This window comes from Candidatus Accumulibacter necessarius, assembly GCF_036625085.1.
The window spans coordinates 115,344-229,536 of the sequence record NZ_JAZKUM010000002.1; the positions used below are offsets into that span (position 1 = coordinate 115,344).

Sequence of the window (114,193 nt, forward strand, 5' to 3'; positions counted from 1 at the left end):
TCCAGCGAGTGCACACCGCCTTCGCGGCCGATGCCCGACTGCTTGGAGCCGCCAAACGGGGTGCGCAGGTCGCGCAGGAACCAGCTGTTGATCCAGCACAGGCCGACCTCGATCTGCGTCGCCAGGCGGCTGGCGCGGCTGATGTCTTGCGTGTAGATCGAGGTGGCCAGGCCGTAGCTTGGTGTCGTTGGCCATGCGCACGGCTTCTTCTTCGGTGTCGAAGGGCTGGATGTGGCAGCAGGGGCCGAAGATTTCTTCGCGCACCACGGTGGCGGTCTCGGGCAGGCCGGTCCAGATGGTGGGTTCGACCCAGCAGCCGTCTTTCAGGTCGTCGGGCATGTCGGGAACGCCGCCGCCAAACACAATGTTGGCGCCCTCTTCCTTGGCTTCGGGGTAGTAAGACAGCACCTTTTTCTGGTGGATCTTGCTGACCAGCGGGCCGATCTTGGTGTCCGGTCGAACGGGCGGCCGGGCTTCATCTGCTCGGCCTTGCTCTTTCAGGGCGGCGACAAACTTGTCAAAGATGGGGCGCTCCACATAGACGCGTTCGGTGCCCAGGCAGACCTGGCCGCAGTTCTCAAAGCCGAGCGGGTCACGGTGGACGACCGCGTTCTCGAAGTCGCAGTCGGCAAACACCACCGCCGCGTTTTTGCCACCCAGCTCCAAGGACACCGGGCGGATGCCGTCGGCGCCAGCCTTCATGATGGCGGTGCCGGTTTTGGTCTCGCCGGTGAAGGTGATGCCGTTGACACCCTGGTGGGCGGTCAGGAAGGAGCCAGCCGAATTCACGCCAAAGCCGTTGACCACGTTGTACACGCCGGGCGGCACGCCGACCTTGTTCATCACTTCGCCCAGCAGCGTGGCGGTGCTGGGGGTCGCTTCGGAAGGTTTGACCACCACGGTGTTGCCGCAGGCCATGGCCGGGCCGCATTTCCAGGTCATCAGCAGCAGCGGCAGGTTCCACGGGCAGATGATGGCGATCACGCCGCGCGGCGTGCGCACGCCGTAGCTGCGCGCGGTTTTGCCGTCGGGGGTGCGCATCTCGAACGACTCGGTGGAGACGTTCTTGATGGTGTCGGTGAAGATCTTGAAGTTGGCCGCACCGCGCGGGATGTCGATGTGCGAGGCCAGGTGCGCCGGCTTGCCGGTGTCGGCGATTTCGGCTTGCAGGAAGTCGTCAAAGCGGTGGTTGATCTCGGCCACCAGACCGTCGAGCATGGCGCAGCGGTCGACCACCGAGAGCTTGCCCCAGGGGCCGTGCAGCGCGGCGCGGGCGGCGGCCACGGCCGCATCCACTTCAGGCTGGCCGGCCTCATGGACCATGCCGATCAGGAGTTGTCGACCGGGTTGCGCTTCTCGTAAGTCTTGCCGCTGACGTTGGTGACGTACTTCGCCGTTGATGAAGTTCTTGATTTCTTTCATGGTCCGCTTTCCTAAAGTGGCGCTCGGGCAAATGCCTTGCGCCGTTAACGTGAAATAACTTTCATGGCCCGCAGTGGTGTCACCTGGGCCAGGAAAGTTAGCTGCTCAAACCAATGGCGTCAGCCCGGCTTGCGCGCAGGCTTCATCCTGCGCCTCCGAACCGCCCGAGACACCGATGCCGCCAATGCGCTGACCGGCCTCGTTGAGTGGCAAGCCGCCGCCAAAAGCCACAAAACGGGGCGGCGCACGATGCCTTCGCGCACCGCGTCGGAATGCGCCTGCAGCGCGGCATGCCACTGGCTGGTGGGCAGGCCAAAGCTGGCGGCGGTGTAGGCCTTGTCGATGGCGATGTCGATGGAGTGCAAGAAAGCACCCGGCATGCGCAAAAACGCCACCAGGTTGCCTGCCAGAGTCGACCACCGCGACGTTGATGCGAATGCCCAGTTCGCTCGCGTGCGCTACCGCAGCCTGAACGGCCGATGCAGCGGCTGCGACCGAAATGGCATGCACCTCCACACTTGAAACGTCAAATCCTTTCATCATTGCGTCAGACGACTCAGGTGTACACCTCGGTGAAGGACGGTACAAGATCACCCGTATGGTAAAAAATACCGCTTCCCAGATGAGACTCGTCCCATGTGGTTACGGGGCGGTCGCGTTGAGCCAGGTAACCCAGACCAGCAAAAGTTTCGTTGCGGTTGCCACTCGGATCAAAGAAGTAAATGGTCTCGCCACGCGTGATTCCGTGGCGTGTGGGCGCCACGTCGATCCGTGTCTTGGTTTTTGCCATCACGTCGGCCGACTTCAAGATGTCATTCCATGAATCCAGGAAAAAAGCAATGTGGTGCAAGCCCATGCGCGGACCGCCGACAAAGGCGATATCGTGTGGTGTGGTGGTGCGTGCCATCCAGGTAGCCGCTTGAATCGCACCGTTGGGGCCCACAACCACCTGCTCAGTGAGAAAAAAGTCCAGCACATCGGTCATGAACTTGGTGTTTTCAGCCACCTTGTTGATGCCCGTCTCTGGATTGAGCTCGCACATCAACAGGCAGTGGTCGAGCCAGTGCGCGCCGGCGCCCGTGATGTTGTCTGGCCATGGATCGGGGTTGTCAATTCCAACCTCGGTACCCACGTACTCTTTCATCGCGTAAAGTCGCATTTCGTGACCGCTTGGCAGGTTGAATTGAAGCATGCGACCCATTGATGGCAAGGTGCCTTCTTCCAGCATGGCTGTTTTGATGCCGTAGGCCTCAACCTTCTTTTTCAACTCGTCAAGGTCGCTGTCCTTTTCGACCTTGTAGGCCACATGATTCAAACCCGCCTGGTCAGAGGGCGTGAGAATCACAGAGAACTTGTCCCACTCGTCCCAGCATTTGAGGTACACGTTGCCATGTTTGTCCTCCATCGTTTTTTTCATGCCCAGCACCTTTTCGTAGTGCTTAAGAGCGGCAGCCATATCCATCACCCGCAGGCTGGCATGACCAATTCTCATAATACCCATTGAAGTCTCCTCTAGGTTAAAACTCAGGCGTTTGCTGTAGCAGCAAACCCTTTGCGAAACGGCTTTTCAAACTTGCCAGTCACCTCCAGCCGGATGGCGGTAACTGGTGCGACACGGCAGGCCAAAGTAAAACCTTGGGTTTCTTCTTCAGCACTGACATGAGCGCGACTGACGGGACCGAGCGGGTGAGTTTGCCCCTCAAGAATGTGAACCTTGCAAACGCCGCAACCACCATTGACACATCCCACCGGGATACCCTTGCGCCCCAAACGCAACATGCCTTGCAGCAGGCTTTCGTCATGGGCACACGGAAATGTTTCGTCTGTTTGCGTGACGTGAACAGGGACCTTGGGGCGGGTGTCTAAAAACATCGTGTGTCCATTCAAACCCGTTTGAACAAGGGGGGCTGCGCTGCTGGTTGGTGTCTGCGGCCGAGAGAAACTTTTCGGTGTAGATGTCACGCTCGTAGAGGCGCCCTTGCATCAAGGTGGAAATGCAGGCCTCAATCATCACCGGCGGACCACACAGATAAGCCTTGTTGCCGGAGAAGTCACCAGCAAAGTGGGTCTTGGCCATGTCATGCACAAAACCTCGTGCGCCCGCCCAATCCGCCCCTTCAGGTTCGCCGGACAGTGCTGGTACATAGGTGAAGTTGGCATGCTGTGCCGCCAGCGCACGAAATTCTGCGTCGTAATACAGTTCCTCGCGCACGCGCTGGCCATAGATTAGGGTGATCGGCAGCGTGCTGCCGGAATCGAGCAAATCCAGGATCATCGAACGCGGGCTGGACAGACCAGAGCCTCCCGCGAAAAAGACCACCGGCTCAGATGCAGATTTGCGTACAAAAAATCGCCCATAGGGGCCCGAGATGCGCAAGGCATCGCCCCGCCTTGAGCTGTTCGTGCAGCCAGGTGGTGCCCGCGCCGCCTTTGATGATACGGACGTTGAGCTCCACTTCGCCAGTGGCTTTGACTTGTGCTGGAGAATTTGCGATTGAAAACGCGCGTGCGCCTTCAATGCCGGGAATCACCACCTGCACATACTGGCCCGCCTGGAAGTGCAAGGGTTGCCCAAGCTTGAGAAAAATGGCCTTGATGGTGGGTGTGAGCGATTCGATGCGCGACACGGTGCAGTTAAAGTCACGCACCGCAATGATCTCGGCATCCGGCTCTTCATCGATATCCGCCTCGATCGTGGCATCGCTTTGCAGCGTGGCGCAGCAGGCCAGGGTCTTGCCGGCATCGCGCTCGAAGTCCATCAGCGCAAACGGATTGGCATGACCATGGTCTACCTCGCCGCTGGTTACCTCGACCTTGCAGGTTCCGCACAGGCCATGGCCGCAGGCGTGAGGAATGTAGATGCCTTGACGCAGTGCAGCATCCAGCAAGGTTTGACCTTCCTCAACATCGATGGTTGCGCCCAGTGGCTCAATGGTTAGTTGGTAACTCATAAATTGGGGTTCGGTTTTTAAGTGGTGCAAATGCTGCCGACACAGCAGACGGGTTTGAGTCCACCTGCTGAAGCTGCAACGCTTAATTGCAGGTGCCGTTGATGCCGTTCAGGCCTGGAGTCCGAAAGCGAAGCACATCCTTGTGCTTCAAACCGTTGTCAGCCAGAGATTTGGCCAAGTCAGGTTTCCAGGGCTTGCCCGACTTGAACCATTCGACTTTGTTCCAGTCGATCTTGGCAAAATCAGGGTGGTAGCCATAAGTCCCAGGCAGAACGCCAGGACCTACGGCACCAAACGGGGTGTCCGCTGGCAGGGGCAGGGCAATCGGTGCGCAAAACATCAGGTGGTCTTCCCAACCAATGAACAACAGTGGGGCAGGAAAGTTTTCGCGCGCGTCTTTGGCTGGAAAATCGTAGGGCTTCAGGGCTTTAACGCTCATTTTTGTGCTCCTTCTGTGGATTCGCCGTTCCATGCGGCAAAGTTCTTTTGATCTTCTGAACCTTCGAAGTCCAAGTTGTCCCGACCAAAATTCAAGTTGTAGTAGTCAAGCACGGCCAGAAGCGGATCAAAGCCCTCCGCGGTCGGATCGACCCCTTCCTTGAAGCAGTGCCCCTGGTAGATCTGTTGGGGCGGCAACCAGGCTTGCACATACTTCTCGGGCTCGTTTTCAAAGATTTCCTTGCAATGGTCGCTGCAGAAGTGGTACTTGTCGCCCTTGTAGTCGGTTTCGCGGTAAGCGATCTTCGTGGCATCACCTGGCTCGGTGAAATGCATCGGAACCTGGCAGGTCTGACACAGCATGGGTAAGGTCTTCTGATAGAAGCGGTTGCCTTGTTTGGCCTGCTCTTGCCAGAAATCCCAACGCGGACGGTAGTACTTATCGAACGTTTCCGGGTATTTTTCTGTCAACCACGCCATGTCTTCCGCGCTAGGAACAAAAGTGTGAATGGGTGCGGCCGCGTTGTAGTTGTAAAAAGTGGCGAAGGTCTGGTGGCTGATGTGATTCTTGCCTTCGCACGCTTGCAGCCAACCCTTGGGCGTTCTGATGCCGTAGCGCTCCAAATCCTTGAAGAGCGCCGCACCATTTTCCTCAACGTACATTTCCCAGCTCTCACGCCAGCTCATCACCTTTTTGGGCAGGAAATAGTCTTGCATCATGGCCACGATGCTCAGCAGGCGATAGCCGCGCCAGAACCATTTGTCGATCCAGCCCTGAACGATCGGCACGTTGGCAGGATCCTGCTCCAGCATGAATTTAATGCACTCGATGCCCAGCGTCATGTGGCGTGATTCATCAGATTGCGCGCTGAAACCAAAGGTCACGGTGGACATGTCGCCGTTGTGCGCCGCACCCGACATGAAGGGCACAAACAACAGGTTGGTCAGCACATACTCGAACGAGAAGCTGACCGCGGTCAGGAACTCGAACGGGCCGCCAGTGTAGGCATCTTCAAAGAATGACTTCGGCACCGACAGGTACCACACACGGTCATACATGTGTTTGGGGCTGTGCAGGCCATTGAAATACTTGTTGTAGTGGCTTAAAGCGTGTGTTTCAGTCTGGTTGTGGCGCAGTTCATCAATGGACTGCATCTGGCAGGCCACGCGGGCACCGGCACCTGTGAACTGTCGCCCCACGTGGGCAAAGCCGCGGTAAGCGTAGTACTCCAGCGGGGTCACACCAGTGAGAAAAATCTTGAGCGCGTTAACGTAGCGTGCATCAGCCACGCCGGTCTGGCCATTGTTCTGTGCAAAAGCTTCGATCACCGCATAGAGTTTTTTCTCTTTTTCGCCCTGGTATTTCCAGTATGCGTCCATCGTCAGGCGGAACGGGTCTTCCCACTTGTCCCAGTCGTGGATCTTGATGCCCTCGTATTTGTCATAAGGGAAAACCTTGTCCATAGGCTGGTAGGTGGTGTCCCAGGCCAGGCCACGCGTCATGGCGGAATAACGTTCTTTGAGACCGAGTTTCTTTTTCAGTACAGGGGTGTCCATGTGTGCTCCTTGTTTGGGGTTGGGATTCAGTTGTTCCATTTCAGAGAAAGCTGGTCGTCATCTTCGTCAATGTGACCCGACAGGGTGACAAGGTTGACGTGAATCTGCTGCAAGTCGTAGGGGCGCCCTACCAGCTCCTCAATGGTCGCGCGACGAACCACCAGCCTCCCGGGCGCGTCAATTTTGACCAGTCCCGTGGGGTAGGTCGCCTGTGCGGCGGGGTTGTCGGCAAGGATGGCCTCAATGATGGGGCGTGCATCTTCGTTGTCCTGGAAGGCAATAAATACATTTGACATGCGTGTCTCCTTTTTAGAATGGTTGGGTGCGGGCACTCAGGCGAGGAGTCCGGCTTTTTTGCAGCGCAGGTCAAGCGCTGTGCGCGCCTCCTCCAGAGCAGTCGCGCCAACACTACCCAGTGCCAGTTCAGCCACTGGGGCCAGGGCGGCCTGGGCACGATCAGCCCATGTGGTGAGCCAACCCGCGATCAGTTGCCGGTTTTCAGCCGATTCAGCCGCAGCCACCTTGGCCACAGCGTCAATCCAGCGTGCACTCTCGGTGTGCCACTCGGGCATGAAGGCGACCAGCATCGACACCGCTGTGCCGCCCTGCAAAGCAATGTGGTCATCGACAAAGCTGCCGTAGATCAGCGGGTAGAGTTGACCGTCAAGCGCCAGGTTTTGCGCAATGAACAGCTCAAACGGATCCTGCAACACCAGCGTGTCTTCGACATAGTGGCGTAGCGGCTGCCAGCAGGCGGTGTTGAGCCAGTCATTTTTGCCCGCATCCAGAATGGCCGGCTCGTCCAGCGCCAAGCCCAGACGGGTGATGAACTGCGCCGCGCCCAGGTGGTCTAAGGCGTGGAACATGGCAGGTGCTGTAAAGGGAGTGCCGTAGCCGTAAGCACCGATCGAACTGTTGTTCATGTTGCCACCCCATGCCACGTGGCGCAGCGGCATCAGCACTTCGCAGGCCTTGCTGCGCACGGCCTCTGACATCTTGGCGACCAGCCCACGAGACTGCACAAATTCGTAGTTTGACTCTATTGCATCTTGTTGGCGCGCCCGTGCCATAGTCCAGGTGGCGTAGTAGTACTGACGCGGGTCACGCAGCATGTTCCAGTCGGCCAGTTTGACCGCCGAGCGTGACTTGTCAAATATCTCGTGCTCAGGATCCCAGGTCGGGCGATAGTGAAAATTGTCAGTGGGCTGGGTGTCAAGAGTGGCCTCTTGGTAGCGCGAGGCCGGTTTGTCGTTGCCCACGTATTTCGCTGTATGCGAAAAGGTATTGCGCAGGGGCTTTATTTCACGGGCATGAAGATCGACTGACATAGAAAATATCCTTTTTAAAAAAACGACGAACGGACTCAATCACTCAACAACTGCACCTGGTTTCGAGCGCAAAAATCGTCAAAAGCAGGTTTTGGCAACATCAGATCCACGAACAACTCGGGCCAGCCGATGGCAATTCAAAGCACACCAAACCGTCTGCACGAACCTCTTTGACGCGGACAAACCTGTTCGCGATGTTGCAAGCCGGCTCTATTAATGAGGTGAAGGTTGTGGTCATGGCTATTTGGTAGAAAGTACTGTTTAGATGGCAATGCAAGGATCTTGCCAACAAGCTTTGTTATGACTGCAATCTCGATAATTAACGGGTTTACCCCTAGGTTTACGATGTTAAATTTCTTAAGAGTTGAAAAATATTATTCAAATCTAGGGATTACCCTCGTCAAATTCATCTGCAAATTTTTATTAAATTCATCATATGATCATATTTTTGGATGAAAACTTATCAAATGATTAAATTTAAATCAATAAGCTCAAAAGTTGAGTCGAGTGAGTGATTTGAAGAAATATCGAGATAAATGGCTTAAGATGAATAATTGATCAATGCCAGCTCAGGGTAGGATCAACATCTTCATGGCACCATCCGACTTTTGATGGAAGGTTGCAAACGCCTTGTCCACATCAGTCAGAGAAAACGTGTGTGAGAAGTATTCTTGCGGGTTGACCACGCCGCGCTCCATCATGCGCAAAGCCTCCCACATATACGGCTGAACATTGGCAAAACCATTCATGTGCAGCGTGATGTCACGCAAAAAAACGTCTGCCAGATTGAGGTTGAAGGTGCTGTCGCAGAACACTCCCAAAGCCGCGACCGTCCCGCCCGGGCGAACCAGGTCTAAGCTCATTTGCAGGGTTTCGGGATAGCCCACCATTTCGATCACCTTGTCGAAGCCACGGCCACCCGTATGCTGCAGCGCTTTTTCTTTCCAGCCGTCTTGCGACGAATCAATGGCAACCGCGCCTTTTTTTGCGGCAGCTGCCAATCGGTGGGGTACGGTATCCAACGAAACGATTCGTCCAGGCCCCCGGTGCAGAGCGATATCCAGTGCCATCAACCCGGTCGGACCGCAGCCTACAAGCGCCACACTTTCACCCACCTGTATGTCGGCGAGATGGTTGGCGATGACGGCGGTGGGCAGGTTGCAGGACAGCGTCAGCGCCGCACCGTCAGATATTTCATGAGGCACTTTCATGGCGTGACCGTCCGCGTAGGGCATGACCATGGTTTCTGCGTGCGTACCATTGAGATTGCCAAATGGCACACCAAAGCCATAGACGGCTTTCTGCGTTGTCTCGCAATGCGCTGTTTGACCGACCTCGCACATGTAGCAGTGACCGCAAGATGCAGAGTAGCCCATGGTCACGCGATCGCCGCGCTTGAAGCGACCCACAGCCTTTCCTATGTCAAGCACCTCGCCGACGAGTTCGTGGCCTGTTTGTGATTGCCCCTTTGTCATGATGGGGTCCAACGCCCCACGGTACAAATGCAAGTCGGAGCCACAGATCGATGTTGCCGTGACCTTCACTAGCATTTCGTGGCCTTCGCGAATGACAGAGTCAGCGATATTGCTGCAACGGATATCTTGGGGACCGTAATAAACTGCGGCTTTCATGTGTTGTCTCCTGTGTTTTTAATGGACTGCGTTTCAATCTCTCTGAACTCGGTGGCATCGCCAATCAGATTGGTCTCACGCCATATGAGAATTGGCGAGGGCACACCCTCGCCGCGGTTCGAATTGTTTTTAGAACCGATTTTTGCGCAATGAACAGCTCAAACGGATCCTGCAACACCAGCGTGTCTTCGACATAGTGGCGTAGCGGCTGCCAGCAGGCGGTGTTGAGCCAGTCATTTTTGCCCGCATCCAGAATGGCCGGCTCGTCCAGCGCCAAGCCCAGACGGGTGATGAACTGCGCCGCGCCCAGGTGGTCTAAGGCGTGGAACATGGCAGGTGCTGTAAAGGGAGTGCCGTAGCCGTAAGCACCGATCGAACTGTTGTTCATGTTGCCACCCCATGCCACGTGGCGCAGCGGCATCAGCACTTCGCAGGCCTTGCTGCGCACGGCCTCTGACATCTTGGCGACCAGCCCACGAGACTGCACAAATTCGTAGTTTGACTCTATTGCATCTTGTTGGCGCGCCCGTGCCATAGTCCAGGTGGCGTAGTAGTACTGACGCGGGTCACGCAGCATGTTCCAGTCGGCCAGTTTGACCGCCGAGCGTGACTTGTCAAATATCTCGTGCTCAGGATCCCAGGTCGGGCGATAGTGAAAATTGTCAGTGGGCTGGGTGTCAAGAGTGGCCTCTTGGTAGCGCGAGGCCGGTTTGTCGTTGCCCACGTATTTCGCTGTATGCGAAAAGGTATTGCGCAGGGGCTTTATTTCACGGGCATGAAGATCGACTGACATAGAAAATATCCTTTTTAAAAAAACGACGAACGGACTCAATCACTCAACAACTGCACCTGGTTTCGAGCGCAAAAATCGTCAAAAGCAGGTTTTGGCAACATCAGATCCACGAACAACTCGGGCCAGCCGATGGCAAATTCAAAGCACACCAAACCGTCTGCACGAACCTCTTTGACGCGGACAAACCTGTTCGCGATGTTGCAAGCCGGCTCTATTAATGAGGTGAAGGTTGTGGTCATGGCTATTTGGTAGAAAGTACTGTTTAGATGGCAATGCAAGGATCTTGCCAACAAGCTTTGTTATGACTGCAATCTCGATAATTAACGGGTTTACCCCTAGGTTTACGATGTTAAATTTCTTAAGAGTTGAAAAATATTATTCAAATCTAGGGATTACCCTCGTCAAATTCATCTGCAAATTTTTATTAAATTCATCATATGATCATATTTTTGGATGAAAACTTATCAAATGATTAAATTTAAATCAATAAGCTCAAAAGTTGAGTCGAGTGAGTGATTTGAAGAAATATCGAGATAAATGGCTTAAGATGAATAATTGATCAATGCCAGCTCAGGGTAGGATCAACATCTTCATGGCACCATCCGACTTTTGATGGAAGGTTGCAAACGCCTTGTCCACATCAGTCAGAGAAAACGTGTGTGAGAAGTATTCTTGCGGGTTGACCACGCCGCGCTCCATCATGCGCAAAGCCTCCCACATATACGGCTGAACATTGGCAAAACCATTCATGTGCAGCGTGATGTCACGCAAAAAAACGTCTGCCAGATTGAGGTTGAAGGTGCTGTCGCAGAACACTCCCAAAGCCGCGACCGTCCCGCCCGGGCGAACCAGGTCTAAGCTCATTTGCAGGGTTTCGGGATAGCCCACCATTTCGATCACCTTGTCGAAGCCACGGCCACCCGTATGCTGCAGCGCTTTTTCTTTCCAGCCGTCTTGCGACGAATCAATGGCAACCGCGCCTTTTTTTGCGGCAGCTGCCAATCGGTGGGGTACGGTATCCAACGAAACGATTCGTCCAGGCCCCCGGTGCAGAGCGATATCCAGTGCCATCAACCCGGTCGGACCGCAGCCTACAAGCGCCACACTTTCACCCACCTGTATGTCGGCGAGATGGTTGGCGATGACGGCGGTGGGCAGGTTGCAGGACAGCGTCAGCGCCGCACCGTCAGATATTTCATGAGGCACTTTCATGGCGTGACCGTCCGCGTAGGGCATGACCATGGTTTCTGCGTGCGTACCATTGAGATTGCCAAATGGCACACCAAAGCCATAGACGGCTTTCTGCGTTGTCTCGCAATGCGCTGTTTGACCGACCTCGCACATGTAGCAGTGACCGCAAGATGCAGAGTAGCCCATGGTCACGCGATCGCCGCGCTTGAAGCGACCCACAGCCTTTCCTATGTCAAGCACCTCGCCGACGAGTTCGTGGCCTGTTTGTGATTGCCCCTTTGTCATGATGGGGTCCAACGCCCCACGGTACAAATGCAAGTCGGAGCCACAGATCGATGTTGCCGTGACCTTCACTAGCATTTCGTGGCCTTCGCGAATGACAGAGTCAGCGATATTGCTGCAACGGATATCTTGGGGACCGTAATAAACTGCGGCTTTCATGTGTTGTCTCCTGTGTTTTTAATGGACTGCGTTTCAATCTCTCTGAACTCGGTGGCATCGCCAATCAGATTGGTCTCACGCCATATGAGAATTGGCGAGGGCACACCCTCGCCGCGGTTCGAATTGTTTTTAGAACCGATGTGTGTAGCCAATGGTCACGTTGTTTTGCGAGTGCGTTGTTTGAATCGGATCCGCAGAATTTGATGTTCCACCAGGATTTCCCATCGTCTCTTCAAAGGCATGAGAATAGGCAACATCAAGGCTGCTCTCTTTGGAAAAAGCGTATGAAAACCCCGCCGACACGTGTTTTCTAGGCGTTGCAGGAATCACGGCAAACAAAGTTTCTGAACGCAGCGCCTGGGTTGCCAGGCGAGCTCCGCCGCGCAGCGTCCAGTTGCCAATCTGATAGGCAACACCAAGAGCCAATATGGTTTGATCTTTGTAGTTTTGTGGCAGCAGGATGTCGAGAGTGCCGCCACCATCTGCCACAAATCCGACATTAATGTCTTTCATGGCGTGTTCCCAAAATACCTGAGACACGTCCACAGCCATCATCCAGCGATCGTTGAAGCGGTGGCTTAGGCCAAAGTCCAATTTCGCGGGCATCTGAAAATTACGCAACCTGATGTTGCCTGCCAAGGGGATTTGCCCGGCAATGCCATCAATGGCGGTGAGCGTGGCTCGTCCATCCATGTCCTTCATCTGACTTTCCATGGCGTAATCCAACCCAACCATGGTGTCGTTCGACATTTTGTATGTCAGTCCAATGCGGCCACCAAAGCCCCAGGATTCAACGCCACTGGCCAAGGGTTTATTTTTGGTCAAGCTGAAATGCGCACCGCGCATGTCCGGCAAACCACCGAGTACCGGTAATAAACTCCCGTTGACTCTTCCTGCTCCAATTAGCGCGCCAACCTGGCCTGCGCCAAGGAGGAGATCCAGATTCAAGCCCTGCCACATAGCGTCAACGCTGGCGCCAACGGCCAGCTTTTCGTTGACCTGGTAGCTCGCGGCAAACGGGATGTTTAACACCAGCAGACGGCTTGAGTTTTCAAGACCGGTATTGAGGCCACCCGCGGCACGGGAAAGAAAACTGCTGCTGCCATATTCAGTTCCCAAGCCGCCTTGAGCAAAGGCCCCAATGCCGTACGCTAAATCGCCATTGCGGTGCGTGTAGGCTGCCTCGGGGGCCAAATAGGGGCCTCGGTTACTGGAGTGGGTACCGGATGAAACACTTTCCCCGGTCGATTGATTTTCCACATTGATATCTGTGGTGATCAGATCCAAGCCCAAATGAAGTTCGGAGCCCGGTGCCATCAATGACAATGTGGCCGGGTTGGTCATCATGCCGGCAGCACCCACATTGAAGGCCACAGCTGTGCCGCCCATGGCACGCGAAACTGCCCCAAAGCCTTCGAGTCGAAAGACCTCTGTGGCCTGAGCCAGTTGACCTGTGGATGCCAAGCATGCGGCGGTCACCATGCTGATGGTGTTTAATTTGAATTTCATTTTGCTGTCTCCTGGTTTTAATGTGAATTTATGTTCGGACTCAATCAATGAGCCTTGCTAATGCGGAAACCGAAGCCACGTTCGCCGAGTTTTGAACCACGGCATGTTGACAAACTTGCATGTCCGCTTGGTTGCTGCCCGGCTTCGAGGCTCTAAGGACAGTCTGAATAATTCAAACCCAGATGTGTTACCGCACTCATCATCGTCGTGATTCTGGTTTTAGCAGCCCGCGTGTCGGACTGGAACCCCGCTTTTCGGGGTTGGCGGGGCTTTTGACACCCCGTTGTGGCCACTTTGGCCCATTTCAGGCGCACTCATGCCCGCACCGCCATCAAATCCTGGCGTGCCATCCACAAATTGGACAACGCAAACAACGTGGCAATCTGCGCCGCATTCTTGGCCAGCCCTTTGTAGCGCACCTTCACAAAACCAAACTGGCGCTTGATCACCCGAAACGGGTGCTCCACCTTGGCGCGAACACCCGCCTTGAGCTTCTCTGCCTTGTCCAGCAACTCACCCAACGCGCCAGCGTGCTTGAGGGCTTTGCGCTTGCCCGGGCGCATGGCCACATGCCAAGTCACATCGGGGTCAGCGCCTTCTCGCTTCTCTACACCCTGATACCCGGCATCAGCCCAGACAGTTTTCTCATGTCCGTGCAACAAGCGGTGTGCCTGGGTGATGTCATGATCATTACCACTGGTACAGCGCACCGTGTGTACCAAGCCGGAGTCGGCATCCACACCGATATGCGCCTTCATGCCGAAGTACCACTGGTTACCCTTCTGGCTGGAGTGCATCTCGGGGTCACGGGCCTTGGCCTTGTTTTTGGTGGAGCTGGGTGCAGCAATCAGGGTGGCATCAACGGCGCTGCCCTCTTTGAGCATCAGACCACGCTCGCTCAAGACGGCGTTCACCTCAGTCAGCATCTTGGCCGCCAGGTTGTGCTCTTCCAGCAGGTGTCTAAAGCGCAGGATGGTGCTCTCATCGGGCAGGCGCTCGTTGTCACCCAGATCCACAAACTCCCGGTACAGCGGTACATCGAAGAAAGCTTCTTCCATGCCCGGGTCAGACAGGTTGAACCATTGCTGCAGGAAGTGGGTACGCAGCATCACCTCCAAGGGAAAGGGCGGGCGACCGATGAGACCGTCAGGGTAATGCGGGGCAATGAGGTCGACCAAACGCGCCCATGGAACTACGCGATCCATCTCGTCGAGAAAGACCGCTTTGCGGGTCTTTCGGGTGCACAAAGAAAACCCGAGTGATGCTTGATTGGTACTGGATTTCATGCTATGTATTTTAAAGCAAGCAGGGCATATTCAGCACAGGATCAGCATGTTTTCTATAACAAATCATCGGGGGACTTTTGCAGAGTTTCCCTAATAGCCCCGTTAAATACTGTTGTTTTGGTCTCCAGGTGGGGGCGAGAGAATTGATTTGAAAGTGATTGCATCCTTGGAAAATTGACTCGATCAAGAGTGCAGCTTGGCCAGATTGGCCAAGCCGGTGGCATAAATGCCCTCCACCAGAGCAACGACTTGGTCGCCAGGTAAGCCTACAGCCTCAAAAGTGGAAGACCATGCAACTTCGCAACCGCGGGCTCCCAGGTCTCGGACATCAATCTTGCCAAGGTAACCGTTCATCGGCGTGGTTGGCTCAATGATCGAATAACACAAAACACGGGCTGAGTTGTCCAAAGACTCCAGACGTTCAATCAGCACACCATCAGCGCTTGCCAATTTACGGATTGAACCTGGCGTATTGCCATTGCACTCAAGCATGTCGAACATCGGCAGGATTTTGCAGATGCCAGAAAAATCCTTGACCGTTAACCACACTGCCTTGGCAGGAGCGGCAATTTCAAGTTTGGATTGGGCATTGACCAAGATGTGCCTCCTAGAAAAAGCGATCGAAATGAATCTGCTCAAAAGGAACGCGGTAGCCCACCATCAGCATTTCCTGCAATGTCTGTGTCATGGGCGGTGGACCGGCAAAATAGAACTCGAAATTTGGCAAGGTCTCACCAAATACACGCCGAACCAGTTCATGAACAAAACCGGTTTCACCCATCCAGTGCGCACTAGAGTCATCTGCCGGCAACGACACCACCGGGTGAAAATGGATGCGTTCGCCATAACCAGGAATCTCTCTCAAGAAGCTCTCTCCACAGATGTCGCGCGAAGTCCGGCCACCATAGAAGAAATGGAGCTGGCGCGTTTTCAGCATGCCTGACTGGGCCGCCCCACGGGCAATTGACACCATTGGCGCCAGACCTGAACCACCCGCAATGCAGACGATGTCACGCTCGACCTCGGTTCTCAGATAGGCCAAACCATAAGGCCCATCAATTTCAATTTCCTCGCCAGACCTCATGTGGTGGAACAACTGGTCGGTTGCTACGCCATTGGCGGTGCGGCGGATCTGAAAGTGCCATTCCCCTGCGTTGTTGCCAATGTTAGACATTGAATAGGCTCGGGGCGTACCAACGCCGGGAATTTCCAGCATGGCAAACTGACCTGCCAGAAAATTTGCGGGACCATCGGCAACAAATCGAAACTCGCGAATGTCGTGGGTGATCTCGTGCATACCCGTAAATTTGGCTCGAAATCGCTGGGCACTGATGACTGGCACGCATTCTGGTGAGTTACGAACCTTGATGCGCAAGTCAGTGCTTGCAACGCATTGACAAGCAAGAAGATTGCCTTTTCGTTTGTCACGGTCGGTTAGGCCCGGTGCTTGCGGCCAAAGATTTTCCACCTCACCATCGAGTAATTCGAATTTACAACTGCCACATCCGCCCGAGTTGCACTCGTAGGGAAAGCCAATTCCGGCACGCAGCGCGGCCCGCAATACCGTATCTTTCCCCGATTGGTCAAAGACACTCTTCTCGGGCTCAGTTGTGATTCTCGCTTTGGTCATAACCATTCCAATCATTGGGGTTACAGCCTGGCTGCAGACGCCTTTAGAGCGCATGCTTTCAGGCTTTTGGTTGTACTTACAGCCCCAACGATTGGCGGAAGTCGCGTGTGGCCTGCTTTGCAGATTGGGCCGCCTGAGGCACATCTGTGAGCGCACCACAGTAGGCGTCGATGGCCTTGTCAGCCAAGGGCTCCCATTTGGCAATCCAGCCCTTGATAACCTCGGCATTACCTGACTTTTCAAGCGCCATCTTGACCAGGGCAGTTGCCCAGCGACGGTGCCGTGCGGCATCGACCAACTGTGCATCAGTCAGCAAGCCAAGCAGCATGTCGCCGTTATGGCGGGCTGATTCACCGAGCTTGCGCAGGACGGCTTCATCGATAGCTGGCTTTGCGACCAAACTCAGTGCAACAAACCCTTCAGCCCAATCCCAAGTGGTGAGTATTTTTTCCATCAACTCCCGGAAGCCTTGCCACGCCGGATCAGTCTCCCAATACTCACGCTCTTTGGCAGCCAAGCCTTTGTCAGCGAAAGTGAGGGAGAGTTCTTTGGTCCGGTACGCGGTATGACTTAACCAACGAAACGCGTCTGCCATCTGAAAGTAGTTGCAGTTGGTGATGGTGCTGGCAGGTGCCATCTGGCCCACGTAAGCAGATGCCATCTGCACGGTGTGGAAAAGATACCGTGACGGGGTGTACATCCGCGCGAGGGAGCCGGCCCAGCGAGGGTCGAGGGCGATGTCGTGCTCGCGCTGGTTGAACTGATCGAAGAGGCCGAAAACATAGTTCTCCTGGCCATCCTGCATCATGTTGTAGGTGCGGTAGACCACTTCCTCCGGGTCGCGGAAGGCGTTCCAGTCCGGGTGCTTGAGGGCGGTTCCGAAGGTATTTTTTTTGTACCACTCGTTCATGAACGTTGTGGGTGAAAGCTCATACGGCGTGTCGGGCCGCTTGTCGTTGTAATGCAGGTTGGCACTGACGATCTCATACTCGCTCGGCTTGCGGCGACGGGTGGCGAGATGGCTCCAGGTCTTGAGTGGCTTCAGTACTTGGGTTTCGGACATTCTTGTCTCCTCGATTTATGGGTATTGGCTAACGCGTGTTGCGCTGCTTTAAACTTTTTTCGCGAAATAGAAACGAATGGAGTTGTCTCCACTCTCGATCTGTCCGGCAAAGGAGCTGAGGTCCACTTCCAGATCGTTCATCTTGAAAGGGCGGCCCAGTTCTTCCTCGATGGTTTCGCGGTGAAGTATCATTTCCTGTTCGGTATGAATACGGACATAGGCACGCTTGTCGTCGACAAAAACCTCCTTGCCCGGATTGTCGATTTTCGCCGCCTCGATGACCGCCATGGCCAAGTCACCACCACGCATTACCGGCCCTACCAAATTGTTGTGATAGGCCTGTGCAGAACTTGTAATGCTCATTACTTTCTCCTTGTTTTCTTTCAAGTCTGGTCCGCCGACCTGGCTCGCCAGTCCGGAAGGGCAAGCCAACTGCGGCTCGGCTTGTGTGCCGCGCAGTAGCGTTCCAATCCAACTCAGAATTCCCATGTCACCTTCCTTAGCCAACTAAATGGGCGATCGATTTCAGGTATGAGCGAACAAAGGCGTGACACCTTCGGTCTCGACCAGGACATCATCTCCGTCCACCTTCACCGGGTACTCGGCTAGGGCACAGTCCTCAGGGTTGATGCCCTTGCCGGTACAGGCATCGAACTGCCAGAGGTGCGCCTTGCAGATCAGCTTCTTGCCATCGAAACTGCCTTCGATCAGCGGAATGTCCTGATGCGGACAGATGCCCTGGAAGGCTTTGATATCGCCGCCTTCTGCGCACACCAGCAAAATTTCCTGACCGTCGACGTCGAACGACTCCATTTCCCCTTCCCAGAGGTCGTCCAGCGTGCATACCTTTTTGAAACCCATTCCTGACTCCTGATAATTCCTGATTCGGGTGGCGAATCCGCAAGCACTCAGTGCTTCGGGGCCTCCCAGATGATTTCGACGGTTTCCGTCGGCTTCAGGCCGGACTCGGAAACGCGCATCGTGCGCGGCAGAAACTCTTCGCTACCCTGACGACGCACTCGCATCAGATAGCCCGGACGCGCCCGGACGCGGCGCCCGACCGAATGCACCGCGGCAGCAGCAGCGACTTCATCCATGGTGTTCTCGCTATCGACCGCAACGAGTTGCAGCACGAAGTCGCCTTCGAAGTTGGAAGTAATTGGAAACAACGCCATTTCTAGAATCTCCTATGTTCTTTGAAAGCGGCGCCCGAAGACGCCGGCTTGCATGGCCACTACAATCAGCTGACCTTCTTCGTTGCCCGCAGGGCGCGGTACACTTCGGCCCAGGCGTAGTTGTGGGCGTCGTCGCCGCACTCGCCGGGAGCGAGATTCATGTAGGCGAGAGCACCGCCCAGATCCATCGGCTGGATCATGCCGGCCAGGAAGCGGTCGACGATGCTCAGGTGACCGGCATAACGCTCCGGCTCCTGCTCGAAGCACCAGCGATCGACCTCCGAACCGAAGTGGTAGAGGCGGCCGTTATACTCGAGTGGGTAGTCCTTGACGTTCCAGCCTTTGCCCGGTGTGCCGAGGATAGGCAGCTGGCACATGTTGCAGACGTAAGGCAGGGTTTCCGGATAGGCCATGGCCATGTTGCCGTCGACGACGTTGTCGATGATGACGTCCCAGCACTGGCCCCAGGTGTCGTTCCAGCCGGGATATTTCTCTTCCAGCCAGGCCCGCTCGTCGGGGGTCACGCCGGCAGCCGGATTCCACCACACGGTCGGACGCCAGAAGTAGGAGCCCATGTGCATGCCGTGGTGCGTCTCGGCGATGTCCTTGAGGAAGATGTCCCAGTACCAGGGCAGATCAAGACCCATGTCGGTCAGGGCGCGCTCGAACTGGGCAACGATCCATTCCTCCATGAATTCCTTGAACGATTGCTTGCGGTGCTCGAGCGGCGTGTAGTAGTCCATGATCGGACCGGTCAACACGGAGAACAGCTTCCAGGCGCCCCAAACGGCAATGTCAACGCGCTTCTGCGCTTCAGCCTTCTGACCGTTCTCGATCAGGATCTTGAGGGCCGGACCGCCGATCTGGGCATGGCGGGACTCATCGGTCTGGATGCTGGAAATCAAATTGGCGAAAGTGTGGTCGCCGGCTTCGGCCGCATCGGCCGCCAACCCGAGGAACTGCATGTTGGTGAAGCCGGTCTCGAAGCTGAAGGTCAGCATGATGGAGACGCTGATGGCGTCGCGGGTCATCATGATGTCATCGAAGAAGTGACGGGCGGCGATCATGCCCCACTCGTTGGTGTCGTAGGCTTTGAAAGCCCAGTCCATCTGACGGTCTTTCGAGACATGCTCGTGCGGGAAGAAGAGTTGCATCTGGGCATGACGGATTTCGTCCAGACAGCCCAGCGTGGACATATTGCGCATGCCTGGCGCCTTGGAAAAGCGCATCATGCGGGCTTCGGCACTGGCTGCTGCGTACTCGCCGCGAGCGATGGCGCCATAGTGCGCCTTCATGACCGATTTCCAGCCCGGATCGGCATTTTCAAAGATGCGGCTTCGCTCCAGAGCAGCCTTCACCGAATAGGCACCGGCATCCTTGTCGCGCTGAACTTTCACGTATTCTGGATAGGTCTGTTTGTAAGGTTCGTCGTATTTTTCCCAAGCGTTCTGGGGCAGGCCGAAAGCGCCTGACATTAGCGGCGGAAACAGCTCATCTTCCGTCACGTACTTGGGGGTCCAGTTCGTGGTCCTGGCCAGGTCATACCAGTCCATTCTGTTTAGTACAGCCATCTATGTCTCCTTCTTGGTTGCAGGAATGAGGGATTCCACATTTCCCGAATCAAAGCGATCTCTGTCGCCGGGGGTACGCGGCAAATTTAGAAAATATCGAGATTCCGCATAACCCCAAAGTTATAGGGAAAAAATGGAGGCGACTATTAGACTTTGGTTTAGATGAGGATATTGGTGATGAACGTATGCCGATTGCAGCTCATATCAAGCTGTCCCTCGTTGCGGTCTGGCAGGCAATCCAGCCCTGGCGGGGTCGGTGACTTCCTGGTTGTTTTTTATGCCACGTACGTGGACACGATCTGCCGCAGCGAATGAAAAGGGGCTGTTTTTTCGGGTCGACCGCAACAGGCGGTTGCTCGCAGGCTTTTTGACGATGGCAGTTCGACCAGAGGCGCGCGATGGATGGAGTCCGCGTTCAGGCTGGCGCGATGTCGCAGTTAGCCGCGCGGCAACCGCATCAGTGCCTCGCCCATGCGCACCTGCTTGCCGTCGGTGATGCCGTCGCATAGTGCAAACCCCTTGGGGGCGAAGACGATGATGGTGGAACCGTGCTGGAACCAGCCCATTTCTTGGCCCTTTTCAAAATGCGCGGCGCAGGGGATGACGTTGGGGCCGCGGTAGCGGATGTGCAGCAGGACGTTGATGAAGTGCAGGCGGATGCTGGCGACGAGGATGGCGGCGACGGGTACCAGCAGGATGCGCTGGCCGCCGGGTGTCAGGGTGGTTTCGATCAGCGCGCGTTCGTTTTTGCAGAACAGTTTTTCGACGCGTTTCAGGGCAATCGGGTTCACGTTCCAGGTGTCGCCGGAGATGTAGGTGACCTTGTGCACGTCGCAGTCGGCGGGGGCGTGGAAGCGGTGGTACATGCTGGAGGTGAGGCGCAGCGTGATGTAGCTGCCATCGCGGTAACGCTCGACCAACGCCGGGTCGCCGAGCAGGTCAAGCAGGGTGTAGGGGAAGCCCTTGGCCTGAAAGAGTTCGACGCCGGCAATCTGGCCGCAGGCGCCGACGATGCCGTCGCTGGGGCTGGTGAGAATGGTGGGGTCGTTATTCACAGTGCGCGCGCCGGGTTTCAGTTCGCGGGTGAAGCAGTCGTGCAGGCTGCGGAATTTCGTTTTGCGCGCATCGGAGAGATCGAGGTCGGCGAACAGCTTCCAGGTGGCGATGGAAAGGTCGCGCACCAGCGGCTGTTCGATCTGGCTGAACCAGCCCATGAAGCGGGTCAGCAACTGGCGCGGCACGCGGTTGGTGAGCAGGAAATTGAGGTCTTCCTGGAGGACGATTCGGGACAACATTCTTCGAACGGTCATTTTTCTGTAAAGAGGCTTGGGTAGAAGGGAGGGCAAGGAGAAATCAATGAACGAAACTTTGCCTATGTATGTTGCTGGTGTTGCTGCGGTAGCGGCGGCATTTCCCCGTCTCAAGCGCCGGCTGGAACTGTCGCGCGCCAAGCACCCGTCGCTGACCGGCCATTCGCGGATGGCCAAGCGCGTGGCGCGTTTGATTCCGTTTTACGAATACGACGAAGCGCGGTTTTTCAACGCCGATGGCGCGCCGGATGAGGTGGTCGCCTTGCGCCGTCCGGGCTTCGCCAATCTGGCCGAACTGTTCCGCACCCGCTTTGCCCGCTCGGCGGCGCTGGCCGGCGAGGCGGCGGAGGGTATTTCCGACCTGCAATTCACCGCCAGCTACCGCGTGCCCTTCCAGTTCAGTCGCTACGTGCGCGAGCGCCTGAAGGGCGGCGGTTTTCTGCAATCCAGCGCCGGCGTCAAGGTCACCGATCTGGATGGCAACGAACTCTACGACCTGACCGGCTCGTATGGCGTCAATGTCTTCGGCTACGACTTTTACCGCAGCTGCATCGCCGAGGGCAGCGCCCGCGTTGCAGAACTCGGCCCGGTGCTCGGCGCCTATCACCCGGTGGTGGCCGACAACGTGCGCCGCTTGCGCGCGATTTCCGGGCTGGACGAAGTGTCCTTCCACATGTCCGGCACCGAGGCGGTGATGCAGGCGGTGCGCCTGGCCCGCTACCATACCGGGCGGCGCAACCTGGTGCGTTTCTGCGGTGCCTACCACGGCTGGTGGGAGGATGTGCAGCCGGGCATCGGCAACCCGCTGCCGCCGCGCGAAACCTACACCTTGAAGGAAATGGACGCCGATAGCCTGAAGGTTCTGGACACCCGCAAGGACATCGCCTGCGTGCTGGTCAATCCCTTGCAGGCGCTGCACCCGAACGCCGGTGCGCCGGGCGATTCGTCGCTGGTCGACAGCGCCCGCCGCGCCAGCTTCGACCGTGCGGCCTACACGGCATGGCTGAAGCAGTTGCGCGAGGTGTGCACGCGGCGCGGCATCGTGCTGATTCTCGATGAGGTTTTCGTCGGCTTCCGGCTGGCGCCGGGCGGTGCGCAGGAATACTTCGGCGTGCGCGCCGACATGGTCACCTACGGCAAGACGCTGGGCGGCGGGTTGCCGGTGGGCGTCGTCTGCGGTCGACGTGATTTGATGAAGCGTTTTCGCGATGACCGCCCGGCCGACATCTGCTTCGCACGCGGCACCTTCAACGCCCATCCCTACGTGATGGGGGCGATGCAGGTGTTTCTGGAGCGGATGGAAACGCCAGCCGTGCGCGACCTGTACGTCGGCCTCGACGAAATCTGGAACCGCCGTGCGGCAATGCTCAACGCGCAACTCGAAGGCGCCGGCCTGCCGGTGCGGGTGGCCAATCTTTCCAGTATCTGGACGGTGTTCTACACGCAGCCCAGCCGCTACAACTGGATGTTGCAGCATTACCTGCGCGCCGAAGGACTGGCGTTGTCGTGGGTGGGCACCGGGCGCTTCATCTTCAGCCTGAACTACGACGAGGCAGACTTCGCTGCGGTGGCCGAGCGCTTCGTTGCCGCCGCCCAGGCGATGCAGCGCGACGGCTGGTGGTGGGAAGCGCCGGGCGTGACCAATAAGTTGATCCGGCGCGGCATCCTGCGCGAAATGCTGGCGCATCGGCTGGGGTTTGCGACTAAGTAGCGGCTGAAATGACTTTGGCGGTCGCCTGTTACGGTCGACCGCCAAAAAGTGCCAAAAACCGAAATAAATAATCAGGCGCCCTTGTGCTGCATGGCGTGATCCATCGGGTCGATCAGTTGGCCGCGCAGCAGGTAGAACGGGGCCTTGTAGTAGAGCACCAGATCATGGAAGGGGTCGGTCAGGATCTTGGTCATCCAGACCAGGCCGGTCTGCACGTCGCGGATGAAGAAAAGCTGCACGGTACGGAAGAGCAAACCACCGACGCCGACTGCCAACCAGATGATGCCAACCTGGTCGATCAGCGCCGAACGATCCGCCGCCGGTTCGAAGAGACCAAACATGGTCGGGTCGATGAACAGGGTCATCGGCGCCAGCGCCCAGATCGAAATCAGGATCATCTTGCGCTTGAGGTTGTAGCCGACCTTGACCTGTTCCTTGTATTCGTTGGTGGCCTGATTGACGTGGTCGTAACCCAGCGGCTCAAAGAAGAAGTGGCCGGACTGGCGGGTGACCATCGAGACCAGCCAGCCGATTAGCGCGGCGACCGACGGGTTGCTGAACATCAGGGCATAGGCGGTCAGAAAGCTGAGGGCGCTGATGAAGTGCAGGGTCTGGTTGATGCGGCTCTGGTGGTAGTAACGGTGGTCGTCCCAGCGTTGCACCTTCAGGGCGTGCAGAAATTCTTTCATTGTTCCTCCTGGATGGTGGATTTGGTTGATAGGAGAGGCCTTGCAAAGGTATCGGGGGATTGCTACCAAGAGATGACGCAGCCAAGTCAAAACGGTTAAGACCGGGCGTTGACACAAAAATGTCATCTGGCTGACTCACCCTTGTTATCCGGCCTGACGAACATCTCGCAAACCCCAAGTTGCGAGTTGCTCATGGAACCCATCGTCATCGAACAATTGCCGGCCGCCCGACGCTCGTTGCGCCTCGCCGTCGTCACCGAAACCTACCCGCCCGAAATCAACGGCGTCGCGCTGTCGCTCGCCCGCTTTGTCGACGGCCTGCGCAAGCGCCATCACGACATCCAGTTGATCCGCCCGCGCCAGGTGGCCGCCGAGCAACCCGCGGCCGGCGACGGCTTCGCCGAAGTGCTGACCGGCGGCGTGCCGATCCCCCGCTATCCCAACCTGAAAATGGGCCTGCCGGCCAAGCGGGCGCTCATCAAGCAATGGACGCTGCACCGTCCGGACATCGTCCACATCGTTACCGAAGGGCCACTCGGCTGGTCGGCGCTGCAAGCTGCGCTCAAACTGAAGATTCCCGTCTGCTCCGACTTTCGCACCAACTTCCACACCTACAGCCTGCACTACGGCATTGGCTGGCTGAAGCGCCCCATCGTCGATTACCTGCGCAAGTTCCACAACCACACGCTATTGACGATGGTGCCGACCGAACACATGCGCGCCGAACTCGCCGCCAGCGGCTTTCGCAACCTGCGCGTCGTGGCACGCGGCGTCGACACCCAGTTGTTCAACCCGGCGCGCCGCAGCGAAGCCCTCCGCCAGTCGTGGAACGCGACGCCCGAGACGCCGATTGTCATCCACGTCGGGCGGCTGGCCGCCGAAAAGAACCTGACGGCGCTGACCGAAGCCTTCACCGCCATTCGCGCCCGGCAGCCCAAGGCGCGCCTGCTGCTGGTCGGCGACGGCCCGGAACGCAAGGCGCTGGGCGCCCGCCTGCCCGATGCCATCTTCGCCGGCATGCGGCGCGGCGAAGACCTCGCTGCGCACTACGCGTCGAGCGACATCTTCCTCTTCCCCAGCCTCACCGAAACCTTCGGCAACGTGACCCTGGAAGCGATGGCCAGCGGCCTGCCGCTCGCCGCCTTCGATTATGCGGCGGCCGCGCAACACGTCCGCCACGGCACCAACGGCCTGCTCGCCCCCTACGGCCAGACCGCCGAATTCGCCGCGATGGCCAGCGAGTTGGCGAGCCGCCACGAAGAAGACCCGGAAAACTTCCGCAACATGGGCCGCAGCGCCCGGCGAACCGCAGAATCGCTGGATTGGGGCTGTGTGGTGCAGGAAATGGAAACGCTGCTGTTTTCGATTGCCTGAAGGCGACCATGAGGGGCGGCAGCAGCAGTTGATCGCCGATCGGCGGCAAGCCCGTTATTCGTGGCGCAAGGCGGCAATCGGGTCGAGTTGGGCGGCGCGGCGGGCTGGCACATAGCCGAAGATGACGCCGATGGCGGCCGAGAAGCTGAACGCCATCAGATTGATTTTCGGATTGAACAGGAAGGGCATGCCCATTACGGTCGACAGCCCAAAACAGGCAAAAAACGCCAGCACGACGCCGACCAATCCGCCAAAGGCCGAGAGCACTACGGCTTCGATCAGGAACTGGAGCAGCACCTCGTTTTCCAGTGCCCCGATGGCCAGTCGGATGCCGATTTCGCGGGTCCGTTCGGTGACCGAGACGAGCATGATGTTCATGATGCCAATGCCGCCGACCAGCAGGCTGACGGCGGCCACCGCGCCGAGCAGCGCGGTCATTGTGCCGATGGTGCCGGACAGCGTTTCGGCGATCTGCTTGGTGTCCATCACATTGAAATTGTCGTCGACGTTGTCGGCCAGCTTGCGCCGCTCGCGCAACAGGCTGCGCAGTTGGGTCATCACCACAGTCGAGTCGGTGCTGTCCTTGAGCGAGATCATGATGGTGCCGATGTCGAGCGTGCCGGTCAGCCGGCGTTGCGCAGTTTTCATGGGCATCAGCACCGTGTCGTCCTGATCCTGCCCCATGCTGCTCTGGCCCTTGGCGGCCAGCAGGCCAATTACTTCGCAGTCGAAGGTTTTGACGCGGATGCTGTTGCCGAGCGGGCTCTGGTTGCCGAACAGCTCGCGTTTGACGGTGTTGCCGATGATGCACACGGCTTTGCCGGCGCGTTCCTCGTCGTCGCTGAACAGGCGCCCGGCGGCCAGCTTCCAGTTGCCGGCAACCAAATAATCGTTGGTCGTGCCGTTAACCGTGGATGACCAGTTCTCGGTGCCGGCCACCAGCGTCACCGAACTACCGACTACCGGCGCCACCACGTTGAGGCCGTTGATCTGTTGCTGGATGGCCTCGACATCTGCGATCTTGAATTTGGGCGCCCCGGCGCTGTCGCGCCCGGGGCCAAGGCGCTGACCCGGCATCACCATCAGCAGGTTGCTGCCGAGGCTGGCAATCTGGTTGGCGACCATCTGCGTGGCGCCGTTGCCCAGCGTTACCATGGTGATGACCGCTGCGACGCCGATGACGATGCCGAGCAGGGTCAAAAAGGAGCGCATCAGATTGCGGCGAATCTCGCGCATGGCGAGCAGCAGGGCGTTCATTAGCATGGTGTTGCCACCTGGCGTTCGTCGCTGGAAACCACGCCGTCGACAAAATGCACGATGCGCCGCGCGTAGCCCGCCATGTCCGGTTCGTGCGTCACCATGATGACGGTGATGCCTTGCTCGCTGTTCAGGCGGTTCAGCAGTTCCATGATTTCGTGGCTACGCTTGCTGTCGAGGTTGCCGGTCGGCTCGTCGGCCAGTAGCACCAGCGGATTGGTGACGATGGCGCGGGCGATGGCGACGCGTTGCTGCTGGCCGCCGGAAAGCTCAGCCGGCGTGTGATGTTCCCATCCGGCCAGCCCGACCTTGTCGAGCGCTGCCCGCGCCATGGCATGGCGCACGTCGGCCGGTTCGCCGCGATAGAGCAATGGCAGCTCGACGTTTTCCTGCGCTGAAGTGCGCGCCAGCAGGTTGAACCCCTGAAACACAAAGCCCAGGCAGTTGCGGCGCAACAGGGCGCGCTGGTTGCGATCGAGCCGCTCGACGTTGATGCCGCGAAACAGGTATTCGCCCGTGGTTGGCGTGTCGAGACAGCCGAGCAGGTTCATCGCCGTCGATTTGCCGGAGCCGGACGGCCCCATCACCGCCACGAATTCGCCCTCGGTGATAGTGAGATCGACGCCGCCCAGCGCCTGAAACGCCGCCTGACCCTCGCCGTAGGTCTTGGTGATGGCGCGCAAATCGATCAGCGGCGCGCGCATTTCGGTTGCGGTCATCTCAGCCCCGGCCATGTCCATTTTTGCCCTTTTTTCGGTGTCGACCGCAACAGGTCATTTCTTCGCTTCCTGAAAATCGGTAATCACCGCCATGCCGGCCTTCAAGTCGCCGCCGAGGATCTCGGTCTGCCGCCCGTTGCTGACGCCGGTCTTGACCGCAACCGCTTGCGGGCCTTGCTCGCCCAGTACCCAGACGCGCGCCTCGTCGCCCTTTTCGGCGGTTGCGGCCGGACGCTTCGTGGCATTCGAAGGGGGCATGGGAACCAGCCTGGAGACCAGACTACGTTTCGCCGCTTCGTTCGTTGTCGGCGGCGTGAAGCGCAGCGCCGCATTCGGCACCAGCAATACGTCCGTGCGTTCGGCGGTAACGATGCTGGCCGTCGCCGTCATGCCCGGGCGCAAGGCGAGGTCGTCGTTATTGACCTGGAGGATGGTCTTGTAGGTGACCACGTTGTCGGTCGTCGTCGAGCCGAGGCCGACGCGCTGTATGGTTGCCGGGAACTTGCGCCCCGGCCAGGCCGAGACGGTGAATGTTGCTTTTTGCCCGTTCTTGACGTTACCCACATCGGCCTCGTCGACCTTGACCTGAAGTTCCATTTTCGACAAATCCTCGGCCAGCACGAAAAGCACCGGCGTCGTCATCTGTGCCGCCACCGTCTGTCCCGGCTCGACCTTGCGCGTCAGCACCACGCCATTGACCGGCGAGCGGATGATCGCCTTGCCGAGGTTGGTTTCGTCGGTCTTTAGGGTCGCCTTGGCCTGGGTTACGTCGGCGTGGGCGCTCGCTTCGTCGGCCACGGCGCGTTGCAGCGTTGCTTCGGCCGTTTCCAGTTCAGTCTTGGCCGGCACCTTGCCGCCGGAAAGCTCGGCGACCTGGCGCATGCGTGCTAGCGAGGCTTTGGCTTCGGCCACGGTCGCCCGCTTCTGCGCCACGGCCGCTTCGGCCGAAGTGACCGCCGCCTGCGATTTGGCGACCGTATCCTTGAGCTTGGCGGTATCGAGTTCGGCCAGCAGCTGGCCTTTGGTCACCCGGTCGTTTTCCTGAACCAGCACCTTGGTCAGCGTGCCGGAAAGCTCGCTGCCGACATCGACCGACTTGGTCGGTTGCAGGGTGCCGCTGGCCGATGCGGTGACCAGCAGGTTGCCAAGCTTTGCTTCTTCAGTGATGTAGTCGCCCGTCGTAGCCTTGCCGCCACCTGAAAACAGTGCGATGCCAAGCAGCAACGCAGCGACTGCGCCGCCGAGCAGCAGCCAGCGCCGTTTGCCCGTACCGGCGCCGCCTTTGGTCGTGACGTTCAGCAGGCCGCGCAGGGCTTCGCTGGAATTGTTGTCTGGGGTCTGGTTCATGATGGCTTGCCTTCTGCGGTGTCTTGCGTTGCGACCGGCTGTTCCCAGCCGCCGCCAAGTGCTTTGTAGAGCTTGATCAGGCTGGTCAGCAGGGTCGACTGCGCGGTCGACAGGTTGTCTTCCGCCGTCAGGCGGGTGCGCTGGGTATCCAGCACCTTCTGAAAGTCGGTCAGGCCGGATTCATACTGCAGTTGACCCAATTGCGCGGCATTGCGCGCAGCCTCGGCCGCTGCCTGCCTGGCGCTCAGTCGCTCACGCGCGACCGCGTGCGCCTTGAGGGCGTTTTCGACTTCCTCCAGTGCTGTCAGGATGCCGCTTTCGTAGGCAATCAGGGCCTGCGCCTGCACCGCGCTCTGGATGTCGACCGCGCTGCGCAGACGGCCACCGTCGAACACCGTCGCCGCCAGGCTTGCGGCCGTCGCGGACGCTACCGCCCCGGCGCCGCTCAGCGCACCGAAGGAAAACGCCTCCCAGCCGAACGAGCCGGATAGCGACAGCGCCGGGTAACGTGCCGCCATTTTCTGGCCAACCCTGGCCGTTTCAGCCGCCAGGGTGCGCTCGGCGGCGATCAGGTCGGGGCGCTGCAGCAGGATGTCGGCGGGAATGCCGCTGGCGATGCTGGCCGGCACGGCGGGAAGCGGCTTGTAGGCGGCCAGTTGCTCGTGGAGCGTGCCGGGGTGGCGGCCAAGCAGCACGGCCAGACGGTTTTCGGCCTGATAACGGCCGATTTCCAGATCGGGAATTGTCGCCCGCGTCTGTTCGAAGTTGGCTCGTGCCTGTTCGACATCGACGCTGTTGGCCAGACCGGCCTGGTTGCGCCACTCGGTGATTTGCAAGGTTTCGCCCTGGCTGGCGAGGTTCTCTGCGGCTATCGTCAGACGCCGCTGGTAGCCGCGCAACTCGACGTAATTCAAGGCCACTTCGGCGACCAGCGAGACGCGAACATTGTTCAGACTGGCGGCGCTTGCCGCTTGATCGGCGGTGGCTGCCTCGACGCTACGCCGGGTGCCGCCAAACAGGTCGATCTCCCAGCTGGCGTCAAAACCGGCGGTATAGGTGGTGCCCACGTAATTCGGGTTGATCACCTCGGCCTGTCGGTTGCTGTTCGCCCCGCCCGACGCCGCGATGGTCGGGAAATAGCCGCCTGCCGCCTGGTTTCGGCTGGCCCGCGCCTGCTGTAGACGCGCTTGGGCGGCCTTGAGGTCGAGGCTGCCGCTCAGTGCATCGTCGATCAGGGTCGCCAGCAGGGGGTCGTCAAGCTGTTGCCACCAGCGGGAAAGATCGCTGGGTTTGCCGGCAGCCGGTGTTGCGGCATGCCACGCGGCGGGCATCGGGGTGTCTGGGGTCTGGTAGTCCGGCCCCACCGAAGGCAAAGCGCCGCAGCCACCAAGTAGCGCGATCGCCAGGCTCAACCCCGCAAAACGGGCGCGGCCGGTATGTCTTGAAGTCATGGTGCCATTGTCGCGGGGCGCCATGTAAGACGGTGTCAGGGAAATGTTAATCCGGGTAAAACCCCGGGATTGGGCGCCTCAGACCGGCAGATCGATGTTGACCACCAGTCCGCTAGCGTCCGCGATTTTTGCCTGAATTTGACCGTCGACCGCAGCAATCACCCGTTCGGCGATGGCCAGCCCGAGTCCATAACCGCCACCCGACGTCTTGCCGCCGCCCCGGTAGAAGGGCTGGAAAATCTTTTCCAGTGCCTCGGCCGGAACGCCCGGACCCTGATCGACGATGCTCAGGCGCAGGCGCCTGCCCTCGGCGCGGCCAGTCACTCGAACCGTGCTGCCCGGGGGCGAGTGATGCAGCGCGTTGCGCACGACATTCTCGATGGCACGATGCAGCAGCGCCGGGTTGGCACGCACCGTGGGCAATTCCGCTATCGAAAGTTCGACGCTCACCTGCCGCGCGCTGCCTTCAAAGCGCGCATCTTCGACAATGCCTTCGAGTAGTTCCTGCAGGTCGACGTCTTCCAGTTCGCCAGCAACGCCGGCCTGCAGGCGGGAGAGCGTCAGCAACTCGTCGACCAGCGCATCCATTCGCTCGCCTTCGCGCTCGATGCGGGCAAGCGTCTCGTCGAAATGTTCCGGCTGCTGGCGGGCGAGGCCGATGGCCGCCTGCAGTCGGGCCAGTGGCGAGCGCATCTCGTGCGAAACATCGTGCAGCAGCCGTTTCTGCCCCTCGACCAGGTGCCCGAGGCGTTCGGTCATGTGATCGAAATCGCGCCCGAGGTCGGCCAGTTCGTCGCGCCGGCCGCCCATGCCTTCGCCGATGCGCACCCCGAGATCGCCGCCGGCGGCGGCATCGAAGGCGCGCCGCAGCTGGCGGATCGGCCTCGCGAAATACCACGCCAGCGCCAAGGCACTCAGCAGGCTGACCATCAGCCCGCTTAGGATCGGCACCATCGGTAAACCCCGGTCGCGTCGATGGTTGGGGGGCGGCGCCTGGTGCGCCTCACCCCCTGCCTGGCCCGCTAGTGACGGCCCCTCGCCAAATCGTGGCGGTGGTGGCGGGCGCCGCTCGCCATCCGGCGGACGATCGAATGGTGGCCCCTCGGCAAATTGCGGCGCCTGATCGCGCTCGTACCAGAAATAGGTGCCAACGCCGACAACGCCAGCCATTTGCGCCAACCAGATGAACAGGAAGAACTTCCAGAAGAGGCGGCCCATGTCACTCCCGGATCAGCTGGTAGCCCTGGCGATAAACCGTCTGAATGCACGAGCGGCCATCGGGCAGCAGCCCCAATTTGTGGCGGATGCTCGACAGATGGACGTCGATGCTGCGGTCGAAGCGCGCCAGCGGCCGGCCGAGCGCCTGCGCCGAGAGGTCGGCCTTGCTTACCGGGCGGCCGGCGTTGCGCGCCAGAATTTCCAGGAGATTGAATTCGGTGCTGGTCAGCTCGACCGGTGCGCCGTCCCATTCCACCCGCCGCTGTGCAGGCATCAGCGTCAGCGGCCCGACCACCAGCGGCGCCTGAGAAACTGGTTCGCCGGCCGGCTGGCTGCGCCGCAGGATGGCGCGCAGGCGTGCTGCCAGTTCGCGTGGCAGGCAGGGCTTGGGGACGTAATCGTCGGCGCCCAGTTCAAGGCCGACGATGCGGTCGAGATCGTCGCCGCGTGCCGTCAGCATCAACACCGGCACCGTGCTCGCCGCGCGAATCCGGCGCAGGGCCTCGATGCCGCCGATGCCCGGCATCATCACGTCGAGCACGACCAGCGCAAAGCGCCCGGACAAAGCCTCGGCGACGCCGCTCTCGCCGTCCGGCACGGCCAGTACCTCAAAACCGTCGCGCACCAGGTAGTCGGACAGCATGGTGGCCAGTTCGACGTCGTCGTCGACCAGCAGAATGCGGGAGGGGGCAGGGTGGGTCATGGTTCTTCAGCTCCAGTCGAGAGGTCGATCATAGCCCAGCCACGGAAATGGAAAAAAGCCGGAGCCGAATAAACGGCGCCGGCAAGGGGGGAGATAATCCGGAAAGTGTCGTGTATCAGCGTGACGGCGGGGACGTGTGGCCTTCGCCGCCGATGCCGCGCGGCCCGTCGCCACGCCCGCGCCGGGATTCGCCGTTGGCCTTCATGTCGGCCATCTGCTTGCGCTGCTCAGGCGTCAGCACCTCGAACACCTGACGCTCTGCCTTGGCTCGGGCCAGCGTCATTTCAGACATTGCCTTCGCTGCCGTGTCGGCCAGGGCACGGGCCCTGGCTTCGCTGTAATCGCTTGCCGAACTCAGTGCGCGCAGGTCGTCTTCGGCCTTGCGTACGGCCTTGGCTTTGTCGCGCATGAGCGGCGCCTGGGCGTGCATGATCTCGAAAATCTTGTCGCGCTGGGCTTCGCTGAGGTTGAGGTCGCGCAGAGGCGGCGGCATCGGCTCGCCGCCCATGCCCGGGCCGCCGCGCCCGGCAAAGCTGCCGCAACCAGGGTGGCCGTCCGGGCCGCCCTGAAACGCGGCTGCGCCGAGCGGGATGGCCAGCGCGACGCTGGCGGCGATGAGAAAGCGCTTGATGTTGCCGGTTGAATTCGTCATGTCGTTTTCCTTTCTTTCGGATGGCCCGCCTGGAGCGGGGCGAGTGACAGGACGAATAATCTCTCCGGGGTGGGTTAAGCGCTGTTAGGGAGCTGTAAATGAACGTAAATGGGGGCCGAACGGGGTTTTACGGATGCCTGACACCCGGGCCGCTGCCGAGGCAGCGAAAGAAATTGTCGAGAATGGGCCGGGCGTAGGTTTCGAGCGGGAAGATCTTCGGGTTCTTCGTCCAGTTGTAGAGTAGTCCGTCGATCAGCCCGATCAGGCCGATGGTGGCCTGGTGGGGCGTCAGCGTGTCGGTGATCAGGCCGCGTTCCGCAGCAAGCGTGAAGGCCTGATGGATGACGTCGATGTGGCTCGGCCCCTCGTCGAGGTGTGCGTCGCGCAGGTCAGCCATTTCCCCGACGTATTCGCATTTGTGCCAGAAGATTTCGAAGACGTGCCGGAAGCTCGCATCGTTCAGCATCTTGCCGATGAATTCGTCGGTCGCGGACTGGATGAAACCTAGCGGATCGGCGGCAATGCGCGTGTCGCGATCCTCGCTGTTGATCTGCAGCGGGCAGATCAGCCGGTTGATCATGGCGTCGAACAACGCGACCTTGTTGGCGAAATGCCAGTAGATGGCGCCGCGCGTGACGCCGGCTTTGGCCGCGATGTCGTTCAGCGAAGTCTGCGCCACGCCCTGGCGGTTGAATACCTCGACCGCGGCATCGAGGATGCGATTGCGCGTTTCCTGCGCATCTTCCTTGGTTCTTCTGACCATTTGTTTCTCTCCTCAGTTACCAGCCGTCGGCGGCGTTCAGGCGTCTTCGCGCCAGCCGCCACCGAGCGCCCTGAACAGGTCGACCGCGGCGTTCAGGCGGTTCTTGCGGCTGTTCAGGTAAGTCAATTGTGCAATGTTTGTCGTGCGTTGCGCATCAAGGACTTCGAGAAAACCCACATACCCGGCCTCGTAGCGGGCCTGCGACAGCTTCAGCGAACGGCGCGCCGACTCCAGCTGGGCGATGTTGGCGGTTTCCTCGTCGGCCAGTTCGCGCAGGCTGACGAGGGCGTCGTTCACTTCCCGGAACGCCGATTGCATGGTCTTGCGGTAGTTGGCCAGCATTTCCTTCTGGCCGGCGCTCGCCTGGTCGACGCGGGCGCCGGTGCGGCCGGCATCGAATATCGGCATCGTCAGGCCGAGCGCCGCCGACCAGATGCCGGCCGGGCCGGTAAACAGGTTGGAAAGCGCCATGCTCTCGCTGCCGTAGTTGCCGGTCAGGCTGATCGCCGGGAAATAGGCGGCCTTGGCGACGCCGATGCGGGCGTTGGCGGCGACCAGCTTTTCCTCGGCCTGGCGCACGTCGGGACGGGCTTCAAGCAGCGTTGACGGCAGTCCGGGGGGCGGTACCGGCGGCAGCGGCAACGGCGTCAGGTTGACCGGGATCTGCAGGCCGGGCTGGCCGCTGAGCAGGCCGATCTGGTTTTCGGAAAGGGCGCGCATGCGTTTCAACTGGCTCAGCTGCGACTGCGCCGTCGCCAGCGAGTTCTCCGCCTGGGCGAGCTCAAGGCCCGAGGCAGAACCGGCGTCAAGCCGCGCCTGTACGATACGCAGTGTTTCCTGGCGCGAGGCGACGGTTTCCTGGCTGACTGCCACTTCGGCATCGTGGGCGCGCAGAATCAGGTACTCGCTGGCGACCTGGCCGGTCAGTGTCAGGCGCACTGCGTCGCTGGCAAAGCGGCTGGCCAGTGCGTCGGCTTCGGCGGCTTCGTTCATGCGGCGGATGCGGCCCCAGAGGTCGACTTCGTAGCTGAGCGCGAGCGCGGCACGCCGGTTGTTGTAGATGGCGCCGCCCATCTTCTGGCCGTTGTAGGTTACGCCGCTGGTGCTCAGGCGGCTGCTGGCGGCATCCAGATTGACGGTCGGGTAATAGGCGGAATTGATCTCGCGGGCATAGGCATCGGCCGCCTCCAGGCGGGCGATGGCGGCCTGCAGATCCTGGTTGGCGGCCAGCGCCTGCGCGACGAGGGCGTTCAGGCTGGCATCGCCGAACAATGTCCACCACTCGGGATTAACCGGGGCTTCGGCGCGCGCGGCGGGCACCGCGTCGGCCTGGCTGTACTGCTCGGGCAGCGTGGAATCGGGGCGCTGGTAGTCGGGGCCGACAGCGCAGCCGGCGAGCAGGGCTGTTGCGGTCAACGCCGAAAAAAGGCCGATTTTCAAATTGGGTTTATGCGGGGCGGTCATCTCAGTTTTCCTCCGTCTGGTCGGCATGCGCGTCGCCGGCCGGCAGTTTCTGCTTGCCGCGTTCGAGCCACTTGAAGAAGAGCGGAATGAAGAGGGTGGCGATGAAGGTGGCGGCGATCATGCCGCCGAAGACGCCGGTACCCATCGACTGGCGCGCGGCGGCGCCGGCGCCGGTGGCCTTGACCAGCGGGAAGACGCCGAGCACGAAGGCGAGCGAGGTCATGATGATGGGCCGGAAACGTAGCCGCGCACCTTCGAGGGCGGCATCGACGACTGACATGCCTTCCGCGTATTTCTGGGCGGCGAATTCGACGATCAGGATGGCGTTTTTCGACGCCAGCCCGATCAGCACGACAAGCCCGATCTGGAAGTAGATGTCGTTCGGCATGCCGCGTATCCAGATCGCCGTGAGCGCACCCATCAACGCGAAGGGCACGGCCATGACGACGGCCAGGGGCAGCGACCACTTTTCGTACTGCGCGGCGAGAATCAGGAAGACCATGACGATGGCGAAGGCGAAGGCCTGCATCGACGAGCCGGCGGTGCGCTTTTCCTGGAAGGCCTGGCCGGTCCACGAGATTTCGTAACCGCTGGGCAGCGTCGCGGCAGCAACTTCCTCAACGATCTTGATCGCGTCGCCGGAGCTGATGCCCGGCTTGCTGTCGCCCATGACCTTGGCGGCGACAAAACCGTTGAAGCGTTCGACCTGCTCGGGGCCGACCACGCGCTTGACGGTGGCGATGGCCGACAGCGGAATCATCCCGTTGCTGGTCGTGCTGCGCACATAGACCTTGCCGATGTCTTCCGGCTTCATGCGGTAATCGGCTTCGGCCTGCAACTGCACTCGATAGACGCGGCCGGCCTTGTTGAAGTCATTGACGTAAAGCGCACCCATCGTGCTTTGCAGCGTCGAATACACCGAATCGAGCGGGATGCCGAGCGCCAGCGCCTTCGGCTCGTCGACCTCGACGAAAAGCTGCGGCACGGTGGGGCGGAAGAAGGTCGAGATGCGGGTGAATTCCGGGTGCTTCTGCAGCTCGGCCATGAAGTTCTTGACCACTTCGTCGAGCTTCCTGGCATCGCCGTCGACGCGGTTCTGCACATAGACTTCAAAGCCGCCGGCGGTGCCGAGCCCCTGGATAGGCGGCGGGTTGAAGACGAGGCCCATGCCGTCCGGCTGCATCATGCCGATGCCCATGAACTTGCCGGCCAGATCCTGCGCCTTGGCATCGCGTTCGCTCCAGTCGTGCAGCGGGATGAACATGGTGCCGGCGTTCGGCTTGTTGCCGCCGCCGATCAGGTCAAAGCCGGAAACGACGAAGGTGTGCATCACTGCCGGGTCGGCAGCGATCGCCTGGCGCATGTTCTCGCCGGTCGTTGCCGTGCGCTTGAGCGTGGCGCCGTCGGGCAGCATGATGGCGGAAATCAGGTAACCCTGGTCTTCGGCCGGCACGAAACTACCGGGATGATGCGGAAGAAGGCGACAATACCGCCGATCAGGAGCACGAAAATCAGGCCGACGACGATACTGTGCTTGATGGTCAGGCTGACAACGCCGATGTAGGCGCGGGTCAGGCGTTCAAACAAGCGGTTGAAGGGCGCGAAGAACTTGTTTTCCGTGTGCTGCATCTTGAGCAGCAGCGCGCACAGGGCCGGCGTCAGGGTCAGCGCGACGATGCTGGAAATCGCCACCGACACGGCGACCGTCACGGCGAACTGCTTGTAGAGCTGGCCGGCGATGCCACCGAGGAAGGCGACCGGTACGAAGACGGCGACCAGCACCAGCGTCGTGGCGATCACCGCACCCTGAACTTCCTTCATGCCCTTGATCGCCGCCTGGCGCGGTGGCAATTTTTCTTCCGACATCAGGCGCTCGACGTTTTCGAGCACGACGATGGCGTCATCGACGACGATACCGATGGCGAGCACCATCGCGAACAGCGTCAATGTGTTGATCGAGAAGCCGAACAGCCAGAGGCCGGCGAAAGTGCCGATCAGCGAGATCGGCACGGCGATCATCGGGATCAGCGTGGCGCGCCAGTTCTGCAGGAAGATGTAGACCACGGCGAGCACCAGGATCATCGCTTCGACCAACGTCTTGACCACTTCATGGATCGATGCCGAAACGAAGCGCGTGGTATCGAACGGGATCACGTAGCTCATGCCTTCAGGGAACTTGATCTTGAGTTCGTCCATCCTCGCGGTCACTTTTTCCGCCACTTCCAGTGCGTTGGCGCCGGTTTGCAGGAATACGCCCATCGCGATGGTTGGCTTGCCGTCCAGCGTCACCTGCTGGTCGTAGCTGGCCGCGCCGAGTTCGATGCGCGCCACGTCCTTCAAACGCAGGACGCCGCCCGGGCCGCTGGCGCGGATGACGATATTGCCGAATTCTTCGGGCGTCAGCAGGCGGCCCTTGGCGGTTACTGTGTAAACCAGCTGCTGGTCGCTAGGCGCCGGCTCCTGGCCGATCTTGCCGGCCGCGTTCTGGGCGTTCTGGATGCGGATCGCGTTGGCGACATCGCTGGTCGTCAGGCCCAGTTGCGCCATGCGGTCGGGCTTGAGCCAAACGCGCATCGAGTAATCCTGGGCACCGAAAATGGTCACGTCGCCGACGCCCTTGACTCGCTTCAACTCGTCAACGATGTTCAGGCTGGCGTAGTTGGAGAGGAAGAGGGTGCTGAATTTACCCTTGTCGGATTCCAGCGCGACGACTTGCAGGATATCGTTCGAACGCTTCTGGACGATCACGCCGTTACGCCGTACTTCTTCCGGCAGGCGCGGTTCTGCCGCTTTGACCCGGTTATTGACGTTGACCGAGGCGATATCGACGTTGGTGCCGACCTCGAAGGTTGCGGTAATGGTGACCGCGCCGTTGGCCGAGGCCGACGAGGTGAAGTAGAGCAGGTTCTCGACCCCGTTCAACTGCTCCTCGATGGGGGCGGCGACGGTACGCGCCAGCGTTTCGGCGGAAGCGCCCGGGTAGGAGGCGGTGATCAGCACCGTCGGCGGGGCGATCTGCGGGTACTGCGCAATCGGCAGCACCTGCGAGGCCACCAGCCCGGCGATGACGATGATGATCGAGATGACCGACGCGAAAATCGGCCGGTTGATGAAGAATTTCGACATGGCGGATCCTTACTTCTGGGCCGGCTTGGCCGCGTCGGGTGCTGGCTTCGCGGCTTCCGGCGTACCGGCCGGCGGTGCCGGCGGGTGCGGATCGACCGGGGCGCCCGGCTTCAGCTTCATCAGATTGTCGATAATCACCTTGTCACCAGCCTTGAGGCCGTCGAGGACGATCCAGTCCTTGCCGAACCATTCGCCGGTTTTGATCGGGCGCGGTGCGACCTTGTTCTCAGCATCGGCGGTCATCACCAGATTGCCTTGCTCGCTCTGGATCACTGCGCTCTGCCGCACCAGGAAAACGCCGCCCTGTTCGCCGGCCAGCAGGCGAATGCGCACAAACTGGCCGGGCAGCAGGCGGCCTTCGGTATTACGGAATTCGGCGCGCAACTGGCGGGTGCCCAGCGTCGGGTCGATGGTGCTGGCGAGGAAGTTCAACTTGCCCTTGACCGGAAAGACGCTACCGTCCGACAAGAGCAGCTCGACGCCAGTTACCGTTTCCGATGTCAAACGGCCACCCGGCAGGCGCGCTGCTTCGTTCGGCGAGATGCTGAAACGCACCCACATCGGATCATTCTGGTAAACCGAGGTCAGCAGGCTGTCGGAGCCGACAGTCACCAGATTGCCCACCGATTTGGCCGCGCGCCCGGAGATGCCATCCACGGGTGCCGTGACCGTGGTCCAAGAGAGGTTGAGCTGGGCCTGACGCAACGCCGCTTGCGCCAGTTCGTTGGCGCTGATCGCGTCGTCGTATTCCTTGCGGCTGACGCCCTGGATGTCGACCAGCTTTTTTAACCGCGCCAGTTCGCGCGTCGCCTGATCCGCCTTGGACTTGGCTTCGGCCAGCGCGATTTCATAGGTCGAGCGATCGATCTGGAACAGCGGTTGCCCGGCCTTGACCGTCGCGCCTTCCTGGTAAAGCTGCTTCATCAGGATGCCGCCGACGCGAGCACGTACTTCGGTTTCCTTTGCGCCCTCGGTCTGCGCGACGATCTCGACCGCATTCGGCACACTGCGCGGCTGCATTTCCAGCACCGTCACCGGCATCGGCCCCATCTTCGGCGGCGCCGCATCCTGCTTCGAGCAGGCAGAAAGAGCAAAAGCGCCGACCAGCAGCGAAAGCAGAACGGGCTTGATGAAATGCGGCTTTGCTGCCACGGCATTGGACATGTCGAACTCCGGCGAACGAATAGGAATGGTTCGCATAATACATAGATTCGAGAATGTATGTAAGTGATATTTTTGTTACGGAGTTGGGGTTGTGCTTTGGCCGGATGGTGCCCTAAGCGGAAGTAGCAAGTTTGCGAAACCGGACGTTAAACGACAGAGTCCTGCAGTGCGGCACATTTGCTACAACGAACGGTTAGGTGCTGGACGACAAGAGTCCATTGGACTCAAAGTACGTTTGCCAGAACTTTGTCGCATCTTCAAGTGCGTCTTCGAACCACACTTCGGAACCATCCTCCCTCACCAGAATGAGTGCTGACACATCGAAGCCGCGCGAAAATGCACCATGCTGAAAGGCACCAGCGTGTTCTCTAGCTTCCCTTAGGCGCGGCGCATACTTTGTTATGTCCTTGTGTTTGGTCGCGTTGGCTACGTCTTGAAGCAACTCGAGGTTCCTGCATGCAGCTTTGATTGCCGTTTGAAAACCAGCGAGCGTAGCGAAGCCTAACTGCGGCCCATGCTCCTTGTAAATCCAGTCGCAAAGGCTCCATGCATCGATCGCACAATGATTTGCGCGCTCTGTGTTCAACGCATCCGATCGGAACTCTGACAAATTTTTGTGCAGCACTTCAAGAAGCGCTTTTGCATTCTCGCGACCGAAGGATCGCATAGCCATTACTGTGCACGACGGAAAAGCTTCAATGGGCTAACTGCAAGATGACCAAACCAAGGGAGTGCTTCATCCTTAAGCGACTGGCTTACATTGAATCCCGTGCGAAGTGAGAGCCTGAGTTCCTTGTCGAGGGTATTGCAGTTAGCGGGAACACTTGGCCCACTTGGTTTTTTCTTCCGCAAACCTGATACTGCTTTTGTGGGGAAATCGATCGTGAAGACGTAGTTTGCGCAAGTCGGTGCTGTGTCAACAAAGACAATACGTGTCTTTCCCCACTCAACTACCTCGTAGGTATCGAGGTTTACATGCAGACCCCTTCCCATAATTTGGGCGGTTGCCGATGTACAGCGCATAAGTTCACGCTCGCAGATGATCTCGGTGGTTAGAAGTGGCACCGGGAATCCGGACACTCGGTTAAGTGAAATCTCTGCTTCAATGGGCGATGGAAATCGCCTGCCAAGGAGCAGAAGCAATGAGAAGACCCCGTCGTAACCACACAGCCGCGTTCAAGGCCAAGGTAGCGATCGCCGCCCTCAAGGGGACGAGACGCTTGCCGCGTTAGCGGAGAAGTTTGACATTCATCCGAATCAAATTACGCAGTGGAAGGCACAGTTGCTGGAGAACGCCTCTGGCGTCTTCGCCACGGCCGCCGAGAAACAAGCGGCGACGCCAGACCTTAAAGAGTTGCACGCAAAGATCGGTCAGCAGGCACTGGAGATTGATTTTTTGGCCGTCGCGCTCGGTCGCATCGGCGATGCGAGCGCAAAACGATGATCGACAAGACCCACAGCCTGCCGGTCGTCAGGCAAGTCCAGTTGCTTGAACTTTCCCGCTCCTCGGTCTATTACCAGGCACAGCCGACGTCAGAGAACGATCTGCGACTGATGCGGCGCATTGATGAACTGCATCTGGAGCATCCGTTCGCCGGGGCGCGGATGCTACGCGACATGCTCAAACTGGAAGGTCACGAGATCGGCCGCAAGCATGTCGGCACGCTGATGAAGAGGCTGGATATCCAAGCCATTTATCGCAAGGCCAACACCAGTCGGCGCAACCAGGTACATCGCATCTATCCCTACCTCTTGCGCGATCTCACCATCGATCGTCCAAATCAGGTCTGGGCCATGGATACGACCTACATCCCGATGCGTCGGGGCTTCGTCTATCTGAGCGCCGTCCTCGACTGGGCAACGCGCCGCGTGCTGGCCTGGCGTCTGTCGAACAGCCTGACCGCCGACCCCTGTGTCGATGCCCTGGAAGAGGCGATCATGAGATATGGCTCGCCGGAGATCATGAACACCGATCAGGGTAGCCAATTCACCAGTGCCGCCTTCATTGGCTTGCTTCATGAACGTAGCATTCAGGTCAGCATGGATGGCAAGGGCTGTTGGCGGGACAACGTCTTCGTCGAACGCCTCTGGAAGTCGGTGAAGTACGAGGAAATCTACCTGCACGGTTATGACACCGTTTCCGACGTCAAACAGGCGCTGAGCCGATATTTCGATTTCTACAATCGCCGCCGTCCACATTCAACCCTTGACGGGCAAACCCCGGATACGGCTTACTTCACCCAGCCGCGGCTTGTCGCAGCGGCTTAACCCGCAGAGAAATCACTTAAGAAAACCGAATTTCTGTCCAACTGCGCGGGGCCACCTCTAACTGGCGTGGCGGTACGCCATACCCTCGTAGTTGAGCATAGACCGTACTAACACGCTTGTCGGCAATCGCAATGCTCATTGCGCGGCTCCCAAAGCTCTCGGCATGCCCGATCAAAGTGATCCGTGTTTTCGGGTTGGCCTTGAGACGTTCTGCATGAAGGCGCAGAGTTGCTTTGCCTGTCTCATCAATATCCGATGACCCCTGCTCGAAAAAGACGTTGTTCTCCGGCTCTACCGAGGCGATAACTTGTGATTCTGTTCTCGTGGGTGGCACCTCGGGTTCGGTTACCACTAGAGGTGTCGACTTGTTGACCGGAACCACGGGTTCTGGTGTGCTTGCACACGCGGCAAGTGAGAGAACTGCCAAAAAGCAAAGAAGCTGGAAAATGTGTTGCATTACAGTTCTTCCTCGACCCCGCCATCAGAATCGGATGTGCTCACGGCTTGGCCGGGCGGCGCAATATGCCAAACTTTGCCATCCGACTGGTGGTGCAAGCTGTCGCAGCTAAAACCAACTGCTCTGTCAATATCGTGCAGTCGCTGTACTACGACTGCGAGACTCGTACTAACTCGCGAAGAACGAATATTAGCGTAGTTGCATTCTTAAACGGCAGTCTCCGAACCAGCCAACGTTGGCCGATGAGTACTGGGGCCGATGTGCACATTCAGAGGCTGCGGCAGGTTTCAGATTTGAACTGCCCTTGGAGTGTCAGCTTTCGAGAAGAGTTCACCGACCGCTCATGGCCGGTTGTGACGGTCGGCACGGGGGGTTGGTCCACTCCGAGAACTGCTGGACAACCTACTTTAACACGTCGGCCAATCTGGCCGTACGGGTCTCGGCGCAAGAAGGATGCAATGAGCCGGTTAGCTGCCGCTCAGCTTCAGACAGTGTCCATTGGCAGCTACCTTGTACGATGAGCTCGAACTTCCGACCCTATGCCTTCATTGGTTGCCTCAGTGCTTCAACGATAGGTAACCGAATCCAGCGGTCGGCGAGTCTCATGGCATTCGAGGCAATTCAATGACTATGGTCAATGCGCTTTCGCCAATGTCCCGATACGGTATTTTGCCAGCAGTTCATCAGCATAAGGCGCATGCGGACGACCTTTAGTTTTCGTGTTGTAGGCTTCCGTCGCCTCCTTGCCGCACCAGGGCAGGACGATGTCCGGCGGCGAGGGATGAGCCGGCAGGTAGGCACTGAGGTCATACACCGATCCACGAATCGCCATCCAACAATTCCCCGGTGCAGCATGCCTGGCCAGTTCCGCCAGGGTAACGGCTTTTCCCTGGGCCTGCGCATCGCCTTGCTCGCCAGGATTCCAAAGCGCGGAGGTCATACCCAGACCGAAAACGACCAGCCAGAAGACTGTCGTTGAAACAATATAGAGTGTGCGAGTCATCGAAAGTCGAAATGCTCAAAGTGAATTCGTTCAATGGGGATGCTACGGTCAAGTAGCGCTCGGGAAACAGCCTCGATCAATCCCGGAGGACCGCAGACGTAGCACTCGTGGTTTGCCAGTGCGTCAGCCCCTGGCAATAACCGGTTCAGATTGGGCACTCCCGTTCCCGTAGCCTCCGCCTGCAAGACAAGTCCGGGGCTGTTTGCCGATAATGTGGTCAGTTCTTCGAGGTAGGCTGCATCCTGCTCGCCGCGATACAAATAGATCAGGGTCGTTGGCGTCTCGACCGACTGCTGCCGCAGAAAACCGATAAACGGCGTAATGCCAATTCCCCCCGCCACCCACAACAGCGGTCGGGACGGCAAAGCTTTCAGGAATTCGCCAAAGGGGCCATGCACTCGGGCGGAAACGCCAGGTTCCAGGTGCTGCATGCGTCGCGTACAGTCGCCCAAGGCCTTCACCCCGATGCGAAGTTCGTGCTCAAGCCCAATACCACTGATGGTAAATGGATGAAATTCGCCACAGCCTTTATAGCTTGGCCCCCTGAAGAATGCCGTCAGGACGAATTGCCCCGGCACGGCGTCGACCGGCATGGCCAATGGTTTGAGCGAAACCTCCACCATCGACTGCGCTACCGAGCGCACCGAAGTCACGATATAGGGCTTTGCGGCCGTTCCGAGGTCGACACGCAGCAGGCGCCAGAGCAGGAGCAGGACAGCGGTAGCCAGGGCAAGCAAGCCCCCGGCGCTAATCCCGAGTTGCAGGACATGGATAAAGCCGATCAATACGCCGAGTCCGAGCAAGCCGTGCAGCCATCGCCATGTGCTGTAGGCAAGGCGGCTCATGAAGGTAGTGGCCAAACCCAGCATCAGGAAGAGCAATCCAGCCCAGCCCAGCCAGACCGGCCAGTTTTCCGAAAACGGCGAGATGACTTGCCATGCCAGATTCGGCGACTCGGCCCAGCCGGCGGTGGCCAGGGCCAGTGGATGCAACAGCAGCAGCAGATAAGCCGCCATACCCGTTTGGTGGTGCCAAGCAGTAATTCGCTCCAGTCCACCCAGACTACTGGCCAGGCGAACCTCGCGCACCATTAGCAGCAAATTGAATAAAAGCAGACCTGCCCCCGCCCAGCCGAGGATGATCCCGATCGCACGCCAGAAAGGCAGCCCTTCGGGAAATGCCCAAAAGACAGGCGCACCCACGAAGAGCAAAAGCAGAGTCGGTAGCGACAGGGTACGCAGGCGAGACATTGAGGATTCCGCCATGACTTCGATGCTTCAGTTCGCCGGCTTCAGATGTGCGCAGATATCGCGCCCACCGGATGGCATTGCCGAACCCTTCTCTTTGGCACGTTGCTCCATCAGTCGGTGATGTTCTTGCTTGTAGGCCCGGCATTCATCGAGCGTCTTGAAGCCACGAACACGCGCCTGGTGTTCGACGCGCTCCTCCGGGGTCATGAATTGCCAACCCCGGGTATTGTCTTCACTCGCCCGCCATGGGCCGCGAGCCTCGGCGGCAAATGCCGCTGCTAGCAGCAACGACCCGGACAATGTCATCACAAGCCAACGCGATCTCATGGATGCCTCCCTGCAAGCCCTCGCCATCGGTGCTTCAGGCCGCGTCCTTGCCCTGCATTTCATCCGCTGTTGCCCTGAGGGCGATAGCAACGGCTGTCTTGCTGTCGTTGGGCAGCGTTCCCTCGAAGGACGCCAGAGCCTGTTTGATCAGTTCCATTTCAGTCTCCTCTTCCGATTGGTCAGCAACATCATGATGCGCTCAATTACCCGAACAAGGAATGCAAACGACCTGACTATCCTTGGTTCACACATAGGAGCGTGCCCGAAATTTTGTGTTTCCCGAATGTCTGGTATCCAGTAGGCAGCTGGGCTATTCGTTGCCTCACTTGACTGGCGGCAATGGCCGTGTAACTCACGGTTAGCCTCCACGACGTACGACCGTTCCACTCTGCTAGCTGCCGCTGAACATCTGACGGCACGAACGGCCGCAGAGGGTCGTCAGCACTCGGTGATGGATGGCAGCTTACGGGAAGCGAAAATTCACTGACCGCTTTCCGGCAACGAACTCGACGAGAGGTCGGTCGCACCCGACCCATTGTGACGTTCAGGCTATCTATAACCAGACCTTCAACGGACTCGCTCACCGACTCCGCATGGCAGAGGTGGGTGAAACACCCAGCCTTAACTTCTCTCTACTCGTTCTAGCGCGCTACAGGCGTACGTCACCCAAAATTCACCGTCGAACACCCACGCGGTTAGCTCCCCCGTTCCGGTTGGTTGCACTAACCCCTCCCGCGCCAACATTCCCAGCTGCTCCTGGTTGGTTGATACCGGGGTCCCGCACGCCTACGCCGGGTGCGCCTACGCCCACACCAGGTGCGACTCCCACGCCCGGAGCGCCGACACCGGGGGCTGCTACTGGGCGAGCAACACATCCTTTGGGTACGCCAACGCTCTTGCAATAGACGACGGCACTCGCGGGCATGGCAGCCATACCAAGGCCAAAAGCCAGCACTGAAGTTACAAATAAACGGTTCATCATTCACTCCCGCACACCAGTATAAACGCCAAAAGTGGCACCTCAAGATACGAACTGAGCTTACACCTACCCCGCCCCAATGACTGGTTTGGGCAGATGTTTTTTGCGTCCGTGCATGGCCAGGAGGGTGAAATCGTCAATGGCTGCTTCGGAGTATTTCAGTTCTCAGAACCTGGACTTGGCTGACTGGCCGGTTTGGAGAAAGCTGATCGACCGCTTGGGGTCGATAGGGTGAGTAGCCCTTTTCAGTAAGCAGCCGCTCGGATTTGTCGCCCCCTTTTTTTGGCTGGTCGCGAATGGTGGGTCTGCGGAGAAAAATGACCATGACCGGGTTCCGTTTATCCAGGTCTGCTGTCGCTCTTCTTCCACTCCACTGCGACATCAGGATAGGTCCTGAGATAAGTATTCACGGCTTCGCCGATGGTCGGAAAGAAGACCTCCGCACCAAGCCGTGAAAAGAGCCCAAAGCGCTTCAGCTTATCCTGGACGGGATCCTTCATCTCGGCGAAGCACAACTTGATGCCGGCAGCCCGCAAGGTCTCATCGAGCTTGGCGACGATGTCCGCAGCGGTGACATCCACGCTGGTCACCGGTTCCGCTGTGATCACCAGCCAGCGCACCGGCGTTGGCGAGGCCGCCACGGCGTCGAGGGCGCGCTCGTGGAACCACTCTGCATTGGCGAAAAACAGGGGTGCCGCCCAGCGGAACAGGACCAGTCCCGGAATAAGGCGGGCGTCGGGGTAGCGCGAGGTGTCGTGGTAGCCATTGATGCCCTTGACGCGACCCAGTACGGCTGAGTCCGGACGCCAGCCATCCCAGAGGAACTCGATTACCGCCAGCAGGATCGCCAGGCCAATGCCGGGAATGGCGCCCAGCACAACCACGCCGATGCAGCAGCCGATCGACAACCAGAACTCCCAGCGCTGAATGCGGTAAATGCGCCGCAGATCGGCGATCTCGATTAGTCCGATGGCTGCAGCGATCACCACGGCGGCCAGTGCAGTGTTTGGCAGGTACTGGAGCAGGTTGGGCGCCAACAACAGGAGCAGGGCGACAGCAACGGCGCCGACGACGCTGGTCAACTGCGTCCTGGCGCCGGCGGCTTCGGCTACCGGGGTGCGCGACGAACTGCTGCTGATCGGAAAGCCCTGAAAGAATCCGGCCGCAAGGTTGGCGGCTCCCAGCCCCACCATCTCCTGGTTGGGATCCACATAGGCGCCGGTCTTGTCGGCATAGGTACGTGAGAGCACGCTGGTGTCGGCGAAAGAAACGATAGCGACGGCAAAGCCACCCATGAGGACAGGAACGACATCGGCGAGCGTGATCCATGGAATGGCAAAGGCCGGCAGACCCTGGGGCAGCGAACCCAGCACTGAAACGCCATAGCTGTCGAGGCCGAGCATCGCGACGAGGACGGTCGCTCCGATCACGGCGATCAGTATCCCCGGCAAGTGCTTGCTGCGGTTGAGCAGCATGATCAGTGCCAGCGTGCCGCCGCCGACCATCAAGGCGGTCGAGTTGGTCTTGCCGGCCAGCAGCGCCTGGGCGAACTGCCAGACCTTGTTGAGCGGATCCTCGGCGTCGATCGAGAAACCGAACAGTTTGGGTAGCTGGCTGATCAAGACCGTCAGCGCAATGCCGTTCATGTAGCCGTAACGGATCGGTTTCGAGAGCAGTTCTGTGACAAAGCCGAGACGGGCGACGCCAGCCAAGATGCACAACACGCCCGACACCACCGCCATCATGCTGGCCAGAGCGATGGCGCGTAGCGGGTCGCCACCGGACAGCGGCAGGACGACGGCAAGGATCAATGTAGCCAGCGAAGAATCAGGCCCGAGAACGAGAATGCGGCTCGGGCCGAACAGCGCATAGGCGAGCAGCGGGATGATCGTGGCGTAGAGACCATAGATGCCCGGCACGCCCGAGGCCACGGCATAGGCAATGCCAACCGGCACCAGCATCGTGGTCAGCACCAGACCCGCGGCGACGTCATGGCGCAGCCAGGCAAGCTCGTAGTGACGCAGTGTCTGCAGTCCCGGCAGCCATTTGAGCCAGCCGGCCTGGTCGGCCGCACCCTGTCGAGGCGCGATGCGGCCCGCCTCCGGGATTGGGTCGCCAGGCTGCGATTCATTCATGGCAGCTTGAGGGAGAGAAAAATCATCGGCACCTGCGGGAGTATCTCTGGACCTGATAGCCGCGGTCAATCCTGGTGAATCGCTCCTTGGCCTTCCGGCCGAAGGGATGGAGTTGAACTGTTCAGGGTCAGATGTACGCGTTCGCAAGATCGGAAAGCTTCCGTTCGGGACGCTACCTTTTCGAGAGGCGGCTAAACGTCCTATTGCTGACTTAGTTACTCGGCAAGTTGAATGTCGGCAATGGCCGAGTTGTGCGCATTGCCCCAGAATCAGGTTACAAAGTGCTGTAGATACACAGGCTGGGTACTAATTCGGTTTTCATAACGTTGTCTTAACGGACATCGGACTGGGTGACGCCATTAAATCTGCCTAGAAACCTGACGAGAATCCCGGTAATGACAAGACAGGTTCTATATTTTGTGTGCCCTGCCTATTGACCCGCACGCCGACTCAGACTTCAATAAGCAATTCTGGTCGAAAGCCCACACCCTGTTCCTTGGGGTAGCCACGCTGATTCGATACGATCCGACATTCATTTTCGGCATTAAAGTCGTAGCTGGCATGGGTGTGCCCGTAGCACCATAGATCAACGCGATGCTTTTGCATCAGGTACGAGAGATCCGTCACGAAATAGGGTGACAAATCGCTGCCTTCGAATTGCGGTGGAATGCAGCCTCGATGCGGAGCGAAGTGCGTGACGACTGCGGTCTTGCCAGGAAATGGTTTGGTGAGTTCGGTATCCAGCCAGCCTACCGAAGCTTGGTGCATCTCGAGTGTGTCTGAAGGGTCCAGCGGTTTACCGCCCGGGCGTTTCTTGATCTTGTAATAGTCGTTGATCAACTGCTTGGCCCGGAGCATGGCTTTGACGCCAAGGTCGACACCGTATAAATCGAAACCACTCCAGAGAGTGCAGCCCAGAAACCGGACACCTTGGATCTCAATGGCCCGATTTTCAAGAAAGTGAATACCCGCACTTTCCCACTCGGGTTTGCGCATTTCCGCCAGTAGTGTCAGGTCGCTGTCGTAGAGTTCGTGGTTGCCACAGATGTAGATCACTGGCTTGCCAGCCAATGCGGCGGCCGCCCACGTCAATCCTGCGGTCTTCGAGGCAATGTCGCCAGCCAGGATGACCACGTCCGCTTCTTTGACCGTGGCAGGTGGTTCCCAAGCGCCTTGATTAAGGTGCAGATCAGAAAAGAGGGCGATTTTCAATTTGGTTCCTCTGTTGCGAGCACATAAGCACGCAGCAATATATCTTTTCCTATCGATAATAAGGCAAGTCAGTATTGATCAAGCCCCGTTGACGACGAGGCCTCAATGACATGTTTAATGCATCGGCGAGTCAATTTCACCCAGCATAGCTCCCGAGACCGTCGCAAGAACCCCCACAAAAGCTTCGGTGCCATCTCGGAGCAGGGCAATACTCTCGTTATCCAGAGTGGTTGCAGAAAGTAGATGGGCGAGGTCAGGCAACTCCTGAGCGCCATATTTCCTGGTCATGTGTGCCGCCTGCATCGCCAGGATTCTGGCAACCTCTGCAAGATCATCCTTGCTCGCCTTAGCAATCATTTCCTCTGACAACTGCCAGTAACCGCAAAACTCCAGAAATACGGGGTCGTTCTTGTCCATGCGCAATATTCACTTTCTGCTGTCTGCGTGTTGCTGCGCGGGTCAGATTGACCATCGTGTGCGATTTTCACTGACCACGATTTGTATCCAAGCTGCCAGTCCATGTGTATATCTTCTTCCCAAGTACGGAGTCCACATAGTCGCTATGCGTCAGGCTGCCTGTCTCGGCATGCCCCAGAATGGCGTCAATGATTTCCGGGTCGAGTCCGCGAACCCGTAATTCCCTCGATAAGCGATGGCGAAAGAGGTTTAGCGGGAGCGGCCAATCGAACACGCCAAGTCCGGCGATTTCCGATTCACTGACCGATCGCCACTGAAAGCCATTTCCGTTTTCGCCCAGAAAGAAGAAAAGCGGAAGTCGCCCCGTAGGCATTGTCGCGAGCAATGCAATTTCATTGGCCAAATCGGGGGCGCCCTGCTGAAGTGCTTCTGCGAGCCTGGCGAGGTGGGAAAGGTAGCGCTGCTGAAGGAATTCGCAAACGGCCTCTGGAAGCGGCGCAAGGCGTCCTTGATGGAGGCCATCGATTACCTTGTCCTCGATGTAAACAACCGCTTCTCTGAAATCAAAATATCGCAGCGATTCGAATGGGTCACGAATCGGGCGGCCACCGGTTGCTGCCAGGAGCATGACGACGGTAAAGGCGACAAAAGCGTTATGGAATTGAATTGGGTCATCACGCTCGCGCAGACGGTCTACCTTCTGCGCTGCTTTCGCCAGGGTTTCGACGACGAGCGTCTCAATCGGGCACAGGCGGCTGCCGGCGGCACGAGCGCGCAAATCCGTTTCCGCGAGCGCAACTGGCACGGATCCGCCAATGCCAGAAAAGACGCCCAGGCATTCTTCTGCATCCCAATAGCCATATCCGCAAGCACCAGGAAGTCCTGAGGCGGGATGGCTGGCGATAAGCCGGGCAAAATTATGGTTGCGCTGGGCGAAATAGCTCTCGAGTGGCAGCATCCCGGCCAGCATTCCCGGCGTCAGGCCAGGGGAGATTTCGGCAAGCATAGAAGCGCAGGCCTGCTGCGGTTTCTTCTGATTTCCTGTGGTTGCCCATAGTGCGATCAGTGAGTGTGAGTCTGGCTGGCAGGACAACGCTTCGACGAATGTTTGGGCAATATCGGTTGGTGGCTGAACCACCAAGTGAGAAAGGCTGGGATGTACCCAGCGATTTTCTGGCTCGAATTTTGGACTCCAGCCTGAATAACGTGCTGGCGGACGGCGATGAAAATAGCCATCCGGGTGCAGGCGCCATTCCGCAGTGCTTTCTGTGCCTATCTCGATGGCCGACGCTCGGGCTATGGATCGGCCCAAGGTGGCAGCAGTCCAGATCAGTGCGCGGCTCAGTCGAAGCGAAACATCGGTGGTGTTGTAGACATTCCGCAGCCAGGCTTTAAGTTCTGCGGATTGATTTGGATTGGGGCGGGAAAGCGACCAGGGAAGATATTGTTGCTCCTCGCTGCTGAACAAGAGGACGCTTTTCTCCAGTTGCCTTTCCTGAGTCAGGGAAAGATTAGCCGGTGTTTCAAAGCCGACGACGTCGCCTACGTCATCGTTACCAACGATAACAGTGCTAGTCGGTAGATCGGTATGTTCATCCTCATCGACAAACGCCAAGGGTTGGTCGCCATCGGCGCTTCCAGATTGTGGGGGTATTACCCAGAGCGATGGCTCGGAAGCGCCGGAAATCAGAAGATGCTCGCCAGTAGTGACGGATACGATGGCCCTCAGCAAGTCTTGGTTGCTGTCCGGAAATGTCTTGTTCTCGCGGTAAGAGTTGGCATGGCCACGTATTTCGGTGTTCAGCGTCGACCAGTCGCTGCTACAGGAAAGGATCCCCATAAATATCGGAAGCCACTGGCTGGAGATTCCTCGGGACAGATCTTCGCAGCAAATTCGCAAAGCCTCGGCCACTCGGCGGTGGTGGGCGTCGAGAATAGGTTTCTCATTGAGCGCACGTTCAAATGCATGTGTGATCAGCCAGAGGCGCAAGCGTGCGAGCCAAGCGTTTTCTCGGCTTCCTTCGGGATAGCGCGTGATGAATAGCGCGAGGAGGTAACAGCGCCGTAATGAATTGCCGAGATGAGCGCGTGCGCTGCGCGTATCGGAATAAGCGGTGAAATTGGAGGGGAAATCGGCGTGCTCGTTGACTGCGATTCCCAGGCGTGACAGTGCGGCTGCGGCTGGTGATGCATCACTCCAGGCATGCAGTAGCGCTAGCGATTCAGGGCGCCGGATTTCGTCGAGGATATTTCCGAGGCCGCCGAAAAAGAGAGAGGTTTGCGTGGCGTTAACCAGATGCCTGAATTCGGCGGTCAGGCCATGTACTGCAAACCAGGCATCAGCAATCCCCCAGGTACCTTCTGGTACAGGGTTGGCTGGTTGAGTTGGTTCCGCAAGACTCACGTTGCTGTATATAGAAATGAGTGTCTGCTATCAGCGGTCGGAAATCCCAGATTTTCTGGAGCATTCCCCTCGGCGATCTTCGCCAGGTTGGAGTAATCGATCAGTGCTCGGTTGACCTGGAAATACAGCCGCCAGGAAACGGTGTATCAGTGCGTGCCGAAGATCGCGACGCCCGCAGTTTTGGCGGCCTTCGCCAGATTAGTATCAAGCGTTGCCAGCGGTAGTCCGGTACGCAGTGCCATTTCCAGATAGGCAGCGTCGTAGGCAGATAGCTTGTAGCGCCGGGAAAGGTTCAATGTATCCCCCAGGGCGTGAACTGCGGTCGCCTGATCGGTTACGATATTGAGCCTTCCAAGGAGGGTAATGAAGCGTTGCGAGTCGGCCTCGGTCACGATGCCCTTGGACTCAACTTTGGCGATCACATTGGCTACTTCCAGTGCAAACAGCGATGGGACGATGGCCTGCGAATCCTTTAGTGCCTTCAGCGCCACACCAGCAAAATCTACACCCGCCGGATTGGTTTCGGGGACTAACCAGAGTAGCGCCACAGAAGCATCCAGCACAAAACTCATGCCCGGCCCTCGTTGATGAGTTCCTTGAGATCAACGCCTTCCAATGGCTTGCGGGCCTGCATAAAGGACAGCATTTCATCGACGGCTGCCATGCAGTCGGAATGCTTGTTGTCTTCCGCCGGCACAAGTTCGGCCACGGCTTCGCCACGCAAGGTGATGGTGTAGCGATTGCCGGCCTGAATGCCACGCAGCAACTCTGGTAACTTCGTTTTTGCCTCGTATGATCCAACTTCAATGTTCACGATCTGCTCCTTTTGATTGGTATGGACCAGTGTATAGACCGGTCGCAATGTGTCAAGTTTCAGCGAGTCGAATCGGGGCGGGGCTTGTGATTTGTGCCAGCTAGGTATTTTGCGCAAAACGACACACGCTCCAGTGCGCAACTCCCATTTCCCAGTCTGCCGGATTTTTTACCAGCCCTTTTGAGGCGACCTGTCTTCAAACTGGTTTCGTCTTATTGGTGCTACTGAGAGCCTTGGGATTTGATAGGTTATCTGGTGCGCGCCTTGACCGAAGGTCAAGAATTGCCCGGGTGCCTGACGATCAATTGTGCTCGGCTTATCGGGTTTGCTCCTCCGTAAGTGGGCTAGTTTGGGAATTGCTCTGAGAATGGTAACGACCGCAATTGCCTTCAATGGCGCCAATTTAGCGCGTTTTTACAAATTTAAATCCTATTGCAGTCTTTAAATTGTGTATTTCTCATAACCATCCTGCCCCCGCAACCAAGAAATGCAACGAAGGATCAACAGCTTAGCGGCGTTGGTCCTTTTTTGTTTTTGGCCTAGAAAATTTTTGTGCCCACGCTGTGCCCAATTTGTGCCCACGCTGTGTCCAAATCATCTATCGCATTTTGTTCAATAAGGCTTAATTTGTTGCTGAGCGGGTCAGATTGACCATTGTGTGCGATTTTCACTGTCCACCATTTGTAAACCAAGCGGCCAGTCCATGTGTATATCTGGGGGGCTTGGCCTTGATCAATCGGTGACGCGCAGATTGGTCAATCTGACCCGCGTATCACCAGCGTTACCGCATACCCTTATACACAACTTGAGGAACTCGCTGTAAGCTGCCGATTTGTTTGAGAAGGTGGCAGGATGGGATGGGCTGCTGAGGAGCTGCAGGGAATTGATCTGGGGGACCGAAGACTGGACAAGCGAGCGATCGCGTTGTTGGACACGCTGTCTGCCAGACCGACGGCGAGTATCCCGTCGGCGTGCTCTGGCTGGTCGGAGACGATCGCGGCCTACCGCTTCCTGGACAATGATGAGGTCACGTGGGAGGGCATCCTGAGACCTCATTGGTCGTGCTCGCGGACGCGGATCGCCTGCCATAAGGTCGTGTTGATGTTGCAGGACACGACCGAACTGGACTTCAACGGGCAAAGCATCGACGGCTTGGGCCCCTTGAGCTATGAAGCTCAGCGCGGTCTGTACGTGCATCCGACGTACGCCGTCAGCACAGATCGCGAGCCCTTGGGGGTTCTGGATGCGTGGATGTGGGCGCGTGAGCCGAAAGACGCCAACGGGCAACGCCCGGGGATCAAAGAGAGCACGCGCTGGGTCGAGGGCTATGAGCGGGTGGCCGAACTGGCGGTGGAGTTGCCGGACACCCGGCTGGTCTACGTGGCCGACCGCGAGTCCGACATGATCGAACTGATGGCCCGTGCCGGCGAATTGGAGACCCCGGCCGATTGGCTGCTGCGTGCCCAGCACGATCGAGCGCTGCCCGACGGTCAGAAGCTGTGGCAAACGGTGACGTCTGGTGAGGAACTCGGCGGAATCTCTTTCACCTTGCCGGCGAGACATGGCCAGAAAGCTCGCGTGGTGCGCCAACAGCTTTGGGCGCGTGTCGTCGATCTTCCGCATGGCAAGAACAAGACGATCCGAGCCACCTGTGTGGTGGCCAAGGAGATCGATCCCCCTGCCGGCAGCAGCCCAGTTGAGTGGCGCCTGCTGACCAATCGCACCGCCGAGACGCTCGCCGAGGTGGCGGAACTGATTGACTGGTATCGTGCGCGTTGGGAGATCGAGATCCTCTTCCACATCCTCAAGAACGGCTGCCGGATCGAGTCCTTGCAATTGCGGACGATCGACGGCCTGCAGCGCGCCATCGCGCTGTACCTGATCGTCTCCTGGCGAATTGCTTTTCTGATGCGATTCGGCCGGACCTGTCCTGACTTGCCCGCCGACTTGTTCTTCGACCAAGATGAATGGCATGCCGCCTATCTCCTCAACAAGAAGAAGCCTCCGGCTGACCGGCCCACTCTCAATCAGGTCCTGCGATTGGTGGCCATGCTCGGCGGCTTCCTGGCGCGCAAAGGCGACGGCGAGCCGGGCGTCAAAACCATCTGGATCGGCTTGCAGCGCGTCATGGACTGCGTCGTCGGTCTCCAGTTCATCCGCCAGGCGGCTCCGGGGTGAGTTGTGTATAAGGATATGGCGTTACCGCTCGGTGGCGTCAAGGGGTTCGACTCAAGATCATTTGTGCCACTTCAATTTAAGTTGCTTTTGCGGGAGCCTGTTCCGAAAGGGAATTTGCAGCCATCACTTCGGAAGGAGCTTGTAGGCAATGTCTAAGATCGCGCAGTGCACTGCGCGATCTTCGTCGGTGACCGGGTGATAAAGGGCATGCCCAGAATTTCCCCTACCGTAAATAGCTGTCGCGCCCACGCGAACCGCGGTCCTGATGCACGGTGTTTGAATCCATTATGTTAGAAGTTGCCAATTTATCTTCCAGTGGAAAACGATTGCTCGGCGAAGCTGTCATGCCCCTAGAAGGTAACTTCAGATACAGTGACATTACTCGTTGCCAAACTGGTCACGGCAAGAAGACTTGCCAAGTTCGAATTCATTGATCACTCTGGTCTTGGCTTCTTGCAAACAACAGTTCTTAATCCAACGATAACGCTGGTCATTGGGTCGGACTGTGTGGCTGCACACTGAGCCTGAACAATCGAGGGCGCATCGTGCAGTGCATTGATAGAGACACCCCGAACTTCTCACAATAATTGGCCACTATGACAACACTTGAAAAACGCAAAGCTTTTTCGATGATTCGCGAGTTCCATCTTGCCGACTGGCTTACGCTTGGGAATGCGGTCTGTGGCATTGGCGCGTTGTTTTCGATCATGACGTTCCTTCAGACAGGCCATGTCAAGCACGTGTATTTCGCATGCAGCCTGCTCGTTGCGGCGCTGATTTTTGATGTTCTGGATGGCCGCGTCGCCCGATGGCGCCAAATGACTTCGCCGATGGGACAGGAGCTTGACTCTCTTGCCGACATCATCTCCTTTGGCGTGACTCCGGCGGTGATTGGCTACGCCTTGGGAATGAATGGCCTGTTTGACCGTATTGTCCTCGCCTATTTTGTTGCGTGCGGAGTCTCACGTTTGGCTCGCTACAACGTGACTGCCCAGGAACTCTCAGAGGGTGGCGACAAAGTGAAATATTTTGAAGGTACGCCAATTCCCACCTCACTCCTGATTGTAGGAATTCTGTTTTGGGCAACAACCACAGGGGCTGTTGGTAGCACAATCTGGTTTGGCGAATTTACGCTGGCTGGTTTCAGGTTTCATCCACTGGTACTGATGTTTGCGCTCTCGGGCTCGTTAATGATCAGCCGGATAAGGATCCCTAAGGTATAAGTAGCCGGTCTGGAGTGTTCGCCCACCAATAACCAGCGTTATAGGTGTAGCCGGCCGCTATGCGCAGATGATCAGAAGCGGGCAGTAACTCTGGCTTTGCCTAAAGATGATCAGGCATTTCTTTGGTCGTTACAGCCACGCGTGCCCTCGACTCGGGCTGCAATAGCTAAATTTTGGCCGTTTTCTCAGGTTGACCGCAGCATCGTGCCTGGTCAGGACGGGGCCATGCCGATTGGCTGTTTCCCCTGAGTTCCAAGCGCCTAGCTCTCGGTCTGACGCTTATTGACTGATGCGGCCAAAGCTGGCCGCATCAGGTTCAAGCAGGCGATCAGCCTAAGTACGTCGTGCCGTAAAAGCCGTGGACGCTCTTTTCCCAAGTGGCATCGGCCATGTTGGGCCAATTGTCGGTATCGAAGCCCGGCGCATTCTTCAGGCGCTCTTCGTCGGCATCCATGACTATGCGCTTGTTTTCAGTATCGACGGTCAGCGCACTCCATGGCACGGCAAACAGCTTTTCGCCGAGACTGAGGAAGCCGCCGAAGGACAGCACGGCGTAGCAAATGTTGCCGCTTTCGATGTCCAGCATGAGTTCCTTGATGCTGCCCAGCTTTTCGCCTTTCGGGTTGTACACATCGTCACTGCTGAGCGAACTGGCGCTGAGGACTCTTGAGCCACGACGGACGGCACTGATTACTTCGGGTTTGATCATATCGTTCATTTGATGCTCCTGAATTCGGTTGGTGGGTTGGATGGAAAAGACTTTGGCAGAAGGTTCGGCCAACGTGTCGACTACTCATTTGCCCTTGCTGGCATCCTTGACGTCTTCTTTCAGATCGCCGTAGGCGGCCTGGGCTTGGCCACCGGATTTTTGAATCTTTCCTTCCACTTCCAGCTTGTCGTTACCGACGACCTTGCCGGCGACTTCCTTGACTTTGCCTTTGGCTTCTTCGATACGACCCTTGGCTTGATCCTTGTTCATGGTGTGCTCCTGTGCGTGAAATTGGTTGAGGGGACAGTGCCGAAAACGCGTTCCGGCAACTGGTTTTGAGAGATTAGGCAGGTCGCTTCCGCTGGTCGGTACGCCAGCGCACCAATTAGCGGACGACCCGGCGATTGATCAGATTTGTACTCTCTGTAGAGAGCCAACTTGTGAACTGAGTGGTGCCAAGGTCAAGTAGGCGTCGGCTTCACCACTGGTGGTCGTAATGTCCATGCCGTTCTTTCTTGCCAGATGCAGCATCGAACTGTTTTCCGCGAGGCAATGCAGGAATAGGTTGCTTACCCCCCAACTGCGGGCACGCAAATGGCCGCGCCGCAGAAGGGAATCGCCAATTCCCTGCTCTCGATGATCGAGCAATACGGAGACGCCGATTTCAGCATTCCCACTATCTCGTGCCAGGTGCGCAGCCGCGATGAGCCGCAATTCATCGTCGAGAACGCCGAATACGGCGTCGCAATCAAAGTCGATGTTCGCTACGTAACGTCGGACAGCAGAATCATTGAGAGTGCCACCGAAGCGCAGCCTTCGGTCGGGGCGCGCCAGCGCCATGAAGTGGTCTTCGATCGTTTGCCGATCGATGAAAGAAAGCTCCGTGACTAGGATTTTCATGGTTCGGGGGCGACATATGCTGGCGCAGGCAAAGACATGAAACATCTTTCAATCATGGCTGGACTCCTAAAGTGGAAACTTGTTCACGGTTTGAGCAGACATGCCGTGGGATGGCCGGGCTGGCATCTTGCGCAGTCATCAAGACAATCGACTCATGGCGAGCCGTTTTGATCAGATTCATGGCTTCATACTGCCCGCAACGAAGGTGACAACACAGTGCGCGAGCACACAGAAGGCGAAAGGGCCGGCAACTCGGTTGGGGCAAGTTGGTGTCCTGACGCACAGACGGCATGGTCAACGGCAAATATTCTCCGAATTAATCCGTTTTTGCGGATTTACCCCAAGGAGAAAACCATGGACGAATACCGTCATCACGTTTCCGGATTTTTTGCACATCGCGAGGAAGCAGAGGGTGCTGTCACCCGGCTGGTACAGCGAGGCATTCCGCGCGATCAACTGCAACTTTTCGATGCCGATTCAGGGCCGGTGGTCGCCGAGCCCAAGGGCGAAAGTAATGAAGTGCTGAACAAGGTGCTGGTGGATGGCGCTATTGGCACGGCAGTCGGCGCCGGCATTGGCGCCCTGGCGCAGCTTGCGCTGGTGGCTGGCAGCGTCACGCTGTTTGTCGCCAGTCCGTTGGTCGCGCCGCTGGTCATGCTTGGCTGGGGAGCCAGTCTCGGTGCCTTTGTGGGTGCCGCGGCCGGTGCCAATACAGGCGTCGAGCACAAGGACGGCTGGCTGGCTGATCTCGTCCATGACGCCATCGCCAATGGTCAGGTTGTTTTGGTTGCCGACACCCGGAGCGCGGAACAGACGGCCATCGCGCGCGAAATTGTCGGGGATGCGGTAGGTGAGTTCCAGGATGTCGTCAGTCAAGTTCCTGTGTGACTGACGTTCGTAAAGGCCAGGCCCCGGCTCGTCTCGGGCGGGTAGCGTTCAGTGCGCGCTTTCGTGAAGCCTGGCTTGATCCTGCTTTTCGCAATGAAGATCAATCGATTGCCCGCCTCGAGGAAATTGCCTGGGAAATTTACCTGGTTGGCCGCAAGTCGCCGATTACCCGGAAGGCGGGGCCGGGCTATGTCGATCCAGAATTTGATTTGTCAGTTGAGTGGCTCGCCGCGAAAGAGTCTATTGATCAGGCCCAGCGCCAGTGGTCAGATCACGGCAGCCCATCCCGAGTATTACTGATTTGCGGCTCGGCCCGAAATGACGGCACCTGTCCGGGTGAAATTTCCAAATCCTTCAGGTTGCTGGAACTGGCGCGTGAAGTTCTGGAGCAGGCAGAAATCCAGGTTGATGTGCTGGATCTTAGCCACTTGACCTCCGAATACGGTCGCAATATCCACCCATGCAAAGGCTGTGTCTCGACAGCGATGCCCCTTTGCCACTGGCCGTGCAGTTGCTATCCGAACCATACGCTCAACCAGACCAATGACTGGATGGCAGAAATCTATCAACGATGGACTGCCGCCCACGCGGTGATCATTGTTACGCCGGTATATTGGTATCAGAGCCCCAGTCCGTTAAAGCTGATGATCGACCGGTTGGTCTGCGCCGATGGTGGCAATCCCGATCCGACCTCGACTTCCGGCAAGATAGCGAGCAAGGCGAAAGAACTTGAAATGGCCGGCTGGGACTATCCAAAGCATCTGGCCGGACGCGCCTACGGTCTGATCGTACATGGCGATGTTGCCGGCGTTGAGGATGCTCGCCGCGCCCTTTCGGACTGGCTTGACTGGATGGGTTTCATTGATGCCGGGACGCCATCACGACTGGAACGCTACATCGGTTACTACGAGCCGTATGCGACCAGTCACGAAACCCTGGACAACGACGCAGCGATGCAGGAAGAGACGCGCAATGTGGCGCGAGCAGTGGCCAAGGCGGTGGTTGAATTGCGCGCCGGACGCCTGCAAGCGGTACAGCCGGTTTTGTCACGGCCGCGACCCAAATAGTTGAATCAATGCACCCAAACTCGATTTCACTCTTGATTGGGCTGCTGATGATTGCCGCTTGTGGTGAGGTGGCGACGTTGCCGGTTTCCGCTGGCACGGGCACTCAGCCGACACTGCCTCCGCCGCAGCGGACATTGATGCCAACCGTCAATATCGCGCCCGCTCAAGGCTGGGCACCTGGCACCGCCCCCATCGCGGCACCTGGCACCCGTGTTGCCCTGTTTGCCGATCACCTGGATCATCCGCGCTGGCTGTATGTGCTGCCCAATGGTGACGTACTGGTGGCTGAGACCAACGCCCCGCCCAAGCCCGATGACGCACCGGGAATCAAGGGCTGGGTGATGGGACTGGTCATGAAGCGAGCCGGTGCGGGGGTTCCCAGTGCCAATCGCATCACGCTACTGCGTGACAGCGACGGGGATGGCATTGTCGATTTGCGCTCAATTCTTCTTGATGGACTGAATTCACCGTTTGGCATGGCGCTGGTCGACAACTATCTCTATGTCGCCAATTCCGATGCGGTCATGCGTTTCCCTTACACATCAGGCGAAACACGCATCAACAGCGCGGGCACCAAGCTGATTGATCTTCCCGCCGGCACGATCAATCACCACTGGACCAAGAACCTGATTGCCAGCCCCGATGGCCGCAGGCTATACGTCACGGTCGGCTCAAACAGCAATGTCGCCGAACGTGGCATGGCGGTTGAAGCAGAGCGCGCCGCGATCTGGGAAGTCGACATCGCAAGTGGCAAGCACCGGATTTTTGCCTCCGGGCTACGCAACCCGAACGGTTTGGCCTGGCAGCCCGAGACCGGAATGCTGTGGACCGTCGTCAACGAACGTGACGAACTGGGCAGCGATCTGGTGCCGGATTACCTGACCTCGGTCAAAGATGGCGCTTTTTACGGCTGGCCGTACAGCTATTACGGACAGCACGTCGACGAGCGGGTGACGCCACCGCGACCCGACCTGGTGGCGAACGCAATTTCTCCGGATTTTGCTCTGGGGCCGCACACGGCATCGCTTGGACTGGTCGCTTCGGTTGGCTCGACTTTACCTCCACCCTTCGCAAACGGCATGTTCATCGGCCAGCATGGCTCATGGAACCGCCAGCCGCATAGTGGCTACAAGGTGATCTTTGTCCCTTTCAGTCATGGTCAGCCGGCAGCTGATTCGCCGGTGGATGTGCTGACCGGATTTCTCACCGAGGATGGCAAGGCCTCCGGTCGGCCGGTCGGTGTTGTGATCGACAAGCAAGGCGCGTTACTGGTGGCTGACGATGTGGGTAATGTGATCTGGCGGGTAAGTGCCTCGCGCTAAGGCAGTTTTCTCAAATATGTTCGATCTGGCGGCTTCAAGTCCGAAGCGAGACAAGTTGATGATGATGCTTCCAAAAATCAAACGCCAGATCAATGCGGCGGCGTCCAAGGCTCCCAAGGAAACGTGATATGAATCGCCCCGGATTTGGTGGAGGCTCTAACTCTTGAGAAGATAGAGCCATGAAGAAGTCAGTCAAGTTCTCCCCCGAATTTCGTGAGCGCGCAGTGCGCATGGTGACCGAATGCCGTGCCGATCACCCAACGCTGTGGTCAGCTGTTGAATCCATTGCCGCCAAGATTGGCTGTACGGCGCAGACGCTGATGACCTGGGTACGTCAGCACGAACGAGATAGTGGCCAGCGTGAAGGACCGACCACTGCAGACCGGAAGCGCGTCAAGGAACTGGAGCGCGAGGTCAAAGAGCTGCGCAAAGCCAACGAGATACTCAAGCTTGCCAGCGCGTTTTTCGCACAGGCGGAGCTCGACCACCGATTCAAGCCTTAAGGTTTTTTGTCGACCAGCATCGCGATGCCTTCGGGCCGAGCCGATCTGCAGGCAATTGCAGATTGCCCCGCCGGGCTACCGGCGTCATGTCGCCCAGCGGCACCATCCTGAACAGCGTAGCCAGAGAGTGCAGCGCGACGAAACGTTGATTCCCGAGATCGAACGCGTCTGGCAGGCCAACCTGCAAGTCTATGGTGCTGACAAGGTCTGGCGGCAACTGAACCGCGAAGGCGTCGTGCTAGTTAGCCCGTTGTACGGTCGAGCGACTCATGCGGCGCCAGGGACTGCGCGGTGTCATGCGTGGCAAGGTGGTGCGCACCACGATCAGCGACAGCAAAGCGGCTTGCCCGCTGGATCGGGTCAATCGGCAGTTCAGGGCCGAGCGTCCCAATCAGTTGTGGGTCTCGGACTTCACCTATGTCTCGACCTGGCAAGGCTGGCTGTACGTTGCCTTCGTTATCGACGTTTTTGCCCGACGTATCGTGGGGTGGCGTGTCAGCAGTCCCATGCATACGGACTTCGTGCTCGATGCGCTGGAACAGGCGTTGTACGCCCGCCAGCCAAGCCCCGAGGAAGCCTTGATCCACCACTCGGACAGAGGCTCGCAGTACGTCTCGATCCGCTACAGCGAGCGACTGGCCGAAGCTGGGATTGAGCCATCAGTCGGCAGCAAGGGCGACAGCTACGACAACGCCTTGGCTGAGACGATTAACGGCTTGTACAAGGCCGAGATGATCCACCGGCGGGCACCCTGGTAAACCAGAGAATCCGTGGAGCTGGCAACCCTGGAATGGGTGTCGTGGTTTAACCACCACAGGCTACTTGAACCAATTGGCTATATCCCGCCCGCAGAAGCTGAGGCAAACTACTACAGGTAACTCGCCGATCAGGCCGCCATCGTGGCCTGACTTAAACCAACCGGCCTCCACGGAACCCGGGGCGATTCAATGTTCGAAGACGCCAAGCGCTTTCCCGGCTATTTGTCAGCGGCGTTGATTCCGCCGGAGGCGCCCGGTGGCGAATACCAGATCAACCAGCGATTCGAGAGCGAAGCCGATTTCGAACACTGGAACAATTCGCTGCAGCGCCTCGGCTGGCTGGAAAAACTCGACGCTGTGGCCGAAGGCGAGCCTGAATATCGGCTGCTGAATGGCCTGGAGGTCTGGTTTCCCCCGCCGACCACGCCTGCCGCCAAGCTGCCGGCCCGCTGGCGCATGACGGTGGTCAGCTGGCTGGGCATCTTCCCGACGGTTGCCTTGCTGACCACCTTTCTTTTGCCGCAACTGCAGTTCCTGCCGCCCTTGCTGCGGACGGCGGTGTTCACGGCGCTGGTCGCGGTGGCGATGTCCTACCTGATCATGCCGCGCCTGACCCGCTGGCTACGCTGGTGGCTTCGCTAGTTCGGCGGCACGGCGAATCCGGGCCGGTACGCCGCCAATGCCCCAGCGGTCGGGGTGAGTCTGCTCGATGTGGATGCGGATTCGTTCCGGATCGACATCCATCAGGCGGGCGGTGATTTCGTTCAGTTGAACGATGATCTGGTGAAACTGCTCGACGCTGCGGCCTTCCATCAGGATCATTTTGATGAACGGCATTTCCGCCTCGCGCCGCGGGGTATGTGCCAGGACTTCGCTGGCAGGCTCGCCCGAAATGCCCCACAGGTCGGGATCGATTTCGGTGACCCAGACTTCGAGGCGGTCCTTCGGGGCGGCGAGGATATCCGACAGGGCGCTGGAAGTTTCGCGTATCCACTGCTTCAGGTTTTCGCGCGGATGTCCGGCGAGGACGTGCAGGTTGGCGACGGGCATGTTTTTCTCCGTGGTTTAGGGCAGGCCGCGACGGCGGCCGGCGTCGAGCATCAGGCTGGAGCCGGTCATCGCGTCAGCTTCCGGGGCGAGCAGCAGGGTCACCGCCCAGGCGACCTGCCGGCGTGGTGAGAATGCCGAGCGAGGATTCGGCGCGCATCTCGTCCAGCACCTCTTCAGTGCTGCAGTTGCGCTGTTCGGCGCACGGTGGCGGCGACACGACGCAGGCGCTCGGTGTCGGCCGGGCCGGGGCGATGGTGTGGGCGGTGACGCCGCGCGGGCCGTAGGCCAGGCTGAGCTGGCGCACACATTCACCATCGCGGCATTGGCAACGCCGGCTGCGGCCGCATAGGCGGTCGGCTCCAGCCGTAGTGGCCGCCGATGGCGACGATGCGCGAGCCGGCCGCCAGCCGGCCGTCGGCCGCCCGCACCAGACGCAGCAAACCGCCGACCTTGATGTTGACCGCATCGACCATCGACTCGGTGGGCGCCGTCAGGATGCCGCCGGCCACCGCCACCCCCGGGCCATGCACGACCATGCGCACTGGCGGTCGATGGCGGCGGCAATCGCTCGATGGCCGAGTCGACGCCGATGTCGGCCGCGCAGGCACGCACGCCGGGGTTCTGCGCAGTCAGCGCCTGCAGGCTGTCGGCCGAGCGGGCGACGGCCACCACGCCCAGCCCCGCATCGAGCAGTCGCCGGGTGATCGCCGTGCCGAAAGCGCCGGTGGCGCCGACCAGGATGGCGCAGCATCACGATCCGCGTAGGGGATCATGATGCGGCTCCGGTCGCGGCATCCTTGAGCAGGCCGCGTTCCTTGGCCATGGTCATGGCGGTGTCGATGATCATGTCTTCCTGGCCGCCGATCATCTTCTTGCGGCCGAGCTCGACCAGGATGTCGCGGGCCGGCACGCCGAAGCGCTGGGCCGCCCGCTTGGCATGCAGCAGGAAGGTGGAATACACGCCGGCAAAACCCAGGGTCAGCGAGTCGAGCGGTCGACGCGCACGACGTGGTCCATCATCGGCAAAATCACGTCTTCGGCCACGTCCATCAGCTTGAACAGGTCCACCCCGGTTTCGATGCCCATGCGCTCGCAGACGGCGGCAAAGGACTTCCAGCGGCGTGTTGCCGGCCCCGGCGCCCAGCCCGCCCACCGAGGCGTCGATGCGGCTGGCCCCGGCTTCGATGGCGGCGATGGAGTTGGCAATGCCCATGCCCAGGTTGTGGTGGCCGTGGAAGCCGATCTCGGTTTCCGGCTTGAGCACGTCGCGCAGGCGCGCTGACCGGGCCTTGACGTCGCCGGGCAGCATGTAGCCGGCCGAGTCGGTGATGTACACCGTCTGCGCGCCGTAGGACTCCATCAGCTTGCCCTGCTGGGCCAGCCCTTCCGGCGTGTTCAGGTGGGCCATCATCAGGAAGCCGGTGGTGTCCATGCCCAGCTTGCGGGCAAAGGCGATGTGCTGCGGCGAGGTGTCGGCCTCGGTGCAGTGGGTGGCCACGTGCACGCTGCGCGCGCCGCAGTCGTAGGCCGACTGCAGTTCGCGCATGGTGCCCAGGCCGGGGATCAGCAGCACCGACACCTTGGCCTGCTTCACGGCGCCGCACACGGCCGCAGATGTATTCCTCGTTGCTGTGTGGCGCAAAGCCGTGCTGCAGCGAATTGCCGCCCAGGCCGGCGCCGTGCGTGACCTGGATGTAGGGCACGCCGGCCTCGTCCAGGGCGGTGGCGACCTTGACCATCTGCTCGACGCTGATCTGCTCGCGCTTGGCGTGCATGCCGTCGCGCAGGCACATGTCGTGCAGGATGACCTTGCGGCCCTTTGAGATTCAGGCTGTCACGTCATGTTCTCCCCTGCCAGGCCTCCACGGGCTTGAGCTGGATGGTGCCGGCCAGGATTTCCTCGGCGAACATCTCGGCGGTGCGGCAGGCGGCGGCGGTCATGATGTCGAGGTTGCCGGCGTACTTGGGCAGGTAGTCGCCCAGGCCGGCCACTTCCATGAAGACGGTGCACGCGCTTGCCGTCGAACAGCGGGCCGTTGACCAGGCGGTAGCCGGGCACGTACTTCTGCACTTCCTTGATCATCGCCAGCACCGATTCGATGATGCTTGCGGCTCGTCCGGCTCCTCGTCGGTCAGGCAGGAGATGGTGTTGCGCATGATCATCGGCGGCTCGGCCGGGTTGATGATCGCCAGCGCCTTGCCCTTGCGCGCGCCGCCGACCACTTCGATGGCGTTGGAGGTGGTGTAGGTGAACTCGTCGAGGTTGGCGCGGGTGCCCGGGCCGATGGACTTGGAGGCCAGGCTGGCGACGATCTCGCCGTAGCTCCACCTCTGCACGCGCGATACGGCGTTGACGATGGGGATCGTCGCCTGGCCCGGCGCAGGAGATCATGTTGACGTTCATCTCCACCTTCTCGGCGTGCTCGCGCAGGTTCACCGGCGGCACGCACAGCGGGCCGATGGCCGCCGGCGTCAGGTCGATCATCATCACGCCCAGCGCGTTCAGCTTGCGCGAGTTCTCGGCATGCACGTAGGCGCTGGTGGCGTCGAAGGCGATCTGGATGTTGTCTTCCAGCACGTGCGGCAGCAGGCCGTCCACGCCGGCGGCGGTGGTCTTCAGGCCCATCTCGCGGGCGCGGGCAGGCCTTCGGATTCGGGGTCGATGCCGACCATCCACACCGGCTCCAGCACGGGGCTGCGCTGGATCTTGTAAATCAGGTCGGTGCCGATGTTGCCGGAGCCGATCAGGGCGCATCGGATCTTCTTCATGGTGGCCTCTTGGGTTTAGAGCTTGATGCAGACGTTGCGGGTCTCGGTGTAGAACTCGAGCGAATGCACGCCGCCTTCGCGGCCGATGCCGGATTGCTTGGAGCCGCCGAAGGGCGTGCGCAGGTCGCGCAGGAACCAGCTGTTCACCCAGGTGATGCCAACTTCGATACGTTCGGCCACGCGGTGGGCGCGCGACAGGTTGTCGGTCCAGATCGTGGTCGCCAGGCCGTAGTCGTTGGCGTTGGCCAGTTCGATGACTTCGTCTCGTTGTCGAAGGGGCGGATGTGGCAGCACGGGCCGAAGATTTCCTCGCGCACGACCGCAGCGGTCCTCGGGCAGGCCGGTCCAGATGGTCGGCTGCACCCAGCTGCCGCCGGCCAGTTCGGCCGGCATCTCGGGCACGCCGCCGCCGGTGACCAGCGTGGCGCCTTCGTCCATCGCCGCTGGTAATAGGACAGCACCTTGTCGCGGTGCTCCTGGCTGATCAGCGGGCCATAGTTATTGGCATGATTTTCCGGTCGACCGTAGTTTCACGGCCTCGACCTTGGTTTTCAGCCGGCAACGAAGCGCTCGAAGATCGGGCGCTCGACGTAAACGCGCTCGGTGCCCAGGCACACCTGCCCGGTGTTGAGGAAGGCGGAGCGGAAGATGCCGTCGACCGCGCCTCGAAGTTGCAGTCGGCGAAAGACGATGCCGGCGTTCTTGCCGCCCAGCTCGAAGGACACGTCGCGCATGCCTTCGGCGGCGTTCTTCATGATGGCCGTGCCGGTGCGCGTTTCGCCGGTGAAGGTGATGGCATCGACCTTCGGGTGCGGGTCAGGAACTCGCCGGCCGAATCGGGCCGAAGCCGTTGCACCACGTTGTAGACGCCCTTGGGAATGCCGACCGCGTTCATCACCTCGCCAAGCAGGGTCGCGGTCAGCGGGGTTTCCTCGGAAGGCTTGACCACCACGGTGTTGCCGCAGGCCAGCGCCGGGCCGACCTTCCAGGTCATCAGCAGGAAAGGCGCGTTCCACGGCGAGATGACGCCGATCACGCCCTTGGGGCACGCGGATCGCGTAGTTGAGCGCGCCCTTGCCGTCCGGCGTCGCCATACGGAAGGATTCGGCGGCACGTTCTTGATCACGTCGGCGAAAACCTTGAAGTTGGCCGCGCCGCGCGGGATGAAAACGTGCGTCTGACGTGCGACGGCTGGCCGGTGTCGGCCATTTCGGCGGCAACAAAGTCATCGAAGCGGCGGGTGATTTCATTGGCCACGCCATCGAGCAGGTCGACGCGCTGGTCGGTGCTCAGCTTGCCCCATTCGCCCTTCAGTGCCGCGCGGGCGGCGGTCACGGCGGCATTGACCTCGGCCTGGCCGGCCTCGGCGATGTGGGCGATGACGCTGCCGTCAACCGGCGAGCGTTTGTCGAAATAGCGGGCATCGGGCGAAGCGGTGAATTCGCCGTTGATGAAATGGTGGATGCGTTGCGTCTGGCTCATGGCATGTTCCAGGGGTTCAAGTTCAGGCTTCCCTCGTTGGCGGGAATCCCGAGGGCAAACCTCGTGGATTCCCGCCGACGGGGGAATGCGGGGCGACGTGCTTGATACGCGGCGGTATCAGGTCACGACGGTGAGGAAGGATTCGTGCAGCTTGCGTTGCGGGTAGTCCAGCCCGCCGCCGGCGCCCAGGCCGTCGAAGGTCCAGGTTGTCGGCTCGTAGTCGGGGTAAGGCTGGTAGCCGCCCATGAAGGTCTCGAAACGGTTGCCGGACGGGTCAAATGCGTAGATGGTGCAGCCGCGGGTGATGCCGTGGCGGGTCGGGCCGATGTCGATGGGCACGTTGTTCATCGACATGATGTCGCTGGCGCGCAGCACTTCTTCCCAGGTGTCGAGCAGGAAGGAGAGATGGTGCAGTTTGCCCGGCTCCGGGTGCTCGACGAAGGCGATGTCGTGCACCTTGTGCGAGCAGGACAGCCAGATGGCGGCGCTGTTTTCGTTGTCCGGTGCCAGCACATGCTCGACCAGGTAGAAACCGAGCACTTCAGTGAAGATCTTTTTCACTTCGGCGATGTTCGGGCCGTAGAGCAGGCAGTGGTCGAGGCGCACCGGCGCGATGCCGTTCTCGGAAGCCTTGGTCCACGGGGCGGGGTTCTGCACCTGCAGGCCGTTGCCGACCGCCTTCTTCTCGGCATAAAGCTCGATCAGGTGGCCGGAGGGCAGCTCGAAGCGAACACGCTCGCCGGTTTCCAGCATTTCACCGGCCGGGATGCGCTCGGTCTTCAGGCCATAGGCCTGCAGGTCGGCTTCCAGCTTGTAAAGGGTCGCCTTGTCGAGCACCTTGAAGCCGAAGAAATCGATGCCGGCGCGGTCGGCCTGGCGCAGCACCACGCTGTTGTGGTCGCGCTCGTCCCAGCATTTCAGATAGACGCGACCCTGGGCGTCCCGGCCGGTTTCCACCATGCCGAGGATGTCGCGATAGTGGTGCACGGCCTCTTCGAGGTCGAGCACGCGGATGGCCCCGTGTCCGGGGCGCAAAACACCAGTCATTGCCATTGTCTACTCCTTTGGTTATTGAATTGGCCATTCGTCGATGGCTTTGGTTTACGAAATCAGGGGGTCAGTACGATCCCGGTACACCGGCCGGCGCCACCTCCGGCTTGTAGCTCTGGCACAGTGCCGTGGTCGCGGCGGTTAGCAGCAACGCGTCGATGCCGACGGCGACAAAATTGGCCCCGGCCTGCATGTAGCGCTCGTTGAGTTGCCGGTCGCTGCACAGCACGCCGCCGGCCTTGCCGGCTGCCCGCGTGCGGCTCAAACCGTTTTCGATGGCGCCGACAATGTCCGGGTGGGTCGTTTGGCCGAGATAGCCGTACGAAGCGGCCAGGTCGGCCGAGCCGAAAAACACGCCATCGACGCCGTCGACGGCAAGAATGTCGTCCAGCTGTTCATAGCCGGCCCTGGTCTCGACCTGCACCAGCAGGCACATCTGGTCGTTGGCCACCTGGGAATAATTGTCGATGCGCCCCCAGCGCGAGGCGCGGGCCAGCGCACTGCCGACGCCGCGAATGCCGGCCGGCGGATAGCGCATCGCCTCGACCAGGCCGCGCGCCTGCGCGGCGGATTCGACCATCGGAATCAACAGCGTCTGGACGCCGGTTTCCAGCAACTGCTTGATCAGCACATGGTCGCCCTGCGGCGGACGAACCACCGGCTGGGTCGGGTAGGGTGCCAGCGCCTGCAGCTGCGAGAGAATGCTGCGCAGGTCGTTCGGGCCGTGCTCGGCATCGATCAGCAACCAGTCGAAGCCGGCGCCGGCACAGATTTCGGCGCTGAAAGTTTCGCCCAGCCCAAGCCACAGCCCGATCTGGTCGCGGCCGGCGCGTAGCGCGCGCTTGAACTGATTGATGGGTATCTCCATGGCCCCTCGCTTGAAATTGATCGTCTCGGGATGCGCATGCAATGCCGCCCGATGAAGTGAAATCAATTAAACGTGATGCGCGATATACCGTCCAATACCGTTGTAATTTGGGGTTGATACGGGAAAGGTATGGCTGCACGACTGTGCCATCGCCCAACGTCGGTGTTCATGGGTATTAGGCGGTTAGCTGGATTGCACGCCTCGGCGAGGCGAGTAACATCGAAACAGCCAAGCACGACAATCGGAGGTGCGCCCATGCGCGAACTGGAACTGAGCAAGGTGTTCACGCTGATCGAGCCGGGGCCTGTCGTGCTCGTCACCACGCACGACGGCGCCAAGGCCAACATCATGACCATTTCGTGGACCATGGTGCTCGACTTCACCCCACAGTTCGCCATCACCACCGGCGAATGGAATTTCTCCTATGCCGCGCTGCGCCAGCACCGCGAATGCGTCATCGCAATTCCCGGTGCGGACCTGCTCGACACGGCAGTCGGCATCGGCACCTGCTCGGGCGCGGATGCCGACAAGTTCGCCAAATTCAGCCTCACCCAGGTTCCGGCCTGCTTCGTCAAACCGCCGCTGATCGCGGAATGTCTCGCCAACATCGAGTGCAAGGTCATCGACATCGTGGAGCGGCACAACATCGTCGTGCTCGAAGCGCTGGCGGCTTACGTCAACGACGAGCGCAAGGAGCAGCGCATGCTGCATGCGGTGGGTGACGGAAAGTTCATCGTCGACGGGCGCAAGCTGGATCGACGGCAGATGATGGCCAGCAAACTACCGCCGGGGGTTTAGAGGCAAAGACAAGCGCCCGTTCAGCCCTTGGTGCTCGGTTAAAAATTTCAATTTTGGGCAATTTTTCCGGTTGACCGTAGCAATCACATAGCCGGCGATCGAGCGTCATTTGAAGGGCGGATTTCGACTGCGGATTCAACCGGTGGATGCAACACACTATTAACTGCGTGAGCAGAAGGAGTGTTGCCAATGAAGCAGAGAACCCGGATCTATTACACGGATAGCCAGAAGGCGCTGATGTGGGAACGCTGGCGCAAGGGCGACTCCCTTCAAAAAATCGCCCAGTTATTTGATCGAAACCACTCATCGGTTCAGCGAATCCTAGCCGAGACAGGAGGCATTCCACCGGCGCCCCGATCTCGCTCCAAACGCTCACTCACGCTTTCTGAACGGGAGGAGATTTCCCGAGGCTTGGTCGCGGGGTGTTCAATCCGTGCTCTCGCTGCGAAATTGGGACGAGCACCTTCCACCGTCAGTCGTGAAGTCAAACGCAATGGTGGCCGTGAATGCTACCGAGCAACTCAGGCCGACCAGGCAACCTGGACTCGGGCGCATCGTCCCAAACCTTGCAAGCTAGCGGAAAACCCTGCGCTGGCGCATATAGTGGCAAATAAGCTGCACTCGCTGTGGTCACCAGAACAGATCGCAGGCTGGCTCAAGCGGACCTATCCAGACAATGCGAGCAATCAGGTGTCACACGAGACGATCTATCGCACCCTCTATATTCAAACCCGGGGCGCTCTGAAGAAGGAGTTGCTGGCGTATTTGCGGCGGACGAGAAGCATGCGTCGCTCTCGCCATCACACACAAAAAACCGGCGACCACGGCAGAATCGTTGATGCCATATCAATCAGCGAACGGCCAGCCACGGCGGATGATCGGGCGGTACCGGGGCATTGGGAAGGTGATCTGCTGTGCGGCAGCAAGAATAGTCAGATTGCGACACTCGTCGAACGTCAGTCGCGCTACCTGATGCTGGTCAAGCTCTCTGGAAAAGACACCGGGACCGTCACCAACGCCCTGATCAAGAACGCTCGCAAACTGCCACAAGAACTCTACAAATCGCTGACGTGGGACCGGGGCAAAGAAATGGCTGGCCACAAACGATTCACTTTGGCGACCGATATCCAAGTCTATTTCTGTGATCCACATCACCCTTGGCAACGTGGAACAAACGAGAACACCAATGGACTGCTGCGTCAGTATTTCCCAAAGGGAATTGACCTATCACCCTATTCGCAAGCGAAACTCAGTGCCATTGCCCGGAAACTGAATGAGCGCCCACGGAAAACACTAAACTACGAAACACCGGCACAACGCTTTTACCAAACCGTTGCATCCACCGGTTGAATCCGCAACCCAATCCTGCCGTTGCGTACTTCAGGGTTCCAACGGCAGGTAACTAAATCGAGCAGTCGTACAGCCCGATCTTCCACCGACAGGACGTCGGCCAATCGCGACCTTGGACCTTGATCTTCAGTAGCAAGAACCATTCTATTTTTTATATTAATGGCATATCGCACGTTGTTCGGTCATGGCGAATTAAGGATATTGGCTGTTCGTTCATGGTTTATATACCCATTTTGTATATAATTCAGGGTTAGTGAATTCAATTTTTGCTTGTGGCATGTTTTTCATTCGGAGGAACAGCGTTGGCTATTGAACTGAGTGCGGCACTCCGAGCACAGCAACCTTACTCCAACATTGGGCTTCTCTGGACCACTTGGGCCGATGGCACGAAAACCATCGGCACCTGTACGCTGGTCGGGCAGAACGACATCCTGACCGCAACACACTGCGTCTATAACCCGGATAAAGGGGGCTGGGCAGCCAGCTTTTCCTTCAACTTTGGTGCTGATTACAACGCAACAACTCAGCGTTGGGAGAGTTACGGCTCGGTGGTCGACTACACCCAATATGTGGTTACGGCATGGCCCGACGGTACTTTTACTGACGCCAATAATGCCACCATGACACCAACAGAATCGCAATGGGATGTGGCGCTCATTGGTATCGATCGGGCGGTTGGCAATACGCTGGGCTGGTTAGGCATGTCATCCGGGTATAACAACGGTCTGATCTATGCGGACGCTGTAGGCTATCCGACGGATGGGACCGGCATGATGATCGAAAATTCGGTCGCCGTGAAAGCGAATGGCGCTTGGTACGAATCAAGTAACTACGTCCTTGGTCCCGGCTCGTCGGGTGGGCCGCTGCTGGCGAGTTCGGACGGTAGCAGGGGTCGTCTCAGAAAACGGAAAATAAAGCACGCTAAGTGTGCACTGAGGCGGGAACGCTCATTGCAACGCCTTTGCTAAGGCTGATCCGATTCTGGACACCGCCTGGTTGCTTGCCGACATAGACGCTGCGGTTTGGGTGATGTAGATCGCCACAATGACGGCTGAACGCTTGGGCGGCCAGACAACGGCGATTATGGAACGTGATCCGTGACCACCTGCTCCCGACTTGTCCGCAATTTGCCAATCCCTCGGCAAGCCAGCGCGTAGCAAGGCATCGGCAACTTGATCCCCGAGCATCCATTGTGTCAGTTCGTTCCGAGCCGGAGCGGAGAGGACACCGTCGAGCAACAGTGTTTGCAGGCTCCGCGCTGCCGCAATTGGCGTTGTCGTGTCGCGTGCATCCCCCGGCGTGGCCTCGTTGAGTTCGGGTTCTCGCCGATCCAGGCGTGTCTTATCGTCACCGATAGACCGCATGAACGCGGTGAATGTCCGTGCCCCGCCGATTGCATCCAACGCCAAATTGGCCGCTGTGTTGTCACTGATACTGACGGCGGCCCTGCACAGCTCACGCAGGGTCAGCGTGCCGCCAGGTGGCACCCTTTCCGTCACGGGTGAGTATGTGACCAGCGCTGTGCGCTCGATCGGTATCGCCTGCTCCAGGTTCAGCTTGTGGCGGTCGGCCTGGGCCAGAACGGCCGCGCAGGAAAAGGCTTTATGCGTGCTGTTCAGCGGGAAGCGTTCGTCGCCACGATGCTGCCACGTCAGGCCGGAATCCGTATCGATCACCGCCACTCCGACCCTAGCCTGAAGCGTGGTCTCCTCTTGGGTTACAGCGAGGTCGAGGATTCCCGTATCCATGGCATATGCGGATGTGCAGATGAGGCCAACACATCCGAGTATCGCCACAGGGACAGAGAGAAAATGACATTGAAATTTCATAAGCATTAGATTTGTAGCGACGCCGGCACCCAGCGATACAGCGTCGGAACGGACACGCCGAGGTTCTTGGCCACGTCCCGCGGCGGCACGCCGCTAGCCAGCAGTTTCTTGGCCGACTCGATCTTACTGTCGGTCATCTTCGGCTTGCGGCCCCCTTTGCGGCCGAGTTGCTTGGCAACTTCCAGTCCGGCACGGGTGCGCTCGACGGTCAGCTCACGTTCCATCTCGGCAAGGCTGGCCATGACGTGGAAGAAGAAGCGCCCGGACGGCGTGCCGGTGTCGATGGAGTCGGTGAGGCTCCTGAACTGGACGCCTTGCTTGTGCAGCTCGCCGACCAGATCGACCAGTTGCTTGACCGAGCGGCCCAGCCGGTCGAGCTTCCAGACGACCAAGGTGTCGCCCTCACGCAGCATTTCGAGCGTTTTGCCCAAGCCCGGACGGTCTGCCCGTGTGCCGCTCACCTTATCCTCGAAGACCTTTTGGCATCCGGCCTTGGCCAAGGCTTCACGTTGCAGCTCAAGGTTCTGATCCTGCGTGGAAACGCGCGCATAACCGATTAGCATGGCTTGCCTTTTGCCCGGTCGATGCGTTCCTGCACCACCTGCATGGCTTCTTCGTGGGGGTAAGCCTTGACGGCGGGGTCGTTGGCATCCAGGCGCACGGCTGGCAGTTGCTTGAGCAATTCCGGTAGCCATTGCTGTACCGTCTCCCACACCACATCGAGGTTGATGTCGAAATAGCCGTGGGCCATGCGATTGCGCATATTGCGCATGCTGCGCCACGGCACGTCGGCATGCGCCTGGGTGAACTCGGCGTAGCCATCCATCACCTTCGTCGCAGCCTCGCCGATGACGATAAGGCTCATGATGACGGCCTGCTGGGTGCGCTTGTCGGCCAAGAAGTCGTCCTTGGCCATCCCTTCCACGAAGCTGCACGCATCGGTTGCGGCCTGCTGGATGTGGTCGAGGTAATCGGGCAGACGGTTCTCGCTCATACCGGCTGCGCCTCCGCGAGCACCTTGGCCCGGAACTTTCGGCGGCAGGTCGCCAGGGGTCAGCAAATCGACGTCAACGCCGAGCAGCGATTTCAGTTCTTCTTCCAAATCGCCCAAGTCCAACAACGTGGCACCGGGCAGGCATCGACCAGCAGGTCGAGGTCGCTGCCATCCCGGTCGGTGCCATGCAGAACCGAACCGAAGACGCGCGGGTTCGCGGTGCGAAAGCGGCCTACTGCTTCACGCACCGCGCTTCGCTTCATGTCAAGCACAACGGACGGTCGCATGGGCATCCTTTCTTATCGAAACTCGTTGAGATGATATGCAATCAAGAATAGAATTTCAAGAACTATTTTCGAGAATCGCAATGCCTTGATTTCGCGTGCCGCGCCGGGCCTTGGCGGGCTTGTCACAAACCTACGTTTTCAAGAAGAAGGAAACCGCATGCCCCGCCGTTCGATCCTGTCCGCCGCCGAGCGCGAAAGCCTGCTGGCGTTGCCGGACACCAAGGATGAGTTGATCCGTCACTACACGTTCAGCGAAAGCGACCTGTCCATCATCCGGCAGCGGCGCGGCCCGGCCAACCGGCTGGGCTTCGCGGTGCAGCTCTGCTACCTGCGCTTTCCCGGCGTCATCCTTGGCGCTGATGAGCCGCCGTTCCCGCCCTTGCTGAGACTGGTCGCCAACCAGCTCAAGGTCGGCATCGAAAGCTGGGACGAGTACGGGCAGCGGGAGCAGACCCGGCGCGAGCACCTGGTCGAGCTGCAAACGGTGTTCGGCTTCCAGCCGTTCACCATGAGCCACTACCGGCAGGCCGTCCAGTTGCTGACCGAGCTGGCCATGCAAACCGACAAGGGCATCGTGCTGGCCAGCGCCTTGATCGAGCATCTGCGGCGGCAGTCGGTCATTCTGCCCGCCCTCAACGCCGTCGAGCGGGCGAGCGCCGAGGCGATCACCCGCGCCAACCGGCGCATCTACGACGCCTTGGCCGAACCGCTGTCGGACGCGCATCGCCGTCGCCTCGACGATCTGCTCAAGCGCCGCGACAACGGCAAGACGACCTGGCTGGCCTGGCTGCGCCAGTCACCCGTCAAGCCGAATTCGCGGCACATGCTGGAACACATCGAACGCCTCAAGGCGTGGCAGGCGCTCGACCTGCCTTCCGGCATCGAGCGGCTGGTTCACCAGAACCGGCTGCTCAAGATCGCCCGCGAGGGCGGCCAGATGACGCCCGCCGACCTGGCCAAGTTCGAGCCGCAGCGGCGCTACGCCACCCTGGTGGCGCTCGCCATCGAGGGCATGGCCACCGTCACCGACGAAATCATCGACCTGCATGACCGCATCCTGGGCAAGCTGTTCAACGCCGCCAAGAACAAGCATCAGCAGCAGTTCCAGGCATCCGGCAAGGCGATCAACGCCAAGGTGCGGCTGTTCGGGCGCATCGGCCAGGCGCTGATCGAGGCCAAGCAAGCGGGCCGCGATCCGTTCGCCGCCATCGAGGCCGTCATGTCCTGGGATGCTTTCGCCGAGAGCGTCACCGAGGCGCAGAAGCTCGCGCAACCCGAGGACTTCGATTTCCTGCACCGCATCGGCGAGAGCTACGCCACGCTGCGCCGCTACGCGCCGGAATTCCTCGCCGTGCTCAAGCTGCGGGCCGCGCCCGCCGCCAAGGACGTGCTCGACGCCATCGAGGTGCTGCGCGGCATGAACAGCGACAACGCCCGCAAGGTGCCCGCCGACGCGCCGACCGACTTCATCAAGCCGCGCTGGCAGAAGCTGGTGATGACCGACACCGGCATCGACCGGCGCTACTACGAACTGTGCGCGCTGTCGGAGCTGAAGAACGCGCTGCGCTCCGGCGACATCTGGGTGCAGGGCTCGCGCCAGTTCAAGGACTTCGAGGACTACCTGGTGCCGCCCGCGAAATTCGCCAGCCTCAAGCAGGCCAGCGAATTGCCGCTGGCCGTGGCCACCGACTGCGACCAGTACCTGCATGAGCGGCTGACGCTGCTGGAAACGCAGCTCGCCACCGTCAACCGCATGGCGCTGGCCAACGAGCTGCCGGACGCCATCATCACCGAGTCGGGCCTGAAGATCACGCCGCTCGATGCGGCGGTGCCCGACACCGCGCAGGCGCTGATCGACCAGACGGCGATGATCCTGCCGCACGTCAAGATCACCGAATTGCTGCTGGAGGTGGACGAATGGACGGGCTTCACCCGGCACTTCGCGCACCTGAAATCGGGCGACCTGGCCAAGGACAAGAACCTGTTGCTGACCACGATCCTCGCCGACGCGATCAACCTGGGCCTGACCAAGATGGCGGAGTCGTGCCCCGGCACGACCTACGCCAAGCTGGCCTGGCTGCAAGCCTGGCACATCCGCGACGAAACCTATTCGACGGCGCTGGCCGAGCTGGTCAACGCGCAGTTCCGCCATCCCTTCGCCGAGCATTGGGGCGACGGCACCACGTCATCGTCGGACGGCCAGAACTTCCGCACCGGCAGCAAGGCCGAGAGCACCGGCCACATCAACCCGAAATACGGCAGCAGCCCAGGGCGGACGTTCTACACCCACATCTCCGACCAGTACGCGCCGTTCCACACCAAGGTCGTGAACGTCGGCGTGCGCGACTCGACCTACGTGCTCGACGGCCTGCTGTACCACGAATCCGACCTGCGGATCGAGGAGCACTACACCGACACGGCAGGCTTCACCGATCACGTCTTCGCCTGATGCACCTGCTGGGCTTCCGCTTCGCGCCGCGCATCCGCGACCTGGGCGACACCAAGCTCTACATCCCGAAGGGCGATGCCGCCTACGACGCGCTGAAACCGATGATCGGCGGCACGCTCAACATCAAGCACGTCCGCGCCCATTGGGATGAAATCCTGCGGCTGGCCACCTCGATCAAGCAGGGCACGGTGACGGCCTCGCTGATGCTCAGGAAGCTCGGCAGCTACCCGCGCCAGAACGGCCTGGCCGTCGCGCTGCGCGAGCTGGGACGCATCGAGCGCACGCTGTTCATCCTGGACTGGCTGCAAAGCGTCGAGCTGCGCCGCCGCGTGCATGCCGGGCTGAACAAGGGCGAGGCGCGCAACGCGCTGGCCCGCGCCGTGTTCTTCAACCGCCTGGGCGAAATCCGCGACCGCAGTTTCGAGCAGCAGCGCTACCGGGCCAGCGGCCTCAACCTGGTGACGGCCGCCATCGTGCTGTGGAACACGGTCTATCTGGAACGGGCCGCGAACGCCCTGCGTGGCCACGGCCAAGCCGTCGATGACGGCCTGTTGCAGTACCTGTCGCCGCTGGGCTGGGAGCACATCAACCTGACCGGCGATTACCTCTGGCGCAGCAGCGCCAAGATCGGCGCGGGCAAGTTCAGGCCGCTACGGCCACTGCAACCGGCTTAGCGTGCTTTATTTTCCGTTTTCTGAGACGACCCCCATCAAGCGCGTCGTGATGCTCGATACGCAGTACAGAATGCATCCGACATTGGGTGACTTCATCAGCCGGCAGTTCTATGAGTCTGAGGGACTTGGACGTCTTGCACTCAGGACGACCTGCGCAGGATTTCGCTCACACGATTCCTTGGCTACCAAGGCAAATGTGCTGCTTGGTTGGATGTTCCTCTGCAGGACGGGAAAGAAAAATCCTAAAACCCGGTTATGAGCGACGGGCGGAGGCAAGTGCGATTGCAAAAGAGGTTAAGCGGATCGCAGATTCTTGTGGGCCGTCGCTGAGTATTGGGGTCATCAGTTTCTACCGCGCCCAATGTGACCTCATTCTTGATGCACTCGTCTGACCAGGGCCTTGCAGAGGAAGAGGACGGTGAAATCCGGATCGCGCGATCCTACCGGCAGACTGAGGCAGGTGATGAGCGACTGCGTGTCGGCACAGTCGACGCGTTCCAGGGCAAAGAGTTTGATGTCGTCTTCCTGTCTATTGTGCGAGCTAACGACGTGGTCGTTCCCGCTCAAAAGGAAGGCGATGAGCGTGAACGATTGCTAAACGGTAAGTATGGTCACTTGCGCTTGGCAAATCGCTTGAATGTGGCGATGAGCCGCCAGAGGAAGCTCCTTGTCGCCGTTGGTGACCAACGCATGGCTGAAGGCCCCGAGTCCGAGGAAGGCGTCCCGGCTCTGACTGCGTTCCTCAAGCTTTGCAGAGAGGAGATGGCACATGGCCGCTGATCGCTATCTCCGCTTCGATGTGCGTCGTCCCCCTGGTGGGCGCCCGTTTCTGTGGCCTGTTCGAGTTTGGAAGGTTCTTTATCCAACAAAGCGTGTCCTGAAGCTGAATTTGTTCCAGCAGGCGATCCTTGGACTTGCACGGGCTCGATGCCAGGACAGCTCGGAAATGGCGGAACTGCTGGGGCTAGACCGAGAGCTCGTGGCGTTCATCATTGCGACACAACTGATCCCCAACGGCTGGATGACTACCTTGGGGGCAGTTACTGCTCAAGGTGAGCGTGTTCTCGAAGAGGCTCAGGATGCCAGCGAGGAAGTCCGCATGGGATACGCGTATCAAGATGCGATCTCGGGGAATTGGCTGCCTCGATTCACGGAGGAATTGCCAGAGATTGAAGCGAAGAGAATCGATGAGCGTGGTTACCCGATATTCCTGCGTGATCTGGATTCTGGAAAAGAAGATCGACCGTTCCGCCTGAATCACTTCCGGGAAAGTGCACTGGACATGGGGGCGCTCTTTGATGCATTCGAGCGCTATCGGACCGATCACGACCACGCCAAGCAGCGTGATGACGAACTTCCGACACGTGTCCGCATTGAGAGCCTGAGCTTTGTCGAAAGCTCAGCGCAGCCCATGTGGTTGTGGACTTGGATCTTCCCGGACGAGGCCGGGCCACAACCATGGCTGGTTGCCGACCCGTTCGGGCTGCAGCAGGCTGCATCATGGTTGCGCAAGCCATTACAGGAAGTCCTACCGCGAAACGATGGTCTTGCGCGCTACATCTCTGATGCAATAGGTGAGACAAGATCGAACGACTTGTCGGCAGAGGAGTGGCTGCGTTCTCTGGAGAACCAGATCGATTTGACACTGCTAGCGGACTACAGCTGGTCACGGAAGGTGCCACTTGTTGAGGGATATCTCGCTAGCGTTTTGAGAAGAAGAGCGTTACTCGCAGGTCAGGAGAGGTCTTGGCAGGAGGATGTGACTAGTCTTCTCATTGAGACTCATAACTTGGCAGAAAGTGTGCTGCAGTGGCTGTTGAAAGCGTATCCAGCTGACATCAGGAGATTGCCCCATTGGAAAGATCAGCGGGACTGGAAGGATGGGGAAGCTCAGTACTACCTCCAGTTTTTCAATCTTTCGTGTCTCACAGATGACGTCATCAAGCGGCTTTCAGAACAGCGCTTGGATCAGGTGAGAACTGCTGTGAAACGCGGTAGCAGTTCGCTCAAGGCGTTGTGTTTTGCGGGACTGCTAGGGACGGTGGATCAAGTTGGCCATCCCTTCCTCAATCTATCCGCTGATGAACTGCGACTGAGTCGCCTGCTTGATATGGCCGACGCTCGAAACAAAAAAGCAGGGCATTCTGGCGGCGAAAGAATCGAGCGAGAAGACGCCATGGAATACGCTGACTTTGTCATCGAATGGGTTCAAATTTTTAAGGGCTGGTATTGATATGGCAAAACACCATAAGGGGAACAAAACCCCAGCGGCGCAACACACGAATACTGCACAAAGTGCAGTAGCGTCGGCATGGCAGAAAGCAACTACTGGCATTGGCGCCATTGCATCGCTTGTGCAAAGTGATGCTTCCGTCGTGACGCTACCCGACTTGGACAAAGATCAGGTCAGCGCGTTGGACAAAGCTGAGCCCGAGAAAAAAGTCGAGCTTGAGAAGCTGTTGGCGGAGATCTCCGATGTCGCAAAGAGAATTCGTGATCTACACGAAGATGTTCAGAAGCGCACGGATGACCTCGCTCGCAAGGAAGAGGCTTTCTCCCGCCGAAGTGATGAAAACAAAAAACGAACTGAAGAGATCCACAAACTCGACGACGAGTTGAAGCAAAGACAAGTTGAGATCAAAAAATCTGAATCGAGTTTGGCTGATAAGGAGCGCGAACTTGAAAAGCGGGAGTTGGATGCACGCTCCGGTTTTGCCGCCCAAAACGTTGCGGCACTCAGTGACCTCAAAAAAGAGATCCTGGAGCTAGAGTCGAAGAAGACAGAGATCCAACTTGGCATCCATCAGGCGGAGCAAAAAGCACGTGACGATGAGTCTGCGCGCGCCTCGGAGCTGATGGAACGTGAAGCGGAGAGCGCAAACAAGGAGAGGAGTCTTCAGCAGCAGCAACGACGGCTGGATACAGAGTGGAAAGAGCTAGAACGCGAACGAACGCAGATCCGTGAAGATGCACTACGCGAGGCCAGCCAGGAAATTGCGAGATTGACTGATGCCCGGCAACGAGCTGAGGCTCGCCTCGAAAAGGTTGTACCGCGATTGGACATTGACTGAACAGAAACTTGAGCAATACCGCGAGTTCTCAGAGGCATTGGCGGGACGGTCTGCACGCGAGATTCTTGACGAGTTGGCTGCTCACAAGCGTCGAGTCACTCAGCTGGAGAACCAAATTGCAAACAGTCAAGATGATCAGCTGAAATCTGAAAACGAGGCGCTGCGAAAACTTCGTGATGAGCAAAAGGCTCAACTCGATGAGGTCCATGTTGGATTTGGCTGATGCAAAGGCTCAGCTTCATCGCCTGCGTCTCGGCGTCAGTGACAAAGAGAACCTGGAAAAAGAAAAGCGCGCCCTCGAAAAGAACAATCAGATCTTGAGTGCAAGGCTGAATGACTTGGGCAAAACGGTGGATGACCTGACCCAGTCACAGCAATCCGAAAAGCCGTTCCCACAAATGGCATGGATGGATTCAGCATCTAATGCAGACTGGATCAAGGATCGCAAGGCCAAGGAGTTGAGCCTGCCGGAGCAGGACGTTCCTGATCTGAAAAAATTCTCGGTTGAATTGCAGCACAGGATCGCTCAAGCGGAGGACGGTGCAACACTGCATTTCCGTCTCGAAGATATTCAGTTGCTCATCGCAGGGTTGGCCATGAGCCAGCTTCACATCTTTCAGGGGATCAGCGGCACAGGCAAAACGAGCTTGGCGAAGGCGTTCGCAAAGGCTATGGGCGGCCATTGCACTGACATTGCCGTCCAGGCTGGATGGCGAGATCGTGATGACCTACTAGGACACTACAACGCATTCGAGAAGCGCTTCTATGAGCGCGACTGCCTGCAAGGTCTCTACCGTGCGCAAACTGGCGCCTACAAGGACCGGTGCAACATCATCTTGCTTGACGAGATGAATCTTTCGCGCCCGGAGCAGTATTTTGCTGAATTCCTTTCGGCTCTCGAAAAAAATGATCCAAGAGATCGATTGATCAGTTTGTCGGAAAGTCAGTTGCCAAATGCACCGGCGCTGCTTGTCGAGGGTCGAAGGATTCGAGTCCCCATAACGTCTGGTTTGTAGGCACTGCGAACCACGATGAGACCACGAACGAGTTCGCTGACAAAACCTACGACCGTGCACACGTCATGACGCTTCCCCGACACGAAGCAGGATTCAAGATTGAGCCGAAACCGAAGGCCAGCTTTAGCTATGGATCATTGATGGAGCGCTTTGATGGCGCTGTGACCCAGAACGCCGACGAAGTTGAAGAGTTGTTGGCAGAGTTGACCACGGGGCCGCTCACGAGCATCTTGCAGGATCGCTTTGACCTGGGATGGGGCAATCGACTCGAGCGTCAGGCTATGCGATTTGTCCCTGTTTATATGGCTGCAGGCGGCCGCAAAGAAGACGCTCTGGATCATTTGCTTGCTAGCCGAGTATTTCGGCGCGGCAAGGTCACTGGTCGATACGATGCGACGATAGATGATTTAACCGCCATCGAACAAGCGCTTACTACTGTTTGGAAGGGGTGGAAATCGGAGCCTCGCCGTTCCATTGCTCTGTTGGCTGAAGACCGTCGCCGTAAGGAACGTGGCGCATGATATTTCTGGACCGCCTTACTGGTGGGAAGCTCAGTGAACTACCCGACGCGTTCCTGCCGGGGCGGTATTGCTTGCTTAAGCCACTTGTAGTCAACGGACACAGCCACTTGCAGCCCGGCGATCTGCTATCGGATGACGGCTCTGGCGTCATCCGGATTCAAGATGCTGAACGCCAAGTGCGCTCCACCGAGCAGACCGACGATGAGCAGGCAGAGTCCGATCTTTCCGCTGAGGCAATTGTTTCAATCGCTGGGAAACTCACTCACGCACAGGGTGCAAGCGTCTCGCCGATGCTTCCGGCTGAGATGGCAGCGCAGTGTGCACTTGAAGAGATCGAGCGGAACTTGGCCACTGTACTCAGAGACGGTCATTTGCACTCAATATCCGACAGGCCCCGAAGAGACCTGCGGTATGACGACTTGGTTGCACCCGTGGCGCGCGCACGCCGTCTTGCGACATCGGCTTTAAGTCACCTTGCCTCTCACTCAGATTGCTGGCAGCAGCGCACGCTCAGCAGCGTCCAACCTCGCAAGGTTCTCGCTCGTTTCAGCGAGGACGACTATGCCATCTATGAGAACCGGCTCTATAAGCGACTTGCTGGATCGGCTTGATCGACACCTTGCAAGGAGACTGGCTCGCATCCGGGGTGTCAATTCACGGCTAGAACGAGCCTTAGAGTTTCAAGACTCAGAACAGACGCATTTTCGACTTCGAGAGGATATTTGCCGCCTTTGGGGTGAGTCATATCTTGATGACAAGACCGGGATGCAGTTGGAGGCAGGAAAGCTGGCTCTCAGCCGAGCTGGAGTCTCAGTTGCGTGCAGTCAGAGGTTTGAAGCAACGGGGTCTTTATTCGCTGGTGCCAGCAGCTTCGGTAGTCCCCGCCCAAATTCATCGAACAAACATTCTGAATCACGACCCTCACTATCGCCATCTGCCTCCTCTATGGGAAAAGCTGAAAGATGATCGAGAGGAACGGCTATTGCCCCCGGAAGAGCGTAAGCGTTCAGCGCACCCACCCCTGTGCGCGCACAATCACACTGGTTTTTTTAGCGGCAGCAACTCGTCGATGCGGCTGTTCGGCCAGGAGGGCAGTTTCTTCAGGGTGTCGGTCAGCCAGGCCATGGGCTCGATGCCGTTCACACGCGCAGTTTCGAGCAGCGATTGAATTGCCGCGGCACGTTGCCCGGCAGCCTCGGAACCGGCGAACAGCCAATTCTTCTTCCCGATGGCGATCGGGCGAATGGCATTCTCGACCGGGTTGTTGTCGATCGGGTAGAAACCGTTCGTGGCGTACCGGGCAAAGGCCGGCCAGCGCCGCAGACTGTAGTCGATCGCCTTGGCCAGGGCACCGCCGTCGGCCACCGATCGGCGAGTGTTCTGGAGCCATAGGTGCAGGGCTTCGAGCAGCGGTTGGCTGATTTCCTTTCGTCGTCGGGCCCGTTCCTCGAGCGTCTTCCCTTTCGCCGCGTCCTCGATGGCATACAACTCGCCGATACGGCGCAGGGCCTCGGCCGCGATCGGGCTCCCATTCGCCTGATGGAGGTCGAAGAACTTCCGCCGGGCATGGGCCAGACAGGCGAGTTCGATCACCTCGCCACGAAACAGCGCCTGGTAGCCGGCGAACTCATCGACCATCAGCGCGCCTTGCCAGTCCCCGAGGAACTCCGCCACATACTTCCCGCCGCGGCCAGGCTGGTAGTCGAAGACGACAATCGGCGGATCGCTTGCCAAGGCATTGCTGCGATACGCCCAGAGATAGGCCCGCTTGGTCTTTCCTCTGCCCGGGTCGAGTTGCTGCACAGGCGTTTCATCGGCATGCAGCACCGTCCCCTGGCGGAGCCGTTCGGCGAGACGCAGCCAGAGCGGTTCCAGGGCGACGCCGATGCGGCCGACCCAGTCGGCCAGCGTCGAACGGGACAGGGCCACCCCCGAGCGTGCGGCCTGCCGCTCGAGACGGTAGAGCGGCAGATGATCGACGTACTTGCTGACCATCACCCAGGCCAGCAAGGCCGGCGCTGCCAGACCGCCGTCGATGACCGAAGCGATGGCCGGTGCAGCGGTAAGGGTTTCGCAGGGCCGGCAGGCGTACTTCGGGTAGATGTGGCGCTCGACGAAAAACTCGGCGGGGACGATGCTGAGCTTCTCGGTCACGTCCTCGCCGATCCGCACCAGCGCCTGACCACATTGCCCACAGGTGCAGGTTTCGGGCTCGTGCAGGTGCTCGACACGCGGCAGTTGCTCGGGCAGGGGCTGACGGCCGGCGCGGTCGCGTTTCGGTTTTTCGGGGGGCAGCTGATGTGGCCCCATTTCGGCCGCCTGGGCCCGTTCGGCCAGGCGGGCTTCGCAGGCGGCCAGGTCGGCAGCGAGGGTTTCGTCGAAGAGGTCCCGTTCGCCGGCGGCCAGGGACTCGCTCTTGACGCCGAATTTCATCCGCCGCAAATAGGCCAGTTCGAGGGTCAGCTTCTCGATCTTGGCATCGCGCCAGTGAATCTCCGTGGCGTTGGTCTTGACCTGTTCGAGCAGCCCACCGACCCGGTGCTCGGCCCAGAACAGCAGTTCTGGCGAGGGCGAGAAAGGGGCAAGTTCGCTCGCTAAATCCATGACGAATTATACCATCAAGATGCTCGAAAAGACGTCGAAGTCATGGATTCTGCGTGCTTTTCTGAAAAGACGGCGCATCCCTAGACCTGCCAGTGGGCGGGTGCGGGCGCGTCCCGGCGTTGCCAGTCTACGCCGGCGATCAGCCAACGCCATTGCGCTGCAGTGAGGGCAAAAACCGGGTCGCTGGCGCTCGGCCAGGTGAAGTAGCCACGGTGCAACCGGCGTTGCGACAGCCAGACGCCGGTGCCGTCCCAAACCAGCAGTTTGAGCCGGCTGCGGCGCCGGTTGGTAAAGGCGTAGGCGGTGCCGTCACAGGGGGTGCGCCCGAGACTGGCCTGGATGCGGGCCGACAGGCCATCAATGCCCAGGCGCATGTCCACCGCTTCAACGGCCAGCCAGATGCGCTCGGGCGCCGCCCCGAGCGGCGCGTTCATGCGCGCTCTCCCCACAGGGCCGTCAACCACCCGGCCGGTGGCAGCGCGGCAAAGTCGAGTCGCCAGCCCTGCGGGCTATGGAGCGACAGGCTCGGCGTTGAGGCCGCGGCACTGGGAACCCTCACCGCAGGAACCAGGGTCAGTGGGACTCTCGCTCCGCTCGGTCCTGGACCCTTCGCCAAGCGCAGGTGCCAGTAACTGAGCGAATGGCTTCTCAGTCCGTGCTGCTCACAGTACGCCTTCTGGCTGCCGCCGCTCGCCCGCCAGGCGTCCACATGCCCTCGCCAGTGCGCTTCCAGTTCACCTGCCTGGTCCATCTCGTCCTCCTGTCGAAAACCCGGAGGTTGCTCCATATCTCGGGGGTTTTACAGGTGGGTGGGCCGGACGCTTACGGAAGAGCGCTTGGCGCGACAACTGCAATTGCAACACGCTTACGTCAGCTACGTCGGTCTAGTGATCAGACGTGCTCTGGAACGCTATGGTTTGCGCATGGCAGGTGGAAAGTATGTGTTCAGTTGGGCTGATTGGAGCTTCGTACTCAAGCATGAGGCGCATGATTGGGTCGTAACTCAGCCTGACGGATCTGCTCTGAGGATCGTACCGATTGCCTGGTTCGGCGCGTCCATAAAGGGCAGCGAGACTCTGGAGCCTGACCGCATTGTGTGCTGGCCAGGCACTTCAGCCAGTGTCGCATCACCGCAGTGTCTCCCTGTCTCACCATTGGATCTTTACGTCGTGGAGAAAGTGGGGAAATTGATCGATGAATGGATGTTGCGGCAATTGCTCCACGGTCATGGCCGAAAACTTGGGCCTCTCCCCACACCGGCTAAAAAACTGACAGAGGCATGGCCCGAGCAGTTCGAATCTATTTCTCCAACGCACGTTAGGCTTCTCGCACCAATCGATGATCAGAAAGCAGCCGAACTGAGAGCATCCCTCAGAGGTTCGGCGAACCCACAAGTTGAGGATGCCGTCGGCTCTGCCATCGAGCAGGTCGCAGCGCTTGCTCAGCTTTGTGGCCATCCGGCGCGGTTTGAACCAGGTCAGCAACAAGACTTCTACTGCCAATGCGCGACTTGCCAGACGACGTGGTCGCTTAAGACAATAGGCAAAAGGCGGCACTTTTCCTTGCGGCCGAAGGGCGCGTCGAGCGTATCCGAGACCAACCGTTTTGTATGGTCTGGCAGGGATTGGCTGGAGTTCGACTTGGACTCAAATGGCCTAATCGTTGAGTCCACCCCGTGATTCAGATTCACCGGTCGGAAATGTGCCGCACAGCGTGAATGGCTATGAGGGGCTGCTTAACAAGGTTTGCTGACCGAATCAGTCAGCAGGCCGAATGACGGCCGAGGTCCTGACCGTGGTCGCGCATCACGTCTCACAGTGATGCCCAGAGGCTTGAAGGGCGGGGCGGGGATGAGATTCTGAACTTATGGACATGCCCCTCGGCATGCCTCCTTCAACCGTTCAGGAGCCCTCCGTATGAAATTCACGAAAGCCGAAATCGACACCATTATCGAGGCGTCGCCCCGTACCTTCGTTCCCTTCAACAAGTTGGTCCTCTCGGAGGACTATCAGGCGCGTGCCGGTGGCAGCACCCCGAAGATGAGCATCGCCGAACTCGCCGCCTCGATCAAGGAATGCGGCGTGTTGCAGAACCTGATCGTCGTAGATGGCGTGCGCGGCCACTACGAGGTCTGCGCGGGCGGACGCCGGCTCGAAGCGCTCACGCTGCTCGTGGGCAACGGCGACCTCGCCGAAAACTACCCGGTGCCCGTGCTGATCGTGCCGGCCGACAAGGCGCTGATCGCCAGCCTGTCGGAGAACTGCTTCCACATCCCCATGCATCCGGCCGACGAGTTCGCAGCCTTCGCCAAGCTGATCGGGCAGGGCAAGTCAGTCGAGGACGTGGCCGCTGCCTTTGGGGTCACCCCGTTGGTGGTCAAGCGCCGCATGAAGCTCGCCACCGTCTCGCCCAAGCTGATGGCCCTTTTTCGCGAAGACCAGATCGGCTTGGACTGCCTGATGGTACTGGCCTCGGTGGACGATCACCAGAAGCAGGAGCAGACCTGGGCCGCGCTGCCGTCGTGGAACCGCCGTCCAGACTACCTGCGCCAGATGCTGACCCAGGGCGAGATCGAGTCCGACCGCGATGCCGTCGCCAAGTACGTGACCCTCAAAGCCTATGAGAAGGCCGGCGGTGCGCTGCGGCGCGACCTCTTCAGCGACGACGACAAGAAGGTCTACCTGCTCGATGCGGCCCTCCTGGAAAAGTTGGCGACCGACAAGCTGCAAAAGCGGGCCAAGCAGATCGCGGCCGAAGGCTGGAAATGGGTCGATGTCCGAGTCCGCTATGCCTTCGACGAGTACGTCAAATATGGCGAACTGCGCAAGACGAAGCGCCAACCCGATGCCCCGGAGGCCGCCGCCTTGGCGGACCTGGAAATTCGCATTGCGGCACTCAACGAGCAGATGGAAGCATTGGCCGATGCGGACGGCGACGAGGACGCCTTCTACCGGCTCGAAGGCGAAGCCGAAGGCCTGGAGGAACAACGCAAGGCGCTCGACGAAACCCTCAGCGTGTGGCCGGTCGACCTGATGGCCCAGGCCGGCTGCGTCGTCCATGTCGGCCACAATGGCGCCGTCGCGGTGAAGTACGGCTTGATCCGCCCCGACGACCGCAGCGACATGGTCCAGGCCGCCCGCCAAGCCGCCGAAAACGGCACCGACGAACCCCTGGTGTCGCTGCCGGCGGCTAAGACCCGCCCGGTGCATTCCGAAAAGCTGATGCGTTGCCTCACCGCCCACCGGGTCGCCGCCGTCCAGGCCGAATTGCTCGACCGCCCCGACGTGGCGCTGGCCGCGATCACTGCGCATCTGGCGCAGAAGATTTTCCGGAGTAACGATCTCTACTATTGCCGCTCGGAGAACGTCTTCGCTATCAGCGTGACCGACAGCCAATCCGAACTGCGATCCGCCGCCGAGGGCATGGAGGCCAGGGCCGCCTGGGCGAAGCTTCAGGCCGAGCGCACGTCCTGGGCCGAGCGGCTGCCGGAGAACCTGGAGGAAATCTTCTCGTGGCTGCTCGCCCAGGAGCAGGCGACGGTGCTGGACCTGCTGACCTTCGTCGTTGCGGTCACCGTCACGGGCGTCTATGGAACCGAGCCCGAGCGGCAAAGCAACGACGCGTTGGCGCGGGCCTTGGGGCTGGACATGACTCAATGGTGGACGGCCACGGGGGTTTCCTACTTCAACCACGTCTCCAAGGCACGTGTCCTCGAGGTCGTCACGGAGGCCGTCGATGCCAATGCCGCCAGCCCGCTGGCCGCGCTCAAAAAGGATGCCGTGGTGACGGGGGCGGAACAGACGGTGGCCGGGAAGGGCTGGTTGCCCGCCTGCCTGCGCATCAACACCGCCCAAACCAGGCAGACGGAAGCGGCTGCGGACGACACGAGCAGAGTGCCCGGCGAGCCAGCCCTGACGGCGTGAGGCACGCCGCAAGGCGATGCCGGGCGGCGCAATCGTTTACGCCCGGCACCGGCTTGTCCGGACGCCGCTCACACCGGCACGGCCGCCCCGTCGTCATCGTTGCCCTTCGGCTCGGGCGAGCCAACCGGCCGGCCACCTGGCTTGATGATCGTGCCGATGTAGGCACCTGCGGCCCTTGCGCGCGCATGCCCTGCCAGCTGTGACACCGCCAGCCGCGCCGCCCGATCCAGTTCCGGGGATACTGGCCCGCCACCCCGGACCGGTGACGGCACACCAGCGACATCTTCATAGGCATCGTTGAGAACCCCATGGCGCAGGCCATGACCTGTCGCGCCCCGCTTGCGCAAGGTGATGCCGAATTTCTCCAGGACGTAGTCCAGCCGCCGCAGGTTACGCTTCAGGTCCCGACGCGGATCGCCCATGTGGGCGTCGCGACCGTCGACCACGCTTTGGGCAAACTCCAGTGCTGCCAGCTGAACGGGACTGTCCAGGGGAATCCAGCGCACCCGGCCGCCTTTGCCCTTGACCCATGCATACCGATCCGCCAGTTGCTGGTTCTCTGGCAGCCCGGTCTCGCTGAACGGCATGACGTGCTGGAATGGCCGGAACTGCACTGACTCCTTGCGCCGCAGCCCCAGGGTCGACATCAGCCGCAGCGACGCGCCGACACGGAGGTCGAACTGGCACACCTCGGCGATCACCGCCTCCGCATCGATCCCTTGGGCCGTCCAACTCTTGTCGCGCTGAGCGGACTCGTGGCGCTGGTATTCCTCCAGGCTCAAGCCGTAGTGGCCCGGCTTGCGCACGAAGCCGTGCTTGCCCATCCACATCGCCAGCCCCCGCAAGAAGCTCAGGTAGGTCTGGATCGTCGCCGGTGCCAGATGCGCCTGCTGCCAGACCTGCACCATCGCGTGGATGTGCTTCTGCCCAAGGTTGCGCGGGTCCGGCACCGTCTTGAAGCCCGCCTTCTGCTTCAGGTCGCGGAAGAAGCGCCGCAGGAACTGCCCGCGTTCCTGCCGCGTCTTGTGCGAGACGGTTTTCTCCAGGGCGGTGTGCTGGGTGTTGAAGAGTTTGATCAGGACCTCCAGCACCTTGAGCGGTGGCGCCGTGCCCGGCTGGTAGCGGGAGAGGATTTCTTGAGGTGTCTTGCCCGCCCAACTTTGGGGGCGAGCGGGCTGCTGCTGGCTCGAGCGACCGGGGCTGGCCGGTTCCTGCTGCCGGCGGCGAGAGCTACGAACAGTTTTGCTGGGGATTGCATCCGACATGGTGATGGCTCCTTGGCCGGAGGCCCGCCGCCCGAACGGCAAGCAGATGTTGGCGATGAAAGTGGAATCCAGGGCAACTCCCGGCAGGACGGATTCCGTTGCCCGCGCCGGTCAGTGGTCAAGAACTTCGGCGCCGCGCGCGACCACGGCGTCGCGGCACCTACCCAGGGGTTCGTCGGCCAGCGCGTCCGCGCTCGCCAACTCGGTCGGTCTTAAAAACGAAACGGGTTGATCCGGCCCATCCGTGCATTTCTGCAGCCATGGGGTTGTGATGCCGGCCGGCCTCTGGGGCGTGGCTTGGGCATCGGCGGCGAGGTCGGGCCTCGCGCCATCTGGTGGATCGGTTCGGGAGTCGTAGCGCCATCCACTCGCATGGGTCCGCCCCTGACCGAAAGTCCAGGGCAGTGTCGAGGGTGTGAGCGAAGGCGCGCGGGGAGCCCAAGAGGGCAAACACGACCGCGCGCTGCGGCGAACCGCGTGCTCAAAGGATGGCGGGAACAGGGGCAGGCATCGGGTGCCGGCCGGGTGCTCTGTTGGCCGTGGTGCGCTTCAGGGAGCGCCCAGCGATAAACGCTGGCCAAGCCAGGGACATGCACTACGAGAAAGACCGCGGGACCGCCGCCTCAAGGGCGACGGCATTGCCGGTTCGAGACCGGCGCTTCAATGGCAGGTAACGACTGCGACGCCTTTTGCTCCGCGATGGAGCGTGGCCAGGATGGCCCTCGGGAAACCGTAGTTGACGCCAAGCGGGTAGGGCGGTCAAGCGGGCGGCTCGAAAGCGCGGCGATTCTCGGGGGATTGAGGGTGGCACTTGCGCGCCCGGGAGATTGCGGTAAGGCGCATTTATTGTCGCAAAGCGGCGGGCAACGAGGCGGCGGGCGGGCTTGACGAGGGAAATCTCTGCCTCTGGTCCTGAGCGGAGGAACTCAGGGCGATGCTCGCGCGCTGACCGGTCCGGCGGCAACTGCCGCGCATGGGGTTGATGCCCGCCATTTGAATGAGAGCGTAGTGACACACACGCAGCCCCGCCGGGGGATGACGCTTTCAGGTGTCACCGAAATGTCCGTGCATCGCCGGTTCGCTGACAGCGGGCCGAGCCCGACGCCGAAATCGGCCTCTTTGAGTGGGGATTCCGTGTGGCGGGATCAGATCGCCCCGTCGATGCTGATCGACCTCAACCCTACCTCGGAGCCTTGCCATGGAATTGATCGTCAGAGCGGTGGATGTCGGATCGGGCAACACCAAGTTCGTCACGGCTGCAGCGGGTACCGACATCCGCTGCGCCAGTTTCCCTTCCGTCGCCTATCCGTCGAGCGACAACTCGCCGTCGTGGGCCGGCAGCGAGCGCAAGAAAACGGTGTGCATCCCCATTGGCCCGCTGTTCTACGAGGTCGGGCCGGATGTGAGCCTCGCCGCAGACACCTTCCGAGCCAAGCAACTGCACGACGAATACACCGAGACGCCCGAGTACATGGCGCTGCTCAGGGGGGCGCTCTCCATGATGAAGGTGAGCCACATCGATTTGCTGGTGGTCGGCCTGCCGGTAGCGCTCTTCGACATCAAGAAGGCGGCGCTGGAGAAGGCCATGACGGGCCGCCACGACATCGGCGGTGGCAAGGCCGTGACCGTGGGCAAGGCCCTGGCCGTGCCCCAGCCGCAGGGGGCGCTGGTGCACTACGCTTCCGAGCACCAGAAGATGGCGATCATCGGCAACGAGCAGAGCCTGATCATCGACCCAGGCTCGCGCACCTTCGACTGGCTGGTGGCGCGGGGTATGCGTTTCGTGCAGAAACAGAGCTACTCCTTCAACCGCGGCATGTCTGACGTACTGCGCCTGCTGGCGGCCGAGATCACCAAGGACATCGGTTCGCCCTACCGCGACTACGACGCCATCGACCTGGCGCTGCGCACCGGCAAGCAACCGGTGATCTTCCAGAAGCCGTATGACATGAAGCGCCTGTTGCCCCTGGCTGAGACCGTCGCCGAGCAGGCCGTCTCGACGATGAAGGAGTGGATCGAGGCACCGCATAGCCTGCAGAACATCATCCTGGTCGGCGGCGGGGCGTTCCTGTTCAGGAAGGCGGTCAAGGCAGCGTTCCCGAAGCACCGCATCCACGAGGTGAAGGAACCAATGTTCGCCAATGTGCGGGGTTTTCAGCTGGGTGGGCAGAACTACGCGCGCAGTTCAATGGCGGCCACCGGGAAGGAGCGGGGGCAGGGCGGATCGGGAGAGATTGAATGAGCACCGATTATGTAAAGGATCCCCCGCCCATTCGTCTCGTCTTCGAACTTGCGCGCGCCGACCATCCGCGTCTGTATGACGAATTGATCCAGTTTCACAAGGGTACCAAGCGGGTCAATCGCCTGCGCGTGCTGGCTTACGATGGTTTGCTGGCGCAGAGCGGTGTCTTCGCCGAGATGGGACGTGGCTCGTCTCATCTGCCTTCCGCAAGTAGCGCGCAGGAGGGCAATGGCGACATCACCAACGACCTCTTCGCGCCAGCGATCGACGCGTGAGCCGGCCATGGGCAAGCGATCGCGCCGGCCGGTGAGCGGCCGGATGGTCAGTGCTTCGGACCTGGCACAGATGGGCCGCTGCGAACGGCTGGTGGTGTTCGAACATCTCCATGGAAGCCGGCGTACGGCTGGGCAGCAGCGAGCCCGGGCACGCGGGCTGGTCGAGCACGAGCACTTCTATCGGGAAGGCATAGCGGCTTCCGCACAGGCCGCTCGGAAGGGGCGTTGCTTCATCGCCACCTGCGTGTTCGGCGAGGCCTGGCAGACGGAGGTGCTGCATCGGTTCAGGGATGAGGTACTGCGACCCAGCGCTTGGGGACGCCGGGTGATCCGCCTCTACTATCGGGGTGCTCCCAGCATATGCGTCGTCCTGCGCCGATGGCCCGCCTTGCAAGTTCCTGTGCGCATGGTCTTGGGGGCGATAGCGATGGGGCTTCGGTGGTGGTCAGGCTCGCGTGGGGACGGCAAGTGTCGGCGCTAGCGTGGGGCATCGGTTGCGCCGTTGCCGTCGCAGGCTTCGTGCTGGTCATGGCGCGGAGGCGATCAGAGACCGATGCCGCACGGGCTGAGCGGGCCTCACGGCCGGCAGCGCTGCGGGATGCCGAGTTGGTCTACATGGAAAGACTGTTCCGGATTTCCACGCCCGTCGAACTGGTGGCGAAACTTGACCGGGCATACCGGATGCCCTCCGGTCTGCTCGTGTTGGTGGAGTTCAAGACTCGCTGGAGCAACCAGCCCTTCCTGTCGGACGTGATCCAGTTGTCCGTCCAGAGGATGACGGTGATGGGGCAGACGGGGCAGTCGGTGGCGGCGTACGGGTATGTGATGGTGAAGGCGCCGACCCGGCGAGCCTTGCCGATCGCGCATTTCGTCAAATTGATGACTGGCGAGCAGGTGGTTGCGTTGGTCCGGCGGCGGGACGAAATTCTTGCGGGACGTGGTGTCTCGGCTCGCAAGGCCTCATCCCTGAAGACGTGCGATGCGTGTGCGTTCCGGGCGGATTGCGATTCGGGCAACAAATGAACCGTACGCTCAACTGTCGCGGTGTAGTGCAAACTGCTGAGGAAGACATGCTTGCCGAGAGCTGTCGATCACCGATGATCGAAGCGTGTGTGTAGGGGATGGAGCAATTGGATAACGTTGTTTTGCACGATAACAGCGTTCGTGTTATCGTGCGCAATATTGGTTATTGTGGTGGTTTATCCATGTTGGCCCTCGCTACCGCCGTTCGACACTACCTCCACGAGGTCTTGGGTATTCCCACGCCCAGCGTGAAGCCGTGGGCACGAGAAGATGAGTTGCCGTACTTCCTGCGGGACACCTTTCAATTCGGGGAGATTGAACTGCTGGGACACTCCATTGTGCTGGCAATGGGACGTGCTGAACAAAAACAGTCTCTCAGCGAGGTTCGAACGTGGTTGGACAAGGTAAGGGCGTTGGCCGGACAACCAGCGGTCTACGTCACAGATGCCTTGGCCTCCTACGAACGTCGACGGCTGATCGAGCAAAAAATCCCGTTCATCGTTCCAGGCAACCAACTCTATTTGCCGGACTTGGGCCTCGACCTTCGTGAATACTTCCGGCAGCGCTCACCAACGGCGGAATCAGCACTGAGTCCTTCCGCGCAGGCCATGTTGATCACGGCCCTGCTGCACCAGCCTTGGCAGGCCGAATGGCAACCTTCGACGGTTGCGGTCGCCTTGGGCTATACGCCGATGACCCTGTCGCGCGTGGTCAAGGAACTGACTGCGGCCGGACTTGCCGCCGCGTACACCGTGGGCCGGTCTCGCTGGCTGCGCATGGAGCAGCCTCCACAGCAGACATGGGAGCGGGCAAAGCCTGTGTTGCGAACTCCAGTCAAGCGGACAGTCTGGGTGCTGGCTGAAGACACCATGGCCAAGCAGTTGGGCCGATTGGCCGGCTTGAGCGCGCTGGCGCACCATTCAATGCTGGCCGAGCCAAGGTGCCCGGTGTACGCACTAAGCGCCACGGAATGGAAGGCGGCGACAGACGCTGGCCTTCAGGCGTTGCCCGAACCCGTTGCCGGCGCACGCGAATGGCAGTTGTGGAGCTACAGCCCGGCGTTGTTGCCTGGCGCTGCCACGGTTGACCCGCTCTCGCTGACACTCAGCCTGCAAGACAACGTGGATGAGCGCATCCAACTCGCGCTGGACGAACTGAAAGGGCAACTGCCATGGTGAGAGGGCTGGATGTTTTCCAGGGCTGGTTCGCGGACTACGCCGACCAATACGTCTTGATCGGTGGCACGGCCGCCAGCTTGACCATGGAAGAGGCCGGGCTGGCGTTCCGCGCCACCAAAGACCTCGATATCGTCCTGCACGTCGAGGCGCTGACTGCAGCCTTTGGCCTGGCCTTCTGGAAGTTTGTCGACGCTGGCGGATACGAGATTCGCCAAGCCAGCGATACGGGAAAACCGATCTTCTATCGATTCCAGAAACCCGCTGATGACCGCTACCCGGCGATGGTCGAACTGTTCGCGCGAGCACCCGACGGATTGCAGCCGGCCGAAGGCAGTCGGCTCACACCGATACCGCTGGACGAAGCCGTCTCCAGCCTGTCCGCCATCCTGTTGGACGAGTCTTACTACGCATTCATCATGGCGGGACGCCGTGAAGTCGGAGGCCTGCCGTGGGTGGGCGAAGATCGCTTGATTCCGCTAAAAGCGATCGCGTGGCTAGACCTGAGCACGCGGAAAGAGCAGGGCGCCAAGGTGGACGCCAAGGACGTGCGCAAGCATCTCAACGATGTGCTGCGCCTGTCGCAACTGCTGGCGCCCGCAACGCGCATTCCGCTCGACAAAAAAATCGGCGATGACATGACGAGGTTCCTCACTGTGGTGGCGTCTGATACCTCGATCGAACCGAAAGGGCTACAACTCGGCAATGCCACTGTCGCCGAGTTGGTGGCCCGCATCGCGCAAGCGTATGAACTCGATGTGCCGGGGCAGGTGAAGGAATGAGTTACGCGGGCGGAAACCAGAGCATGATGACCGTTTCCGCCTAGAAACTTGATCCAGACGATATAGACGGCCAGACACTGCTGTTCTGGTACGGTACGCGAATCCCCGCGATTGCGCGCCGTCAGAACGGCGCATCGCCCAATCGATTTCTCTGGGCAAGAGGATAATCACAATCCTTCGGCGGACGTGTCTTCGGCCGAAACAGGTTGCTGCACTACAATGCGATGAGGGCAAGGTTCTCAGCCGGCACATGACGCTGCGCCAACTCAACCATATGTCGATGGTGTGTGAATACCAGCACTTGGTTCTCACCAGCGAAATTCGCCAATGCTTCTAGAATGGCGCCGGAGCGATCTTCGTCCGAGGTCATCAGAACGTCGTCGAGGATGACCGGCAGGTCGACGCCGGCGGCGCGCCGAAGATCCAGAGCTGCCAGGCGTAGCGCTAGGTAGAGCTGGTCAAGGGTGCCTTCGCTCATCTCCTCGACGCGCACTCGCGAGCCACTACTACGTTCGGCAATCAGGGCCGGCTCCTTGTCGGAGTCGTCGCTGATCAGACGCACCAATTCGCCGCGTGTCATTCGGCTAAAGTAACTCGATGCTGCGGTCAGCATGGGCCCCTGCGCCCGATCGCGAAACCGCTTGAGCGCTTCGGAGAGAAGCGCATGCGCGAGCCGCGAACGAACCCATGGCGACATGTTGGCGCGTACGCTGGCGGCCGCCCGTTCCATGTCCTCGCGAGCCGCCACGGCTGTGTCGGATCCGTCGATGACATCAAGGGCGCGCCGGGCTAGTTCCTCACACTCGCGGGCGGCCTGCAGATTCGGTTCGAGCTGATTCAGCTCATCCGAAAAGCTTATCTCGTCAGCATCCATGCGTGCTGCATCGTAGTCGGCCAACTGTGTGCGCAGTTCGTCCAGCGAGCGTCGTGATGCGAGCGCCAACTGTGAGCTCGAGCGATCGACTTCGCTCTGTGCTTCCCGCTTGCGTCGCGACTGCTCCTCGGCTTCTGGCAGCTGATTCGCCGACTCGACGTCGGCGGCGAGGCACAGGGCTGACAGGACTTGCTGGTGCCGCGCACCGGTATCCTCATGCTCGCGCTGCGTTTTCTGCGCCGCCTCCAGCGCTTGATGCGCTAGAGTGCGCTCGGTCTGGACTGCCTCGGCAGCAACCAAGCGCGCGGAGACCTGCTCGACGTACAAACGAAGATCCACAGGCTCGGGTCCCCCGAGCACCTGCCAGATTGCCTTGGCAGCGTCATCGAGGACGGCGATCGCTTGGCTGGCCCGGCGCACTTTGGCTTGAGCCGCGGCGAACCGATCTTTGGCTTCCAACAGGTCTTCGAATTCAACCATGCGCGCCCGGGCGACGGCGACCGTCGTATCCTCGGGCAGCAGCAAGCCGGCGAGGGCCGGCTTTAAGGCATCCTTGGCGGCGAGCAGGGCGTTCGTCAACTCGTTTTCGCTGGCGGCTCTCTGCTGGAGCTGCCGTTCGCGTTCGAGCCGTTTGCCAGCGGCCCGGTTGATCGCCGTTTCACGCTGCTTGATCTCCGAATCGACTTCGGACGCCGTCGCCAACAGGGTGCTGAGGCGCGCATCCTCTGCAGGCGCGGCGAGTCCGGTACCGACAATCGCTGCGCGCAACTGACTCGCCAGCGCCTGCTCAATGTCTTGAACCTGCTCGAACTCGTCGAGCTTCGACTGCAGCGCCTCGCACGCGGTCCGTGCGGCAGGTAACAAGGCCTGCCAGTCACGCAGCGCCGCCGGCGACAGGGCCGGCAGATCGGCCCCCGCAATGGTCTGCTGCCAAGTAGCTTGCCGAGCGTCTTCCTCCCGGTCGAGCTCTTCGAGTTGGCCGTTGAGTTCGCCGCCGTCCGTTTCCAAGGTCTCGATTGCCCGCCTACTCGACTGCAGCGCGGCAGCGCGCTCGGTGTCACTGGCCAACTCGTCGATCAGGCTATCTGCCTGAATGACCGCGTCCTCGTAAGCTGCCGGAAGCGGCTTGCCGCCGTTGAGGGGGTCGGTGGGGGAATTCGTTCCGTCGATGTAGATTCCGCGCAGCAGTTTCCACTCGGCGTCCCGATGCGAGCGTGCGGTCTCGACATCGTCCCGCGTCGGGACCTCACCTTTGGCAAGCAGACGATCGCGCTGGCCGAGTTCATTGCGCAGCGCCTCGGCTACCTGAGCAATTCGTTTCTTGAGCTCATCGCGTCGCGTTGCGTAGGCATTTTCCTGCTTCATCGCAAGGTCGATCTGCGCATCCAGCAGTGGCTGCACCCGGCGCAGTGCCGCTTCATCCCTCAAGCCGCCAGCTTCCAATCCGTTGGCCACCGCGCGCCGCGCGGCCTTGATTTCAGCGGGAAGCGCAGCCAGACGCTTAAGAACTGCGTCGCTACGCGCGAGTTCGGCTTGGGCGATGCGAAGCACCGTTCGGGATTCAGGCGAGGGCAGTGCCTCGGCTGTCGATTCCTCGGCGTCCATGGTCTGACGCCCGGATTCCTGATGCTGCTCAAGTGCCTGTGCGGCGAGTTCGACGGCATGCAGAAGCTGCTCGATTTTGACCCGTTCGGTTCTCGCTGGAGCATGTTCGCTGACTACCTCAGCGGATCGCGATACGTCGATTCCGGCCGCGAGTCGGACGACCTGTTCGGTCTCCGTGGCCACGTCAGCGTTGGCGTCAGCCAAATCCCGGCGGTGCTGATCGATCGCCTCCGCGGAGGCCACCAGTCGCTTGATCGCCGGTCCCACCTCCAGGATGAGACTATCCAGTTTGAGTTCGTCGAGCCGCTGCTGTTGGCGCAGGGCCTCGGCCGATGCGAGGTTGGCGTTGTGCTGTGCGTCCGATAGGCCGGATTCTGCGGCGGCGCGCTCGGTGGCAGCTGTCAGCGACAGGAGCGGCACCGACTTCAGATCCTCCAGGATCCGCGACGCATGCTGCAGCGTGCTGATTACCGGGGCGACGGCGCGCAGTTCCTTGATCAGGAGCAACTTGGCATTCAGCTCCCGGCGGCGCGCCTCCAGTTCGGCGACGTTGGCTGCCGCCGCCTGATGTTTCTTGAAGACATCGGCCCAATGTGCCGGTCTCACCAGGGCCTGCTTGTATTCACCATGGCGTTCTTCGTAGGCCTTGATCGCTTCGTTGATGCGGGCGTTCTTTCCGCGCGCGCCGGGCATGAAGAACTTGCGCGCGGAAGCATCCAGACGCTCAAGGATCTGTGGGATGCTGCGAACGCCAGCGCTCGCTTCGAAGAGGGCGGCCCCTACGTCCCCTTCGCCTTTCAGGAGTGCTTGACCACCTTCTCGCAGCCGCCGGTGGTCGAGCCCGAACATGGAGTCGTACTCTTCCTTGCGCAGCCCGCCGTTCAGCAGAATTTCGACATCCGGCGGAACGGGCGTTTCCAAGGTCTGGCCCCCTTGCGCGAAATCAGCGAAGAATAGTGTCGCGCCGCGACCCTTGCGACGTATCAGCGAATACTCGTTGCCCTGGCGATCGACAAACTCGCCACCCACCCGCATGTCAGGGTGAGCGTGTATGAAGTTGTCCCTACTGTGCAGGGGGATGCCGAACCGCAAATCCGAGACGGCCCGCAAGGTCGATGACTTGCCCGCTTCATTGGGGCCATGTACGAGCACGAGCCCCTGCGTGGCGGTGCCAAAGTCAAGCACGCGGTCGGTGAAAGGGCCAAAAGCTTTCAGGTGCAGCCGGCGCAACTTCATTGCGTCTCTCCTTCGGCCGTAACACCCGACAACTGCGCAAGCACGGTTGCCTCGGCGTCGGCAAGAAACACGCGCATTGCATCGACGTCGAATAACGCAGGATCGGCGTCGGCGAGGGCGCCCGGGAGGTCCTTCATCTCGGCCACCTGCTGCGCGAACCACGCTTTGAGTTGTCCCTGGTCCGTGCCAATCGCGTCAACTAGCCGCACGACCTCGCCAACCGCATCGGCGCGCCCGGCCGCGGCAGTGCGATCCAGCGGCGACTGCAGGTCGAGGCGGACTTGCTCGATCCAGAGGTCGGCATCGTCCAGGTCTTGGGTCGCCGCCTGAATTGCGGCGGCGATGGAACCAGGCTGTTCGGCCTCCAGGCGATGCAGTACCGACTCACCGTGGACCACGAGGCGCACAGCGTGGAGCCGGTCCCTGGCATCGGCGACCAATTCGCGCGCTTGGCCCACGAAGTGCCTTGCCAGCTCGTCGACCGAAGACAGCCCTGACGCATCGAGGCGAAACTGATGCCAACGCACGACCTCCAGGGGAACGAATTCGGCCGCGGTGATGACGCCGCCCTCGACCGTGACCAGTTCGCATCCCTTCGGGCCGGTCTCTTTGGCGTGGCGCCCCTGCAGGTTGCCCGGAAAGACGATGCGCGGGTCCGACGGCCGGACCACTTCGCGCGCATGCACGTGGCCCAGCGCGAAATAGTCGTAGCCCTTGTTACACAGGGCTTCGACTGAAGTCGGCGCATAAGGGTCATGGCCCTCGCGCCCGGTCAAGCTCGTATGTAGAAGGCCGATGTTGAAGCGCCCCGGCAGCGGGTCTGGATAGAGTGGCACCAAATCCTCCGGCACCGCACGATGCGGGAAACTGCGCCCATGGACTGCCACGCCGAGTGCCTCCAGGTCGATCGACTCGCTCTTGTGAGCGCTAAAGACGTGGACGCCTTCAACTTCCGGCAGTTGTTTCGTGATCTGACTCTCCGCGTCGTGGTTGCCCTTGACCAAGAAAACCAGGATGCCGGCGCGCCGTAGCCGCAGCATCTGTTCGCGGAAGAACAGGCCCGTGCGAAAGTCGGCCCAGTTGCCGTCGTAGATGTCGCCGGCGAGCAGCACGATATCCACACTCTGCTCAAGGGCGAGTTCGACCAAAGCCATCAGCGCCTGGCGTGAAGCACTACGCAGGCGCGCCACGGGAGCTCCCTCATAGCTGTCCAGGCCGCGTAGCGGACTGTCGACATGCAGATCTGCTGCATGGATGAATTTCACGTGGGATTCCCTCCTTGTTGTGCTATCGCCCACTCGGCCGCGTACGATATCGGCATGTCGCACCGATGATGTTACAAGAATCTCGGGTAATCCCAACCTTTGAATTCAAACGAACACTCTGTGGCCGCGCATGGCGGATGTCGTCAATTGAACTCGACCGACTAGGCAGTGCCAGCTGACACGCGGGGTCTGGAAATATCCGGCCTGCACTGTGCGTCACATCTACCCTTGTTCTGCCAGCAAGATCGTGTTCAACAGATTCAATTCATTGGATGCAGCCACGTAGCGGTCGTCGAAAACTAGGTCTAGCCGTGCCGGGTCCTGTTCCCCAACGATGGCTGCGTATGGAATATCGGCATACCGGGGAATGACTGGGAGGACGTTGCGGGTTGCGGAAAGGCAGCGGCCGAGCGAATCACGCCAAGCCTCTTCATCCTCCAATGACGGAGGTCGTCCTTCCGGGCCTGTCTTCCAGAAGCGCGCGTAATCCACCGGCACGACCAGCCACGTTGATGGGGATTTCAACGTCTTGACCGTGGAGAATTCGCGGGTTGCCTCATCCTTTTCGCGGGCCAGCATCCGATACAGTTCTTCTGCAGATGCTCTCAATTTCGACGGTAGGCCGCGATCCGAGTGTATCCGCCACAACTGACCGAACAGCTTTTGGACTTGGCTACCAACATCCGTCAGCCAGCCCTCGATGCTGAATCGTTCTTGTTTGTCGAGGTCTTGCCAATGCTCCAGCCAGAATGGGCCGACGCAGTAGAGATTTTCTGGCAGGACACTTTCAGGATCGGCCGTCGGGTCCAATAACAAGGGCGCGTTGTCGGCACTCGCGCGGATCGTAAATTGCTCCAGATCACCCAAGCGCACTGCGCTACGCATCGAACTTTGCTGTGCCGTCGCATCCAGGGAAAACTTCGAGAATAGATGGAAAGCATATTTTTTGGCATTCGAAACCAGCCCACGGCGCTCCACGTCCGACGACGAGTCGCGCAGGAAGATATCGCTCTCCTTCAGGAAGTCGCGTACGTGCGTGCTCATCAATGAAAGCATTTCTTCTGACCCGATTCCGCCCACGGGCACGATCGCCAGGTTCTGGCGATCCAGGCCGGCATCGCCCGTGATGCGGGTATGGATCGTCGATCGCAATAGCACCAGGAAGGTCAGGAGATCGCTCACCTGCCGAAGCCACTGCCGAGGCTCAGGTTCCAGATCCTGCGGCAGGAAGTCCTGCATCAGCATGACCAGGCGTCGATTTTTCCAATCACCATCGGTATGGACTTTCCCAACGTCATCCACGTATTTCTTGCCGCGGCCCCGGTAAATTAGTTGCGCCACTTCCATCAGGGCAGCCTCAATGCCAAATCGTGGAATCAGGGCAATGATCCAATCGGTCTTGGGGAAGGAAATCCCGCGCGCGCCGCTCGATGTCATCAAGAACACCTTAACGGTGTCCCGGTGATTGTCGGCAATGAGCGCCTTTCGCTTGGTCGCCGTCACACTTGAATCCAGAATCGCGACTTGGTGCCGGTCCAGGATTGCGGGCTTTTCGTCGGCTCCCGTCAGCGCCGCTTCGATCGCGCGCAGGAAAGCCTTGTCCTGGGCAAAGAAGATGATCTGGTCAGCACTGGCCTCCAATGCGCGATCAATTTCAGCCACCACATTTGTCACCAGGGCTTCCCCTTGCTGCTCTGCGATTGCCTGGCGAATGCTTTGCATACCGCCATCGGGGAGATTTCCCGGGGTGACCACATTGAGGCGTACCCGGTAATCTACGGACAACTTGGCCGCCGGATAGCTGTTGGTCATGACATGGAGGACCGGGCGGGTCGCGCCACCGATTCGGACCGGGGTCACCGCCAAACGGAACGGACGCCTGCCGGCGCTCGGCGCCACCAATATTTTGTCCGGCGCCCGCTCGCCGCTATTGAGATATCGGTCGATCACGACCTCGTTTCCCAAGGACGCATCCGAGACGACCAAAATCACACGGAATAATGGTTCGCCCTGGAACGGTCGAATGAACTGCTCTTCCAGCCACCGGGCCGCTGAAACGACAAATCGAGCGCCGGCGGGGTCCCCGGTGAGTTCGTCGACCATGACCACGATGGTGGGGATGCGTTGGGCAAAGGCGCGCCGCTCCTCGATACCGGCAGTGGCGGTTACGGGATTTCTGAAAATATTGGCGAGTGCATTCAGCGTGCTCTTGCCCGCACCCAGCTCCCTGTATCCCTGGATGGCGGCGGTGAGTACAAGCTGTGCCACCCTGGGGTTCTCGTCGAGCAGCGAGCGGCTTGTCTTGGCAAGGACCTGCAAGACGCCGGGAAGCGCCTTGTCGGAAATGCGGTCCTGTCGCTCTGTTTCGGAGAGCTTGGTGGAACGCGAGCCAGTGTGGATCAGTTCAAGTTCTTCCTTCTGATCCGGGGACAGAATGAGCGTGCTGCCATCGGGATGCACGAGCCCGGGCACACCCTCGGCAACCACAGCACTATCGATTTTCCGTGCCGGTCCCGATCCATTCTTGACCTGCTCCTCATGCCACGCCTTGGCGGCACCGATGAGTTTTGAATTGGTGGTGACGGTAAGGATGCCCGTCGGTTCCTTCGTCTCTCGGTCGCAGGACAGCGTTCCCGTAACATCATCATTGATGATGACGCGCGGGCTTACGTAGAGAAACAAGAAGCCGCCCGGCGCCTCCCGGAGGTAATGCACAACCGCGGTGGTCTTCCCGATGCCCGGATTGCCTTCAAGGCCCAGGACGGTCAATTGACCGGGCGTCGATGCCCGCATGCCCGCAACGATTGCCGAGGCATGAAGATCTCGCAAGGGCACGGGTTCGCCGGGCGAGACGCGCTCGGTAAGTGCAGCGGTGATGGCGCCTTTTGAGTCTTGCTTGAAGAATGAGGTGAGTGCGGCATCCGAGTCGATTTGGCTCAGTGCTTCATCCCATTTCAGAGCTTGCATCGGGTTGTAGAAGCCCTCAACGTCCTCGGAGAAATTAAAATCCACGCTCGCCCCGGGCTCCGGAAATTCCCGCAGCTCCGCAAACTGCTTGCTCATCGCTTTGGGAAGAGCCTTGCGTATCTGGTCGAAGGCGAATCGAATATGCTCGTCCAACTCGTCCTCTGCGTAATCCGGGACCTTGTTGGTCTCTCGATAGGCTCGTCCCAAGGACTCCATCAACATGGCCCGCGGATCGGGACTCTCCGTTCGAAAATACTTGGCGGCAAGGCTTTCAAAACCATTTTGTGTGATGGAAAGCGCGCGGGTGTTGAATGGCCGACCGACCAAACCCTTACTATCCAGCCAGCGCATGGTGGTCTGGATATAGGAAGCCGCCTGGCAGAGCTTGTAGAGGGGCTTGTCCCCGGCCCGTAAAGGCCGGCAAGTGCTCCTTAATATGTGGCGATAGCACAAAGCCCTCTCCGGAGACTTCCGCGCATACCCTGGAAAATACGCAACGGGAATCCACGAACCAGGCATACCGCCTCAGCTCATCGAGATGGGCCGTCGGCTTCCCATAGTCGGCGCTTTCAGTAAATCCGTTCAATGAGAACTCAAGGCACAGGAATTCCTGGTCATGTTTCTCGTAACGAGGTTCGAGCCATAGTAGAAAGTCGGCGCGCGCCGGGAACCCCTTGCCGGTCAATGCCCGATCGGGAAGGCCATCGAGCCCGAAAACCGCCCAAAATTGAGCCAGCGACTCCTCCGTTTCGTGGTCGAAATCGGCACTGACGCGAGGAAGTTGCAGAGGACACCATAAGGCCCGGATCGTGTAGTCCTCTGCATCCTCCTTGAGATTGCGCAGATATTCCCGCATGGCGGTCTGCCCAAGTCCCATCCCCAACTGAAAGAGATGCCGGACGGTTTTCTCGCGACCGGGCCTTCAGGTTGGGATCGACCTCCTTGAGCTCCCGCGCCAAAACACCGTACACGTCGGCGGTGCCGATATCCATCCAGGGTTCCAGCCCCATTTTTTCCGGCTTCCGGATGTCACTGGCCAGGAGAGCAAGCAGAACCCCGCGTTTTACGGCGATCTCAAATGCCTGCCCCCAGAGCGAGTATTGTTGGAGCTTGTCGAGCATCAACCCCTCCCGCGGTGAAGGGGCGTCTGTCACGTGTGAAAGAAGGGCCGGCAGAGAAAGCAAGACATCGCCCTTGCGGCGGCTGGGCGGGGCCACCTGAACTTCTCCAGCAGCGCCAGAGCTGGATGGCTGCACCCAACTGAACGGATCGAGCACCGGCTTGAATAGCCCGCCATCAGGTTGCTTTTCGGCCTCAAGGAAATGCAGTCCTCTAAGCACGGTCAGCAGGCACTGACGCACTCCGGATGTGCTCATGATGTTCGAACGCACCCGCTCTCGCCACTCGGCGTTGCGCACTTGGTAGTCGGTATCGAGGAAGTAGGTGCAGAACCCGGATTGCGGCCGCGCTGCGTCATCGTTGCCGACAACCGCCAAGGTGCCAAACGTGAAGGCTGGAACCAACTGCTTGACCACGCCGTCACCTTGCATGATCGCGAAGTCGTTGTGGTCGGACAAGCGAACGGCCTCGAAGGCCGACTCTGCTCTCGCCCGGTTATGGAGCCGGGTGGCCGGGAATACGTCCCGCCGCAGCATGTAGAGGCTGACATCGGGGAAATTGGTGGCTACCTCATCCAGGAATGTGGTTTGGGTGTGGGGCGAGTGGCGTTGTGCGGATCGATTGATTCGACGGTTGCCGTAGTGGTTCGAGATGAGAATCACATGCTCGTAGCCCAAGCCATTGAGCCTCGAAACCTCTTCCACAATCAGTTGGGGGGCTTCGGAAAGCATCCCGATTCTCGACAACGTGCGATTGCATGCGCTCGAAGCTTAGCCGGTAACCGGGGAATGGCGCTTCGACAGCCTCCGCCAGATAAGTCTTGGCCCGAAATACGAAGCCATCGGCATCCTTGATGTCTGGATGGTCATCGCAGGGTCGCGTGGCATAGACCACCACGGCTACCTTGCCGACGGCAGGCGTGGTACCCGTACCCAGCACCAACGGAAAGGCGCTGGATAGCGCAAAAGCCGTGCCGCGGTCTTTGTAGATGCGATTGCCGGTGGTAACCAAGCCTTGCATCCGGAGCGGGAATTCGCGCATCAATGCGGATTCGATCGCCTGAGCCGACGCATAGATCAACGGATCACCTTCAGAACCGGCGGCTTCCTTGCCTTGCGTCTGGAACCGCAGCATCACTGTTGCGATCCGCTGTTCTCGCTCTTTTGCAATCCGTTCGGCCAGCACCTGCAGGACGGTATATACCAGCACCGTCAGTGCTGAAATGGCGGCGGCCCGATACTGGCGGCGGTCTTCCTCGGGAATTTTTGCGTTTCTCACGCTGTTTCAGGAGCTCAGGTTCGTACCAGATATCGATACCGCTGCCCATCAGCCAGCAGGAATCGATATCGCCCCCCCGCGTCCGGGCTCGATGCTTTTTCTTCGGACAGGTCCACGCGGATCGGGCGCCAAGTGATATTCAGCAACTCACTGGGAATTTCGCGCACCGTCCGAATCGTCGCGGCATCCTCCTCTCGGCAAGTCAGGGTTCGCTCATGCAGGACTGTGCGAACGCGAACGGAGAAGAGGGGGTCAATGACATCGCTTGGCCTCTTGGCCACCTTGATATGGTTGAACCATTCGATGCTTTCGGCCTGTCCTTCACTCGGCTTGACAAGGGGATCTCGGACCTTTCCGCGTGAGCGTTCAATGGCGGCCCCAGTCCACGACACCTTGTTGCACAACCAGGTACAGATCTTCCACAGCCCGTTGAGCATGGGCAATGATGTTCCGCGTCTTGGTCCGCAGCAATTCCACCAGTGTCCTGCTCAACCCTTTGACCCCGCGGGCTCCACGAAGACAGGTCGGCGAGAACTCCAAGCATGCCGTTCCTGCCCTGGCTTTTGAGACGGGCGGCCAATGCCTCGGCTTCAGCCTGCATATTCTCGGTAGAGATATCCGGATTGAGGACCAACCAAAGGAAGGCCGCTTCAGTGATGCTGCGGCGCACTCGATATTGGCTTTGCCGCGCGTCCCCGTCGTCGTTTCCCAAGACCTGCTGCAGCCGCTCAAGCCGGGAGTCAAAGGCATGCTTCAATTCGTTCCGAGGATCTTTGCCGTTGACACGGAAAACGGTAGCTGACCTCCCGGACGACAGATACGCCTCGCGACCCGGGATCTACCCGCCGGGACTCAAACAGCTGGGTATTCCATTCCGCCCACACGGGCAGGCAGTTGTAGAAAAGAGCCTTGACGAGCTCCGTTGAGGCCGTGAAATCGGCCGCCAATCCATAATCCCGCGATAGATCAAAATTCCAGGAGTGCCGGGTCTCGGGAGATCCGAAGAGGTCAAAAAGCGCCAAGACGCGCTTAACGTAGTCCTCAAACGGAGTTTTCGCCCGCATCATTTGATTTTGCGGCTTGGGTGGCGAGGCCTTGCATGATCGCGAAGCTCACGGCCAGTCGGATGCGGGCCAGCGCTTCGTCTTCAAGAAAGTTCAGGAAGCGGGGTGACCTGGCTATCGGATTTATCGAAATCCTGGCGCAGCGTTTCGGTAAGCTTGTCGCGTTGAATTTCGTCAAATTCATCGTCGCGTTGAGCCTGGGTGTCGGCAATGCTGCTGGACATTCGTTCCAGCCAGTCCTCCGCCCTGAATCTCCTCCTCTGCCGAGAAAACTCGGGCGACGTCCTTATCGCGCTGGGATGCCGGTCGATCGGTCTTGGCGAACTCGATGAACACCATCTGTGCCGGCAGTTCTTGGAGGAAATCTTTCAGCCCGACGTCATCGGCCAGTTGTTTAAGTGCGGCTTCAGGATCACCGACAAGAACCTTGTCGGCAGTCACGCCCAGTTCGTCGAGTTGGTCCGAAATGAGCTGTTTTAGCTTGCTTACGCCCTTTGAGATGCCGCCGATGTTGTCCTGGTAAACCTTCCCTCCCATCTTGGCAGTAAAGCCCTTGGGCGGGCTGGCAATGTCCCGTAGGAAACCTGTCGTATCCGACTGCCGGAAGGTGTCGAGCAGGCCCTTTTGTGCCAAGAGTCGCCGAAGGACACCATAAGTGTTCAGCCCCAGTCGATTCTTGTTCGGATCAAAGCTCAACACCGGCCACGACAAGGCGCTGCCGGGGCGCTTCTCATTTGGAGGGAAGGCCTCGGCCAGAAGCGACACGAGGCAGGCGAGGTCGGTGGACGGAATTCGGCCGCGGGCTTGCACGGACGCTCCGCCTTGCTGGGGCAGGTGCATCATTTGGCATACTCCTTAGAGATTGACCTCATCGGGTCACTTCGCCCTCTAGTGCATGCCGTACACAGGAGAACGGGGATTGACGTTACGTATTCGGCACAATACCCCGTTTTCTCTAAAATAAACAACTGACATTCCCTCGCAGCGGCTGCGTGAGCGAATGGGGCGCACCGTACTGAAAAGGCCGACCAGCAGCTTTATTTAGATGGCAGTCGGTGCAGGCCAGTCCGGGGGAGGCGCCGCCCGTGCCATACGATGTATGCCAGGGGATGGCCTGGACATCCGAGTGATCTTGTCAAGCGGCGAAGCGCAAAGGCGGTGGCGTGGTGCTCTTGAATACCCGCTCCCGCAGTTCTTTCCCCGCCTTGAAGTGGGGAACCCGTTTCCCTGCGACGGTTACCGGCTCACCGGTCTTCGGATTGCGGGCTTGGCGGGACGGGCGGTAGTTGACGGCGAAACTTCCGAAGCCGCGGATTTCGATGCGGTCGCCATGAACCAGGGCTCCATGCATGGCCCCGAGGATTTCGGTGACGGCGGTCTCAGCATCTTTCTGCACGAATTGGGGAAAACGCTGGGCGAGACGGGAGACGAGTTCGGAGCGGGTCATGTCGATATTTTACCGGACCATCGAAGCCCCGAAGAAGCAGTGCGGCCACACAGCCAAGCGATTGTGCGACGCCCCGCCGGTACCGGCCATTGTTGGCTGGTCCCTGCTACCATTCGCAATTACTTAAACATCATGCAGGGTCATCTCCTGCTAGCAATTGAAGATGGAGAAGGGGGAGCAATGATCCTGACCGATAACGAGACCAAGGTCGATCTACTGAACAATGAAGCCATCGCGGCTACGATTATCAGCTTGTTGAGTGCGAAACCGGATCAGCCGGTGACGATCGGCGTGCACGGCGATTGGGGTGCAGGTAAGTCCAGCGTGCTTGAAATGATCGAGGCTGGGTTCGCCGGCAAGAATGATGTACTTTGCCTCAAGTTCAACGGATGGCGCTTCCAAGGCTTCGAGGATGCGAAGATCGCGCTGATCGAAGGCATTGTGACTGGCTTGGTGGCGAAGCGTCCGGCGCTAACCAAAGGCGCTGAGGCGGTCAAGGATGTCTTCCGCCGCATCGATTGGTTGAAGGTAGCCAAGAGGGCCGGTGGTTTGGCTGTCACTGCCTTCACCGGGATTCCCACGCCCGACCAGGTAGGGGCAATCATCGGGTCGCTCGAATCGGTGTTGGCAGACCCTGCGAAGCTCGCCTCGAAGGAAAACCTCTCGACGGCTATCGACGAGGTGAAGGCCGTACTCAAGCCCGGCGAGACCAAGAATGTGCCTGAGGAGGTGGAAGCCTTCCGGAAGGCGTTCGACAAGTTGCTGAAGGACGCGGGTATTGCGCAGCTTATCGTTCTGATTGACGACCTGGATCGCTGCTTGCCTGATACGGCCATCGAGACGCTCGAGGCGATCAGGCTGTTCGTGTTCACCGATCGAACCGCGTTCGTGGTCGCGGCCGACGAGGCCATGATCGAATATGCGGTGCGCAAGCACTTTCCCGATCTTCCCGACAGTACGGGACCGCGGGACTACGCACGCAACTACCTGGAAAAGCTCATCCAGGTTCCCTTCCGTATCCCGGCGCTCGGCGAGACAGAAACGCGGATCTACGTCACGTTGTTGCTAGCAGGGGCCGCAATCGGCGAGAACGATGCCGAGTACGCGAAGCTCATCGGCGTGGCCCGGGAAAAGCTGAAGCGCCCTTGGACCAGCGGCGGCCTTGATGCCGTGGCCGTTAAGGCCGCACTCGGGACGCAGGCCGAGAAAGCGAACAATGCGCTCGCGCTCAGCGACCAGATCGGTCCAATCCTGGCAAGCGGGACCAAGGGCAATCCGCGCCAGATCAAGCGATTTCTCAATACGCTGCTACTTCGTGAGCGCACTGCCGTGGCTCGCGGATTCGGCGATGACATCAAGCTGCCTGTTCTCGCAAAGCTCATGCTTGCAGAGCGCTTCATGCCGCGACTGTTCGAGCAGATCGCGTTTGTTGCAGCGGTCCATCCGCAAGGCGTTTGTGAAGACATCGAATCGCTGGAAACGGACTTGGTAGCTACCGACGGGAAAGAGGTTCCGGCTGGCGAGCGAAAAGGGCAGAAAGCTGCCGAAGGCGCGAGTTCTTCCGAAAACGCCGTGTTGGCCGAATGGAAATCGTCGGACACGGTGTGTGAGTGGGCTCGCCTGTCCCCGAAGCTGTCGGGGATCGATCTGCGCCCATACTTGTTCGCGACAAAGGACAAGAAGGACTATTTCGGGCCAGTGTCGGTATTGGGCCATCTGGCTGCTGTGGTGGAGAAGCTGTTCGGCGGCAAGATGACCGTTCAGGGTTATGAAGCCGAGTTGAAGCAGCTTGTTCAGCCCGAAGCCGATAAGGTGTTCGAGGCCGTGCGTACCAAAATCATGAGCACCGGCGGCCTCGAGACTAAGCCGGCGGGCGTCGATGGCCTTGTCGTCCTCGTGAAGGCTCAACCGGGCTTGCAGGGCCGGTTGATGGATTTCCTGGAAGCGTTGCCGACTGGCAAGTGCGGCCCATGGGCTGTCAGTGGATGGCAGGGCGTCATTAAGGACGCCGAGTGCAACCTGCGTCTGTCGAAACTGCTGGGAGATTGGAGCAAGGTCACCAACAATCCAGGACTCAAGACTGCGGCCGAGGCAGCGCTCAAAAACCTGAAAGGAGAGCGCTGATGGGAACCTCGACAGCGTATGGTGGACCTGGAGGCGGTACACCGTTAGTTCCGTCGTGGCTTGGTGGGGAGGATGCGGGAACTTCGCCCGCTGCCCCTGCCGGACCAGATGGCTCTCCGCCGGCGGATGGTGTTGCGCCGCCAGCACCGGCGAACCGCCCGCCCATCCCTGCGACTGCGGATCCTCAACGCTTCTCAGGTGCCCGCAACAGCTTCTCTCGATTTGCGGGGTCTGGCGGCAGCGACAGGGCCAGCCTCGGTCGGGCAGTCTCGCGGTATGTCTCCACGTCCGCCGGCGGAGCGCGACAGGCCGCCCAGCGCATGGGCGCGTCTCGGGGGGCGGGTGCGCGGCTCCTCGGCTTTCTGGCCGACGCTCAGGCGCGTGGCGTTCGCGAGGCTTTGCGTGCCCTTGACCTGGAATCCTTGGCTGGGCGCCCGATCAACGAGATCTTAGTTGGCCTAGCTGATTACGTCTGCCCTGGCGCCGGCACGGTCGATGAAGGCATCGCCCGCGAAGCCTACATCGAAACCATCGTAGAACTGGCAAGTGAAGGGCTGACCGATCTGACCACGTTCACGCCGGATCAGATGCATACGGTCTTCGAACTGTACGCGACGCATGCGATTGAAGCGCGGATTTGCAACGACATTGGCACCAAGGCCATCACGATGCCGGCTGATGCGCAGGCGGCACACCGTGTCGAACAGCAACTACGCGACTTCATACGTGGCGGGGTGAGCGATGCGCTGACGCGGGCGCGGGTGGAGTCACCGAATCTCATGCCCCAACGCATCCAGTCGTTCGTCGACGCGGTGTACGAGTCCACGTTTGCGATCTTGAAGTCACTGGGTGATGCGGAGGCGGATCAATGAGGCGACAACTCTTGGCGGGCCGCTTCGGCCCGGATGATCACTTCGATGCTTCGGTCGGCGTTGATGAACAAAGGACTTATCTGCAACTCGTGGCCGGCGAGACATCTTTGGATCATGGCATCGGTGGCGCGCTCACCAGCTTGAAGAAACTCGGCATATTCCCCTCGGAGATCGGCATTGATCTGCTGGTGCTTGCCGCTCATGTACACGCTGCGGACACGCGAATCTCTCGCGCCGAACAGTCGCAAGACTCATGGACGCGAGAGATTCGCCTGGTTGTGCCCGTAAGTGATCCGGCACGATGGGGCATTGCAGCGACAACGCTAAAGAGTACGCTCGACTTCTTGACGGGAGATCGCTGGACGATCGAGTTCAGGACTCGTCCACCCAGATTCGCGGCGATCGCGCAGCAGGCGCCCGCGAGCTTGCTTGCACCGCACTTCGATTCTCTGAGCCTGTTCTCGGGTGGCCTGGATAGTCTGATCGGCGCGATCGACCTGTTGGAAGACGGTGCAACTCCCTTGCTGATCAGCCACTTCGGCGAGGGTGCGACCAGCGATGCGCAGGGCAAGTTGTTCTCCGGCCTGAAGAAGCACTACGAGAAGTCGTCGTTTGAGCGACTACGCGTCGGGATGACCTTTAATGATGGTCTGGTTGAAGGTGTCGGATCGGAGAACAGCACGCGCGGAAGGTCGTTCCTGTTCTTCGCGCTCGGTGCTTTTGCTGGCTCCGGACTGGGGCACCACTTCACACTGCGCGTGCCTGAAAATGGGTTGATCGCCCTGAACGTGCCCTTGGACCCGCTACGACTGGGCTCGAACAGCACCCGGACCACGCATCCGTACTACATGGCGCGGTGGAATGATCTGTTGGGAGAACTGGGCCTAGATGGCAGCGTCGTGAACCCCTACTGGAACAGGACGAAGGGAGAGATGGCTGCCGATTGTAGGAATCCAGGGCTGCTGAAGCAGGTGGCAACGGACTCGCTGTCTTGTTCCTCGCCCTCCAAGGGGCGATGGCAAGGGCTCGGAATTGAACACTGTGGATACTGCTTGCCGTGCCTCATTCGCCGAGCGGCATTGGTAGCGGCGTGGGGCCCCGGAGGCGATGAGACGACATATACGGTCGTAGACCTCCATGCCCAACCACTGGACACCCGGGAATCGACCGGCAAGCAGGTCCGCTCATTTCAATATGCGATTGAACGACTGAGAGGCAATCCGCAGCTTTCCAAGCTTCTGATCCACAAACCTGGTTCGCTTGCCGACGAAGTTGCGCGACTGGATCAGCTTGCCGAGGTCTACCGACGTGGCCTCGAAGAAGTCGCACGCTTGGTCGATGGCGTCGAGACAAGGCCGAACTGATGGGGGATTACGCATGATTGCCGCGGCGGGTCTCGTGGACTTTCACTGCCATCTGGATCTGTATCCCGATTTCCCGACGGCAGTAGAAGAGGCCGAGAACGCGGGCGTGTTCACGCTAGCGGTGACGACAACGCCGCAGGCATGGCCCCGGAACCACGAGTTGGCACAGCGCACGAAACATGTGCGGGCGGCACTGGGACTGCATCCGCAGTTGGTTGCCGAGCGGGAGACAGAACTCGATCTGTGGGATCGTTATTTGCCCGAGGCACGCTACATCGGTGAAGTTGGTCTCGACGCTGGCCCGCGGTTTTTCAAGTCATTGGAAGCGCAGAAGCGGGTATTTCAGCATGTCTTGCGGCGCTGCGCTGAGGCTGGTGACAAGGTCATCACGGTCCACAGCGTTAGGTCGGTGAAAGCGGTTCTGGATCACCTTGAAGCTTTCCTTCCCCCCGACCGGGGCAAGGTTGTTCTTCACTGGTTCACGGGAACGAGGAGTGAGGCCAAGCGAGCCCTTGACTTGGGCTGTTACTTTTCGATCAATGCAGCCATGCTGAGCAACGAGCGGCATGGGTCGATGGTTCGAATAATTCCGTTGGACAGGTTGCTTACAGAGACGGACGGGCCGTTCACTCGAACGGGCAATAGGCACACGAAGCCGTCCGATGTTGCTGTGGTGGTCGAGGAACTAAGTCAGCTGCATCAGGTGTCGGCTGCGCAAATCGCCGCCACCGTGCGCGATAACCTGCGGAGCTTGGTGAATGGGTAAGACTTCGCTGCTCAATGCTGACAATTTTGAGATGTGGTAACTCATGCAATTCATAAATGAAGCAGTGCCCTATGTTGAACGGTGCATTCGCACCAGCAGCGGAACCAACATCGTGTGGCCGTTCCTGAATGGGGGAAAAGGTCCAGGCCCCTACGAACTCTTCTTGGACACCAATGCGCTAAGCAATGTGCAATGGTTCGCGCAGTTGCCCGACGAGATTCGGGCGAAGTGCGTGATCAACCCTTGGCCTGCTTTGCTGGAACAGTGGCTCTCCAATCCACTGTTCCGGAATTCGACCAAAGATCGCATCGATGCCATGATCGAAGGCTTGGCGAAATTGGGAGCCCCGTTCCGTGATCGGTTCGCACAACAGCAAGAGAGCTTGCTACGCAAGAACGATGCTGCATTACGGACGCAGTTCAGTTTAATCGTTCCCTACGTCGCGATCATGAAGGCGCTGCTGGCGCAGAAGCTTTCCGCTGAAGAGGCCCTGGAGCGTTTAGAAGCCATGACGCAAAAGGATATTCCACGTTTTACTTCGGCCATGATGTTGGTGGCGCTAGGGACTTTACTCAAGAGCAACCAGTCGCTCAAACTCGTTGGCGACTTGAAGCCTGCCTTCTCCTACTTGGATTCGTTTCTTGCTTTCCAGCCTGGTCAGAAAGATGAGACGGACCACATCAATGTTCCGTATCTGCGAAACCGCGCAGGTGACCTCAATCTATGGCTGAGTCTGCCTCTCTTGCGGCAGCAGGGCTATCGCTTCGTAGGAACCCCGGCGGTTGTAACCGGGGACCGAGCGTTGCATCGGCTGATACTACGAGTCATTCCGCCTGTTCTGCGCGACGGCTTGACGATGGGATTTAGCCTGCTTCCGGAGGGGCTGCCGGCGTCCTCGTGCGAGAGGATTATGACCATCGCTGCTTCGATTCAGGTCCGTGAATCCGCGAAGGCCGAGGATCAATTG

At 59.7% G+C, this 114,193-nt stretch carries 101 protein-coding genes, 12 pseudogenes and 1 other annotated feature (2 of these 114 only partly in view); of the genes and pseudogenes, 37 read left to right on the plus strand and 76 right to left on the minus strand.

Annotated features, from left to right (window positions below):
• The 24 genes and pseudogenes from V5B44_RS04750 to asd form a co-directional block, all read right to left on the minus strand.
• Positions 1–1,422, minus strand: a pseudogene (locus V5B44_RS04750) (2-hydroxymuconic semialdehyde dehydrogenase); it reaches 40 nt to the left of the window's first position.
• 105 nt (positions 1,423–1,527) lie between these two features.
• Positions 1,528–1,965: pseudogene (locus tag V5B44_RS04755) on the minus strand (GlcG/HbpS family heme-binding protein).
• Positions 1,966–1,978: 13 nt separating this feature from the next.
• Positions 1,979–2,923, minus strand: a complete 945-nt coding sequence (locus V5B44_RS04760; protein WP_148581397.1) for a catechol 2,3-dioxygenase — start codon at positions 2,921–2,923, stop codon at positions 1,979–1,981.
• Between the two features lie 23 nt (positions 2,924–2,946).
• A complete protein-coding gene (locus V5B44_RS04765; protein ID WP_148581396.1) occupies positions 2,947–3,294 on the minus strand; it encodes a 2Fe-2S iron-sulfur cluster binding domain-containing protein in 348 nt (115 codons plus the stop codon).
• An 11-nt stretch (positions 3,295–3,305) separates the two neighbouring features.
• Positions 3,306–4,373 (minus strand): annotated as a pseudogene (locus V5B44_RS04770) (NADH:ubiquinone reductase (Na(+)-transporting) subunit F).
• A gap of 82 nt (positions 4,374–4,455) precedes the next feature.
• A complete protein-coding gene (locus tag V5B44_RS04775; protein ID WP_332357977.1) occupies positions 4,456–4,812 on the minus strand; it encodes a phenol hydroxylase subunit P4 in 357 nt (118 codons plus the stop codon).
• Positions 4,809–6,368: an aromatic/alkene/methane monooxygenase hydroxylase/oxygenase subunit alpha gene (locus V5B44_RS04780; RefSeq protein WP_332357978.1), complete on the minus strand. Its 1,560-nt coding sequence runs from the start codon at positions 6,366–6,368 to the stop codon at positions 4,809–4,811. The genes V5B44_RS04775 and V5B44_RS04780 overlap by 4 nt, the downstream gene beginning before the upstream one ends.
• Before the next feature lie 26 nt (positions 6,369–6,394).
• On the minus strand, positions 6,395–6,664 hold the full coding sequence (locus V5B44_RS04785; protein ID WP_332357979.1) for an MmoB/DmpM family protein: 270 nt from the start codon (positions 6,662–6,664) through the stop codon (positions 6,395–6,397).
• Between the two features lie 36 nt (positions 6,665–6,700).
• Positions 6,701–7,696 (minus strand): aromatic/alkene monooxygenase hydroxylase subunit beta, encoded by a 996-nt coding sequence (locus V5B44_RS04790; RefSeq protein ID WP_332358554.1) that lies wholly within the window; start codon positions 7,694–7,696, stop codon positions 6,701–6,703.
• 35 nt (positions 7,697–7,731) lie between these two features.
• The gene (locus V5B44_RS04795; protein WP_332358555.1) at positions 7,732–7,797 is read right to left on the minus strand and encodes a phenol hydroxylase subunit; all 66 of its coding nucleotides are present in this window, start codon (positions 7,795–7,797) and stop codon (positions 7,732–7,734) included.
• A 468-nt stretch (positions 7,798–8,265) separates the two neighbouring features.
• The gene (locus V5B44_RS04800) at positions 8,266–9,327 is read right to left on the minus strand and encodes an alcohol dehydrogenase (RefSeq protein WP_332357980.1); all 1,062 of its coding nucleotides are present in this window, start codon (positions 9,325–9,327) and stop codon (positions 8,266–8,268) included.
• Between the two features lie 130 nt (positions 9,328–9,457).
• Positions 9,458–10,120, minus strand: a pseudogene (locus V5B44_RS04805) (phenol hydroxylase); the annotation flags it as partial.
• 35 nt (positions 10,121–10,155) lie between these two features.
• On the minus strand, positions 10,156–10,359 hold the full coding sequence (locus V5B44_RS04810) for a phenol hydroxylase subunit (protein WP_332357981.1): 204 nt from the start codon (positions 10,357–10,359) through the stop codon (positions 10,156–10,158).
• 331 nt (positions 10,360–10,690) lie between these two features.
• Positions 10,691–11,752, minus strand: coding sequence for an alcohol dehydrogenase (locus V5B44_RS04815; protein WP_332357980.1), 1,062 nt, complete (start codon positions 11,750–11,752; stop codon positions 10,691–10,693).
• A gap of 129 nt (positions 11,753–11,881) precedes the next feature.
• Positions 11,882–13,261 carry an OmpP1/FadL family transporter gene (locus V5B44_RS04820; RefSeq protein ID WP_332357982.1) on the minus strand — a complete coding sequence of 460 codons (1,380 nt, stop codon included), beginning with the start codon at positions 13,259–13,261 and terminating at the stop codon, positions 11,882–11,884.
• Between the two features lie 314 nt (positions 13,262–13,575).
• On the minus strand, positions 13,576–14,547 hold the full coding sequence (locus tag V5B44_RS04825; protein ID WP_332357983.1) for an IS5 family transposase: 972 nt from the start codon (positions 14,545–14,547) through the stop codon (positions 13,576–13,578).
• Positions 14,548–14,730: 183 nt separating this feature from the next.
• Positions 14,731–15,144, minus strand: coding sequence for an SRPBCC family protein (locus V5B44_RS04830; protein WP_332357984.1), 414 nt, complete (start codon positions 15,142–15,144; stop codon positions 14,731–14,733).
• Positions 15,145–15,154: 10 nt separating this feature from the next.
• Complete coding sequence (locus V5B44_RS04835; RefSeq protein ID WP_332357985.1) at positions 15,155–16,177, minus strand: 2Fe-2S iron-sulfur cluster-binding protein; 1,023 nt, start codon at positions 16,175–16,177, stop codon at positions 15,155–15,157.
• Positions 16,178–16,253: 76 nt separating this feature from the next.
• Positions 16,254–17,240, minus strand: coding sequence for an aromatic/alkene monooxygenase hydroxylase subunit beta (locus tag V5B44_RS04840; protein WP_332357986.1), 987 nt, complete (start codon positions 17,238–17,240; stop codon positions 16,254–16,256).
• A 48-nt stretch (positions 17,241–17,288) separates the two neighbouring features.
• Positions 17,289–17,603, minus strand: a complete 315-nt coding sequence (locus V5B44_RS04845) for an MmoB/DmpM family protein (protein ID WP_332358556.1) — start codon at positions 17,601–17,603, stop codon at positions 17,289–17,291.
• 162 nt (positions 17,604–17,765) lie between these two features.
• Positions 17,766–18,101 (minus strand): Rieske 2Fe-2S domain-containing protein, encoded by a 336-nt coding sequence (locus tag V5B44_RS04850; RefSeq protein ID WP_332357987.1) that lies wholly within the window; start codon positions 18,099–18,101, stop codon positions 17,766–17,768.
• Positions 18,102–18,148: 47 nt separating this feature from the next.
• Positions 18,149–18,415 (minus strand): toluene-4-monooxygenase system B family protein, encoded by a 267-nt coding sequence (locus V5B44_RS04855; protein ID WP_332357988.1) that lies wholly within the window; start codon positions 18,413–18,415, stop codon positions 18,149–18,151.
• A gap of 65 nt (positions 18,416–18,480) precedes the next feature.
• On the minus strand, positions 18,481–19,986 hold the full coding sequence (locus V5B44_RS04860) for an aromatic/alkene/methane monooxygenase hydroxylase/oxygenase subunit alpha (protein WP_332357989.1): 1,506 nt from the start codon (positions 19,984–19,986) through the stop codon (positions 18,481–18,483).
• Positions 19,987–20,423: 437 nt separating this feature from the next.
• A complete protein-coding gene (gene asd, locus V5B44_RS04865; protein WP_332358557.1) occupies positions 20,424–21,296 on the minus strand; it encodes an archaetidylserine decarboxylase in 873 nt (290 codons plus the stop codon).
• A 46-nt stretch (positions 21,297–21,342) separates the two neighbouring features.
• On the opposite strand from asd, the gene V5B44_RS04870 reads away from it, so the two are divergent.
• Positions 21,343–23,007: an aminotransferase class III-fold pyridoxal phosphate-dependent enzyme gene (locus V5B44_RS04870; RefSeq protein ID WP_332357990.1), complete on the plus strand. Its 1,665-nt coding sequence runs from the start codon at positions 21,343–21,345 to the stop codon at positions 23,005–23,007.
• A gap of 71 nt (positions 23,008–23,078) precedes the next feature.
• Here the strand turns inward: V5B44_RS04870 and V5B44_RS04875 are convergent, their stop codons facing one another.
• A complete protein-coding gene (locus V5B44_RS04875) occupies positions 23,079–23,696 on the minus strand; it encodes a hypothetical protein (protein ID WP_332357991.1) in 618 nt (205 codons plus the stop codon).
• Between the two features lie 192 nt (positions 23,697–23,888).
• Here V5B44_RS04875 and V5B44_RS04880 point away from each other — a divergent pair, with 192 nt between their 5' ends.
• Positions 23,889–25,070 (plus strand): glycosyltransferase family 4 protein, encoded by a 1,182-nt coding sequence (locus V5B44_RS04880; protein WP_332357992.1) that lies wholly within the window; start codon positions 23,889–23,891, stop codon positions 25,068–25,070.
• A gap of 54 nt (positions 25,071–25,124) precedes the next feature.
• Here V5B44_RS04880 and V5B44_RS04885 read toward each other — a convergent pair whose 3' ends face one another.
• The 12 genes and pseudogenes from V5B44_RS04885 to V5B44_RS04940 all read right to left on the minus strand — a co-directional run bounded on the left by V5B44_RS04885 (position 25,125) and on the right by V5B44_RS04940 (position 39,607).
• Complete coding sequence (locus tag V5B44_RS04885; protein WP_332357993.1) at positions 25,125–26,333, minus strand: ABC transporter permease; 1,209 nt, start codon at positions 26,331–26,333, stop codon at positions 25,125–25,127.
• The gene (locus V5B44_RS04890) at positions 26,327–27,067 is read right to left on the minus strand and encodes an ABC transporter ATP-binding protein (RefSeq protein ID WP_434735407.1); all 741 of its coding nucleotides are present in this window, start codon (positions 27,065–27,067) and stop codon (positions 26,327–26,329) included. Before V5B44_RS04890 ends, V5B44_RS04885 begins: the two co-directional genes overlap by 7 nt.
• Before the next feature lie 33 nt (positions 27,068–27,100).
• Entirely contained in the window at positions 27,101–28,393 is a 1,293-nt protein-coding gene (locus V5B44_RS04895) for an efflux RND transporter periplasmic adaptor subunit (protein WP_332357994.1), read from the minus strand.
• Positions 28,390–29,844 carry an efflux transporter outer membrane subunit gene (locus V5B44_RS04900; protein ID WP_332357995.1) on the minus strand — a complete coding sequence of 485 codons (1,455 nt, stop codon included), beginning with the start codon at positions 29,842–29,844 and terminating at the stop codon, positions 28,390–28,392. Before V5B44_RS04900 ends, V5B44_RS04895 begins: the two co-directional genes overlap by 4 nt.
• 78 nt (positions 29,845–29,922) lie before the next feature.
• Positions 29,923–31,062, minus strand: a complete 1,140-nt coding sequence (locus tag V5B44_RS04905; protein ID WP_332357996.1) for a HAMP domain-containing sensor histidine kinase — start codon at positions 31,060–31,062, stop codon at positions 29,923–29,925.
• 1 nt (position 31,063) lies between these two features.
• Positions 31,064–31,765 carry a response regulator transcription factor gene (locus V5B44_RS04910; protein WP_332357997.1) on the minus strand — a complete coding sequence of 234 codons (702 nt, stop codon included), beginning with the start codon at positions 31,763–31,765 and terminating at the stop codon, positions 31,064–31,066.
• Positions 31,766–31,880: 115 nt separating this feature from the next.
• The gene (locus tag V5B44_RS04915) at positions 31,881–32,417 is read right to left on the minus strand and encodes a Spy/CpxP family protein refolding chaperone (protein ID WP_332357998.1); all 537 of its coding nucleotides are present in this window, start codon (positions 32,415–32,417) and stop codon (positions 31,881–31,883) included.
• A gap of 127 nt (positions 32,418–32,544) precedes the next feature.
• The gene (locus V5B44_RS04920; protein WP_332357999.1) at positions 32,545–33,180 is read right to left on the minus strand and encodes a TetR family transcriptional regulator; all 636 of its coding nucleotides are present in this window, start codon (positions 33,178–33,180) and stop codon (positions 32,545–32,547) included.
• Positions 33,181–33,216: 36 nt separating this feature from the next.
• The gene (locus V5B44_RS04925; protein ID WP_332358000.1) at positions 33,217–34,644 is read right to left on the minus strand and encodes an efflux transporter outer membrane subunit; all 1,428 of its coding nucleotides are present in this window, start codon (positions 34,642–34,644) and stop codon (positions 33,217–33,219) included.
• Between the two features lies 1 nt (position 34,645).
• Positions 34,646–37,770, minus strand: a pseudogene (locus V5B44_RS04930) (efflux RND transporter permease subunit).
• Positions 37,771–37,779: 9 nt separating this feature from the next.
• A complete protein-coding gene (locus tag V5B44_RS04935) occupies positions 37,780–38,934 on the minus strand; it encodes an efflux RND transporter periplasmic adaptor subunit (protein ID WP_332358001.1) in 1,155 nt (384 codons plus the stop codon).
• Between the two features lie 193 nt (positions 38,935–39,127).
• Positions 39,128–39,607: a hypothetical protein gene (locus V5B44_RS04940; RefSeq protein WP_332358002.1), complete on the minus strand. Its 480-nt coding sequence runs from the start codon at positions 39,605–39,607 to the stop codon at positions 39,128–39,130.
• Positions 39,608–40,076: 469 nt separating this feature from the next.
• On the opposite strand from V5B44_RS04940, the pseudogene V5B44_RS04945 reads away from it, so the two are divergent.
• Positions 40,077–41,202, plus strand: a pseudogene (locus V5B44_RS04945) (IS3 family transposase).
• A 16-nt stretch (positions 41,203–41,218) separates the two neighbouring features.
• Here the strand turns inward: V5B44_RS04945 and V5B44_RS04950 are convergent.
• From V5B44_RS04950 to V5B44_RS05000, 11 genes are all read right to left on the minus strand, one after another.
• On the minus strand, positions 41,219–41,659 hold the full coding sequence (locus tag V5B44_RS04950) for an OmpA family protein (RefSeq protein WP_332358003.1): 441 nt from the start codon (positions 41,657–41,659) through the stop codon (positions 41,219–41,221).
• A 634-nt stretch (positions 41,660–42,293) separates the two neighbouring features.
• Positions 42,294–42,662, minus strand: a complete 369-nt coding sequence (locus V5B44_RS04955; protein WP_332358004.1) for a cytochrome b5-like heme/steroid binding domain-containing protein — start codon at positions 42,660–42,662, stop codon at positions 42,294–42,296.
• Positions 42,659–43,864, minus strand: a complete 1,206-nt coding sequence (locus V5B44_RS04960) for a ferric reductase-like transmembrane domain-containing protein (RefSeq protein WP_332358005.1) — start codon at positions 43,862–43,864, stop codon at positions 42,659–42,661. Before V5B44_RS04960 ends, V5B44_RS04955 begins: the two co-directional genes overlap by 4 nt.
• 75 nt (positions 43,865–43,939) lie before the next feature.
• On the minus strand, positions 43,940–44,239 hold the full coding sequence (locus V5B44_RS04965; RefSeq protein WP_332358006.1) for a hypothetical protein: 300 nt from the start codon (positions 44,237–44,239) through the stop codon (positions 43,940–43,942).
• Between the two features lie 34 nt (positions 44,240–44,273).
• Positions 44,274–44,396: a hypothetical protein gene (locus V5B44_RS04970; protein WP_332358007.1), complete on the minus strand. Its 123-nt coding sequence runs from the start codon at positions 44,394–44,396 to the stop codon at positions 44,274–44,276.
• A 1,160-nt stretch (positions 44,397–45,556) separates the two neighbouring features.
• On the minus strand, positions 45,557–47,353 hold the full coding sequence (locus V5B44_RS04975) for a SulP family inorganic anion transporter (protein ID WP_332358008.1): 1,797 nt from the start codon (positions 47,351–47,353) through the stop codon (positions 45,557–45,559).
• Positions 47,354–47,803: 450 nt separating this feature from the next.
• On the minus strand, positions 47,804–48,565 hold the full coding sequence (locus tag V5B44_RS04980) for a metallophosphoesterase (RefSeq protein WP_332358009.1): 762 nt from the start codon (positions 48,563–48,565) through the stop codon (positions 47,804–47,806).
• Positions 48,566–48,679: 114 nt separating this feature from the next.
• A complete protein-coding gene (locus V5B44_RS04985; RefSeq protein WP_332358010.1) occupies positions 48,680–48,982 on the minus strand; it encodes a hypothetical protein in 303 nt (100 codons plus the stop codon).
• A gap of 67 nt (positions 48,983–49,049) precedes the next feature.
• Positions 49,050–51,386, minus strand: a complete 2,337-nt coding sequence (locus tag V5B44_RS04990; RefSeq protein ID WP_332358011.1) for a hypothetical protein — start codon at positions 51,384–51,386, stop codon at positions 49,050–49,052.
• Positions 51,387–51,532: 146 nt separating this feature from the next.
• The gene (locus tag V5B44_RS04995) at positions 51,533–51,958 is read right to left on the minus strand and encodes a type II toxin-antitoxin system VapC family toxin (RefSeq protein ID WP_332358012.1); all 426 of its coding nucleotides are present in this window, start codon (positions 51,956–51,958) and stop codon (positions 51,533–51,535) included.
• Positions 51,955–52,200 carry a type II toxin-antitoxin system Phd/YefM family antitoxin gene (locus V5B44_RS05000; protein WP_332358013.1) on the minus strand — a complete coding sequence of 82 codons (246 nt, stop codon included), beginning with the start codon at positions 52,198–52,200 and terminating at the stop codon, positions 51,955–51,957. Before V5B44_RS05000 ends, V5B44_RS04995 begins: the two co-directional genes overlap by 4 nt.
• Positions 52,201–53,052: 852 nt before the next feature.
• On the opposite strand from V5B44_RS05000, the gene V5B44_RS05005 reads away from it, so the two are divergent.
• On the plus strand, positions 53,053–54,378 hold the full coding sequence (locus tag V5B44_RS05005; protein WP_332358014.1) for an IS4 family transposase: 1,326 nt from the start codon (positions 53,053–53,055) through the stop codon (positions 54,376–54,378).
• 596 nt (positions 54,379–54,974) lie between these two features.
• Complete coding sequence (gene pssA / locus V5B44_RS05010; RefSeq protein WP_332358015.1) at positions 54,975–55,601, plus strand: CDP-diacylglycerol--serine O-phosphatidyltransferase; 627 nt, start codon at positions 54,975–54,977, stop codon at positions 55,599–55,601.
• A gap of 328 nt (positions 55,602–55,929) precedes the next feature.
• On the opposite strand, the gene V5B44_RS05015 is transcribed toward pssA, so the two are convergent.
• The 3 genes from V5B44_RS05015 to V5B44_RS05025 form a co-directional block, all read right to left on the minus strand.
• Positions 55,930–56,319 carry a PRC-barrel domain-containing protein gene (locus V5B44_RS05015; RefSeq protein WP_332358016.1) on the minus strand — a complete coding sequence of 130 codons (390 nt, stop codon included), beginning with the start codon at positions 56,317–56,319 and terminating at the stop codon, positions 55,930–55,932.
• Positions 56,320–56,394: 75 nt separating this feature from the next.
• Positions 56,395–56,580, minus strand: coding sequence for a CsbD family protein (locus V5B44_RS05020; RefSeq protein WP_332358017.1), 186 nt, complete (start codon positions 56,578–56,580; stop codon positions 56,395–56,397).
• Positions 56,581–56,718: 138 nt separating this feature from the next.
• On the minus strand, positions 56,719–57,210 hold the full coding sequence (locus V5B44_RS05025) for a GNAT family N-acetyltransferase (RefSeq protein ID WP_332358018.1): 492 nt from the start codon (positions 57,208–57,210) through the stop codon (positions 56,719–56,721).
• 354 nt (positions 57,211–57,564) lie between these two features.
• Here V5B44_RS05025 and V5B44_RS05030 point away from each other — a divergent pair, with 354 nt between their 5' ends.
• The 5 genes and pseudogenes from V5B44_RS05030 to V5B44_RS05050 all read left to right on the plus strand — a co-directional run bounded on the left by V5B44_RS05030 (position 57,565) and on the right by V5B44_RS05050 (position 62,390).
• The gene (locus tag V5B44_RS05030; protein ID WP_332358019.1) at positions 57,565–58,098 is read left to right on the plus strand and encodes a hypothetical protein; all 534 of its coding nucleotides are present in this window, start codon (positions 57,565–57,567) and stop codon (positions 58,096–58,098) included.
• A complete protein-coding gene (locus V5B44_RS05035; protein WP_332358020.1) occupies positions 58,095–59,165 on the plus strand; it encodes a flavodoxin family protein in 1,071 nt (356 codons plus the stop codon). Before V5B44_RS05030 ends, V5B44_RS05035 begins: the two co-directional genes overlap by 4 nt.
• A gap of 8 nt (positions 59,166–59,173) precedes the next feature.
• The gene (locus V5B44_RS05040; protein WP_332358021.1) at positions 59,174–60,487 is read left to right on the plus strand and encodes a PQQ-dependent sugar dehydrogenase; all 1,314 of its coding nucleotides are present in this window, start codon (positions 59,174–59,176) and stop codon (positions 60,485–60,487) included.
• A gap of 179 nt (positions 60,488–60,666) precedes the next feature.
• Positions 60,667–61,868, plus strand: a pseudogene (locus tag V5B44_RS05045) (IS3 family transposase).
• Positions 60,945–61,060, plus strand: a sequence feature (AL1L pseudoknot). Its footprint overlaps the pseudogene before it by 116 nt.
• Before the next feature lie 69 nt (positions 61,869–61,937).
• On the plus strand, positions 61,938–62,390 hold the full coding sequence (locus V5B44_RS05050; protein ID WP_332358022.1) for an antibiotic biosynthesis monooxygenase: 453 nt from the start codon (positions 61,938–61,940) through the stop codon (positions 62,388–62,390).
• Here the strand turns inward: V5B44_RS05050 and V5B44_RS05055 are convergent.
• The 3 genes and pseudogenes from V5B44_RS05055 to dmpG form a co-directional block, all read right to left on the minus strand.
• A complete protein-coding gene (locus V5B44_RS05055; protein WP_332358023.1) occupies positions 62,370–62,798 on the minus strand; it encodes a tautomerase family protein in 429 nt (142 codons plus the stop codon). The genes V5B44_RS05050 and V5B44_RS05055 overlap by 21 nt on opposite strands.
• A gap of 15 nt (positions 62,799–62,813) precedes the next feature.
• Positions 62,814–63,539: pseudogene (locus V5B44_RS26565) on the minus strand (SDR family NAD(P)-dependent oxidoreductase).
• Between the two features lie 28 nt (positions 63,540–63,567).
• On the minus strand, positions 63,568–64,392 hold the full coding sequence (gene dmpG / locus V5B44_RS05070; RefSeq protein ID WP_332358026.1) for a 4-hydroxy-2-oxovalerate aldolase: 825 nt from the start codon (positions 64,390–64,392) through the stop codon (positions 63,568–63,570).
• A gap of 52 nt (positions 64,393–64,444) precedes the next feature.
• On the opposite strand from dmpG, the gene V5B44_RS26570 reads away from it, so the two are divergent.
• On the plus strand, positions 64,445–64,621 hold the full coding sequence (locus tag V5B44_RS26570; protein ID WP_434735408.1) for a hypothetical protein: 177 nt from the start codon (positions 64,445–64,447) through the stop codon (positions 64,619–64,621).
• Positions 64,622–64,637: 16 nt separating this feature from the next.
• Here V5B44_RS26570 and V5B44_RS05080 read toward each other — a convergent pair.
• The 6 genes and pseudogenes from V5B44_RS05080 to hpaI all read right to left on the minus strand — a co-directional run bounded on the left by V5B44_RS05080 (position 64,638) and on the right by hpaI (position 68,967).
• A pseudogene (locus V5B44_RS05080) lies at positions 64,638–65,567 on the minus strand (acetaldehyde dehydrogenase (acetylating)).
• A 15-nt stretch (positions 65,568–65,582) separates the two neighbouring features.
• Positions 65,583–66,005: an aldehyde dehydrogenase family protein gene (locus V5B44_RS05085; RefSeq protein WP_332358027.1), complete on the minus strand. Its 423-nt coding sequence runs from the start codon at positions 66,003–66,005 to the stop codon at positions 65,583–65,585.
• Positions 66,006–66,118: 113 nt separating this feature from the next.
• A pseudogene (locus V5B44_RS05090) lies at positions 66,119–66,693 on the minus strand (aldehyde dehydrogenase family protein).
• Entirely contained in the window at positions 66,690–67,049 is a 360-nt protein-coding gene (locus tag V5B44_RS05095; protein ID WP_332358028.1) for an aldehyde dehydrogenase family protein, read from the minus strand. Before V5B44_RS05095 ends, V5B44_RS05090 begins: the two are co-directional and overlap by 4 nt.
• Positions 67,050–67,166: 117 nt before the next feature.
• Entirely contained in the window at positions 67,167–68,102 is a 936-nt protein-coding gene (locus V5B44_RS05100) for a catechol 2,3-dioxygenase (protein ID WP_332358029.1), read from the minus strand.
• 64 nt (positions 68,103–68,166) lie between these two features.
• Entirely contained in the window at positions 68,167–68,967 is an 801-nt protein-coding gene (gene hpaI / locus V5B44_RS05105) for a 4-hydroxy-2-oxoheptanedioate aldolase (RefSeq protein ID WP_332358030.1), read from the minus strand.
• 255 nt (positions 68,968–69,222) lie between these two features.
• Between hpaI and V5B44_RS05110 the strand changes: the two genes are divergently transcribed.
• The 3 genes from V5B44_RS05110 (at position 69,223) to V5B44_RS05120 (ending at position 72,083) form a co-directional block, all read left to right on the plus strand.
• Positions 69,223–69,765 carry a flavin reductase family protein gene (locus V5B44_RS05110; RefSeq protein WP_332358031.1) on the plus strand — a complete coding sequence of 181 codons (543 nt, stop codon included), beginning with the start codon at positions 69,223–69,225 and terminating at the stop codon, positions 69,763–69,765.
• Positions 69,766–69,954: 189 nt separating this feature from the next.
• A complete protein-coding gene (locus V5B44_RS05115) occupies positions 69,955–71,115 on the plus strand; it encodes an IS30 family transposase (protein ID WP_332358032.1) in 1,161 nt (386 codons plus the stop codon).
• 302 nt (positions 71,116–71,417) lie between these two features.
• Positions 71,418–72,083, plus strand: coding sequence for a trypsin-like serine peptidase (locus tag V5B44_RS05120; protein WP_332358033.1), 666 nt, complete (start codon positions 71,418–71,420; stop codon positions 72,081–72,083).
• Here the strand turns inward: V5B44_RS05120 and bla are convergent.
• From bla to V5B44_RS05140, 4 genes and pseudogenes are all read right to left on the minus strand, one after another.
• Entirely contained in the window at positions 72,063–72,944 is an 882-nt protein-coding gene (gene bla, locus V5B44_RS05125; protein ID WP_011270171.1) for a class A beta-lactamase, read from the minus strand. The two genes, V5B44_RS05120 and bla, sit on opposite strands and share 21 nt — an antisense overlap.
• Positions 72,945–72,949: 5 nt before the next feature.
• Entirely contained in the window at positions 72,950–73,507 is a 558-nt protein-coding gene (locus tag V5B44_RS05130; RefSeq protein WP_332358034.1) for a recombinase family protein, read from the minus strand.
• A complete protein-coding gene (locus tag V5B44_RS05135; RefSeq protein WP_332358035.1) occupies positions 73,501–73,938 on the minus strand; it encodes a HepT-like ribonuclease domain-containing protein in 438 nt (145 codons plus the stop codon). The genes V5B44_RS05130 and V5B44_RS05135 overlap by 7 nt, the downstream gene beginning before the upstream one ends.
• Positions 73,935–74,225: pseudogene (locus V5B44_RS05140) on the minus strand (nucleotidyltransferase family protein). Before V5B44_RS05140 ends, V5B44_RS05135 begins: the two are co-directional and overlap by 4 nt.
• Before the next feature lie 157 nt (positions 74,226–74,382).
• Here V5B44_RS05140 and V5B44_RS05145 point away from each other — a divergent pair.
• From V5B44_RS05145 to V5B44_RS05180, 9 genes and pseudogenes are all read left to right on the plus strand, one after another.
• Positions 74,383–77,348, plus strand: a pseudogene (locus tag V5B44_RS05145) (Tn3 family transposase).
• A 70-nt stretch (positions 77,349–77,418) separates the two neighbouring features.
• On the plus strand, positions 77,419–77,607 hold the full coding sequence (locus V5B44_RS26575; RefSeq protein ID WP_434735415.1) for a hypothetical protein: 189 nt from the start codon (positions 77,419–77,421) through the stop codon (positions 77,605–77,607).
• 119 nt (positions 77,608–77,726) lie between these two features.
• Positions 77,727–78,128, plus strand: coding sequence for a C-terminal helicase domain-containing protein (locus V5B44_RS05150; protein ID WP_332358036.1), 402 nt, complete (start codon positions 77,727–77,729; stop codon positions 78,126–78,128).
• Complete coding sequence (locus V5B44_RS05155; protein WP_332358037.1) at positions 78,118–79,581, plus strand: hypothetical protein; 1,464 nt, start codon at positions 78,118–78,120, stop codon at positions 79,579–79,581. Before V5B44_RS05150 ends, V5B44_RS05155 begins: the two co-directional genes overlap by 11 nt.
• A 1-nt stretch (position 79,582) precedes the next feature.
• A complete protein-coding gene (locus V5B44_RS05160) occupies positions 79,583–80,419 on the plus strand; it encodes a hypothetical protein (RefSeq protein WP_332358038.1) in 837 nt (278 codons plus the stop codon).
• Positions 80,412–80,642: a hypothetical protein gene (locus V5B44_RS05165; RefSeq protein ID WP_332358039.1), complete on the plus strand. Its 231-nt coding sequence runs from the start codon at positions 80,412–80,414 to the stop codon at positions 80,640–80,642. The genes V5B44_RS05160 and V5B44_RS05165 overlap by 8 nt, the downstream gene beginning before the upstream one ends.
• Entirely contained in the window at positions 80,626–81,435 is an 810-nt protein-coding gene (locus V5B44_RS05170; RefSeq protein ID WP_332358040.1) for an AAA family ATPase, read from the plus strand. Before V5B44_RS05165 ends, V5B44_RS05170 begins: the two co-directional genes overlap by 17 nt.
• 65 nt (positions 81,436–81,500) lie before the next feature.
• Positions 81,501–81,956: a hypothetical protein gene (locus V5B44_RS05175; RefSeq protein WP_332358041.1), complete on the plus strand. Its 456-nt coding sequence runs from the start codon at positions 81,501–81,503 to the stop codon at positions 81,954–81,956.
• A complete protein-coding gene (locus tag V5B44_RS05180; protein ID WP_332358042.1) occupies positions 81,953–82,567 on the plus strand; it encodes a hypothetical protein in 615 nt (204 codons plus the stop codon). The genes V5B44_RS05175 and V5B44_RS05180 overlap by 4 nt, the downstream gene beginning before the upstream one ends.
• A 424-nt stretch (positions 82,568–82,991) precedes the next feature.
• On the opposite strand, the gene tnpC is transcribed toward V5B44_RS05180, so the two are convergent.
• The 3 genes from tnpC to tnpA form a co-directional block, all read right to left on the minus strand.
• Positions 82,992–84,560: an IS66 family transposase gene (gene tnpC / locus V5B44_RS05185; RefSeq protein WP_332358043.1), complete on the minus strand. Its 1,569-nt coding sequence runs from the start codon at positions 84,558–84,560 to the stop codon at positions 82,992–82,994.
• An 80-nt stretch (positions 84,561–84,640) separates the two neighbouring features.
• Entirely contained in the window at positions 84,641–84,994 is a 354-nt protein-coding gene (gene tnpB / locus V5B44_RS05190; RefSeq protein ID WP_332358044.1) for an IS66 family insertion sequence element accessory protein TnpB, read from the minus strand.
• Positions 84,991–85,311, minus strand: coding sequence for an IS66 family insertion sequence element accessory protein TnpA (gene tnpA, locus V5B44_RS05195; RefSeq protein WP_332358045.1), 321 nt, complete (start codon positions 85,309–85,311; stop codon positions 84,991–84,993). The genes tnpB and tnpA overlap by 4 nt, the downstream gene beginning before the upstream one ends.
• An 85-nt stretch (positions 85,312–85,396) precedes the next feature.
• Here tnpA and V5B44_RS05200 point away from each other — a divergent pair, with 85 nt between their 5' ends.
• Both V5B44_RS05200 and V5B44_RS05205 read left to right on the plus strand, forming a co-directional pair.
• Positions 85,397–86,239, plus strand: coding sequence for a hypothetical protein (locus tag V5B44_RS05200; protein ID WP_332358046.1), 843 nt, complete (start codon positions 85,397–85,399; stop codon positions 86,237–86,239).
• 237 nt (positions 86,240–86,476) lie between these two features.
• Entirely contained in the window at positions 86,477–88,483 is a 2,007-nt protein-coding gene (locus tag V5B44_RS05205) for a ParB/RepB/Spo0J family partition protein (RefSeq protein ID WP_332358047.1), read from the plus strand.
• Positions 88,484–88,551: 68 nt separating this feature from the next.
• On the opposite strand, the gene V5B44_RS05210 is transcribed toward V5B44_RS05205, so the two are convergent.
• Complete coding sequence (locus tag V5B44_RS05210) at positions 88,552–89,748, minus strand: phage integrase N-terminal domain-containing protein (protein WP_434735416.1); 1,197 nt, start codon at positions 89,746–89,748, stop codon at positions 88,552–88,554.
• Positions 89,749–90,946: 1,198 nt separating this feature from the next.
• Between V5B44_RS05210 and V5B44_RS05215 the strand changes: the two genes are divergently transcribed.
• The 6 genes from V5B44_RS05215 to V5B44_RS05240 all read left to right on the plus strand — a co-directional run bounded on the left by V5B44_RS05215 (position 90,947) and on the right by V5B44_RS05240 (position 95,245).
• Entirely contained in the window at positions 90,947–91,990 is a 1,044-nt protein-coding gene (locus tag V5B44_RS05215; protein WP_332358049.1) for a PRTRC system protein D, read from the plus strand.
• Complete coding sequence (locus V5B44_RS05220) at positions 91,987–92,265, plus strand: hypothetical protein (protein WP_332358050.1); 279 nt, start codon at positions 91,987–91,989, stop codon at positions 92,263–92,265. The genes V5B44_RS05215 and V5B44_RS05220 overlap by 4 nt, the downstream gene beginning before the upstream one ends.
• Positions 92,266–92,272: 7 nt before the next feature.
• A complete protein-coding gene (locus tag V5B44_RS05225) occupies positions 92,273–92,746 on the plus strand; it encodes a CFI-box-CTERM domain-containing protein (RefSeq protein WP_332358051.1) in 474 nt (157 codons plus the stop codon).
• A complete protein-coding gene (locus V5B44_RS05230; protein WP_332358052.1) occupies positions 92,734–93,288 on the plus strand; it encodes a PD-(D/E)XK nuclease family protein in 555 nt (184 codons plus the stop codon). Before V5B44_RS05225 ends, V5B44_RS05230 begins: the two co-directional genes overlap by 13 nt.
• Before the next feature lie 107 nt (positions 93,289–93,395).
• On the plus strand, positions 93,396–94,466 hold the full coding sequence (locus V5B44_RS05235) for a hypothetical protein (RefSeq protein ID WP_332358053.1): 1,071 nt from the start codon (positions 93,396–93,398) through the stop codon (positions 94,464–94,466).
• Positions 94,467–94,519: 53 nt separating this feature from the next.
• Positions 94,520–95,245: a hypothetical protein gene (locus tag V5B44_RS05240; protein ID WP_332358054.1), complete on the plus strand. Its 726-nt coding sequence runs from the start codon at positions 94,520–94,522 to the stop codon at positions 95,243–95,245.
• Between the two features lie 214 nt (positions 95,246–95,459).
• Here V5B44_RS05240 and V5B44_RS05245 read toward each other — a convergent pair whose 3' ends face one another.
• The 5 genes from V5B44_RS05245 to V5B44_RS05265 form a co-directional block, all read right to left on the minus strand.
• The gene (locus V5B44_RS05245) at positions 95,460–98,960 is read right to left on the minus strand and encodes an ATP-binding protein (protein ID WP_332358055.1); all 3,501 of its coding nucleotides are present in this window, start codon (positions 98,958–98,960) and stop codon (positions 95,460–95,462) included.
• Positions 98,957–100,225 (minus strand): metallophosphoesterase family protein, encoded by a 1,269-nt coding sequence (locus V5B44_RS05250; protein WP_332358056.1) that lies wholly within the window; start codon positions 100,223–100,225, stop codon positions 98,957–98,959. Before V5B44_RS05250 ends, V5B44_RS05245 begins: the two co-directional genes overlap by 4 nt.
• A 222-nt stretch (positions 100,226–100,447) precedes the next feature.
• Positions 100,448–103,543 (minus strand): helicase-related protein, encoded by a 3,096-nt coding sequence (locus V5B44_RS05255; protein ID WP_332358057.1) that lies wholly within the window; start codon positions 103,541–103,543, stop codon positions 100,448–100,450.
• A 263-nt stretch (positions 103,544–103,806) separates the two neighbouring features.
• Positions 103,807–105,042: a hypothetical protein gene (locus tag V5B44_RS05260; protein WP_332358058.1), complete on the minus strand. Its 1,236-nt coding sequence runs from the start codon at positions 105,040–105,042 to the stop codon at positions 103,807–103,809.
• Positions 105,043–105,603: 561 nt separating this feature from the next.
• Positions 105,604–106,026, minus strand: coding sequence for a hypothetical protein (locus tag V5B44_RS05265; RefSeq protein WP_332358059.1), 423 nt, complete (start codon positions 106,024–106,026; stop codon positions 105,604–105,606).
• A 5-nt stretch (positions 106,027–106,031) separates the two neighbouring features.
• Between V5B44_RS05265 and V5B44_RS05270 the strand changes: the two genes are divergently transcribed.
• On the plus strand, positions 106,032–106,391 hold the full coding sequence (locus V5B44_RS05270; protein ID WP_332358060.1) for a hypothetical protein: 360 nt from the start codon (positions 106,032–106,034) through the stop codon (positions 106,389–106,391).
• A 239-nt stretch (positions 106,392–106,630) separates the two neighbouring features.
• On the opposite strand, the gene V5B44_RS05275 is transcribed toward V5B44_RS05270, so the two are convergent.
• From V5B44_RS05275 to V5B44_RS05285, 3 genes are all read right to left on the minus strand, one after another.
• On the minus strand, positions 106,631–106,837 hold the full coding sequence (locus tag V5B44_RS05275; RefSeq protein WP_332358061.1) for a hypothetical protein: 207 nt from the start codon (positions 106,835–106,837) through the stop codon (positions 106,631–106,633).
• On the minus strand, positions 106,834–107,496 hold the full coding sequence (locus tag V5B44_RS05280; protein ID WP_332358062.1) for a hypothetical protein: 663 nt from the start codon (positions 107,494–107,496) through the stop codon (positions 106,834–106,836). Before V5B44_RS05280 ends, V5B44_RS05275 begins: the two co-directional genes overlap by 4 nt.
• A gap of 292 nt (positions 107,497–107,788) precedes the next feature.
• The gene (locus V5B44_RS05285) at positions 107,789–108,100 is read right to left on the minus strand and encodes an integration host factor subunit beta (RefSeq protein ID WP_332358063.1); all 312 of its coding nucleotides are present in this window, start codon (positions 108,098–108,100) and stop codon (positions 107,789–107,791) included.
• Between the two features lie 180 nt (positions 108,101–108,280).
• Between V5B44_RS05285 and qatA the strand changes: the two genes are divergently transcribed.
• The 5 genes from qatA to V5B44_RS05310 form a co-directional block, all read left to right on the plus strand.
• Positions 108,281–110,224 carry a Qat anti-phage system ATPase QatA gene (gene qatA / locus V5B44_RS05290; protein ID WP_332358064.1) on the plus strand — a complete coding sequence of 648 codons (1,944 nt, stop codon included), beginning with the start codon at positions 108,281–108,283 and terminating at the stop codon, positions 110,222–110,224.
• Positions 110,224–111,096, plus strand: coding sequence for a Qat anti-phage system associated protein QatB (gene qatB, locus V5B44_RS05295; RefSeq protein ID WP_332358065.1), 873 nt, complete (start codon positions 110,224–110,226; stop codon positions 111,094–111,096). Before qatA ends, qatB begins: the two co-directional genes overlap by 1 nt.
• A complete protein-coding gene (gene qatC / locus V5B44_RS05300) occupies positions 111,093–112,460 on the plus strand; it encodes a Qat anti-phage system QueC-like protein QatC (RefSeq protein WP_332358066.1) in 1,368 nt (455 codons plus the stop codon). Before qatB ends, qatC begins: the two co-directional genes overlap by 4 nt.
• A gap of 13 nt (positions 112,461–112,473) precedes the next feature.
• Positions 112,474–113,226 carry a Qat anti-phage system TatD family nuclease QatD gene (qatD, locus tag V5B44_RS05305; RefSeq protein ID WP_332358067.1) on the plus strand — a complete coding sequence of 251 codons (753 nt, stop codon included), beginning with the start codon at positions 112,474–112,476 and terminating at the stop codon, positions 113,224–113,226.
• A gap of 163 nt (positions 113,227–113,389) precedes the next feature.
• Positions 113,390–114,193: the 5' portion of a hypothetical protein gene (locus V5B44_RS05310; protein ID WP_332358068.1), read on the plus strand. The gene runs 129 nt beyond the window's last position; 804 of the gene's 933 nt are visible here — the first part of the coding sequence; the start codon lies at positions 113,390–113,392; the stop codon falls past the right edge of the window.

What these genes read in the sequence shown, in the direction of transcription:
- V5B44_RS04760 (WP_148581397.1), bottom strand. Translation starts at nt 2,923, where the DNA reads ATGGGTATTATGAGAATTGGTCATGCCAGCCTGCGGGTGATGGATATG.
- V5B44_RS04765 (WP_148581396.1), bottom strand. Translation starts at nt 3,294, where the DNA reads ATGTTTTTAGACACCCGCCCCAAGGTCCCTGTTCACGTCACGCAAACA.
- V5B44_RS04775 (WP_332357977.1), bottom strand. Translation starts at nt 4,812, where the DNA reads ATGAGCGTTAAAGCCCTGAAGCCCTACGATTTTCCAGCCAAAGACGCG.
- V5B44_RS04780 (WP_332357978.1), bottom strand. Translation starts at nt 6,368, where the DNA reads ATGGACACCCCTGTACTGAAAAAGAAACTCGGTCTCAAAGAACGTTAT.
- V5B44_RS04785 (WP_332357979.1), bottom strand. Translation starts at nt 6,664, where the DNA reads ATGTCAAATGTATTTATTGCCTTCCAGGACAACGAAGATGCACGCCCC.
- V5B44_RS04790 (WP_332358554.1), bottom strand. Translation starts at nt 7,696, where the DNA reads ATGTCAGTCGATCTTCATGCCCGTGAAATAAAGCCCCTGCGCAATACC.
- V5B44_RS04800 (WP_332357980.1), bottom strand. Translation starts at nt 9,327, where the DNA reads ATGAAAGCCGCAGTTTATTACGGTCCCCAAGATATCCGTTGCAGCAAT.
- V5B44_RS04810 (WP_332357981.1), bottom strand. Translation starts at nt 10,359, where the DNA reads ATGACCACAACCTTCACCTCATTAATAGAGCCGGCTTGCAACATCGCG.
- V5B44_RS04815 (WP_332357980.1), bottom strand. Translation starts at nt 11,752, where the DNA reads ATGAAAGCCGCAGTTTATTACGGTCCCCAAGATATCCGTTGCAGCAAT.
- V5B44_RS04820 (WP_332357982.1), bottom strand. Translation starts at nt 13,261, where the DNA reads ATGAAATTCAAATTAAACACCATCAGCATGGTGACCGCCGCATGCTTG.
- V5B44_RS04825 (WP_332357983.1), bottom strand. Translation starts at nt 14,547, where the DNA reads ATGAAATCCAGTACCAATCAAGCATCACTCGGGTTTTCTTTGTGCACC.
- V5B44_RS04835 (WP_332357985.1), bottom strand. Translation starts at nt 16,177, where the DNA reads ATGACCAAAGCGAGAATCACAACTGAGCCCGAGAAGAGTGTCTTTGAC.
- V5B44_RS04840 (WP_332357986.1), bottom strand. Translation starts at nt 17,240, where the DNA reads ATGTCCGAAACCCAAGTACTGAAGCCACTCAAGACCTGGAGCCATCTC.
- V5B44_RS04845 (WP_332358556.1), bottom strand. Translation starts at nt 17,603, where the DNA reads ATGAGCATTACAAGTTCTGCACAGGCCTATCACAACAATTTGGTAGGG.
- V5B44_RS04850 (WP_332357987.1), bottom strand. Translation starts at nt 18,101, where the DNA reads ATGGGTTTCAAAAAGGTATGCACGCTGGACGACCTCTGGGAAGGGGAA.
- V5B44_RS04855 (WP_332357988.1), bottom strand. Translation starts at nt 18,415, where the DNA reads ATGGCGTTGTTTCCAATTACTTCCAACTTCGAAGGCGACTTCGTGCTG.
- V5B44_RS04860 (WP_332357989.1), bottom strand. Translation starts at nt 19,986, where the DNA reads ATGGCTGTACTAAACAGAATGGACTGGTATGACCTGGCCAGGACCACG.
- asd (WP_332358557.1), bottom strand. Translation starts at nt 21,296, where the DNA reads ATGACCGTTCGAAGAATGTTGTCCCGAATCGTCCTCCAGGAAGACCTC.
- V5B44_RS04870 (WP_332357990.1), top strand. Translation starts at nt 21,343, where the DNA reads ATGAACGAAACTTTGCCTATGTATGTTGCTGGTGTTGCTGCGGTAGCG.
- V5B44_RS04875 (WP_332357991.1), bottom strand. Translation starts at nt 23,696, where the DNA reads ATGAAAGAATTTCTGCACGCCCTGAAGGTGCAACGCTGGGACGACCAC.
- V5B44_RS04880 (WP_332357992.1), top strand. Translation starts at nt 23,889, where the DNA reads ATGGAACCCATCGTCATCGAACAATTGCCGGCCGCCCGACGCTCGTTG.
- V5B44_RS04885 (WP_332357993.1), bottom strand. Translation starts at nt 26,333, where the DNA reads ATGCTAATGAACGCCCTGCTGCTCGCCATGCGCGAGATTCGCCGCAAT.
- V5B44_RS04890 (WP_434735407.1), bottom strand. Translation starts at nt 27,067, where the DNA reads ATGGACATGGCCGGGGCTGAGATGACCGCAACCGAAATGCGCGCGCCG.
- V5B44_RS04895 (WP_332357994.1), bottom strand. Translation starts at nt 28,393, where the DNA reads ATGAACCAGACCCCAGACAACAATTCCAGCGAAGCCCTGCGCGGCCTG.
- V5B44_RS04900 (WP_332357995.1), bottom strand. Translation starts at nt 29,844, where the DNA reads ATGACTTCAAGACATACCGGCCGCGCCCGTTTTGCGGGGTTGAGCCTG.
- V5B44_RS04905 (WP_332357996.1), bottom strand. Translation starts at nt 31,062, where the DNA reads ATGGGCCGCCTCTTCTGGAAGTTCTTCCTGTTCATCTGGTTGGCGCAA.
- V5B44_RS04910 (WP_332357997.1), bottom strand. Translation starts at nt 31,765, where the DNA reads ATGACCCACCCTGCCCCCTCCCGCATTCTGCTGGTCGACGACGACGTC.
- V5B44_RS04915 (WP_332357998.1), bottom strand. Translation starts at nt 32,417, where the DNA reads ATGACGAATTCAACCGGCAACATCAAGCGCTTTCTCATCGCCGCCAGC.
- V5B44_RS04920 (WP_332357999.1), bottom strand. Translation starts at nt 33,180, where the DNA reads ATGGTCAGAAGAACCAAGGAAGATGCGCAGGAAACGCGCAATCGCATC.
- V5B44_RS04925 (WP_332358000.1), bottom strand. Translation starts at nt 34,644, where the DNA reads ATGACCGCCCCGCATAAACCCAATTTGAAAATCGGCCTTTTTTCGGCG.
- V5B44_RS04935 (WP_332358001.1), bottom strand. Translation starts at nt 38,934, where the DNA reads ATGTCCAATGCCGTGGCAGCAAAGCCGCATTTCATCAAGCCCGTTCTG.
- V5B44_RS04940 (WP_332358002.1), bottom strand. Translation starts at nt 39,607, where the DNA reads ATGGCTATGCGATCCTTCGGTCGCGAGAATGCAAAAGCGCTTCTTGAA.
- V5B44_RS04950 (WP_332358003.1), bottom strand. Translation starts at nt 41,659, where the DNA reads ATGCAACACATTTTCCAGCTTCTTTGCTTTTTGGCAGTTCTCTCACTT.
- V5B44_RS04955 (WP_332358004.1), bottom strand. Translation starts at nt 42,662, where the DNA reads ATGACTCGCACACTCTATATTGTTTCAACGACAGTCTTCTGGCTGGTC.
- V5B44_RS04965 (WP_332358006.1), bottom strand. Translation starts at nt 44,239, where the DNA reads ATGAGATCGCGTTGGCTTGTGATGACATTGTCCGGGTCGTTGCTGCTA.
- V5B44_RS04970 (WP_332358007.1), bottom strand. Translation starts at nt 44,396, where the DNA reads ATGGAACTGATCAAACAGGCTCTGGCGTCCTTCGAGGGAACGCTGCCC.
- V5B44_RS04975 (WP_332358008.1), bottom strand. Translation starts at nt 47,353, where the DNA reads ATGAATGAATCGCAGCCTGGCGACCCAATCCCGGAGGCGGGCCGCATC.
- V5B44_RS04985 (WP_332358010.1), bottom strand. Translation starts at nt 48,982, where the DNA reads ATGGACAAGAACGACCCCGTATTTCTGGAGTTTTGCGGTTACTGGCAG.
- V5B44_RS04995 (WP_332358012.1), bottom strand. Translation starts at nt 51,958, where the DNA reads ATGAGTTTTGTGCTGGATGCTTCTGTGGCGCTACTCTGGTTAGTCCCC.
- V5B44_RS05005 (WP_332358014.1), top strand. Translation starts at nt 53,053, where the DNA reads ATGGGATGGGCTGCTGAGGAGCTGCAGGGAATTGATCTGGGGGACCGA.
- pssA (WP_332358015.1), top strand. Translation starts at nt 54,975, where the DNA reads ATGACAACACTTGAAAAACGCAAAGCTTTTTCGATGATTCGCGAGTTC.
- V5B44_RS05015 (WP_332358016.1), bottom strand. Translation starts at nt 56,319, where the DNA reads ATGAACGATATGATCAAACCCGAAGTAATCAGTGCCGTCCGTCGTGGC.
- V5B44_RS05020 (WP_332358017.1), bottom strand. Translation starts at nt 56,580, where the DNA reads ATGAACAAGGATCAAGCCAAGGGTCGTATCGAAGAAGCCAAAGGCAAA.
- V5B44_RS05025 (WP_332358018.1), bottom strand. Translation starts at nt 57,210, where the DNA reads ATGAAAATCCTAGTCACGGAGCTTTCTTTCATCGATCGGCAAACGATC.
- V5B44_RS05030 (WP_332358019.1), top strand. Translation starts at nt 57,565, where the DNA reads ATGGACGAATACCGTCATCACGTTTCCGGATTTTTTGCACATCGCGAG.
- V5B44_RS05040 (WP_332358021.1), top strand. Translation starts at nt 59,174, where the DNA reads ATGCACCCAAACTCGATTTCACTCTTGATTGGGCTGCTGATGATTGCC.
- V5B44_RS05050 (WP_332358022.1), top strand. Translation starts at nt 61,938, where the DNA reads ATGTTCGAAGACGCCAAGCGCTTTCCCGGCTATTTGTCAGCGGCGTTG.
- V5B44_RS05055 (WP_332358023.1), bottom strand. Translation starts at nt 62,798, where the DNA reads ATGCCCGTCGCCAACCTGCACGTCCTCGCCGGACATCCGCGCGAAAAC.
- V5B44_RS05085 (WP_332358027.1), bottom strand. Translation starts at nt 66,005, where the DNA reads ATGGACGAAGGCGCCACGCTGGTCACCGGCGGCGGCGTGCCCGAGATG.
- V5B44_RS05095 (WP_332358028.1), bottom strand. Translation starts at nt 67,049, where the DNA reads ATGAGCCAGACGCAACGCATCCACCATTTCATCAACGGCGAATTCACC.
- V5B44_RS05100 (WP_332358029.1), bottom strand. Translation starts at nt 68,102, where the DNA reads ATGGCAATGACTGGTGTTTTGCGCCCCGGACACGGGGCCATCCGCGTG.
- hpaI (WP_332358030.1), bottom strand. Translation starts at nt 68,967, where the DNA reads ATGGAGATACCCATCAATCAGTTCAAGCGCGCGCTACGCGCCGGCCGC.
- V5B44_RS05110 (WP_332358031.1), top strand. Translation starts at nt 69,223, where the DNA reads ATGCGCGAACTGGAACTGAGCAAGGTGTTCACGCTGATCGAGCCGGGG.
- V5B44_RS05115 (WP_332358032.1), top strand. Translation starts at nt 69,955, where the DNA reads ATGAAGCAGAGAACCCGGATCTATTACACGGATAGCCAGAAGGCGCTG.
- bla (WP_011270171.1), bottom strand. Translation starts at nt 72,944, where the DNA reads ATGAAATTTCAATGTCATTTTCTCTCTGTCCCTGTGGCGATACTCGGA.
- V5B44_RS05130 (WP_332358034.1), bottom strand. Translation starts at nt 73,507, where the DNA reads ATGCTAATCGGTTATGCGCGCGTTTCCACGCAGGATCAGAACCTTGAG.
- V5B44_RS05135 (WP_332358035.1), bottom strand. Translation starts at nt 73,938, where the DNA reads ATGAGCGAGAACCGTCTGCCCGATTACCTCGACCACATCCAGCAGGCC.
- V5B44_RS26575 (WP_434735415.1), top strand. Translation starts at nt 77,419, where the DNA reads ATGCATCCGACATTGGGTGACTTCATCAGCCGGCAGTTCTATGAGTCT.
- V5B44_RS05150 (WP_332358036.1), top strand. Translation starts at nt 77,727, where the DNA reads ATGCACTCGTCTGACCAGGGCCTTGCAGAGGAAGAGGACGGTGAAATC.
- V5B44_RS05155 (WP_332358037.1), top strand. Translation starts at nt 78,118, where the DNA reads ATGGCCGCTGATCGCTATCTCCGCTTCGATGTGCGTCGTCCCCCTGGT.
- V5B44_RS05160 (WP_332358038.1), top strand. Translation starts at nt 79,583, where the DNA reads ATGGCAAAACACCATAAGGGGAACAAAACCCCAGCGGCGCAACACACG.
- V5B44_RS05170 (WP_332358040.1), top strand. Translation starts at nt 80,626, where the DNA reads ATGTTGGATTTGGCTGATGCAAAGGCTCAGCTTCATCGCCTGCGTCTC.
- V5B44_RS05175 (WP_332358041.1), top strand. Translation starts at nt 81,501, where the DNA reads ATGACGCTTCCCCGACACGAAGCAGGATTCAAGATTGAGCCGAAACCG.
- V5B44_RS05180 (WP_332358042.1), top strand. Translation starts at nt 81,953, where the DNA reads ATGATATTTCTGGACCGCCTTACTGGTGGGAAGCTCAGTGAACTACCC.
- tnpC (WP_332358043.1), bottom strand. Translation starts at nt 84,560, where the DNA reads ATGGATTTAGCGAGCGAACTTGCCCCTTTCTCGCCCTCGCCAGAACTG.
- tnpB (WP_332358044.1), bottom strand. Translation starts at nt 84,994, where the DNA reads ATGAACGCGCCGCTCGGGGCGGCGCCCGAGCGCATCTGGCTGGCCGTT.
- tnpA (WP_332358045.1), bottom strand. Translation starts at nt 85,311, where the DNA reads ATGGACCAGGCAGGTGAACTGGAAGCGCACTGGCGAGGGCATGTGGAC.
- V5B44_RS05205 (WP_332358047.1), top strand. Translation starts at nt 86,477, where the DNA reads ATGAAATTCACGAAAGCCGAAATCGACACCATTATCGAGGCGTCGCCC.
- V5B44_RS05210 (WP_434735416.1), bottom strand. Translation starts at nt 89,748, where the DNA reads ATGTCGGATGCAATCCCCAGCAAAACTGTTCGTAGCTCTCGCCGCCGG.
- V5B44_RS05215 (WP_332358049.1), top strand. Translation starts at nt 90,947, where the DNA reads ATGGAATTGATCGTCAGAGCGGTGGATGTCGGATCGGGCAACACCAAG.
- V5B44_RS05220 (WP_332358050.1), top strand. Translation starts at nt 91,987, where the DNA reads ATGAGCACCGATTATGTAAAGGATCCCCCGCCCATTCGTCTCGTCTTC.
- V5B44_RS05225 (WP_332358051.1), top strand. Translation starts at nt 92,273, where the DNA reads ATGGGCAAGCGATCGCGCCGGCCGGTGAGCGGCCGGATGGTCAGTGCT.
- V5B44_RS05245 (WP_332358055.1), bottom strand. Translation starts at nt 98,960, where the DNA reads ATGAAGTTGCGCCGGCTGCACCTGAAAGCTTTTGGCCCTTTCACCGAC.
- V5B44_RS05255 (WP_332358057.1), bottom strand. Translation starts at nt 103,543, where the DNA reads ATGCGCTGGCTGGATAGTAAGGGTTTGGTCGGTCGGCCATTCAACACC.
- V5B44_RS05260 (WP_332358058.1), bottom strand. Translation starts at nt 105,042, where the DNA reads ATGCTTTCCGAAGCCCCCCAACTGATTGTGGAAGAGGTTTCGAGGCTC.
- V5B44_RS05265 (WP_332358059.1), bottom strand. Translation starts at nt 106,026, where the DNA reads ATGCTCAACGGGCTGTGGAAGATCTGTACCTGGTTGTGCAACAAGGTG.
- V5B44_RS05270 (WP_332358060.1), top strand. Translation starts at nt 106,032, where the DNA reads ATGATGTTCCGCGTCTTGGTCCGCAGCAATTCCACCAGTGTCCTGCTC.
- V5B44_RS05275 (WP_332358061.1), bottom strand. Translation starts at nt 106,837, where the DNA reads ATGAATTTGACGAAATTCAACGCGACAAGCTTACCGAAACGCTGCGCC.
- V5B44_RS05280 (WP_332358062.1), bottom strand. Translation starts at nt 107,496, where the DNA reads ATGATGCACCTGCCCCAGCAAGGCGGAGCGTCCGTGCAAGCCCGCGGC.
- V5B44_RS05285 (WP_332358063.1), bottom strand. Translation starts at nt 108,100, where the DNA reads ATGACCCGCTCCGAACTCGTCTCCCGTCTCGCCCAGCGTTTTCCCCAA.
- qatA (WP_332358064.1), top strand. Translation starts at nt 108,281, where the DNA reads ATGATCCTGACCGATAACGAGACCAAGGTCGATCTACTGAACAATGAA.
- qatB (WP_332358065.1), top strand. Translation starts at nt 110,224, where the DNA reads ATGGGAACCTCGACAGCGTATGGTGGACCTGGAGGCGGTACACCGTTA.
- qatC (WP_332358066.1), top strand. Translation starts at nt 111,093, where the DNA reads ATGAGGCGACAACTCTTGGCGGGCCGCTTCGGCCCGGATGATCACTTC.
- qatD (WP_332358067.1), top strand. Translation starts at nt 112,474, where the DNA reads ATGATTGCCGCGGCGGGTCTCGTGGACTTTCACTGCCATCTGGATCTG.